Annotated in this window: 99 protein-coding genes and 4 pseudogenes (2 of these 103 only partly in view); 46 read left to right on the forward strand and 57 right to left on the reverse strand. The window is 66.7% G+C overall.

The window, feature by feature from the left end; translation table 11 throughout:
• Nucleotides 1–827 carry the 5' portion of a LysR family transcriptional regulator gene (locus ACZY0R_RS16170; protein WP_035860700.1) on the reverse strand. It extends 34 nt beyond the left edge of the window, so the window shows 827 of its 861 coding nt (coding positions 1–827); the start codon lies at nucleotides 825–827; its stop codon lies beyond the left edge, outside the window.
• 177 nt (nucleotides 828–1004) lie between these two features.
• Here ACZY0R_RS16170 and mdtD point away from each other — a divergent pair, with 177 nt between their 5' ends.
• On the forward strand, nucleotides 1005–2396 hold the full coding sequence (gene mdtD, locus ACZY0R_RS16175; RefSeq protein ID WP_488859327.1) for a multidrug transporter subunit MdtD: 1392 nt from the start codon (nucleotides 1005–1007) through the stop codon (nucleotides 2394–2396).
• Between the two features lie 46 nt (nucleotides 2397–2442).
• On the opposite strand, the gene ACZY0R_RS16180 is transcribed toward mdtD, so the two are convergent.
• The 4 genes from ACZY0R_RS16180 to ACZY0R_RS16195 form a co-directional block, all read right to left on the reverse strand.
• Nucleotides 2443–2841 carry a hypothetical protein gene (locus ACZY0R_RS16180; RefSeq protein WP_488859328.1) on the reverse strand — a complete coding sequence of 133 codons (399 nt, stop codon included), beginning with the start codon at nucleotides 2839–2841 and terminating at the stop codon, nucleotides 2443–2445.
• Between the two features lie 103 nt (nucleotides 2842–2944).
• The gene (locus tag ACZY0R_RS16185) at nucleotides 2945–3631 is read right to left on the reverse strand and encodes an alpha/beta hydrolase (protein ID WP_488859329.1); all 687 of its coding nucleotides are present in this window, start codon (nucleotides 3629–3631) and stop codon (nucleotides 2945–2947) included.
• Between the two features lie 283 nt (nucleotides 3632–3914).
• Nucleotides 3915–4202, reverse strand: coding sequence for a hypothetical protein (locus tag ACZY0R_RS16190; RefSeq protein WP_488859741.1), 288 nt, complete (start codon nucleotides 4200–4202; stop codon nucleotides 3915–3917).
• Nucleotides 4203–4417: 215 nt separating this feature from the next.
• Nucleotides 4418–6184: an FAD-dependent oxidoreductase gene (locus ACZY0R_RS16195; protein ID WP_488859330.1), complete on the reverse strand. Its 1767-nt coding sequence runs from the start codon at nucleotides 6182–6184 to the stop codon at nucleotides 4418–4420.
• Nucleotides 6185–6784: 600 nt separating this feature from the next.
• On the opposite strand from ACZY0R_RS16195, the gene ACZY0R_RS16200 reads away from it, so the two are divergent.
• Together ACZY0R_RS16200 and ACZY0R_RS16205 are read left to right on the forward strand one after the other, a co-directional pair.
• Nucleotides 6785–7309 carry a hypothetical protein gene (locus ACZY0R_RS16200; protein ID WP_488859331.1) on the forward strand — a complete coding sequence of 175 codons (525 nt, stop codon included), beginning with the start codon at nucleotides 6785–6787 and terminating at the stop codon, nucleotides 7307–7309.
• Between the two features lie 410 nt (nucleotides 7310–7719).
• Nucleotides 7720–8460, forward strand: coding sequence for a hypothetical protein (locus ACZY0R_RS16205; RefSeq protein WP_488859332.1), 741 nt, complete (start codon nucleotides 7720–7722; stop codon nucleotides 8458–8460).
• Here the strand turns inward: ACZY0R_RS16205 and ACZY0R_RS16210 are convergent.
• Entirely contained in the window at nucleotides 8457–8717 is a 261-nt protein-coding gene (locus tag ACZY0R_RS16210; RefSeq protein ID WP_488859333.1) for a 7(1) septoil knot domain-containing protein, read from the reverse strand. The two genes, ACZY0R_RS16205 and ACZY0R_RS16210, sit on opposite strands and share 4 nt — an antisense overlap.
• A gap of 223 nt (nucleotides 8718–8940) precedes the next feature.
• On the opposite strand from ACZY0R_RS16210, the gene ACZY0R_RS16215 reads away from it, so the two are divergent.
• On the forward strand, nucleotides 8941–10680 hold the full coding sequence (locus ACZY0R_RS16215) for an IS1634 family transposase (RefSeq protein ID WP_488857910.1): 1740 nt from the start codon (nucleotides 8941–8943) through the stop codon (nucleotides 10678–10680).
• 86 nt (nucleotides 10681–10766) lie between these two features.
• Here ACZY0R_RS16215 and ACZY0R_RS16220 read toward each other — a convergent pair.
• Nucleotides 10767–10895 (reverse strand): annotated as a pseudogene (locus ACZY0R_RS16220) (LysR family transcriptional regulator); the annotation flags it as partial.
• A 1-nt stretch (nucleotide 10896) separates the two neighbouring features.
• On the opposite strand from ACZY0R_RS16220, the pseudogene ACZY0R_RS16225 reads away from it, so the two are divergent.
• From ACZY0R_RS16225 to ACZY0R_RS16235, 3 genes and pseudogenes are all read left to right on the forward strand, one after another.
• Nucleotides 10897–11154 (forward strand): annotated as a pseudogene (locus ACZY0R_RS16225) (MBL fold metallo-hydrolase); the annotation flags it as partial.
• A 29-nt stretch (nucleotides 11155–11183) separates the two neighbouring features.
• A complete protein-coding gene (locus tag ACZY0R_RS16230; protein ID WP_488859334.1) occupies nucleotides 11184–11921 on the forward strand; it encodes a DsbA family protein in 738 nt (245 codons plus the stop codon).
• Nucleotides 11922–12068: 147 nt separating this feature from the next.
• Entirely contained in the window at nucleotides 12069–14237 is a 2169-nt protein-coding gene (locus ACZY0R_RS16235) for a sensor domain-containing protein (RefSeq protein WP_488859335.1), read from the forward strand.
• A 58-nt stretch (nucleotides 14238–14295) separates the two neighbouring features.
• Here ACZY0R_RS16235 and ACZY0R_RS16240 read toward each other — a convergent pair whose 3' ends face one another.
• The 9 genes from ACZY0R_RS16240 to ACZY0R_RS16280 all read right to left on the reverse strand — a co-directional run bounded on the left by ACZY0R_RS16240 (nucleotide 14296) and on the right by ACZY0R_RS16280 (nucleotide 24994).
• On the reverse strand, nucleotides 14296–15057 hold the full coding sequence (locus ACZY0R_RS16240) for an alpha/beta fold hydrolase (RefSeq protein ID WP_488859336.1): 762 nt from the start codon (nucleotides 15055–15057) through the stop codon (nucleotides 14296–14298).
• Nucleotides 15054–16088: a M14 family zinc carboxypeptidase gene (locus tag ACZY0R_RS16245; protein ID WP_488859337.1), complete on the reverse strand. Its 1035-nt coding sequence runs from the start codon at nucleotides 16086–16088 to the stop codon at nucleotides 15054–15056. Before ACZY0R_RS16245 ends, ACZY0R_RS16240 begins: the two co-directional genes overlap by 4 nt.
• Nucleotides 16089–16345: 257 nt before the next feature.
• Nucleotides 16346–17044: an HAD family hydrolase gene (locus ACZY0R_RS16250; protein ID WP_488859338.1), complete on the reverse strand. Its 699-nt coding sequence runs from the start codon at nucleotides 17042–17044 to the stop codon at nucleotides 16346–16348.
• A 107-nt stretch (nucleotides 17045–17151) separates the two neighbouring features.
• Nucleotides 17152–18021, reverse strand: coding sequence for a LysR substrate-binding domain-containing protein (locus ACZY0R_RS16255; RefSeq protein WP_276291182.1), 870 nt, complete (start codon nucleotides 18019–18021; stop codon nucleotides 17152–17154).
• 169 nt (nucleotides 18022–18190) lie between these two features.
• Nucleotides 18191–20344 (reverse strand): phosphocholine-specific phospholipase C, encoded by a 2154-nt coding sequence (locus tag ACZY0R_RS16260; protein ID WP_488859339.1) that lies wholly within the window; start codon nucleotides 20342–20344, stop codon nucleotides 18191–18193.
• Nucleotides 20345–20424: 80 nt separating this feature from the next.
• Nucleotides 20425–20610 carry a hypothetical protein gene (locus ACZY0R_RS16265; protein WP_441635799.1) on the reverse strand — a complete coding sequence of 62 codons (186 nt, stop codon included), beginning with the start codon at nucleotides 20608–20610 and terminating at the stop codon, nucleotides 20425–20427.
• Nucleotides 20611–20636: 26 nt separating this feature from the next.
• Nucleotides 20637–22661, reverse strand: a complete 2025-nt coding sequence (locus ACZY0R_RS16270; protein ID WP_488859340.1) for an alkaline phosphatase family protein — start codon at nucleotides 22659–22661, stop codon at nucleotides 20637–20639.
• Between the two features lie 377 nt (nucleotides 22662–23038).
• Complete coding sequence (locus ACZY0R_RS16275; RefSeq protein WP_488859341.1) at nucleotides 23039–24358, reverse strand: MFS transporter; 1320 nt, start codon at nucleotides 24356–24358, stop codon at nucleotides 23039–23041.
• Nucleotides 24359–24397: 39 nt separating this feature from the next.
• Nucleotides 24398–24994, reverse strand: coding sequence for a TetR/AcrR family transcriptional regulator (locus tag ACZY0R_RS16280; protein WP_488859342.1), 597 nt, complete (start codon nucleotides 24992–24994; stop codon nucleotides 24398–24400).
• 147 nt (nucleotides 24995–25141) lie between these two features.
• On the opposite strand from ACZY0R_RS16280, the gene ACZY0R_RS16285 reads away from it, so the two are divergent.
• A complete protein-coding gene (locus tag ACZY0R_RS16285) occupies nucleotides 25142–25906 on the forward strand; it encodes an SDR family NAD(P)-dependent oxidoreductase (protein WP_488859343.1) in 765 nt (254 codons plus the stop codon).
• Nucleotides 25907–25942: 36 nt separating this feature from the next.
• Here ACZY0R_RS16285 and ACZY0R_RS16290 read toward each other — a convergent pair whose 3' ends face one another.
• The 8 genes from ACZY0R_RS16290 to ACZY0R_RS16325 form a co-directional block, all read right to left on the reverse strand.
• Nucleotides 25943–26101, reverse strand: a complete 159-nt coding sequence (locus ACZY0R_RS16290) for a DUF2474 family protein (protein ID WP_488859344.1) — start codon at nucleotides 26099–26101, stop codon at nucleotides 25943–25945.
• On the reverse strand, nucleotides 26101–27108 hold the full coding sequence (gene cydB, locus ACZY0R_RS16295; protein ID WP_488859345.1) for a cytochrome d ubiquinol oxidase subunit II: 1008 nt from the start codon (nucleotides 27106–27108) through the stop codon (nucleotides 26101–26103). The genes ACZY0R_RS16290 and cydB overlap by 1 nt, the downstream gene beginning before the upstream one ends.
• A 5-nt stretch (nucleotides 27109–27113) precedes the next feature.
• Nucleotides 27114–28568, reverse strand: coding sequence for a cytochrome ubiquinol oxidase subunit I (locus ACZY0R_RS16300; protein ID WP_488859346.1), 1455 nt, complete (start codon nucleotides 28566–28568; stop codon nucleotides 27114–27116).
• Nucleotides 28569–28968: 400 nt separating this feature from the next.
• The gene (locus tag ACZY0R_RS16305; RefSeq protein WP_488859347.1) at nucleotides 28969–30174 is read right to left on the reverse strand and encodes a hypothetical protein; all 1206 of its coding nucleotides are present in this window, start codon (nucleotides 30172–30174) and stop codon (nucleotides 28969–28971) included.
• Nucleotides 30175–30501: 327 nt separating this feature from the next.
• On the reverse strand, nucleotides 30502–31842 hold the full coding sequence (locus tag ACZY0R_RS16310; RefSeq protein WP_488859348.1) for an MFS transporter: 1341 nt from the start codon (nucleotides 31840–31842) through the stop codon (nucleotides 30502–30504).
• 111 nt (nucleotides 31843–31953) lie between these two features.
• Entirely contained in the window at nucleotides 31954–33009 is a 1056-nt protein-coding gene (locus ACZY0R_RS16315; RefSeq protein ID WP_488859166.1) for a beta-keto acid cleavage family enzyme, read from the reverse strand.
• 60 nt (nucleotides 33010–33069) lie between these two features.
• Nucleotides 33070–33918 carry a TauD/TfdA dioxygenase family protein gene (locus tag ACZY0R_RS16320; RefSeq protein WP_488859349.1) on the reverse strand — a complete coding sequence of 283 codons (849 nt, stop codon included), beginning with the start codon at nucleotides 33916–33918 and terminating at the stop codon, nucleotides 33070–33072.
• A gap of 9 nt (nucleotides 33919–33927) precedes the next feature.
• Entirely contained in the window at nucleotides 33928–34908 is a 981-nt protein-coding gene (locus tag ACZY0R_RS16325; RefSeq protein ID WP_488859350.1) for a quinone oxidoreductase family protein, read from the reverse strand.
• 435 nt (nucleotides 34909–35343) lie between these two features.
• On the opposite strand from ACZY0R_RS16325, the gene ACZY0R_RS16330 reads away from it, so the two are divergent.
• A complete protein-coding gene (locus ACZY0R_RS16330; protein ID WP_488859351.1) occupies nucleotides 35344–38034 on the forward strand; it encodes a winged helix-turn-helix domain-containing protein in 2691 nt (896 codons plus the stop codon).
• 39 nt (nucleotides 38035–38073) lie between these two features.
• Here ACZY0R_RS16330 and ACZY0R_RS16335 read toward each other — a convergent pair whose 3' ends face one another.
• From ACZY0R_RS16335 to dsdA, 4 genes are all read right to left on the reverse strand, one after another.
• Complete coding sequence (locus tag ACZY0R_RS16335; protein ID WP_488859352.1) at nucleotides 38074–39600, reverse strand: amidase; 1527 nt, start codon at nucleotides 39598–39600, stop codon at nucleotides 38074–38076.
• Nucleotides 39601–39657: 57 nt separating this feature from the next.
• Nucleotides 39658–40833, reverse strand: a complete 1176-nt coding sequence (locus ACZY0R_RS16340; RefSeq protein ID WP_488859353.1) for a DSD1 family PLP-dependent enzyme — start codon at nucleotides 40831–40833, stop codon at nucleotides 39658–39660.
• Nucleotides 40834–40953: 120 nt separating this feature from the next.
• Nucleotides 40954–41934 (reverse strand): Bug family tripartite tricarboxylate transporter substrate binding protein, encoded by a 981-nt coding sequence (locus tag ACZY0R_RS16345; protein WP_488859354.1) that lies wholly within the window; start codon nucleotides 41932–41934, stop codon nucleotides 40954–40956.
• A gap of 81 nt (nucleotides 41935–42015) precedes the next feature.
• Nucleotides 42016–43365 carry a D-serine ammonia-lyase gene (dsdA, locus tag ACZY0R_RS16350; protein WP_488859355.1) on the reverse strand — a complete coding sequence of 450 codons (1350 nt, stop codon included), beginning with the start codon at nucleotides 43363–43365 and terminating at the stop codon, nucleotides 42016–42018.
• A 140-nt stretch (nucleotides 43366–43505) separates the two neighbouring features.
• Between dsdA and ACZY0R_RS16355 the strand changes: the two genes are divergently transcribed.
• Entirely contained in the window at nucleotides 43506–44489 is a 984-nt protein-coding gene (locus tag ACZY0R_RS16355; RefSeq protein ID WP_488859356.1) for a LysR family transcriptional regulator, read from the forward strand.
• A 75-nt stretch (nucleotides 44490–44564) separates the two neighbouring features.
• Nucleotides 44565–45320: a sulfite exporter TauE/SafE family protein gene (locus tag ACZY0R_RS16360; protein WP_488859357.1), complete on the forward strand. Its 756-nt coding sequence runs from the start codon at nucleotides 44565–44567 to the stop codon at nucleotides 45318–45320.
• Between the two features lie 45 nt (nucleotides 45321–45365).
• On the opposite strand, the gene ACZY0R_RS16365 is transcribed toward ACZY0R_RS16360, so the two are convergent.
• The gene (locus ACZY0R_RS16365) at nucleotides 45366–46265 is read right to left on the reverse strand and encodes a YihY/virulence factor BrkB family protein (protein WP_488859358.1); all 900 of its coding nucleotides are present in this window, start codon (nucleotides 46263–46265) and stop codon (nucleotides 45366–45368) included.
• A gap of 380 nt (nucleotides 46266–46645) precedes the next feature.
• On the opposite strand from ACZY0R_RS16365, the gene ACZY0R_RS16370 reads away from it, so the two are divergent.
• Nucleotides 46646–47896, forward strand: a complete 1251-nt coding sequence (locus ACZY0R_RS16370) for an AI-2E family transporter (RefSeq protein WP_488859359.1) — start codon at nucleotides 46646–46648, stop codon at nucleotides 47894–47896.
• Nucleotides 47897–47957: 61 nt separating this feature from the next.
• Here the strand turns inward: ACZY0R_RS16370 and ACZY0R_RS16375 are convergent, their stop codons facing one another.
• The 3 genes from ACZY0R_RS16375 to ACZY0R_RS16385 all read right to left on the reverse strand — a co-directional run bounded on the left by ACZY0R_RS16375 (nucleotide 47958) and on the right by ACZY0R_RS16385 (nucleotide 49916).
• A complete protein-coding gene (locus tag ACZY0R_RS16375; protein ID WP_488859360.1) occupies nucleotides 47958–48314 on the reverse strand; it encodes a hypothetical protein in 357 nt (118 codons plus the stop codon).
• A gap of 218 nt (nucleotides 48315–48532) precedes the next feature.
• Nucleotides 48533–49126 (reverse strand): 2-hydroxychromene-2-carboxylate isomerase, encoded by a 594-nt coding sequence (locus ACZY0R_RS16380; RefSeq protein WP_488859361.1) that lies wholly within the window; start codon nucleotides 49124–49126, stop codon nucleotides 48533–48535.
• Nucleotides 49127–49187: 61 nt separating this feature from the next.
• On the reverse strand, nucleotides 49188–49916 hold the full coding sequence (locus tag ACZY0R_RS16385; protein WP_488859362.1) for an SDR family oxidoreductase: 729 nt from the start codon (nucleotides 49914–49916) through the stop codon (nucleotides 49188–49190).
• Between the two features lie 213 nt (nucleotides 49917–50129).
• On the opposite strand from ACZY0R_RS16385, the gene ACZY0R_RS16390 reads away from it, so the two are divergent.
• On the forward strand, nucleotides 50130–50717 hold the full coding sequence (locus ACZY0R_RS16390) for a TetR/AcrR family transcriptional regulator (RefSeq protein ID WP_488859363.1): 588 nt from the start codon (nucleotides 50130–50132) through the stop codon (nucleotides 50715–50717).
• Nucleotides 50718–50883: 166 nt separating this feature from the next.
• On the opposite strand, the gene ACZY0R_RS16395 is transcribed toward ACZY0R_RS16390, so the two are convergent.
• Genes ACZY0R_RS16395 through ACZY0R_RS16405 form a run of 3 tightly spaced genes read right to left on the reverse strand, consistent with a single transcriptional unit; the run spans nucleotide 50884 to nucleotide 51789 of the window.
• Entirely contained in the window at nucleotides 50884–51201 is a 318-nt protein-coding gene (locus ACZY0R_RS16395; RefSeq protein WP_488859743.1) for a DUF1214 domain-containing protein, read from the reverse strand.
• A gap of 9 nt (nucleotides 51202–51210) precedes the next feature.
• Nucleotides 51211–51342 (reverse strand): hypothetical protein, encoded by a 132-nt coding sequence (locus tag ACZY0R_RS16400; RefSeq protein ID WP_488859364.1) that lies wholly within the window; start codon nucleotides 51340–51342, stop codon nucleotides 51211–51213.
• Between the two features lie 54 nt (nucleotides 51343–51396).
• A complete protein-coding gene (locus tag ACZY0R_RS16405; RefSeq protein ID WP_488859365.1) occupies nucleotides 51397–51789 on the reverse strand; it encodes a hypothetical protein in 393 nt (130 codons plus the stop codon).
• A 549-nt stretch (nucleotides 51790–52338) separates the two neighbouring features.
• Between ACZY0R_RS16405 and ACZY0R_RS16410 the strand changes: the two genes are divergently transcribed.
• Nucleotides 52339–52929, forward strand: a complete 591-nt coding sequence (locus tag ACZY0R_RS16410; RefSeq protein ID WP_488859366.1) for a hypothetical protein — start codon at nucleotides 52339–52341, stop codon at nucleotides 52927–52929.
• A 63-nt stretch (nucleotides 52930–52992) separates the two neighbouring features.
• Here ACZY0R_RS16410 and ACZY0R_RS16415 read toward each other — a convergent pair whose 3' ends face one another.
• The gene (locus ACZY0R_RS16415) at nucleotides 52993–55347 is read right to left on the reverse strand and encodes a carbohydrate-binding family V/XII (RefSeq protein ID WP_488859745.1); all 2355 of its coding nucleotides are present in this window, start codon (nucleotides 55345–55347) and stop codon (nucleotides 52993–52995) included.
• A gap of 124 nt (nucleotides 55348–55471) precedes the next feature.
• On the reverse strand, nucleotides 55472–56656 hold the full coding sequence (locus tag ACZY0R_RS16420; RefSeq protein WP_488859367.1) for a BamA/TamA family outer membrane protein: 1185 nt from the start codon (nucleotides 56654–56656) through the stop codon (nucleotides 55472–55474).
• Nucleotides 56657–56870: 214 nt separating this feature from the next.
• On the opposite strand from ACZY0R_RS16420, the gene ACZY0R_RS16425 reads away from it, so the two are divergent.
• From ACZY0R_RS16425 to ACZY0R_RS16485, 13 genes are all read left to right on the forward strand, one after another.
• A complete protein-coding gene (locus ACZY0R_RS16425) occupies nucleotides 56871–57671 on the forward strand; it encodes a hypothetical protein (protein ID WP_488859368.1) in 801 nt (266 codons plus the stop codon).
• 156 nt (nucleotides 57672–57827) lie between these two features.
• On the forward strand, nucleotides 57828–59075 hold the full coding sequence (locus ACZY0R_RS16430; protein WP_488859369.1) for a formylglycine-generating enzyme family protein: 1248 nt from the start codon (nucleotides 57828–57830) through the stop codon (nucleotides 59073–59075).
• A 265-nt stretch (nucleotides 59076–59340) separates the two neighbouring features.
• Nucleotides 59341–61848 carry a spermidine synthase gene (locus ACZY0R_RS16435; protein WP_488859370.1) on the forward strand — a complete coding sequence of 836 codons (2508 nt, stop codon included), beginning with the start codon at nucleotides 59341–59343 and terminating at the stop codon, nucleotides 61846–61848.
• 77 nt (nucleotides 61849–61925) lie between these two features.
• A complete protein-coding gene (locus ACZY0R_RS16440; protein ID WP_488859371.1) occupies nucleotides 61926–63578 on the forward strand; it encodes an arylsulfatase in 1653 nt (550 codons plus the stop codon).
• Between the two features lie 105 nt (nucleotides 63579–63683).
• Nucleotides 63684–64667 (forward strand): AAA family ATPase, encoded by a 984-nt coding sequence (locus tag ACZY0R_RS16445; protein WP_488859372.1) that lies wholly within the window; start codon nucleotides 63684–63686, stop codon nucleotides 64665–64667.
• Nucleotides 64668–64678: 11 nt separating this feature from the next.
• A complete protein-coding gene (locus ACZY0R_RS16450) occupies nucleotides 64679–65680 on the forward strand; it encodes a DUF58 domain-containing protein (RefSeq protein ID WP_488859373.1) in 1002 nt (333 codons plus the stop codon).
• Between the two features lie 19 nt (nucleotides 65681–65699).
• A complete protein-coding gene (locus ACZY0R_RS16455) occupies nucleotides 65700–66254 on the forward strand; it encodes a DUF4381 domain-containing protein (RefSeq protein WP_488859374.1) in 555 nt (184 codons plus the stop codon).
• Nucleotides 66241–67275, forward strand: a complete 1035-nt coding sequence (locus ACZY0R_RS16460; protein ID WP_488859375.1) for a vWA domain-containing protein — start codon at nucleotides 66241–66243, stop codon at nucleotides 67273–67275. The genes ACZY0R_RS16455 and ACZY0R_RS16460 overlap by 14 nt, the downstream gene beginning before the upstream one ends.
• Nucleotides 67276–68910, forward strand: a complete 1635-nt coding sequence (locus ACZY0R_RS16465; protein WP_488859376.1) for a vWA domain-containing protein — start codon at nucleotides 67276–67278, stop codon at nucleotides 68908–68910.
• Nucleotides 68907–70295: a hypothetical protein gene (locus ACZY0R_RS16470; RefSeq protein WP_488859377.1), complete on the forward strand. Its 1389-nt coding sequence runs from the start codon at nucleotides 68907–68909 to the stop codon at nucleotides 70293–70295. Before ACZY0R_RS16465 ends, ACZY0R_RS16470 begins: the two co-directional genes overlap by 4 nt.
• Before the next feature lie 56 nt (nucleotides 70296–70351).
• Nucleotides 70352–71218, forward strand: a complete 867-nt coding sequence (locus ACZY0R_RS16475; RefSeq protein ID WP_488859378.1) for a MipA/OmpV family protein — start codon at nucleotides 70352–70354, stop codon at nucleotides 71216–71218.
• Nucleotides 71219–71294: 76 nt separating this feature from the next.
• Nucleotides 71295–72707, forward strand: a complete 1413-nt coding sequence (locus ACZY0R_RS16480; RefSeq protein WP_488859379.1) for a DUF2252 domain-containing protein — start codon at nucleotides 71295–71297, stop codon at nucleotides 72705–72707.
• Nucleotides 72708–73403: 696 nt separating this feature from the next.
• Complete coding sequence (locus ACZY0R_RS16485; protein WP_488859380.1) at nucleotides 73404–74360, forward strand: SphA family protein; 957 nt, start codon at nucleotides 73404–73406, stop codon at nucleotides 74358–74360.
• 105 nt (nucleotides 74361–74465) lie between these two features.
• Here the strand turns inward: ACZY0R_RS16485 and ACZY0R_RS16490 are convergent, their stop codons facing one another.
• On the reverse strand, nucleotides 74466–75374 hold the full coding sequence (locus ACZY0R_RS16490; RefSeq protein WP_488859381.1) for a LysR family transcriptional regulator: 909 nt from the start codon (nucleotides 75372–75374) through the stop codon (nucleotides 74466–74468).
• 123 nt (nucleotides 75375–75497) lie between these two features.
• Here ACZY0R_RS16490 and ACZY0R_RS16495 point away from each other — a divergent pair, with 123 nt between their 5' ends.
• From ACZY0R_RS16495 to alaC, 7 genes are all read left to right on the forward strand, one after another.
• On the forward strand, nucleotides 75498–76385 hold the full coding sequence (locus ACZY0R_RS16495; protein WP_488859382.1) for a pirin family protein: 888 nt from the start codon (nucleotides 75498–75500) through the stop codon (nucleotides 76383–76385).
• 159 nt (nucleotides 76386–76544) lie between these two features.
• Complete coding sequence (ycaC, locus tag ACZY0R_RS16500) at nucleotides 76545–77171, forward strand: isochorismate family cysteine hydrolase YcaC (RefSeq protein WP_477102125.1); 627 nt, start codon at nucleotides 76545–76547, stop codon at nucleotides 77169–77171.
• A gap of 174 nt (nucleotides 77172–77345) precedes the next feature.
• Nucleotides 77346–78071 (forward strand): PadR family transcriptional regulator, encoded by a 726-nt coding sequence (locus ACZY0R_RS16505; RefSeq protein ID WP_488859383.1) that lies wholly within the window; start codon nucleotides 77346–77348, stop codon nucleotides 78069–78071.
• A 63-nt stretch (nucleotides 78072–78134) separates the two neighbouring features.
• Complete coding sequence (locus ACZY0R_RS16510) at nucleotides 78135–78956, forward strand: siderophore-interacting protein (protein WP_488859384.1); 822 nt, start codon at nucleotides 78135–78137, stop codon at nucleotides 78954–78956.
• A gap of 156 nt (nucleotides 78957–79112) precedes the next feature.
• Nucleotides 79113–79568 carry a winged helix-turn-helix transcriptional regulator gene (locus ACZY0R_RS16515; RefSeq protein ID WP_045239698.1) on the forward strand — a complete coding sequence of 152 codons (456 nt, stop codon included), beginning with the start codon at nucleotides 79113–79115 and terminating at the stop codon, nucleotides 79566–79568.
• Between the two features lie 71 nt (nucleotides 79569–79639).
• Nucleotides 79640–80167, forward strand: coding sequence for a 2-thiouracil desulfurase family protein (locus tag ACZY0R_RS16520; RefSeq protein WP_488859385.1), 528 nt, complete (start codon nucleotides 79640–79642; stop codon nucleotides 80165–80167).
• Between the two features lie 99 nt (nucleotides 80168–80266).
• Entirely contained in the window at nucleotides 80267–81523 is a 1257-nt protein-coding gene (alaC, locus tag ACZY0R_RS16525; protein ID WP_488859386.1) for an alanine transaminase, read from the forward strand.
• 67 nt (nucleotides 81524–81590) lie between these two features.
• Here the strand turns inward: alaC and ACZY0R_RS16530 are convergent, their stop codons facing one another.
• The 5 genes from ACZY0R_RS16530 to ACZY0R_RS16550 all read right to left on the reverse strand — a co-directional run bounded on the left by ACZY0R_RS16530 (nucleotide 81591) and on the right by ACZY0R_RS16550 (nucleotide 87424).
• Nucleotides 81591–82730, reverse strand: a complete 1140-nt coding sequence (locus ACZY0R_RS16530; RefSeq protein WP_488859387.1) for an enoyl-CoA hydratase/isomerase family protein — start codon at nucleotides 82728–82730, stop codon at nucleotides 81591–81593.
• Between the two features lie 10 nt (nucleotides 82731–82740).
• A complete protein-coding gene (locus ACZY0R_RS16535; protein WP_488859388.1) occupies nucleotides 82741–83511 on the reverse strand; it encodes an enoyl-CoA hydratase in 771 nt (256 codons plus the stop codon).
• Nucleotides 83508–84407, reverse strand: coding sequence for a 3-hydroxyisobutyrate dehydrogenase (mmsB, locus tag ACZY0R_RS16540; RefSeq protein ID WP_488859389.1), 900 nt, complete (start codon nucleotides 84405–84407; stop codon nucleotides 83508–83510). The genes ACZY0R_RS16535 and mmsB overlap by 4 nt, the downstream gene beginning before the upstream one ends.
• A 290-nt stretch (nucleotides 84408–84697) precedes the next feature.
• Nucleotides 84698–86227 (reverse strand): CoA-acylating methylmalonate-semialdehyde dehydrogenase, encoded by a 1530-nt coding sequence (locus ACZY0R_RS16545; RefSeq protein ID WP_488859390.1) that lies wholly within the window; start codon nucleotides 86225–86227, stop codon nucleotides 84698–84700.
• Nucleotides 86228–86290: 63 nt separating this feature from the next.
• Complete coding sequence (locus ACZY0R_RS16550) at nucleotides 86291–87424, reverse strand: acyl-CoA dehydrogenase family protein (RefSeq protein WP_488859391.1); 1134 nt, start codon at nucleotides 87422–87424, stop codon at nucleotides 86291–86293.
• 216 nt (nucleotides 87425–87640) lie between these two features.
• On the opposite strand from ACZY0R_RS16550, the gene ACZY0R_RS16555 reads away from it, so the two are divergent.
• Complete coding sequence (locus ACZY0R_RS16555) at nucleotides 87641–88687, forward strand: AraC family transcriptional regulator (protein WP_488859392.1); 1047 nt, start codon at nucleotides 87641–87643, stop codon at nucleotides 88685–88687.
• Between the two features lie 5 nt (nucleotides 88688–88692).
• Here ACZY0R_RS16555 and ACZY0R_RS16560 read toward each other — a convergent pair whose 3' ends face one another.
• Nucleotides 88693–89919, reverse strand: a complete 1227-nt coding sequence (locus ACZY0R_RS16560; protein WP_488859393.1) for a sensor domain-containing diguanylate cyclase — start codon at nucleotides 89917–89919, stop codon at nucleotides 88693–88695.
• A 267-nt stretch (nucleotides 89920–90186) separates the two neighbouring features.
• On the opposite strand from ACZY0R_RS16560, the gene ACZY0R_RS16565 reads away from it, so the two are divergent.
• From ACZY0R_RS16565 to ACZY0R_RS16605, 9 genes and pseudogenes are all read left to right on the forward strand, one after another.
• Nucleotides 90187–91128: a LysR family transcriptional regulator gene (locus ACZY0R_RS16565; RefSeq protein ID WP_488859394.1), complete on the forward strand. Its 942-nt coding sequence runs from the start codon at nucleotides 90187–90189 to the stop codon at nucleotides 91126–91128.
• A gap of 136 nt (nucleotides 91129–91264) precedes the next feature.
• Nucleotides 91265–92131: a substrate-binding domain-containing protein gene (locus ACZY0R_RS16570; RefSeq protein WP_488859395.1), complete on the forward strand. Its 867-nt coding sequence runs from the start codon at nucleotides 91265–91267 to the stop codon at nucleotides 92129–92131.
• Nucleotides 92132–92301: 170 nt separating this feature from the next.
• Nucleotides 92302–92877, forward strand: a complete 576-nt coding sequence (locus tag ACZY0R_RS16575; protein WP_045239708.1) for a TetR/AcrR family transcriptional regulator — start codon at nucleotides 92302–92304, stop codon at nucleotides 92875–92877.
• Between the two features lie 125 nt (nucleotides 92878–93002).
• Nucleotides 93003–94916, forward strand: a complete 1914-nt coding sequence (gene shc / locus ACZY0R_RS16580; RefSeq protein WP_488859747.1) for a squalene--hopene cyclase — start codon at nucleotides 93003–93005, stop codon at nucleotides 94914–94916.
• A gap of 170 nt (nucleotides 94917–95086) precedes the next feature.
• Nucleotides 95087–95220, forward strand: a pseudogene (locus tag ACZY0R_RS16585) (transposase); the annotation flags it as partial.
• 161 nt (nucleotides 95221–95381) lie between these two features.
• The gene (locus ACZY0R_RS16590) at nucleotides 95382–95609 is read left to right on the forward strand and encodes an NUDIX domain-containing protein (protein WP_488859396.1); all 228 of its coding nucleotides are present in this window, start codon (nucleotides 95382–95384) and stop codon (nucleotides 95607–95609) included.
• 54 nt (nucleotides 95610–95663) lie between these two features.
• Nucleotides 95664–95852: an NUDIX hydrolase gene (locus tag ACZY0R_RS16595; RefSeq protein ID WP_488859397.1), complete on the forward strand. Its 189-nt coding sequence runs from the start codon at nucleotides 95664–95666 to the stop codon at nucleotides 95850–95852.
• Nucleotides 95853–96281: 429 nt separating this feature from the next.
• Entirely contained in the window at nucleotides 96282–97610 is a 1329-nt protein-coding gene (locus tag ACZY0R_RS16600; RefSeq protein WP_488859398.1) for an IS4 family transposase, read from the forward strand.
• A gap of 29 nt (nucleotides 97611–97639) precedes the next feature.
• A pseudogene (locus tag ACZY0R_RS16605) lies at nucleotides 97640–97984 on the forward strand (NUDIX hydrolase); the annotation flags it as partial.
• A 183-nt stretch (nucleotides 97985–98167) separates the two neighbouring features.
• Here ACZY0R_RS16605 and ACZY0R_RS16610 read toward each other — a convergent pair.
• From ACZY0R_RS16610 to ACZY0R_RS16640, 7 genes are all read right to left on the reverse strand, one after another.
• Nucleotides 98168–98629, reverse strand: coding sequence for a hypothetical protein (locus ACZY0R_RS16610; protein WP_488859399.1), 462 nt, complete (start codon nucleotides 98627–98629; stop codon nucleotides 98168–98170).
• Nucleotides 98630–98873: 244 nt separating this feature from the next.
• Nucleotides 98874–100358, reverse strand: coding sequence for an FAD/NAD(P)-binding protein (locus ACZY0R_RS16615; protein WP_488859400.1), 1485 nt, complete (start codon nucleotides 100356–100358; stop codon nucleotides 98874–98876).
• A 7-nt stretch (nucleotides 100359–100365) separates the two neighbouring features.
• The gene (locus tag ACZY0R_RS16620; protein WP_488859401.1) at nucleotides 100366–101667 is read right to left on the reverse strand and encodes an acyl-CoA dehydrogenase family protein; all 1302 of its coding nucleotides are present in this window, start codon (nucleotides 101665–101667) and stop codon (nucleotides 100366–100368) included.
• A 28-nt stretch (nucleotides 101668–101695) separates the two neighbouring features.
• Nucleotides 101696–102649: a substrate-binding periplasmic protein gene (locus ACZY0R_RS16625; protein ID WP_488859402.1), complete on the reverse strand. Its 954-nt coding sequence runs from the start codon at nucleotides 102647–102649 to the stop codon at nucleotides 101696–101698.
• A gap of 21 nt (nucleotides 102650–102670) precedes the next feature.
• A complete protein-coding gene (locus ACZY0R_RS16630) occupies nucleotides 102671–103504 on the reverse strand; it encodes an ABC transporter ATP-binding protein (protein WP_488859403.1) in 834 nt (277 codons plus the stop codon).
• Nucleotides 103498–104559 (reverse strand): ABC transporter permease, encoded by a 1062-nt coding sequence (locus ACZY0R_RS16635; protein ID WP_488859404.1) that lies wholly within the window; start codon nucleotides 104557–104559, stop codon nucleotides 103498–103500. Before ACZY0R_RS16635 ends, ACZY0R_RS16630 begins: the two co-directional genes overlap by 7 nt.
• The gene (locus tag ACZY0R_RS16640) at nucleotides 104540–105607 is read right to left on the reverse strand and encodes an ABC transporter substrate-binding protein (protein WP_488859405.1); all 1068 of its coding nucleotides are present in this window, start codon (nucleotides 105605–105607) and stop codon (nucleotides 104540–104542) included. Before ACZY0R_RS16640 ends, ACZY0R_RS16635 begins: the two co-directional genes overlap by 20 nt.
• 192 nt (nucleotides 105608–105799) lie before the next feature.
• Here ACZY0R_RS16640 and ACZY0R_RS16645 point away from each other — a divergent pair, with 192 nt between their 5' ends.
• Complete coding sequence (locus ACZY0R_RS16645; RefSeq protein ID WP_428177989.1) at nucleotides 105800–106798, forward strand: GlxA family transcriptional regulator; 999 nt, start codon at nucleotides 105800–105802, stop codon at nucleotides 106796–106798.
• 22 nt (nucleotides 106799–106820) lie between these two features.
• Here ACZY0R_RS16645 and ACZY0R_RS16650 read toward each other — a convergent pair whose 3' ends face one another.
• The 6 genes from ACZY0R_RS16650 to ACZY0R_RS16675 form a co-directional block, all read right to left on the reverse strand.
• Nucleotides 106821–107192, reverse strand: coding sequence for a hypothetical protein (locus ACZY0R_RS16650; protein ID WP_488859406.1), 372 nt, complete (start codon nucleotides 107190–107192; stop codon nucleotides 106821–106823).
• Between the two features lie 170 nt (nucleotides 107193–107362).
• Nucleotides 107363–107731 (reverse strand): VOC family protein, encoded by a 369-nt coding sequence (locus ACZY0R_RS16655; RefSeq protein WP_488859407.1) that lies wholly within the window; start codon nucleotides 107729–107731, stop codon nucleotides 107363–107365.
• A gap of 47 nt (nucleotides 107732–107778) precedes the next feature.
• A complete protein-coding gene (gene fghA / locus ACZY0R_RS16660) occupies nucleotides 107779–108630 on the reverse strand; it encodes an S-formylglutathione hydrolase (RefSeq protein ID WP_488859408.1) in 852 nt (283 codons plus the stop codon).
• A gap of 8 nt (nucleotides 108631–108638) precedes the next feature.
• Nucleotides 108639–109745: an S-(hydroxymethyl)glutathione dehydrogenase/class III alcohol dehydrogenase gene (locus ACZY0R_RS16665; protein ID WP_488859409.1), complete on the reverse strand. Its 1107-nt coding sequence runs from the start codon at nucleotides 109743–109745 to the stop codon at nucleotides 108639–108641.
• 332 nt (nucleotides 109746–110077) lie between these two features.
• On the reverse strand, nucleotides 110078–110593 hold the full coding sequence (locus ACZY0R_RS16670) for a hypothetical protein (RefSeq protein WP_488859410.1): 516 nt from the start codon (nucleotides 110591–110593) through the stop codon (nucleotides 110078–110080).
• A 26-nt stretch (nucleotides 110594–110619) separates the two neighbouring features.
• Nucleotides 110620–111309 carry a flagellar brake protein gene (locus tag ACZY0R_RS16675; protein ID WP_488859411.1) on the reverse strand — a complete coding sequence of 230 codons (690 nt, stop codon included), beginning with the start codon at nucleotides 111307–111309 and terminating at the stop codon, nucleotides 110620–110622.
• A 384-nt stretch (nucleotides 111310–111693) separates the two neighbouring features.
• Between ACZY0R_RS16675 and ACZY0R_RS16680 the strand changes: the two genes are divergently transcribed.
• Nucleotides 111694–112274 carry the 5' portion of a flagellar brake protein gene (locus ACZY0R_RS16680; RefSeq protein ID WP_488859412.1) on the forward strand. It continues 166 nt past the right edge of the window, so 581 of the gene's 747 nt are visible here — the first part of the coding sequence; its start codon is at nucleotides 111694–111696; the stop codon falls past the right edge of the window.

The raw sequence follows: 112274 nt of genomic DNA on the forward strand, positions 1-112274 counted from the left end.
TTTTGCAGCAGTTGCAGTAGCGTTTCGGCGGGCCGGCTCAGGCGGCCCGCGCGCAGCGAGATGAACTCCACCTCCGGCAGCGCCGGCAGGCTTTCACTATTGACCAGCGGCGACAGGCCGCGCCCGGAAAGGTATTGCGCCCTCACGGTAATGCCTAGCCCGCCACGCGCCGCGGCAATGCAGCCCGAGTGACTGCTGCTGGTGCAGACGATCTGCCAGCGCATCCCGGCCTTGGCCAGCGTATCGAGCACGATGGCGCGCGTGACGCTGGGCTCGGGTACCAGGATCAGCGGCAAAGGCTGCCTGAGGTCCGCCACGGTGCCGGGCCGCGCGAGCCACTCCAGCTTGCCGCGGAACAGCGGGGTACCGCGCCTGTCGCCTTCGCGGCGCTTGCCGATCATCAGGTCCAGCGCGCCGGCATCCATCAGCTCGTAAAGCTTGCCGGTCATGCCGATGGTGATTTCCAGTTCCACGTCCGGATGCGAGTTGCGAAACGCGGCCAGCACATTGGGCAGCGGCCCCAGCGCCAGGTCGTCCGAGGTGCCCAGCCGCACGCGTCCCTGCAGGCGGGGCGCATTGAACTGGGATTCAGCGCGCGCGATGGCTTCCAGGATCAGCCGCGCATGCGCCAGCAGTGCCTCGCCGTCGGCGGTCATGGTCAGGGTGTGGGTATCGCGCACGAACAGCCGCCGTCCCACGTGCTGTTCCAGGCGCCGGATATGGTCGCTGACGCTGGACTGGGACAGGCCGAGCTGGCGCCCCGCATCGGTGAAGCTGTGGGCGGCGGCAACGGTGGCGAAGGTCCGGATCCAGACGGGGTTGAGCATGCGGCATTGTCATCGGAATATCCGATTACAGTCAATATATCCAGAGGGGTTCCCGATTGACAGCGCAATCATTAACATCGATAGCATTCGTGGCCCTGGGTTCTTCCGGATCTGCTCCCCGCGATCCCACCCGATGGCCGCGCCGGTTCTCCACCGGTCCTTGCCGAGATGTACCAGATGAACAGCCAATCCTCCCAAAAGGCCATGCTGTGGATCGTCGCAGCGGGCTTCTTCATGCAAACGCTCGACACCACCATTGTCAACACCGCGTTGCCCGCGATGGCGCGCAGCCTCAACGAAACTCCCCTGGACATGAAGCCGGTGGTCGTGGCCTACACCCTGACCATGGCCATGCTGACGCCGGCCTCGGGCTGGCTGGCGGACCGCTTCGGCACCCGCCGGGTCTACTTCGCGGCGATCCTGACCTTTGTGCTCGGCTCGCTGTTTTGCGCCGGCGCGCAGAGCCTGGACCAGCTTGTGATTGCCCGCGTGGTCCAGGGCATCGGCGGCTCGATGCTGCTGCCGATCGGCCGGCTGGCGGTGCTGCGCAGCGTCTCCGGCGAGCAGTACATCGCGGCCCTTGCCTTCGTGTCGGTGGCGGGGCAGGTCGGACCCATCTTCGGGCCGGTGCTGGGCGGCTGGCTCGTGCAGTCGGTGGCGTGGCACTGGATCTTCCTGATCAATGTGCCGGTCGGCGCGGTCGGGATGCTGGCCGTCTTGCGCTACTTGCCGGATAACACCATCGGACGCGCGCCCCCGTTCGACTTCATCGGTTGCGGTTTGCTGTCGCTTTGCATGGTGGCGTTTTCGCTAGCGCTCGACACGCCGCACGAAGCCAGTCACGCGGCATGGAGCGGCAGCCTGTTCGCGCTGAGCCTGCTGTCCGCCCTGCTATATATTCCACATGCCCGGCGGCGGCGCGATCCGCTGTTCCGGCTGGCGTTGTTCCGCGAACCCAACTTCAGCATCGGACTGGCCGGCAACCTGGTTTGCCGCATCGGCTCCGGCGCGGTGCCGTTCCTGATGCCATTGCTGCTGCAGTTGCAGATGGGTTACTCGCCGCTGCATTCCGGGCTGATGCTGCTGCCAGCCGCGCTGGCCGGAGTGGTCGCCAAGCGCTGGATCGTGCCGTTGGTCAAGCGCTTTGGCTATGACACCTTCCTGCTGGTCAACACCTTGCTGGTGGGCGGCTCGATCGCATCGTTCGCGGCGATTTCGCCGGGCTGGCCGACCGGTCTGGCCATCGCGCAGCTCGCGTTGTTCGGCGCCACCAACTCCATGCAGTTTGCGGCCATGAACAGCGTGACGCTGAAGGGCCTGAGCGTGGAAGACGCGGGCAGCGGCAACAGCCTGTTCTCGATGGTGCAGATGCTGGCGATCGGCCTCGGGGTCACCATCGGCGGCGGGCTGGTGAGCCTGTTCACCGCGCAGCTTGGGGTGGCAGGCACGGCTTACCGGATGGCGTTCCTTACCGTGGGCATCATTACGCTGCTGTCGGCGCTGGTGTTCCGCCGGCTCGACGGGGAACAGTTCGACAAGGGACGCGCACCAAGCGTGGCCAGCCGCTGAATCGTGCCGGCCAGGCCGCGCCTGCGAAGGCGCGGTGCGTGGCCGGTCACTCCGTCACGCCATTCTCTCGCAGCAGCCGCTCGCACTCGTCGAGCAGGTCGTGCGCAAAAGCGGACTGGTATTTGGGGTCGAGCGCTTCCATCATTTCATGTGCGGTGTACAGGCCGGCCTCGCGCGACAGGGTGCCGGCCAGTTGCCGTGCGAACTGATCGCTCAGTTGCGACAGAAGGCGCCGCTCCGCCAGCGCCAGTTGCAGCCTGGAGCGCGACAGCCAGAGGCCTGCCAGGGTGGAGCCCTGGGCATCGGTCATCCACTGGCGGTGTTCGTAGTACGCTGACAAACGCTCGGCGGCAAGGGCGAACAGCAGCGCCTTGCGCGTATCGAAATCCAGCTTGAGCGGCGCGGCAGGGGCGGCCGCGGAAGCGTCGGGATGTGAGGTTTTCATAGGGCTTGCAAATAATGCGGAGGGCGCGAGCCTACCATGACCGGATGCGTCCCATGCCGGAATGGCCGTGCCGGGCCATTCCGTCTTCTCGTCCTTCCCGTGATCAGGACGGTTTGTCCGCGGCGAAGCGCGCGGTCAGCCACGCGCCAATTGCCTGGATTTCTTCCATGCAGACTGAGTGCGACATGCGATAGGTGTGCCATTCCACCGTGCATCCCTGCTGTTGCAGCGTATCGCGCGCCAGCATGCCTAGCTTGACGGGTACCACGTCGTCCTCGGCGCCATGCCCGGCGAAGATCGGCGTGGCGCGGTTGGCCTCGCTCAATTCGGCGGCAAGCAGCGCAGGCGAGGGGATATAGGTGGAAAGGGCGATGATGCCGCCCAGGCGCTCGGGATGCGTGAGGCCGGTGGTATAGGCCACGGCGCCGCCCTGCGAGAAGCCGGCCAGCACGATGCGATGGCTGGGCACGCCGCGCTGGTTCTCGCGCGCGATCAGCGCGCGAATGGCCTCGCGGGTGATGCGGATACCAGCCTCGTCCACTTGGCGGCGCGCGTCGTCCAGGGACTCGATGTCATACCACGCCGGCATGACGTAGCCCCCGTTACAGGTGACCGGGATGGCCGGCGCGTTGGGAAACACGAAACGCACGGCGGGCGCGGGCGCCAGGTCCAATTCGGGTACCACGGGGACGAAGTCGCTGCCGTCGGCGCCGAGGCCGTGCATCCATATAACCGACCATGTCGGCGATGGCGCGGTTTCGATTTCAATGGCTGGCAGCAGTTCGCTCATATCAGTTTCCTGTTGGGTCCCGGGCCGGGCACGGACGTCGCGAGGCACCGCGCGCGGCGTTGGGTCTGTGTGGATGACGCGGGAAAGCCGCGCAAGGCGGCCAGTATCGCACAGCGCTCGCGCAGCACACGGCGATGCCCGACGGGCCATGACGAGCGCCACGTGTAGCGGTTGCGTGTGACAGCGTCGCGGCAGACGCGGCACGGCAGCAGCCGCGTCCCCGCGCAGGCGAGGGACGCGCCATCACCGTGCCGGCGCGGGCTGCGCCGGCAACGGTGAAACGTCAGGCTGCTGAAGGTACGGCAGGCACCGTGATGAGTCCGGGCGCGGAGCGATGGGCCTGTGCGTGCTCGGCGGCGGCAGATATGCGCCGCTTGTCCACCACGCTTTCGACGCCGGAGGCGCTTACGTCTTCCAGGAAGGCGACGAGGTCGCGATAGTAGTCGACCTGCATCTGTGCTTCCAGCAGGCGGCGTTCGGCCTGGAATAGGGTAAGCCGCATTTGCTGCAATTCCCTTGCTGCTATTTTCTCCGGTGTGGGCGGACTAAATCTGTCTGCAAGCGAACGCATGGCAACCTCCCCGATCAGCGGCTTCGAATTGAAGCACCTGCCATTGCAACCAATATAGTAAATAAAAGCGCGTTTCACGCTCTGTCGCGCGCCGTCCACACAGTCGATTGCCGGCGCACGGAGGCAGGAGTAAATTCATTGTCCGGCGATTCCCTGGAGGGCCGGCATTCAGGAAAACCCGATATTTCCCCGGCCTATGCAGCGCCCGGCGTGCCCTACATGGCGAGCATTCCCGGCTCCGGCTGCCTTAGTTTCGCCAGGTAGCCGTGGATTTGCGCGACCACAGCGGCGCCTTCGCCAACGGCCGCCGCAACACGCTTGGTGGAGCCCGAGCGCACGTCGCCAATCGCATAAACACCGGGTACGCTGGTCTCCAGCGCGGAGGCGGGCGCCTCGCCTTCATGTGGTGTGTCCGAGCCGGTCAGCACGAATCCCTTTGCATCGACGCGGACATTGCACGTACGCAGCCATGCCGTATTGGGATCGGCGCCGATAAACAGGAACAGATGCCGGATCGGTATTTCTGTAATGCGGTCGCTATCGCGCGTGCGGTAGCCGACGGTAGCCAGTCGCTCTTCTCCGGCCAGTGTCACGACCTCCGCGCCGGTATGCAGTTCGATATTGGGCTGGGCCGCGATGCGCTCGATCAGGTAGCGCGACATGCTGGCCTCCAGGCTCGCCCCACGGATAAGCATGTGCACGTGCTTTGCGTGCGCCGCCAGGAAGACCGCCGCCTGTCCGGCTGAGTTGCCGCCCCCGACCAGCATGACCTCGTCGCCGCCGCATAGCCGGGCTTCCACCGGAGACGCCCAATAGTAGACGCCGCGCCCCTCATAACGATCCAGCGCTGCGATGGCGGGATGGCGATAGGCCGCGCCGCTGGCTATGACAACGGTGCGGGTCGGGATCTTGCGGCCGTCGCACAACTCAATGCGTTGCGGGTGTTCGCCGCAATGCAGTGCAGCCACCTCCAGCGGGATCGCGACGTGAGCACCAAATTTCTGTGCTTGGACAAAGGCGCGGCCGGCCAGTGCTTGTCCTGAGATGCCGGTGGGAAAGCCGAGATAGTTTTCGATGCGCGAACTGGCGCCTGCCTGGCCACCGGGCGAGCACTCGTCGAACACCGCGACGGAGAGCCCTTCGGACGCGGCATAGACGGCCGTTGCCAGCCCGGCAGGGCCGGCACCCACCACGATCACATCGTAGACATGGTTCGGATCGAACTCGGGCAACAGGCCCAGGCAAGTGGCAAGCTGGCCTGGGTCGGGCGCGCGCAGCACCGCGCCGCCGGGGCAGATGACCAGCGGAAAATCGCCTGGGGCGGCCGCGCTGAACTCGAGCAACGCGCCGGCGTCGGGATCGGTGTCCGCGTCGACCACGGTGTGGGGATAACCGTTGCGCCGCAGGAAGGCCTGCAGCAGCAGCAGGCGCGGCTCGCTGCCGCGGCCCAGCAGGGTCGGGCCTTTGCCGCGTTCGATCAGGCCGACGCGGCGCAGGATCAGCGCGCGCATGATCCGCTCGCCCAGCTCGGCTTCCGCGACCAGCAGCGCGCGCAGCCGGTCGGGTGGGATCGCAATGGCCTCGACGTCCTCCAGCGCCATGCCGTCGACCAGGGAGGGCTTGCCGGATAGCTGTCCGACCTCGGCGAGGAAGTGCCCCGGTCCGTGTTCGCCCACCACCGTCGAACGATCCAGGGCGTCGCGCTGGGACACCCGCACATGGCCCCGCAGCAGCACCACCATGCCGTGGGCGGGGTCACCCGTGCGGAACAGGAATTCGTTGGGGAGCCATTGCTTCACCGTGCCGAAATGCTGGAGCCGGGCGATCTCGCCGGCAGTCAGCAGGGGAAACATCTGATGCCGGCGCGACTCCATCGGGGAGAATGCTGCCGTGGTGGCCTCTGGCTCGACTGACAGGTCCGCCGGCGCTATGGCTTGCGGATCGGCGTGTTCGGAACTCCCGATGGCATTGTCTGCGCTCATGAGTACGGACTCCCGGTGGCACCGCGCGGGAGGCGGTGCAATGGATTCGAGTGCGGCAGGAGCGTGCGCGGGAACGCCCGCGCACGGCCATGGAGAGTTTGCTCGCGATGCCGCAACGCGGCAATCCCTGATGGCAATCTTTGGCGGTGCGTGTGAGACCTATGGCGCACAGCGGCGCGCGAGTGCCCTCGATCGCGATCCCGCGCCTCCAAAAGCCTAGTACACACCGATGGCAGGTGCAGGCGGCTGTCAGAAAAATGATATCAATGGATCATTCTTTCTGGCCGGCTGCCAATAGTGCTGCTTGTGCCTCTTGGATCTTTTCAGAATATTCTTAAGCGCAACCTGGTAAAAACCCTTGACTATCTACCTACAGATAGATAAGATGTGTTCCATGGGTGCCGTAGCGAGGTCAGGCAGAATAGGCCAGCCAGCCGGTTTCCAATGCAACAGATATGTAACGACGACGAAAGTCACTTTTTTTTGCCCGGATTGTCTACCTAGTGGTAGGTAAAACGAAAGGGAAGTGGCGATCCAGCTAAATCCCGGTCCCCGCGGCCAAAGCAGACCCCCGGACCCATGCTTCGATTGGAGAACATCATGAACACTAAGCTTTTTGCCAAGTCCCTGCTCACCGCCACCACCCTCGCCGCAGCTTTTGCCGCCGGCCATGCCCAGGCTGCCACCGTTTCCGCCGACAAGTACAGCTATGAATACCGCACCCGCGACGTGTACAGCGATGGCGCCCGTACCGGCAAGTTCGACTCGTTCACCGATGGCGCCCGTACCGGCAAGGCCGACCCGTTCACCGATGGTGCCCGCAGCGGCAAGTTCGACGTATTCAGCGAAGGCGGCCTGACTGCCGGCCTGGACCGCGCCGGCGTGTCGTCCGAGCCTGCCCGCAGCATCGACCCGTACACCGACGGCGCGCGCGTCGGCAAGACCGACCCCTATACGGATGGTTTCCGTACCGTCGCCGGCCTGGACCGCCGCAGCGTGTCGTCTGAACCGGGCCGCAGCTTCGACCCGTACACCGACGGTGCTCGTACCGATAAGCGCGACCCGTACACCGACGGTGCGCGCAGCGGCAAGCGCGACGTGTTTACCGACGGCGCGAATGCCTGAGCAAACCACCGGTATGCCGTGAGGTCAGCATGACCGCGGCGTAGCGCGATCCATGCATCATCGTCGTGCCGCCGTCATGGCGGCGCACGGATATCAGGAGCACATCATGAGCCGTTGGCAGAGTTTCCGGATGTTGGCAGGCTGGGCACTGGTTTGCGCCGCCAGTGGCTCCATGGCAACCGTGTTGGCGCAGACGCTCCCTGCCTGAAAGCCTTCCCGGCCCGCATCACCACTTGTAATATCGCAGCGCCGACGCGCTGCGCGACATCGGCGCGCCCATTGAGGCGCGCCGATTTTTTTGCTTCCTGGCCGATTTCCGGGGAAGACTGCTGCGGTTCATCAGCGACCCAAAGCGGCCGACGGGCTATGATCCGCTACATTACCGAGGCAGCCGCATTACATTGGTCCAAATGAGCCACAGCCCTCAACAGCATCGAGTACAAGACCTCCTCACTTCCTATTTCTGGAGTGGCGACGCCATCCGCAGTCGACGCGTGAGTGACATCGTGCTCTCAGGCACGGTCGACGTGCCTGTACCCCCTGCACGCTTGCTTGCAGATTGGGCAAGGGAGATATCGTCCCGCCTGGTCCTGGAGCCCGGGGATGTCGAGGCAATGCCTCTGGCACGAGCGCGAGCGCGCTGGCCGAACTACACGCGCTGCGTGCAGGCCGTGTCCGATTGGGCGTGCGCGCTTGGACTGCCTGGGGTGCTTGCCTCCAGTGACGTAGCCCTCATGGCCTGCCGCGGCGCAAGGTACCACCATGACGGTGCGCAATATGGCGGTGCGGCCTTTTGCAATCTTTTCCTGAGCGAGGACAGGGGGCAGGACTTGCATTTTCCCTCTTTGGGTCATCGCATCCCGCTGACCCGGGGCACGGCGGTGATATTCGATACTTGCCAGCCTCATGGCGTAATTCAACGCCGCAGCAGCGGTTTTAATGTGGCCGACTTCCCGCCCGACCAGGACTGCACCCAATTATTCCTGACCTGGGAGCTTCCCATCGAAGATGCCCATGTTGGGCAGGCACTTAAGGTTGCCTTCGACATCGCCCCTTCGACCTCGCTGCCGCTGAATGAAGAGCAAGTCTGGCTGAACGGTGCAAGGGCCAGTGTGTGCCCGGATTCTGGCCAGTGGTGCCGGGCCGACTAATTGCCGGAGTCGCACCGCGGTGGAGCGCTTTGCGGCCAAGGCAGCCTTCGCGCTACAGAAACCTCTGCTGCAGCCACTGTCGCATCGACCTTTTTCACTTTTATGTCGGCAAAGGCGTTTACCACCTGGACCTTGTAGTCGCCAAAGGCATTGACGAACTGGATCTTGCCGTGAATCCTGGACACGTCCACGGCCGTTGCCGGAAATGCATGGAGCGATGTGCAAAAAAGCAATGCGAAGAGGGCGGTTTTCCGCATGGGGTGATCCTTCGGGGGAAGGGCGGAATTTTAGTGCCTGGAAAGGCGAATTGTCCGACATACGAGGATTGGACGTCTGGGGCCTAGCCCAAACTTTGGTCCCTGAACTCGCCGGAACCCGCGCCACCGTTGGGTTTCGGCTATTTTTTGGGGTGCATATGTACCCATGTAAATACATTATATTAGCCTTGTTTTTTGCTGAATATGTCCAATAATGGTGTTCATGTATATCGAACACGTCCCCAACCGCAATTCCCCGCCGGCGATCCTGCTGCGCGAGTCCTATCGCGAAGGCAACAAGGTCAAGAAACGCACCCTGGCGAATTTGTCCGCACTGCCGCCCGAGGTGATCGAGGGCTTGAAGGTCTTGCTGCGCGGCGGGGCGGCCGTGGCCTCGGCCGATGAGGCCCTGGTGATCGAGCGCAGTCTGCCGCACGGCCATGTGGCCGCCGCGCTCGGTACGGCCCGCGCCTGTGGCGCGCAACACTGGTTCGCGGCGGCGCCGGGCCGCGTGCCATCCCTGGTCATGGCGCTGCTGGTGGCACGCCTGATTTCGCCCGCCTCCAAGCTGGCCACGCACCGCATGCTGCAGCAAGAGACCGCGGCCCATTCGCTGTCGCGCATGCTCGGCATCGGCGATGTGGAGCCCGAGGAGTTGTACGCCGCGCTGGACTGGCTGGGAGAGGCCCAGGAAGCCATCGAGAAGCGCCTGGCGAAGCAGCATCTGGCTGGTGGCACCCTGGTGCTCTATGACCTCACTTCCACCTGGCTGACCGGGCGCTGCTGCGACCTGGCGGCCTACGGCTACAGCCGCGATGGCAAGCGTCACGAGCCGCAGATCGTGTTCGGTCTGGTCTGTACGCCGCAAGGGTGTCCGGTGGCGGTCGAAGTCTTCGCCGGCAATACTGCCGATCCGAGCACGGTGGCGTCTCAGGTGGAGAAGCTCAAAGACCGTTTCGGCATCGAGAAGCTCGCCTGGGTAGGGGACCGGGGGATGCTGACGCAAGCCCGTATCGACACGCTGTTGCGCCCGGCAGGACTGGACTGGGTGAGTAGCCTGCGCGCCCCGCAGGTAGCTGAACTCGCCCGCGAACAAGGCCCCTTTCAGCCCTCGCTGTTCGATGAACGCAACCTCATCGAACTCACCAGCGAAACGTTTCCTGGCGAGCGACTGGTGGTGTGCCGCAATCCGCTGCTGGCCGACGAACGGGCCAGGAAACGCGAGGCGCTGTTGCAGGCCACCGAACAGGAGCTCAACAAGATTGCCGAGGCCACCACGCGCGCACGCAACCGGCTCAAGGGCACGGAGGCGATTGCCCTGCGCGTGGGCCGGGTCGTCGAGCGCTTCAAGATGGCCAAGCACTTCGAGCTGACCATCACCGACACCAGCTTTGCCTGGGCGCGCAAGACGCTACAGATCGAGCAAGAGGCGGCACTCGATGGCCTGTATGTGGTGCGCACGAGTTTGCCGGCGGCGCAACTGTCAGCCGAGGCGGCCGTGTCGGCCTACAAGGGCTTGGCGGCGGTCGAGCGAGCGTTTCGTTCGCTCAAGACCATGGACTTGCACGTGCGCCCCGTGTTCCATTGGAATGCCGAGCGCGTGCGTGCTCATGTCTTTCTGTGCATGCTGGCCTACTACGTCGAATGGCACATGCGCGAAAAATTGAAGCCGATGCTGTTTGACGATGAATACATCGAGCTAGCGCGCGCTTCCCGTGCCTCGCCCGTGGCCAAGGCACGGCGTTCGGAACAGGCGAAAGCCAAGGACGCCACCAAGCGCACCGAGGATGATCTGCCCGTCCACAGCTTGCGCACGTTGCTCGGTGATCTGGCCACGCTCACCTACAACATCTGCCACACGCCGCTGAATCCGGAGGCCAAGATCATCATGACCACTCGGCCAACGCCCATTCAGGACCGCGCCTTCCGCCTCCTCGGTATCAGCCCGGCAGCCCTTCTGTAGCACCTGTACCCAGCAAGCCCTCGCTACGCACTCGCATAACTGCGTGGAATCAACACCTTACGTTCGCAGTGAACTCAAAGTTGGGCCTAGCCTGGCCGGAGCGCCGCGGGCCGGCCGCCTTGCCATCCGGGATCCGTGGCGAAGTACTCCGCCAGGAAGTCCAGCATGGTGCGCAGGATCGCCGGCATTTGCCGGCGCGATGCGTACACGCCATGGGCGAAGAAGCCGGTGCGGGTCGTGCCGGGGCACTTCCTGGACGATGCGCCGCAGACGCTGGCATCGGTGCGTTTCACGCGCGACTACCCGCGCACGTTCGAGCGCGAGGCGGCAAAGGCGTCGGATGCCAAGGCATTGAGCACGGCGATGCAGCAGCACTATCCGAAGCTGGGCGGCGTGGAGTCGCTCGAGCTGAGCGCCAAGGTCATCAAGGGCGAGATGACCTGGCCGGCAAATAACGGCGGCGCACCGCATTGAACACGACAAATCACAGGAACGCATCGATCATGTCCGGCCTCAACCTGCATTACATTTATGACCCCCTGTGCGGCTGGTGCTACGGCACGGCGCCGCTGGTGCGCGCCGCGCGCGCGGTGCCGGGGCTGGCACTGGCGCTGCACGGCGGCGGCATGCTGACGGGCGCGAACCGGCGCCGCATTTCGCCGCAATGGCGCGACTACGTGATGCCGCATGACAGGCGTATCGCGGCGCTGACGGGCCAGCCGTTCGGCGAGCGCTATTTCGAGGGTTTGCTGCGCGACGAGCAAGCGGTGATGGACTCCACGCCGCCGACCACCGCGATCCTGGCGGCGCAATCGATGGGCGGCGCGGAGGCTGCCGCCGATTTGCTGGCGCGCCTGCAGCACGCGCACTACGTGGACGGGCGGCGCATCGCCGATACGCAAGTGCTCGGCGACGTGGCCGTGCAAGCCGGACTGGATCCGCAGCGTTTCGCCGATCTCTGCCTGGACATTGGCGCGGGGCAAACGCAGGCGCATATGGCAGACAGCCGTGCGTTGCTGAACCGGCTGGGCGGCCAGGGCTTTCCCACGTTCGCGCTCGAACGCGGGGACGGACGCTTTGCCGTGCTCGACGTGGGACCGTACCTTGGCGACGCGACCGCATGGCAGGACAGCCTCGCCCGGGCGGTCGCGCAGCAGGGGGCGGGTGGCACGGATGGCGCGGATGGCGCGGGCGGCCCGGCTTGCGACGCGCAAGGCTGCGATTTGCCGGGGCAAGGGTAAATTTCGGACCCGGCTTGCCGTTATACGTAGCGACGTCCCGGCACGCCGGCCGAGCCGGTTCCGTCGATGCCCACGTGCGCGCAGGCTGTCCTCCTTACGGAGGTGGGGGCTGCGCGCGGAGGCATCGACCCTCCACATGCACCCTACATGCTTCACATCCAAGGCCCTCCCGGCGAGACCGAACTTTTTCGCACACTTGTGCTCGGCGTGACCGATTACGCGATCTACGCGCTGGACCCCGCGGGGAGCGTGAGCAGCTGGAATGCCGGTGCGCAACGGGCCAAGGGATATACGCAGGATGAAATCCTGGGCGCGCATTTCTCTTGCTTCTATACGCCGGAGGACCGTGCCTCCGGGCTGCCCGAGCGAGCGTTGCAACTGGCGCGCGACACCGGCCGTTTCGTGGCCGAGGGCTGCTGGCGCATGCGCAAGGATGGCACCCGCTTCTGGGCCCACGTGCTGATCACGCCGATATTCGATCGCACCGGCAAGCAGATAGGCTATGCCAAGGTCACGCGCGACATGACCCAGCAAAAGGCCGATGCCGAGCGCATCGCCGAGGTGACGCGCAAGCTCGACCTGGCGCTGGAGAATATGTCGCAGGGGCTATGCCTGTTCGATCCGGAAGGCACGGTCATCCTGACCAACCGGAGGATGGAGGAGGTCTTCCAAGGCGCTGGCAAGGCGCTTGCGCCCGGCGCGGATTTCCTCACCCTGTGCCGCACCATGGCAGGCGCGCATGAGAGCGAAGCCGCGGCGCCGGGCGCGCTGGCGGGCCTCCCCGGCCGCTATGCGCAGCCCGAGGCGGGCCAGCCGGATGGCCGCGGCGAGCAATACGCGCAGGCGCTCTACGAGCGGCACCGCGAGATCCTGCGCCGCCACAAGCACTGGCGCAGCGTGGAGGCGCTGCCCGACGGACGCGCCATTGCGCTGTCGCACAGCGCAATGGCCGACGGCTCCTGGGTCACCACCTGCGAGGATGTCACCGAGCAGCGCCGCATCGAAGCCAAGATCCATCATATGGCGCGCCACGACAGCCTGACCGGACTGCCCAACCGCAGCTATTTCAACGACTACCTGGATGAGGAATTGCTGCGTGCGCAGAAGCAGGGCTGCCAGGTGGCCACGCTGGGTATCGACCTGGATCGCTTCAAGGAGATCAACGACCTGCATGGCCGTGCGGCCGGCGACACAGTGCTAAAGGCGGTGTCCGGGCGCATTGCCGGCCAGCTGGAGGCGGGTGAATTCATCGCGCGCATCGGCGGCGATGAGTTTATTGCGGTCAAGCGCTTTGAGCGGCAGGCCGAGCTGAGCGACTTTACCGCCCGCCTGGTGACTTGCCTGAGCGAGCCCGTGCGGCTAGACGGCTTCGACCTGACCACTGGCGCCAGCATCGGCATCGCGATCTTCCCCGGCGACGGGGCCCATCGCGACCAGCTGGTCAGCAACACCGACCTGGCGATGTATCGCGCCAAGGGCAGCCTGTCGGAGTCGATCTGTTTTTACGAGAGCCGGATGGACGAGGCGGAACGCGAGCGCCGCGCGCTTGCCGGCGAGCTGTGGACCGCCATCGCCGCGCACCAGTTCGTGCTGGACTATCAGGTGCAGACCGCCATTGCCAGCGGCGAGGTGATCGGCTGCGAGGTGCTGCTGCGCTGGCACCATCCGGAGCGGGGACTGATTCCGCCGGACGATTTCATTCCGCTGGCCGAAGAGTGCGGCGCCATCCTGCCGATCGGCGAGTGGGTGCTGCGTACCGCGTGCCGGGAGGCCGCGCAGTGGACCTATCCAAGGAAGATCTCCGTCAACCTGTCTCCGGTGCAAATTACCCACGGCAACCTGGTCACCATGGTGGCGCACGTGCTGGAGGAAACCGGGCTGGCCGCCGGCAGGCTCGAACTCGAGATCACCGAGTCGACCATCATCGGCGACAAGGATCGGGCGCTGGACATCCTGCGCCGCATCAAGGCGCTGGGCGTTACCATCGCCATCGACGATTTCGGCACGGGCTACTCCTCGCTGGATACCTTGCGCTCCTTCCCCTTCGACAAGATCAAGCTGGACCGCACCTTTATCGCGGAGATTTCCGGCAGCCAGCAAGCCAAGGCCATCATCCGCGCCATTCTTGCCCTGGGCCAGAGCCTGGCGATCCCGGTGCTGGCCGAAGGCGTGGAGACCGACGAGCAGCTCAGCCTGCTGCTGGCCGAAGGCTGCGACGAGGCGCAGGGATTCCTGCTCGGGCGCCCGCAGCCTCTCGAATACTTCCGTCGTGTCCATGCCGTGATCGGGCACGGCGCAATCGCGGCTGCATCGTAGCCCCAGGCGCTGCACGGCGCGCGCGGGCAGCGCCGGGGCGTCTTTTCCCCATGCCCCGCTAACGCACGCCTCCGCTCGCCAGCCACCAGGCCATGGTGGCGGCCAGCCACGCCGGATCGTCGTGCGGCATGTCGTGGCCCGCCCAGGGATGGCGGCGGTGCGGCACGCGCCAGGCCGCGGCGAGATGCGCCGAGCAAGCGGGATCGACCAGGCGGTCCGCCGCCGATGACAGCACCAGTGTCGGGCAGGCCGGCGGCCTGGACGCGGCCTCATAGCGCGCCGCGGCCCACAGCTGGCGCAGCGCGTTGGCGCGGCTTACCGGCGCGCTGGTGCGAATCGCACACCACGCGGCTACGTCGGCGGCGCGTGCCGCGCTGGTGTTGCAGGTCAGCCGGTGCACGGTGCGCTCGCAGTAAGCGGCGTGGTGCCAGCGCAGCGCCATGCCGAGCAGTGCGGGCCAGTTGCGCGGCGGCAGGCGTTCCGTCAGCGCGCAGAACGGCCGCATGCTGGTGTTGATCAGCACCAGTGCCCCGATCTCCCCTGGATGGCGCCGCGCCCATTCCGCCGCCACCATGGCGCCCAGTGACATCGCCAGCAGCCGGTAGGGCGGGGCTAGCGCCCGCTCGCGGGCACGTTCACGCATGAATTCCACCATGGCAGCCACGCTGGCCGGCGCGCGCCCGGCTGCCTCCACGCCGTTGCCCGGCAGATCCAGCATGGCGATGGGCCTGATGCCGGCGGTGGTTTGCAGCACACCCGGCAAGGCGCCCCAATGGCGTGTCTCGCGCGTCAGGCCGCGCAGCAGGATCCAGTCGCTCATCGGGGCTTGCCGTCTTGCCACTGCGCCGTCGCCAGCTCGAGCAGTGCCTCCCGGCGTTGCCCTTGCGGCAGCCAGCGCTCCGGCGCGTAGGCTACGCGCCCCAGGAAATCGAGCAGGTTGGCATGGCGGCGCAGCACGCGCGCGGTGCGATGCGCCTTGACCGGGTTGAAGATGCCCTGGCGCGAGAACAACTGGCGGGGATTTTTCTTGATCCACAGCCAGGAACCCAACTCCAGTGTCATCGGCAGGAAGATATTGCCGGGTGGGGTGTGGTCGTAGGCCCAGTCCCACAGGTCGCCGTGCAGCAGGTACTGGCGGCTCTGCGGCTCGAAGGCATAGCCGTGGTGCGGATGCGCCTGCTCGAACATGGTCTTCAGGGCGAACATCTCCGGCAGGTGCGCCATCGGCGCGGCGGTGCGCGCGTAGGGGAACCAGATGCTGTCGCCCCAGCCGTAGCCCGAGTGGCAATCCAGCGCAAAGCTCAGGGGGCGGCCTTGCAATTGCTGCGCCGCCACTTGCAACACGGCCGTGCTCTCGGTCTCCATGGGTGCGCCGCGCCTGCCGCGGTACCACGGCAGCCATGCCCCCAAGCGCTGCCCGCCGGCGAGCAGCGGCACGCGGCCGGCCGCGTCCTGCGGTGCGTTGCGCATCAGGTCCACGCCGTTGGGATTGGCGCGCGTGGAGGCCCACATGCCACCCGGATTGACGATGGGCATGAACAACAGCCGCACCGATTGCAGTTGGCGCTCCAGCAAGGCGTCCCACTCCAGGCGCCACAGCAGCATGCGCATATAGTCGAGCAGCAGATGCGTGCCGATGCGCTCAAGCCCGTGGATGCCGGCAAAGAAACCGATGGCGGGGGCGTTCGGATCGTTCGAGCCGATGCTGGCGGTGTAGAGCGGGAAGCGCTGGCCGCGCGCCTGTACCTCGCCCACCCGGCAGGCGTGCAGGCGGCCGGCGCCAGCTTCCAGGATGGCCTCCAGTTGCTGCATTTCAGCCAGGCCATCGTCGGCGGTAGGTGACTGCGCCATGCGCGGTGGCGTCAGTGGGTCCGGCGCGCCGCGCCGGGGCCGCAAGCGGCGGGTTTGACGCGGGACGGGCAATCGGACATGGGCGAGAGCGGTTCCTTGGTATCTGTGCCGGCCAGGCAAACCAGGCGCGGCCGGCGGGGGCGATGCGATCATCATGATCGCTAACGCCAATATAGGCGCTGGCGCCGGTCCGGATATAAAAGCGTGCCCGCCATCATCCCCCTGTAATGTGAAAGCCCCGTGACGCGCGCCGCCTGTCAGGCGGATGCGAGGACCGGCACCGGCGGTGCAAACAGCGTCAGTACCGGCCAGTCACGCACGCCCGCCAGGGCGAGCAGCGCGGCATCCGGGTTGGTGGCCACCGGGTGGCTGACGGCTTCGAGCAGCGGGATATCGTTGCGCGAGTCGCTGTAGAACACCGTGCGCCCGAACTGGTCCCAGGCCATGCCGAGGGAGCCAAGCCACTGCGTAACACGCTCGATCTTGCCAGCGCCGAAACTCGGCACGCCCTCGACGGCGCCGGTGAATTCGTCCTGCGCCCCGCGCTCGGCCTCCACCGCGATCAGGTGGGGCACGTCCAGCGCCTGGGCAATCGGCTCGGTGACGAAACGGCAGGTGGCGGTGACGATGCAGCACAGGTCGCCGGCGCCGCGATGGGACGCCAGCAGGGCGCGCGCTTCGGGCCGGATGGCCGGCGCGATCACGTCGCGCATGAAGCCGCTGCGCCAGGCTTCCAGGCGCGCGCGCGGATGGCGCGCCAGCAGGCCCAGGGCGAAGCTCGCATGGCGGTGGAAATCGAGACGTCCGGCGCTGTACTCGGCCAGCCACAGCGCATTGTTGGCATCGACGTCGCGCGCATCGGCGGCACCCACTTCCACCAGGTAGCGTGCCCATTCATATTCGCTATCCAGCGGTAGCAACGTGTGGTCGAGGTCAAACAAGGCAAGGCAGGACATGCGCCGTCTCCGGTCGGAAAAGCCGCAAGCATGCGTACCGGCAATGACCTGGGGATGAAGCGCGGCGCAAGAATTCCAATACCGCTATTGGCGGATTTCGTGCGTGCCTACGCGGCCGCGCGCGGCGCCAGGCATTCCAGGAAGGCGCCGATCAGGCGCGTGTGCGTGCGCCCTTGCAGGCAGTAGAGATATTCGTGCAGCACGGGCGGGTCGCTGGCGAACGGCACCACGCACAGCGCCGGGTCGCGCGGGACCTCGCCGAGCGGCACCACGCTGGCGCCGAGGCCCTGGCGGATCGCTTCGCAGATGGCTTCGCGGCTGCCGATCACGGTGCTCGCGGGCAACGGCACGCCGGCGTTGTCCAGCGCGGTCTCGGTGGCCTTGCGCGTCATCGAGCCATGCTCGCGCACCAGCAGGTGGCAGGCCCCGAGTTGCGCCAGGCTGACGCTGCGCGCGCGCGCCAGCGGATGGCCCTGGTTGACCACCAGCACCATTGGATCGGAGGCAAGGGTGATGCGGGCAAGGCGATCGTCGTCGACGGCGTGCGACGAGACCGCGACGTCGATGCGGTACTCGAACAGCGCATCCAGCATCTGCTGCGAGTTGCCGATCTCGATGCTGATCTCGATGGCGGGGTGGCGCTCGCGGAATGCGGCCACGCTTCTCAGGATGTAATAGGGCCCGGTGGCGCCAATGCGGAGATGGCCCAGATGCAGGTTGCCGGCATTGCGCAGCAGGAAATCCGCGCTGCCTTCATGCTGCATCAGTTGCTCCACCACCGGCATCAGGGCCACGCCGACGTCGCTCAGGTCGACCCGGCCGGCACGGCGGTAGAACAGCTCAACGCCATAGTTCTCTTCAAGCTGGCGGATACGGCCGGTGACCGTGGGCTGGCTCACGCGCAACTGCTTGGCGGCGGTGGTGATGCTGCCCTGCCGCGCCACTTCATAAAACGTCGTCAGCAGGTCGCCGAGCATGGGGGATTTCCGTGGGAATAAGGCAAGCGCGCCAGTCTAGCGGCGATTTATGACAATTCATGTGACAACGCGCCATCGCGCCGCCGTGGGCACGGCGGCGCGATGGCGCAAGGGATGGACGGCACGGGCGGCGGCAGTGGCAGGTGCCCCTGCCGCCGCCCGGCTTCGCTCAGGGCACTGCCCGTGCGGGCTTGCCCAGCGCGGGGTCGGACACCCCGTCGGCGCCGGTTTCCAGGCGGCCGGCAAAGCGCCGCCTGAAGCTGCCCTGGGTGGTGGTGACGACGAAGTCGTACCAGTTGCCCTGCAGGCCCACCGGCCAGTGCTGGTCAAGCTGCTTGCCCGGCGGGATCTCGAAGGTCCAGGGGCCGTCTTCGCGGTAGGCGGCGGGCGTGACGGTGAAGGTGCAGGCCGCGGCGCCGGTGTTGATCATGGTCAGGTAGACCGCGGCGTTGGCAATGTCGTAGCACACGCGGATTTCCGGCGCGGTGCCGCCAGCGGCCGTCACGGTGCTGACGTCGCCCTGGAAGCTGCGGTGGAAGCCGTTCGGGCCCAGTACCCACAGGTCGTATTTGCCATTGTCGGTGGTGAAGACATCCCAGCTGCCATTGAGCTGCTTGCCGGGCTCGACCGCATAACGGCGCGGCACGCGGTCCAGGTGCAGGCGGTCGTAGACGTGGAAGACGGCGGCGGCCGTGCCGGTATTGCTGAACAGTAGCCACATGGCGCGCGCGCTGGGGTCCTCGCGGCCGCTCACATGCAACTCATAGGGCAGGGCGCGGGAGAGCCGGGTGCCGACTTCCTGACTGGCCGGGTTGGCGCTCTGGAAGTCCACGCTGGGCAGCGCGACCTGGGGCTTGGCTTCCTGTGCCGTGCGCACGCTGTCGGCCGAGGTCTTGGTGAGGCTGGACAGGGCAGGCGGCACCGCGCTGTTGGGGTTGACGAAGTTGAAGGCCGACAGCAGGTCGCCGCAGATGGCGCGGCGATAGGGGCTGATGTTGGGCTCGGCGATGCCGAAGCGTGCCTCCAGGAAACGCAGCACCGAGGTGTGGTCGAACACCTGCGAGTTGACCCAGCCGCCACGGCTCCACGGCGAGACCACATACATCGGCACGCGCGGGCCGGGGCCGTAGGGATGCTTGTCTGTATGGTATTCGCCGTCGGTGGCGATGGTGGAGTTGCCGGCCAGCACGCCATTGGCATCGTAGGCGGGCGCGCACGGCGGCGGCACGTGATCGAAGAAGCCGTCGTTCTCGTCGAAGTTGATCAGCAGGACGGTCTTGCTCCAGACGTCCGGGTTGGCCGTCAGCGCATTGAGCACTTCCTGCGTGTACCAGGCGCCCTGCACCGGGCTGGAAGGCCCCGGGTGCTCGGAGTAGGTCGCCGGCGCGACGATCCACGATACCTGCGGCAGGCTGCCCGCGGCGATGTCGTCCTTCAGTGCCTGCAGGAAGCCGCCGTCCGGCATGGTGTTGCCGATGCCCTTGATAAGCGGGTTGATCACATCGTCGGCGATGGTATAGGCCGGGTAGGGACTGCCGTTGGAGGCATTGCCGCGCGCCTCGTTGGCCTTGCGGTACTGCACGAAGCCAGCCAGCGGGTTGTCCGTGAAGTTGTCCGGCATGTTCTGGTAGACCTTCCAGCTCACGCCGGCCGTCTGCAGGCGTTCCGGATAGGTGGTCCAGCGATAGCCGCCGGTGGAGGCGCCCATGGAGTCGCCGCTGTTGTCGATCACCGGGCCACCATTGGCGCCGGTGGGGTCGTTGGTACCGGTCCAGTGGAACAGGCGGTTGGTGTTGGTGCCGCCGTGGAAGCCGCAGTGATAGGCGTCGCACAGCGTGAACGCTTCGGCCAGGGAGAACTGGAAGTCCAGTTCGCTCTTGGTGTAGTAGCCCATCGACTGGGTGTTCTTGAAGGTGGGCCACTTGTTCATGCGGCCCAGGTCCCAGGCGTTCTGGGCGTCGGGGTAGCTGTGCGGCGTGCCGCTGACGCGCTGTGCGTTGCCGGTCGCGCTGTCGAGGTGGTACGGCTGGACGATGCGGTTGGTGTAGCTCTGCTGCCAGACACTGAGGCCGCCGGCCAGCGGGATCGGGAAGCGGTCGCCAAAGCCGCGCACGCCCTTCAGGGTGCCGAAGTAATTGTCGAAGGAGCGGTTCTCCTGCATCAGGATCACCACGTGCTCGACGTCGCGGATGCTGCGGGTGGCGTTGTTGGCGGGAATCGCCAGCGCGCGGCGGATCGACAGCGGGAAGGCGGCCATTGCCGCGGCAGCGGCGGTGCCGCCGCTGGCCATCTTGAGGAATTTGCGTCTGCTGTGAAGGCTCATCTTTGTTTTCTGGCTGGTCTGTTCGGGTTGTGCCGGACGTCCGGTCGGCGCCGGGGTGCCATTTGGCGCTAATCGACGCCCTACGGCGCGCAGCGCAACTGCGGCGTGGCCGCGGGAGGCTGTCCGGGCTGGGCCGGCTGGGCGGGCTGAGCCGGATCGGCGGGCTTGTTGTCGGCGGAGTCGCCGCCGCAGGCTGCCAGCGCGGCGCACAGCGCCAGTGCCGCCAGCCAGCCTGGCCGTGCGAGGAAGGAAATAGAAGGCTTCATGGTCACGTTTGCTCTCGTGGGAGGAATCAGGGATTGAGCGTGGACAGCGGCTGGCGCGAACCGGTGATCGTTTGCAACTCGGCAAGGCTGAGCTGGCGCGTCCACATGGCCAGGTCGTTGAACTCCATCACGCCCTTGAGCGCGCCGCTGTTGTTTGGCACATAGGCATGCGTGGCATCGTCGTTGATGCCCCAGACCTTGGTGGCGAGACCGTTGAGCTTGGTCACGTCGGTGTTGGCGATGGCCTTGTTTTCGGTCTTCTGCAGCCCCAGCACCGGATCGATGATGTAGGCGCTGAAGGTCTTGGCCGTGGCGTTGATCGACAAAGCCACGTAGGCCCACTGGTTGGCGCTGAACTTCATGCCCTGGATGTCGTCGCGCTTGCCGCCGCTGCCGATGTTGAAGCGGATCTCGCAACTGCCGAACAGGCCGAGGGCGATGCCGGCGTTGCTACCCGAGACATAGTTCTTGTTCGACAGGATGGGCTCGCCGGTGCCGTTGCCCTGGGTGCAGTCGGACTTGAACCAGAAGCCGATGGTGAACTGCGGGGCGAGCGCGATATCGGCGCCGCTCTGCGTGAGCTGGTAGGCATCGATTCTCGAATCGACCTTGAGCGACTTGCCGCCAAAGTTATCGCTGCCCAGCGAGCCGCCGTCGGTGCCAGGGACCCAGGGGCCGATGGTGGTAGTGCCCTTGCTGTCGGTTGCCGGCAGCGTCTCGAAGCTGTAGTAAGCGGACAGGTTGTTGCGCAGCGTGTCAGCCAGCACGATCGGCTTGACGTAGTTGATCTGCGCCAGCATCGCGGTGGGCACGCCGTTGCGCACCAGCGTGTAGTTGAAGCGATAGATGGCGCTGGCGGGCGCGTTGAGCGTCTTGTCTTCGTAGCTGGTGGTGCCGGCCGGCAGCGTGGCGATCTGCACACCGTCGCGCAGCAGCGCCATGTCGCCGCCGGCGGTGGTGGGGTTCTGCCAGGACAGCAGCAGCGATGCGTTGTAGGCGCCCACCACGGAACTCAAGCCGCGCACGCCCACGTTGCCGGTCAGGGCCGAGCCATCGAGCTTGTACGAGGCGGCAGGCACCGCCACGCCGGTATGCGCGAGCACGGTCGGCAACAGGTCGGCTTCGGTCGGCAGTGCCGAGAGCGCGGTTGCATTGGCGGGCGCCGGGGGGAGGTTGCTGGCCAGCGCCGCATTGAACGGCTTGTTGAGCGCGATGAATGCGGTGCGGTTCTGCACCGTCGGCAGCGTGGTGGTGGCGCCCGTTGCGTCCAGGCCGTGGCTGGTGGTCACGGCCACCAGCCAGTCTTCGTTCGCATTGGCCTGGCGGCGCGCCTGCACGGCCGTCAGCAGCTTGCCGAGCGCCTGGTCGAAGCCCGACAGCGCGGTGGCGTAACCGCCGCCCTGGAAGCCTTGCGCGGCGGCCGCGGCATCGGGCGCCGCGTACTGGGCGAAGACCACGTCGTAGCCCGACTGCACCAGCTTGACGGTCTCCTGCGTCACGCAGTTGTCATCGGCATTGCAGTCGCGCAGGGAATCGAGGTTGCCCGCGGCGACGTCGGCCTTGAGCAGCGCCGGCAGCAGGGGCGCGCTGGTTGCGCCGCCAAGGCGCAGCCGGGCTGTGCCTGCGGTGGCGCTGGCGCCGCGCAAATACTGGAACACGCTGGGCGCCTTCAGGCCGGCCGCCGCGGCCACGTCGTCGGTGACCCCATGGCGGTCCGCCCAGCTGCCGCTGAGCACGGTGGCCCAGCTCGGGCCGTTGAGCGGAACCTGCTCGGTGGTGGTGCCGAGCCTGCCACCGGTGGCGGCGGGCGTGATCGCCAGCGTGGCCAGGTTGGGCAGGCTGCGCTGGGCCATTGCGCTCTGCAGCTGGCTGTAGGTGGCGCCATCCACACCGACCAGCAGCACCTTCTTGCTGGCGGCGCCGCCCGGCCCCGTGTTGTTCTGCTCGGGGGCCGCCGTCGCCGGCGTGTCGTTACCGCCGCCTCCGCATGCCGCTACCGTACCCGCCAGGGCCAGGCCACACGCCATGCGCGCCCGCTGTTTCCATGCCATATCCGATCCCTCTTTTCTGTTGTCTGAAGCGGTACGCCGAATTGCCGGCGCTGCCGATCGCGCTCCCCGCGACGCGTTCGCAGAGTAAGAAAAGGGGTTGTCACCCGGGTGACAGGGAGGCAAAGAATGCTGATGCGCCTATTCGGATTCTTGAGGCGACAGGCGCGGCGACGCATGCGCGAGCCCTGGCGTGGGCGGCGGGAGCCGGGATTTGAGGGATGAGCTGGCCGTGGAGGCGGCCTTCGAAGACTGCGGAGAAGTGCGGAGATGGGAGGGGAAAAGCCGGGATGCTGCGCGTAGCGGAGCATCAATCGCGCTGCGCTGTCCCCGTCATGGCGATGGAGGCAGCGCAGCGGCGGCGGCTGGCGCCGCGAAACTCAGGCCTTGGCTGTTTGATTGGACGCGCCGCTGGCTTGCGTGGCCGTGCGCCGGACCATCAGCGCCAGCAGGGCGGCCACCACGCAGGCCGCGCCCGCCGCGTACAGGGCCGGGGTATAGGTCAGCAGCAGGGTGCGCGTGAGGCCCGCGCCAAACGCGGCCGTGGCGGCGCCGACCTGGTGGGCCGCAAAGATCCAGCCGAACACCATCGGCGCGCGCTCCTTGCCGAAGACGGAGCCGGCCAGCTTCACCGTGGGCGGCACCGTGGCGATCCAGTCCAGGCCGTAGAACATGGCGAAGATCGACAAGCCGTACAGCGTGAACGTGGAGTGCGGCAGCCAGAACAGCGACAGCCCGCGCAGCCCGTAGTACCAGAACAGCAGCTTGCGGCAATCGTAGCGGTCCGACAGCCAGCCCGACAGGATGGTGCCGACGAAGTCGAATGCGCCCATCATCGCCAGTGCGCCGGCGGCGGGCACCGCGGCCATGCCGAAGTCCGCGCACAGCGAGATGAAGTGTGTCTGGATCAGCCCGTTGGTGCTCAGGCCGCAGATGAAGAAGGTGCCGGCCAGGATCCAGAAGGTCTGGTTGCGGGCAGCATCGCGCAGCACAACGAAGGGGCCGCGCAGGGTCAGCGGCGCGGGCGGCGCGCTGGCCTGCGCCGGCGCGGCGGGCGCATGCACGGGCACTTCGCCGTAGGCGCTGAGGCCCACATCGCCGGGTCGGTTGCGCATGAAGCAGAACACCAGTACCGCCAGCAAGGCGCATGCCCCCAGCACCGGCAGCACGGCGATGCGCCAGCCCATATGCTCGATCAGCCAGGCTGCCACGGGCAGGAAGGCCAGCTGGCCGGTGGCCGAACTGGCCGTCAGGATGCCGATCACCAGCCCGCGCCGCGCGCTGAACCAGCGGCTGGCGACCACGGCGGCGAGCACCAGCGCGGTCAGGCCGGAGCCGACGCCGAGCATCAGGCCCCAGGCGATAAACAACTGCCAGAGTTCGGTCGCCACGGTGGCCAGCGCCATGCCGCCGGCGATCAGCGCCAGCGCTGCCCAGACCACATTGCGCACGCCGAAGCGTTCCATCAGGATGGCCGAGAACGGCGCCATCAGGCCGAACAGCGCAAAGCGGAAGGCCAGGATCGACGAGATCTGGTCGGTGTCCCAGCCCATCTCGCGCGTCAGCGGCTTGAGGAAAGCGCCGGGCAGGCCGAGCGCGGCCGAGGTGGTCAGCATCACGCAGAAGGTAATCGCGGCGATCAGCCACGCGTAGTGGATGCCGCGCCGGTCGAGCCGGCTGGAAAGCGCTTGAGCGAACATGGGATATCCGGGGGCGTTGGGGATTCTGTGAGGTGTTCGTTATTGCGCGAGCGGGCCCAGCAGCATCTCCCGCGCGGCGGCGAGGATGTCTTCGGACAGGACATCGCCTTCGGTGGCCCGCGCCAGGGTCATCGCGCCCACCAGCGTGGCAAGCTGCGCCAGCGCCAGCTTGCGCCGCTCGGCCGGGTCTTCGTGGTCGACCGTCTTCATCCAGTCTTCGACCATTTGCCTGAAGCCATCGATATAGACCTGGCGCACCGGCTTGTCCGCCGGTTCGCGGGCAATGTCGCTGGCCAGGGCCACCGCCGCGCAGCCATCGCCGGGGCTGGTGCAATGCGCCTTGGTGAGATAGGGCTCGACCAGGCTGGCGCGCATCGCCCGCTTGTCACCTTCGGCGCGCTCGATGCGCCGTGTCCAGCGCTGCGCGGATTCCTCGAAGGCGCGCTTGCTCGCCTGCGCGGCCAGCGCGTCCTTTGACGAGAAGTGTCCGTAGAAGCCGCCGTGCGTCAGGCCGGCGCCGGCCATCAGTTCCGCCACGCTCACGCCGTTCAGTCCGCGTTCGCGAAACAACCTGGAGGAAGCCTGCTCGATGGCTTCCCGGTGCTTCTCTGCCTGCTCTCGTGATGCGCGCGCCATGTTTGATTTTCCTGCCAAAACTTTGCTTGACCGGATTTTAGATGATGACCATAATTTATTCAATAGATGTTGGACATCATTTAAATCGGCGCCGCCGACAGCATCACCGATGCGGGCGGCGCTGCCTTTCCCACAGGAGAATCTGTCATGCAGAACTTGTTCGATCTCACCGGCCGCGTTGCCGTCATCACCGGCTCCACCAAGGGCATGGGCCTGGAAATGGCGCGTGCGTTGGGTGCTTCCGGCGCCGCACTGGTGGTGTCCGGCCGCGATCAGGCGGCTTCCGAAGCGGTGGCCGCCGCGCTGGAAGGCGAGGGGTTCAAGGCCAAAGGCATCGCTTGCGATATCGGCAACCTGGAAAGCATCCAGGCGTTTGCCAGCCAGGTGCTGGACGCCTACGGCCGTGTGGACGCGCTGGTGCTGAACGCAGCGGGCAGCGGCGTGGCCGGGTCACTGCTGAGCCAGGGTCCGGAAGTGTTTGAGCAAGCCATGGCCGGCAATGTGCGGGGTAACCTGGTGCTGGTCAATGCGCTGGCCCCGCAGATGATCGGACGCGGCGACGGCGCCATCATCTTTATGTCGAGCATTGCGGCCAAGCGCGGCTCGGCCATGCTTGGCCTGTACAGCATCACCAAGGCAGCCACCGACGGGGCCGTGCGCAGCCTGGCGTTGGAACTGGGGCCGAAGGGCATCAATGTGAATGCGATCAACCCCGGCCCGGTGCGCACCGAGTTCTCGCGCGAGGCGCTGTGGGGCAATCCGGAGCAGGAAGCGAGGCTCGCCGCTGGCATTCCAATGCGCCGTATCGGCGAGGCGAAGGATGTGGCGGGCCTGGCCGTGTTGCTGGCGTCGCCCGCCGGCCGCTTTATCCACGGGCAGAGCATCGGTGTGGACGGTGGCCTCTCCGCGTGACGGCGTGAAGCCGTGACGGCGGGCCGGCGTGCCACCTCAGCTATGCATGCCGGCCAGCCCCATCAGCAGGCGCAACAGCAAGGCCGCCACACCCAGCGCCGCCACGCTGGCTACCCAGATCAGCAACAGCCAGCCGACCCGCTTGAGCCATGGCTTGGGCGGCTGCGCGCGCCCGCCGTGGTTCGTCGCCGCCATCAGTGATAGCCCTCCCCATGCCGTACCTTGCCCCGGAACACGTAGTACGACCACACCGTATACATCAGGATGAAGGGAATGATGAACAGCGCGCCCACCAGCGCAAAGCCCTGGCTTTGCGGCGGCGCCGAAGCGGCATAGATCGAGATGTCGGGCGGCACGATGTTGGGCCACACGCTGATCGCCAGCCCGCTATAGCCCAGGAAGACCAGCGCCAGCGTGTACATGAACGGCGCCAGGTGGGCATGCTGCTGCAACGAACGGATCAGCCGGTACATGGCGAACGCCACCAGCAGCGGCACCGGCGCGAACCAGATCAGGTTGGGGAAACTGAACCAGCGCTCCGCAATGCGCGGCTGCGAGATCGGCGTCCAGATGCTGATCACCACGATCACCGCCAGCAGCACCCAGGCCAGCTTGCCGGTGAGTTCCAGCATGCGCTCGTGCAGCTTGCCTTCGGTCTTCACGATCAGCCAGGTGCTGCCCAGCACGGTATAGGCCACCACCACGCCGAGCCCGCAGAACAGCGGGAAGGGCTGCAGCCAGTCCAGCGGCCCGCCGGCAAAGCTGCGCCCGCTGACCTTGATGCCATCGATATACGCGCCCAGCGAAACGCCCTGGAAGAAGGCCGCCACCAGCGAGCCGCAGATAAACGCCTTGTCCCAGACGTGGCGCTCGCGGTCGTTGGCCTTGAAGCGGAACTCGAACGCCACGCCGCGGAAGATCAGCCCCAGCAGCATGAAGATCAGAGGCAGGTAGAGCGCGCTGAGCACCAGCGAGTAAGCCAGCGGGAAGGCGGCCAGCAGCCCCGCGCCGCCCAGCACCAGCCAGGTCTCGTTGCCGTCCCACACCGGCGCCACCGTGTTCATCATCACGTCGCGGTCATGGCGGTCCGGCACGAAGGGATACAGCATGCCGATGCCAAGGTCGAAGCCGTCCATGACCACATACATCATCACGCCAAAGAAGATGATGAGGATCCAGATAAGAGAAAGGTCGATGCCCATGATGATCAGCTCCTACGATCGGCCAGACGGTTAGCGGAGGCGACGGCGTCCGGCACATCGCCCGGATCGTCCACGGCGGACAGCGGGCGCGCCGGGGTGCCTTCCACGCCGTGGCCGCCATCGGGTTCCGGGTCGCCTTCATGCATGACCGGGCCCTTGCGCACCAGCCGCATCATGTAGGCGATGCCCACGCCGAACACGAAGAAATAAGCCACCACGAACAGCGCGAGCGAGAACGCCAGTTCCGGCACGCCGTGCGGCGAGACCGCGTCGGCGGTGCGCATCACCCCGTAGACCACCCAGGGCTGGCGTCCGATTTCGGTGGTGAACCAGCCCGCCAGCAGCGCGATCAGGCCGGCCGGGCCCATCCATAGCGCCATGCGCAGGAAGGCGCGGGAGTGGAAGAGCTTTTCGCCACGCCGCAGCAGCAGGCTCCAGAGCCCGAGAAGGATCATCAGCATGCCAAGCCCCACCATGATGCGGAAGCACCAGAAGATGATGGTGGCGTTGGGCCGGTCCTGCGGCGCGAACTCTTTCAGTCCCTTGATCTGGCCATCCCAGGTATGGGTGAGGATCAGGCTGCCAAGGCGCGGGACTTCCACCGCGAAACGGGTTTCCTCGCGCTTCATGTCGGGCCAGCCGAACAGGATCAGCGGCAGCGCCTCGTCGCCGCGGTTTTCCCAGTGGCCTTCGAGCGCGGCGATCTTGGCCGGCTGGTGCTTGAGCGTGTTGATGCCGTGCATGTCGCCGATCACGGCCTGGATCGGCGCCACGATCAGCAGCATCCACATCGCCATCGAAAGCATCTTGCGGATGGCCGGGTTGTCGCGCCGGCGCAGCAGGTGCCACGCGGCGGAGGCGCCCACGAACAGCGCGGTCGCGAGGAATGCCGCCACGCTCATGTGCACCAGCCGGTACGGGAACGACGGATTGAAGATCACCGCCAGCCAGTCCACCGGGACCACGCGGCCGTCGATGATCTCGTAGCCCTGCGGGGTTTGCATCCAGCTGTTGGAGGCCAGGATCCACGTGGCCGAGATCAGCGTGCCGAGCGCCACCATCAGCGTGGAGAAGAAATGCAGGCCGGGGCCGACCCGGTTCCAGCCGAACAGCATCACGCCGAGGAAGCCCGCTTCCAGGAAGAACGCGGTCAGCACCTCATAGGCGAGCAGGGGGCCGGTCACGCTGCCGGCGAAGTCCGAGAAGAAGCTCCAGTTGGTGCCGAACTGGTAGGCCATGACCAGGCCGGACACCACGCCCATGCCGAAGTTGACGGCAAATATCTTGGACCAGAAATGATAGAGGTCGCGGTAGACCGTATTCTGGGTGCGCAGCCAGCAGCCTTCCAGTACCGCCAGGTAACTCGCCATGCCGATGGTGATGGCGGGAAAGATGATATGGAAGGAAATGGTGAAGCCGAACTGGATCCGTGCCAGGTCGAGCGCGCTCAAACCGAACATATCGTGACCTCCATGAAGCTGTGCCGACGGGCCTGGCTTGCCAGTCTGGGAGCGGCCTTGCCACAGCGCGCAGCAGCAGCACAAGTCACTAGAGTAGACCACCGGGCGAGCGCATTGGAAGGCGCATTTTTCGTGCGAAGTGGATGGATCGGCTGGCGGCGGGGTGCCGCGGCCTTGGCGGGCCCTGACCGGGCGGGCAGGTTTGAAGCGGGGATGTCCATGAGCATTGCCGGGAGATTGGGCACGGTGCCCGATCCTGCGCGTTGCGCATTTTGTGCGTTTCGCGCCGGGCGCATGCCATGGAGAGCATGTTACCGGCAGTGCGAGGAACATAACAGAAGCAACCGGTGACAAAAAGACCGGATCAGAATGGCGGCAAGACGGCCGGAAAGGCAGTCGGTTATTGCGCGGGAATGGTGATCAGCGGCAGCGCCTCCTTGCTGCCGGTATCCACCAGCGTGAAGAACAGCATGATCGCCGCGAGAGCACGTTTGGTCTTCAGATCGCCATTTTCAATCCAGAACCAGTAATCGCGATAGCGCACGGCGGCATACGTCTGCGCCGGCTTGTCCTTGCCACTGTGAATCCGGACAGCGTCCTGTTGCGTCTCCGATGCTGTCTGCGCGAGCCCGGGCAGCGCGCTGTGTTCTTTCAGGTGTGCCTCCGGGACATCCAGATAGCTGGAAAAGGCAAGCATGATCTGCAGCATTGAGCGGCTGTTAACGGACAATTCATCGTCCGCGCCACGGGCCGGGGAATACCTTAGCGTGAACTTCTGGATCGTGGGAGGCAGCTTGAGCAGCCGGCGGATCTCGGCCACCTTCGCCACGATGTCGGCAGGCATGTCTTCGCGCCGGAAGAACAAGACGCCGGTCGATCCCTTGACTTTGTCCTCTTCCACGCGCATTGAGAATGCGCCAGCGGCCTGCACGTCGCGCATTAACTCGATTGCGCGCTGAAACTCCGGGTCCGCCTCCCGCACGATCCCCGCGGCCGTCGTGCGATTGCGCACGCCGTTGAGCGACTCGACCGTCATGCTTAACACAAAGTCCGCCGCATAACCGCTCTGTAGCATGAGGAAGATGTTCCTGGGATCGATCGGCTCCATCAGCCCGCGCACGAATCGTTGCCCGGTCGCGGGCGTATAGGTGATAGTGGGCCGGTCTGTATAGACGCCTTGTACCCCCGACGCCAGAAAATTGCCCTGCACCGCATTGGCCGCCGAAACGGTGCCGTTCACCGACACGCCGGCTTGCAGCGAATAGCCGCTGACAACCGATGCCACGTCCACGAAAATTGGCAGGTCCACGTAGCGGAGCTTGACGATGTTCAGCAGCGTTTGCTGTTTCCAGGAATCGGCGATCGCGGCGCTGTAGTCGAAGCGGTCCGCAACAATGGTGGTGGGGCCGAGCGATGTGCAGGCAGGGAGCAGCACGCTCGCGCCGAACCATATCCACAGCTTCCGGCATACCAGGCTAGCGAAGTCGCTGGCGTTGCCGGGGAGCCTTCTGTGGTGTGCAGGTTTCATGGCAGTGCCTGTTTGCTGCTCGTTCGACGATCGGATGCCGCCCGGCTTCGAGGCGGAATCCCGGAACACCTGAAGCATTCGCACTGGGCGGCGCTTCCACCTGCCTCACTGTCTGCCTGAGACCGCGACCCATTCCCAACGCGTCGTGCAACCTCTTCGTCACTATAGGAGTGCGATCGGAACGCCAGTTGATCTGGCTCAAGTTTGCGTAGCGTGGAGTTCTACCTGTGCGCCGGCGCTCCTGCATGCGGAAGAAGCGTTGAGCCGGGCGTTTGCAAGGACCTTGATGAAGCGACTATCGTGCTGTTCAGAACTTGTGGCGCACACCCGGCGCGGGGCGCCCGGCATGCTGCTTTAGTGATCCGGCGCTGGGCCACCCGCCATTGCCAGCGGCGGGGTGCGTTCTCAGGCGCCGGCGCGCTCTGCCTCATTGCGCGCCTCGGCAAGCCGCAGGTCGCGCAGGTAGCGCGGCCTGGCGATGAAGAACACGGCCGCTGCGACCAGGGAGATCAGCGGAACCATCTGCAGGGCCCCGAGCAATCCGATCCTGTCGGCCAGCAGGCCCGTCAGGTAAGGCGCCGGCGCGGCGCCAAGGATGTTGTTGGCCAGCGTCAGCATCGCCAGCGCGGTGGCATGGGTCGAGGGGCGGGAGAGATTGACCACCATGGCGCCGGCGGGGCCCCAGGTACCCATTGCCACCAGCATGCCGAAACCGATCAGCAGCAACTGCGCGGTACCCGGCGGCAGCCGGAAGCCCGCCAGCAACAGCACGCACGACACGAGACAGAAGAGGATCGCGAGCGTCAGCTTGCGGGCCGGCGCGTTGCGGCTTACCCGGTCCGTCAGCATCCCGCACAAGGTCATGCCGACGCCGCCGACGATCAGCAGCGCCGCGGCGAGCAGCGCAGCCTTGTCGGGCGGCATGCCGTAGTACCGGTTCAGGTAGCTCGGCATCCAGGCCATGATCGCGTAGGCGATGAAAAGCTGCAGGCCGCTGCCGACATAGGCGCAGACCAGGGACGGTGCCCAGAAGAGCCCGCGCAGCAGCGCCGGCAAGGGGATGCGGGCTCGGGCTGGCGCCGCGCCGCCGTGGGTGGCGCGTGCCCCCGCCGTGCGCCGCGCCAGCCTGGCTTCGGTCACGGTGACGCAATAGATCAGCACCACGATCAGTCCGAATACCGCCATGGCCATGAAGGCCGCGCGCCAGCCGAAGCGGGCCGCCACGACACCGCCCAGCCCCATGCCCAGCACCGCGCCGAACATGCCGCCGGAGGTGAAGGCACCGGTCAGGGTGGCACGCAGGGAAGGCGGGAAGATGCTCAGGATCACGGCCAGCCCGACGCTGCCATAGGCCGCCTCGCCAATGCCGACGAAGAAGCGGGCCGCCAGCATATGCCCGTAGCTGGCGGAGAGCGCGCACGCCAGCGTGCCGCAGCTCCAGAGCAGCGCCATCAGGGCCAGGCTCTTGACGCGGCCCCAGCGATCGGCGACGAGCGAGAACGGCACCGTGAACAGACCGACCATCAGCGCGACGATGCCGCTGAGCGAGCCGAGCTTGGCGTCGGACAGGCCCCACTCAAGCCGCAGTTGGGGAAAGACGGCGTTCAGCACCTGCCGCGACATATAGTCGGAAAGCAGGAGCGCAAAAATGAGGGCGAATACCAGCCACGCGTAGGCATGCGAGCGTGCCGGCTTGGCGGTGAGATCCGTGTCCGCGCGAGCGGTCCCGGAGAGGGACTGTCCCATGAAAGTCTCCTGCGGTCTGGTGCCGCTGTTGCGCCGCGAATTCGGCGCGGATAATGCGATCTATGGCGAGCGGACGGGCATCGTGGCCCGTCCGCTTGCCCGGGGCTGGCGTCAGGCTGCGCGCAAGGGCAGGTTTGCCTGCCGCGGCTTGCGGTTGGGCGCCATGCCATGCATTGCCAGGGTTTCCTCGGCATCCTTGTACTGCACGCCGATCTTGTAGATCTTGCGCGCTTCCTTGCCGCTGGCCACTTCACGGCCGAGTTCGCGGGCGACGCGCACGCACTGCTCGATCTGCTGCACCGAGGTCATGCGGTTGCCGTGCTGGTCGATGATGGTGTCCTCGATGCCGCAGCGGGGGTGCAGGCCCATCGACATGGCCATCATGTTGAAGGGCAGGACGTTCTTCAACAACGATTCGGCGGTCAGCGTGCAGCCATCCGGCGCGCGATGGATGAAGTTGAAGAAATTGAACGGATTCGGACCATCGAAGCCGCCGCCGATGCCGATCCAGGTCAGGTTCAGCGGTCCCGTGTACACGCCCTTGCGCACCAGGCGATCGAGCGTTTCCAGCGCATGGATGCCGGTCAGCTGGAAATGCGGCTGGATGCCGGAGGCCTGCAGGCGCTTCAGGTGCTCCTCGACCCAGGCGGGGCCGGCGGGCACGGTCATTTCGCTGTAGGCAGCCTGGAAAGCCGGGTTGGCCAGCGAGGTGCCTTCCAGGTATTCCGGGTAGAGCAGCTCCATGATGTTCATCTGCGTCGTATTGATGGCTACCGTCACCTGGTCCGGCTTGGGGTCCAGGTCGGCCAGCATGTGCCGGGTATCGTCCGACAGCCACTTGGCGGCCTGGCCGTCGTCTTCCGGGGCAAACGAGATCGAGCCGCCGACCTGGATGATCATGTCGGGCACCGCGGCGCGCACGCCGGCGATCAGTTCGTTGAACTTGGACAAGCGCTTGGAGCCCTTGCCATCGAGTTCGCGCACGTGGAGGTGCAGCACCGTGGCACCGGCGTTGTAGCAGTCAACCGCCTTTTGCACCTGTTCATCCATCGTCACCGGAATGTCTTCGGGGAAATCCGCCGGCATCCACTCGGGGCCGTAAGGCGCCACGGTGATGACCACTTTGTCCTGGTTCTCGGGGTGCAGGGAATCGTCGAGGAATTGCATGTTTAGTCCTTGTCTGGTTGGGGCACAGTCAATTGCGCCAAGTCTGTCTGTTCTTGCCGCTTAAAACGGTATGTCGCCAATGATCCCGGCGCGCTCCATCTTGCGATGGCAGGGGGGGTAGTCCATGACGGCGTAATGCTGGGTCGAGCGGTTGTCCCAGATCGCCACGCTGTTTGGCTGCCAGCGCCAGCGCACCTGGTACTCGGGGATACTGGCCTGGCTGACCAGGTAGTTGAGCAGCAGGCCGGCGCCCGGATTGGCGTCCTGGCCGAAGCGCACGCGCTGCGGCGTGTGGTAGTTGGTGAAGTGCGTCGTGAAGGCGTTGACAAACAGCACCTTCTCGCCGGTCTCGGGGTGCGTGCGCACAACCGGATGCTCGGCATCGGGATACTGTGCCTTCAATGCCAGGCGTTTCTCGAGGGGCATGGCGGCACCGAAGCTGGCTTCGATGCTGTGGCGGGCACGCAGGTCCGCGATCTGGCTCTTGATGTGTTCGGGGAGGTTCTCATAGGCCAGGACCATGTTTGCCCACATGGTGTCGCCGCCGACCGGCGGGCCCTCCACGCAGCGCAGCACGCAGCCGAAGGGCGGCGCCACGCGCCAGGTGGCATCGGTGTGCCAGGCGTTTTCGTAGCGGTCGTTCGGCTGGTCCGGGTTTTTGTAGATCCGCACCAGGCCCGGATGTTCGGGGTCGCTGCCGGCTACCGGGTGGTCTTCCAGTTCGCCGAATAGGCGGGCAAAGGTAACGTGTTCGGCGCGCGTCATGGCCTGGCCGCGCAGGAACAGCACGCGATGCCGGAGCAGCGCGGCACGGATTTCCGCAAACAGGCCGGCATCGTGAATGGCGTCGGCCAGCTTGATGCCAACCAGTTCGGCGCCGATGGCACAGGTGAGTGGTTCGATACGCATGGTGCCCTCTTAGATCGTGAAGACCGAGGAGCCGGTGGTCTTGCGCGACTCCAGGTCCCGGTGGGCTTGCGCCGCGTCCTGCAGGGCGTAGCGCTGGTTGATTTCAATCCGGATGCGCCCGGCCGCGACATGGCCGAACAGTTCGCCGGCCAGTTCGTTCTTTTCGGCGGGGTCGGCGATATAGTCGGCCAGGGCGGGGCGGGTCAGGTAAAGCGAGCCCTTCATCGCCAGCAGTTGCGGGTTGAAGGGCGGGATCGGGCCGGAAGCCGTGCCCACGCAGACCATCAGGCCGCGGCGCTTGAGCGAATCCAGCGAAGCGTCGAAGGTGTCCTTGCCGACGCTGTCGAATACCACGTTCACGCCGACGCCGTCGGTCAGTTCACGCACGCGCCCGGCCACGTCCTCGCGGCTGTAGTCAATGATGTGGTCGCAGCCGTGGGCGCGGGCAACGGCCGCCTTGGCCTCGTTCGACACGGTGCCGATCACGGTGAGGCCGAGCAGCTTTGCCCACTGGGAGACGATCAGTCCGACCCCGCCGGCGGCAGCGTGCAGCAGGATGGTGTCGGCGGGCTTGAAGGCGTAGATGCGGCGCATCAGGTACGCGGAGGTCAGGCCGCGCATGGTCATGGCGGCGGCGGTCTCGCAATCGATGCCGGCGGGCAGCTTGATGAGCGCTGCGGCCGCGATCAGGCGCTCGGTGCTGTACGCGCCCAGCGTATTGAGAAAGCCGGTATAGGTGACGCGATCGCCGACCGCGACCTGGGTCACGCCGGCGCCGACGGCCTCGACCACGCCGGCGGCCTCGACGCCCATGCCGGCCGGCAGGGGCATCGGGTACAGGCCCGAGCGAAAGTACGTGTCGGCGAAATTCAGGCCCACCGCTTCATGGCGCAAGCGGACCTGCCCGGGACCGGGTTCGCCCACGGCGACCTCTTCCCAGCGCAGCACTTCGGGGCCGCCGGTTTCATGGATTCGAATGGCATGTGGCATGTTGGTTCCTGTCTCTGATTGTTCTGGCGTTGATTCGGTTTACTTTGCTTCGCTGGCCCATGCCAGCCCGGCCGGCAGCCGTGCGAGACTTGCGTCCCGGCGCGTCCGCGCCATCGCGACTTCACGCTTGATTGCCGGCATTGCATTTCCCGCTTGCGCGTCCTTGTGTTGAGGGAATAGTAGGCGCGCGGCCTGGGGGGACTCCCCCCAGTGGCGGGGGGGTGGGACACAGGGAAATCCCTGATACGGGCTGGCAATGCACCGGGCATGTCTATAATCGGCGACATTGGCTTGCCGATCCCCTCAATCCATCCGGCCAGCCTGGAAACATGCGGCACTGCCGCAGGCAGGCAGTGCGTCGGGATGTACATGCAACGGCACGCGCGGCCGCGCAGCATGCAAACATGGGAAGACTGCCGCGTCTACTTTCATTCGATGACAAATCCAACCAGCGGCGCTGGCGTGACCGCATCGGAACTGCTGCTCAAGACCAGTCCGCCGCGCGCACCGCGCCATCTTCTTGCGCGCTCCCGGCTGGGCTCGGACGGCGAGCGCTTTCGCGACCGGCCCGTGACCATCGTGCAAGCGCCTGCCGGCTTCGGCAAGACGTCTCTGCTGATTCAGTGGCACCGCGAGTACATCATGTGTGGCAGCGCGGTTGCCTGGGTGTCGCTGGACGAGCACGACGATCCGGGGCGCTTGTTGCTGGGGCTGACGAGCGCGATTCGCTCAGGCTGCGGGCGGCCGGCGTTCGGCAAGAGCCTGCCGGAAGGGGAAGGATCGTCCCGCGGGTCGCTGGAAGGCTTCACCGCGTGGCTGGCGGAGATTGCCCACGTTGCGCTCGATATCGTCCTGATACTCGATGAAGCCGAGCGATTGCCGGATTCCAGCCGCGATGCGTTGATCTATGTGCTCAACAACCTGCCGCCCAACCTGCGCATCGTGGTGGCGGCGCGCGGCGGGTTCGACACGGTCGTCGAGCGCCTTGGCCCTTATGGCCAGTGCGTGAAGGTCGATGCCGGGATGCTGCGTTTCCGCCTGGACGAGACGATCGCACTGATTGGCAGCCACTTCGACGCCAGTGTCGAAGCCGACGCGTGCGCGAGGTTGCATGACGCGACCGAGGGCTGGCCGCTCGGCTTGCAGCTCGCGCTTTCGGCAATGTCCCTCGCCCCCGATCCCGTTGCCGCCATCGATGCCCTGGCAAACAGCACCGGCGGCATGCGCGAGCACTTCGTGACCGAGTTGCTCGCCCGGCTTACCGACGCGGATACCGGCTTTCTCATGCGCATCTCGATTGCGGATCTGCTGCATGCCGGCCTTTGCCGCGCGGTGACGGCGATGGAGGACGCACCTGATCGCCTGGAGCGCCTCATGCGGGAAACGCCGCTGTTCGTCGTCGCCGACCAGAAGGGCGAGTGGTTCCGCATGCACGCCATGGCACGCGATGCGCTGCGCGCGCGGCTGACGGAACTCCCGGCGCAGGAGCTCGCCGGATTGCACGATCGCGCCATGCACTGGCTTGCCGATCATGGCATGACCGAAGCTGCCGCGCGCCACGCCTTTGCCAGCGGCCAGCGTGAGACTGCCTATGGCCTGGCGCAACGCTGCCTGCACGAGGCGGCGACCCGCGGCCACTTGTCAGCCGTGCTCGAATGGCTCGAGTGGCTGCCCGAGTCCGAGCTGGACAAGCATCCACGCCTGCGTCTTGCCGCGGCATGGGCGCTGGCGCTGAGCGAGCGTCACCAGCAGGCCGAGGCGCAAGTGCGGAAAATCCTCCACCACGCGACACCGGACGACGCCATGCGCTACGAGATCGATCTGATCCTGAGCGCCGCCGCCTATTACGCGGACGAGCCAGATTGCATGGCCGCCCTGTTCGATCGCTGGGGGGAGGTACCGCCCGTGAGCGATGCGTGGCTGGTGCAGGCGCATGCCAATCGCCTGGCTGCCCGCGCGTTGATGGCGGGGGAATATGCCAAGGCCCGCCGTTACCAGCAGCAGGCGCCGCGTGGCGACGCCAGCCTGGCGTATCGCTATGTGATCCGGTGGCGCGATTACATCGTCGGGCTAGGGTATCTGTCCGAGGGGCAGGTGATGCTGGCGGATCGCACGCTGCGGCCGGCGCTGGCCCGCGCCGACGAAGAACTGGGCCGGCGCCACCCGTTTTCCTGCATGATCGCCGCGTTGCTGGCCGCTGCCGCCTATGAGCAGGACGAGCTGGACGAAGCGGCGGCATTGCTGGCCAACCGGCTCGACATACTCGAGCGCGGCGGCACGCCCGACACCGTGCTGCTTGCCTACCGAACGGCGGCCCGCATCGCGGCCGCCACGGGCCTGGAGCACCGCGCCCTTGACCTGCTGGAGACCATGCACGCCGTCGGTACTGCCCGCAATCTGCCGCGGCTGTGCGTGGCGAGCCTGACCGAGCAGTTGCGGCTGCATTGCGGGCGTTTCCGCTCCGAGACATGCCAGGCCCTGTTGCGCCGCATCGACGAGATCGCTGCGCAGAGTGCCGCCCCTGAGTTTCCGCTCAGGCAGCGCAGGCTGGTGTTGCTCCAGGACATGGCGCATGCCTACGCCAGCTTTGCGGAGCAGGACTGGCGCGCGGCGCAGCAGTGGCTGGCGCGGGCCGAGGCGGGAGCGGATGCGATGAAGCAAGGGGGCGTGCGCATCGAAATGATGGCGCTGCGTGCCCTGGCACTGGACCGCTGCGGCGAGAAGGGACTTGCGTTGTTACGCGAAGCCATGAATCTGCTGCAGGCGTACGGGATCAAGCGCGGCCTGCGCGACGTCCACCCCGCGCTGGCGGACTGGGCGCGCGATGCGGGCTCCGAAAGCGCAGCCATGCGGCGCCTGGAACCTGCGCCCACGGCGCGCCCGTCCGCCGGGACAGGCGCAGGCGGGCCACGCGCGGCCCCCAGCATGGTGCTGACGCCGAAGGAGCGCAGTGTGCTGGAGTTGCTGGCCCGGCATCTCGCCAACAAGGAAATCGCGCTTGCCATGGGTATCGGCCAGGAGACCGTCAAATGGCACTTGAAGAACCTCTCCGCCAAGCTGGATGCGGGCACGCGCAAGCAGATCGTGCGCAGGGCCCAACTCCTTGGCCTGCTGCACGACAATTAATCCCAACGGCCGGGTCTGCCAGCTACCGGCCCCCGGGTGCTACACGGCCGACACCGAAGACGCCCGCCCGGCCGGGCCGTCCAGCACCGGCGGCGCGGTCACGATGGATTTCAGGCCGGGCACCGCTTCGCGCAACTGGTCCAGCCGCGGCAGCGGCCGGCGCAGCGCCTCCGAGCCGGCAAAGGCCTGCTCCATCGCATGCGCCACGCCCAGCGTGTGGTGATCGGCACGGAAGCGCCCCACCACCTGCAGGCCGAAGGGCATGCCGGCATGGTCGACGCCGCACGGCAGGCTGATTGCGGGGTGGGTGGTCAGCGTGACCACATAGGTCGGCGCCAGCCAGCGGTAATAGTTCTCCTGCTTCTCGCCGTTGATGGTCTCGGCATAGAGGCTGGTCCACGGGAAGGGCGAGACCGGCGTGGTCGGCGACAGGATCACGTCGTAGTCTTCAAACGCGGCCTGGAAGCGGCCCAGGATGCGGGTCTGCTCCGCTTGCGCCCAGGCGCTGTCGCCTAGCGACATGGCTGCGCCCATTTCATAGTTGGCGCGCGTGTTCGGGCCCAGGCTTTGCGGGTCGCGCTGGTAGGCCTCGTGCATGCCGGCCACGAAGCTTTCGGCGCGCAGCACGTCGAAGCAGCGGTGCGCCTCGCCCAGGTCAAAACGGACTTCGTCGCAACTGCGGAACAGGTGCCGCATTGCCGCGATCTTGTCGCGGAACACCTGGCGGATCTGGTTATCCACCGCGCAGACGCCGAAGTCCTCGGTCCAGCCCACCCGCAACGAGCCCAGGTCGATATTGGCAGGTATGAGGTAGGAAATCGGGTCGAGCGCGTAGGTGAGCGGGTCGCTGGCCGAGACGCCGGCAGAGGCCGCCAGTTGCAGGCAGGCATCGGCCACGGTGCGGCCCATCGGGCCAACCACGGAGATCGGCGTCCAGCCCAGCAGCTTGCGCGAGCTGGGCACCACGCCCGGCGACGGGCGGAAGCCCACCACGCCGCATTTTGCTGCGGGAATGCGCAGCGAACCGCCGGTATCCGAGCCCGTGCAGACCGGCAGCATGTCGCATGCCAGCGCCGCGGCCGAGCCGCCCGAGGAGCCGCCCGCATTGAGGTTGGGGTTGAACGGGTTGCCGGTGGCGCCCCAAACGGCGTTGCGCGAATTGGCGCCCGCGCCCATCTCCGGAATATTGGTCTTGCCGGTGACGATGGCGCCGGCCGCGCGCAAGCGTGCCACCAGCACGTTGTCGGCGCCGGGCACGTTGTCGCGGTACAGCGGCGAGCCATAGGTGGTGAGCAGCCCGGCGGTGGCCTCCAGGTCCTTCACGCCCAGCGGCAGGCCGTGCAGCAGGCCCAGCGGGGCGCCGTCGAGCACTGCGCGCTCGGCATCCCGGGCTTCCTCGCGCGCGCGCTCATAGCAGGTTGCGGTGATGGCGTTGACGAAGGGGTTGACCGCCTCGATGCGGGCGATGCACGCCTCCAGCAGCTCAACCGGTGAGATCTCCTTGCTGCCGATCATGCGGCGCAGCGCCACGGCGGATTGGGCGAGCAGGTTGTCGTTCTGGATCATGATGGCATTCTCTTGCGTGGGTTGTTGCAGGCAGGGCGTTCCGATGCGTTGGCCACGCTACCGGCTCAGGCCGCGTGCCGCCACCGGCCAGACAAGCGACACGAGGCCTTTGCGCACGCCGACGAGTTCGTCGTACAGGTTGAGGGTGGGGTCGCAGTGGCCGGGTACCAGCAGTACCTGGGTGCCGAGGCCGGGCAGATCGGCGCCGTTGCCGCCGGGAAGCGGTTCGAGGATACCGTGCTCGTCGTTGGCCGCCACATAAGCCACGGTCCGGCTGGGGCCATCGCCAGCCCACACCAGAGGCAAGCCGGAGTCCACCGCCATTGACTTAAGGCCGGCGTCCAGCACCACGCGGGGCGCGGGGCGCGTCGCCGCCGCCACGCTCATCACCGCGGTGGCAATAAACAGGCTGTGCTCGAAGCGCAGCGTGCCGCTGTAATCATTGCGGCCATAGTCGGCGTCCATGAAGATATAAGAGCCGGGCTGGATCTCCGTATAGACGCCACTGGCCAGGTCGAACTCCACGCTTCCGCTGCCGCCGCCGGTCACGGTCGCGCAAGCCACGCCGGCCTCGGCCAGCTCGGCGACGATGGCGGCGGTACGCGCCGCTGCATCTGCCGCCGCCTGCCGGCGCGCCGCGTAATCGCGCACATGCTGGATGCCGCCGTGATACGCCTGCAAGCCGCGGAATTCGAGCTGCGCGTGCGCACGGATCGCTTCGACCAAGCGCAACGCGGCTGGCGCGTCTGCCACGCCGCAGCGGCCCTGGCCCACGTCGATCTCCACGAACACGCCGATGTGGCTGCCGGCTTGCGCGGCGGCGGTGGCCAGCGTCGCGACCTGCCGTGCATCGTCGACACAAACGCTGATGCGGGCGTCCCGCGCCATGCGCGCCAGCAGCGCGGCCTTGGCTTGCCCCGCGATCTCATTGCTGATGTGGATGTCCCTGACGCCGGCCTGCACGAACGGCAGCGCCTCGCTGACCTTCTGGCAGCAGATGCCGGCCGCGCCGCGCGCGATCTGCAGCAGCGCGATATCGGGGCATTTGTGCGCCTTGGCATGCGGGCGCAGTTGCACGCCCGCCCTGTCGGCGGCCTGCTGCATTTGCGCCAGGTTGCGCTCGAAGGCGTCGAGGTCAAGCACCAGGGCGGGCGTGTCGATGGTGGCCGCGGGCTGCCCGGCGGCGGGCGGTGCAAGGTGCAAGATTGTTGCTTCGGAATCGGGGAGCGTCATTGGCTGGCTTGTCTCGAGTCGTTCTGGATGGCATGACGCCGCCTCTGGGGCGGCTGTGCTTGCGATGATGTGGGCAGGGGCGGGCACTGTCAAACCGCGCCCGCTTCCCGGCGCCTGCGTTCAGTCAGCCTGGATGTTGGCACGCTGCGCGATGGCGCGCATGCGCGGCAGCTCCCTGGTGATCAGCGCCGTCACGTCGGCCGCGGTGCCGTAGGACGGCTCGAAGCCATTGTCGAGCAGCTTCTTGCGCGTGTCCGGATCGGCCATGGTCTCGGCCAGCGCCTTTTCCAGCCTGGTCTTGACCTCGGGCGGCAAGCCGCGCGGCGCTACCACGGCCAGCCAGGTATCCATATCGGTAGCCGGATAGCCGCTTTCCGCCACCGTGGGCACGTCGGGCAGCAAGGACGAGCGCTTGGCGGTGGTCACGGCGATGGCCTTGACCTTGCCGGCGCGGATCTGCGGCACGGCGGCCGAGACCGTGTCCACCGAGAACGGGATCTGGCCGCCGATCAGGTCGGTCATGGCGGGCGAGCTGCCGCGGTATGGCACATGCAGCATCTTGATGCCGAGATCGTTGAGCAGCATTTCGCCGGCGAACTGCGCGGTGGTGCCGGTGCCGAAGGAGCCGTAGGAGTATTTACCGGGCGCAGCCTTGACCGCTGCCGCGAGCTGCTTGAGGTTGTTGACCGGCACATCGCGGTTGGCCAGCAGGATCAGGCCGGTGCGCCCGGTCAGCCCGATCGGTTCGAAGCTTTTGAGCGGATCGTAAGGCAGCTTGGGATGGATGGCCGGATTGACCGTGAAGGTGGTGCCCGAGCTGACCAGCAGCGTGTAGCCATCCGGCGCGGCCTTGGCCACCAGGCCGGCGCCGACGATGGTGCCCGCGCCGGGCCGGTTGTCGATTACCACCGTCTGGCCCAGGCGGTCGCCGAGCTTCTTGGCCAGCAGGCGGCCGATCACGTCGGTGGCGCCGCCAGGCGGGAAGGGGATCACCATCTGGATCGGGTGCGTGGGATAGGCCTGGGCCAGCGCGCTGCCGGCGGGCACCGCCAGGCAACAGGCGGCCAGGCCTGCAAGCTTGAAGGATTGAACGGTTTTCATGCTGACTCTCCTGCGTGGCAGAGGCCGGCGGCTGGGGGCCGGCTGGCGTGCAATGGTTAATCGTTGATCGACGATCATTGATCAGGCTGCGAGCGCGGCCGCCTTGTCCAGGAACCCCTGGTATTCCGCCGGCGGTACGAACAGGCCGCCTGTGGTCCACACCAGGTGCGTGGCTTGCGGCATCGCGGTCTCCAACTGGTGCCGGGCCAGGTAGGCGCGCCCGGCGGCGCTTTCGCACAGCATGCGCGGGCCGCTGAAGCCGGCCGCGGCCGAGGGTTCGATGCGCAGCCCTTGCGTGCGCCAGGCAAGCTCAAGGTGCGCGAACAAGGTGTCGTCCGCCACGGTGAAGACGCCCGACAGCAGCGGGCGCATCACCGCCGCCGCCAGCTCGGAGGCGCGCGGCACGGCCAGGCCATCGGCCTCGGTGCGGTTGCTCAGGCCGAAGTCATAGACGGAAGGATTGCCCCCGTCCGCCATCATCTGCACCAGGAAGCAGGGCGACTGCGTGGGCTCGGCAAAGAAGCAGTGCACATGCGGGCCAAGCAGTTGCCGCATGCCGAAGGTGATGCCGGCCGGCGCGCCGCCTACGCCACAGGGCAGATAGACGAACAGCGGATGGTCGGCATCGGCGCGGATCCCGTGCGCCTCCAGTTGGCCGCGCAGGTGCAGCGCCGCCGCGCTATAGCCGAGCAGCAGCGACAGCGAGCGCTCGTCGTCCACAAAGTAGGTGAACGGATCCTGCTGCGCCTGGCGGCGCCCGGCGGCGACGGCTTCCTCATAGTCACCGGCGTGCTCCACCACTTCCACGCCACGGTTGCGCAGTCGCGCCTTCTTCCACGCCTTGGCGTCCGACGACATATGCACAGCCGCGCGAAACCCCAGGGCCGAGGCCATCACGCCAATGCTCAGGCCGAGGTTGCCGGTGGAGCCGACCGCCACCTGGTAGCGCGCGAACAAGGCCCGCGCGGCGGGCCCCGCCAGCGCCAGGTAATCCTCAGGCGCGCTGCGGCCGGAGCCGATCAGGCCATGCCGCAGGGCCAGGTTTTCGGCAAATTCCAGGACTTCGTGAATGCCGCCACGGGCCTTGATGGAGCCAGCCACCGGCAAGCTGTGATCGGCTTTCACCCAAAGGCGCCCGTGGCCCGGCGGCAGCCCCAGGCTTTCCTGCATCGCCGGCACGGCCAGCAGGGGCGATTCGATCGCGCCGGCCGTCTCCGCCAGTTCCGGAAACAGCGCGGGCAGTAGCGGAGCGAAGCGCGCAAAGCGTGCCTGTGCCGCCTCGACATCAGCTAGACTAATGCTCCGCTCGCCAGCGGACTGGGCCGGGGGCGGCGCGTCGGTGCGGGCCGGATTGCACCACATCAAGGGCTCGCCCGCGCTCAGGCTGGCGTGGAGCGCATGTGTCGGGTTTGTGGGAAGAGGCTGGTTCATCGGTATGGATCGGCTGCTACGCGTTCGGGATGACTTCATTGTTGGCCCGGCCTCGCTGTGCCGCAATCCATTTATACTTAGCGAAGCATTAGTTTTCCTAATGGCTATTCACGGACAAAGATGCGCAGCAGCGGCCACTTATGAACACCTTGCTATCGTCTTCGCTGCTGAGCTGGCTGCGCTGTTTCGAGGCGTCTGCGCGGCACTGCAACTTCACCCACGCGGCCACGGAGCTGTGCGTCACGCAGGGCGCGGTCAGCCAGCAGGTCAAGCAGCTTGAGCAATGGCTGGACCGGCCCCTGTTCCTGCGCACACCGCGGGCGCTGGTGCTGACACCGGAGGGCGAGCGGCTGCGTTTTGTGCTGCGGGAATCCTTCCAGTCCATCGAAGGCACGCTCACCCAGTTGCGCAAGCCACGCGAGGCCGGCCCGATCGCGCTGAGTTGCGCGCCATCGTTCGCCATGCGCTGGCTGACCCCGCGCCTGGGCGATTTCTTTCGCGATCACCCCGAGGTGGGCTTGCGTGTCTACGGCGAGTTCCACGCGCTCGACCGCACCCGGATGGTGCGCGACGGGATCGACGCCGCGGTGCGCTTCGATCTGGGCGGCTATGGCGACCTCAAGGCCCGGCTGTTCCTGGACGAATGGCTGCTGCCGGTGGCCAGCCCCGGCTTCCTGGCGGCGCATCCGGACCTGCGCGGCCCGCAGGACCTGAAGGGCGCCTGGCTGCTGCACGACGCGAGTCCCTGGGACGGCGCGCAAGCCTTCGAGGAATGGCGCCACTGGCTGCGGGTGGCGGGGGTGGAGCTGGAGGCGGCCGGGCTGGAGGCCGGCCAGCGCTTCAACCTGTCCCAGCTCGCCGTGGGCGCGGCGCTGGCCGGCCAGGGCGTCGCGATGGGCCGTTCGGCACTGGTGCTCGAAGATATCGAGGCTGGCCGCCTGGTCGACCTGTTCGGCATCCATGCGCGCTCGCAGGCGTCCTATTTCTTTGTGTCGGCGCATGGGCAGACGCCGCATATCGCCATGGTGGAGGACTGGCTGGCGGCCGAGGGCGCGCGTTTCGATGCCGCCCGCGCCAAGGTGCTCGATATACGTGCACGCGGCGTGAAAGCCACCGGGAGATGACAAGCCAGCTATTCCACGGCATAGTCTCCGGCTTTCGCGCGGTCTTCGCGCGGCTTGTGGGCATTTGCGTACCCGATGGATTTTCCTGTCCTGATCCTGGCGCTGGGCGCCATTGTGGCCGGCTTCGTGCAGGGCTTGTCCGGCTTTGCCTTCGGCATGGTGGCGATGTCCTTCTGGGTCTGGACGGTGGAGCCGCGCCTGGCGGCGACCATGGCCGTGTTCGGCTCCCTGACCGGGCAGGTGGTGGCGGCCGTGACCGTGCGGCGCAGCTTCTCGCCGCGGCAACTGCTGCCCTTCGTGGCCGGCGGCGTCCTGGGTATTCCCATCGGCGTGGCCATCCTGCCGGCGCTCAATCCCGCGGTATTCAAGACCTGCCTGGGCGGCTTGCTGGCGATCTGGTGCCCGCTGATGCTGATGTCCGGGCAACTGCCGAGAATCCGCTTCGGCGGCCGCGTGGCGGACGGCGTGATCGGCGCGGCCGGCGGCATCATGGGTGGCATCGGCGGATTCACCGGCGTCATCCCGACCCTGTGGTGCACCTTGCGCGGACTTGCCAAGCACGAGCAGCGCGCGATCATCCAAAACTTCAACCTGGCCACGCTGGCCGTGACCATGGCCACCTATGTCGGCACCGGCATCGTCACGCACGACATGCTGCCCATGTTCCTGGTGGTGGGGCCGGCCATGCTGGTGCCCAGCATCCTGGGCGCGCGCCTGTACATCGGTATCAGTGAAATCGCTTTCCGCAGGATCGTGCTGAGCCTGCTGACGGCCTCCGGGGTGGCCTTGCTGGCCGCTTCGCTGCCTGAGTTGCTGCAGCCGTTGCACTAATGCCCCAATGCCTTGGCGCGGCTTTGCGCCAGGGCGCGCCGCGGCTCAGGTATGAAAGCTCTCAGCTTCGGTTTGCGCCGTCGCCTCCGCGCCGCTGCGCTCGAACTCCGCGATCACCTGTGCCCCGAGCAGCAGCAGGGTGGCGGCAATCTCCAGGCTGAGCAGGACCACGATGGCGGTGGTCAGCGAGCCGTACACCACGCTGACCTGCGACAGCGTGGCGAAGTACCACACCAGCACGCGACGCGAGACTTCCCATAGCAGCGCGGCGGTGACCGCGCCGATCAGGGCATGCCGCAGCGACAAGCGCCCCACCGGCATCACCAGGTAGATGGACATCAGCAGCAGGATTTCGCCCGCCAGCCCGAACAGGTAGAGCAGGGCGCGAGAGAGCCGGTCCAGCGACCAGTCGTGGCCCAGCAATTCCACATGGTGCTCGCCGATGGCCTGCAGGCTGCCCGACACCACGGTCACCAGCAGCAAGCCCGCGCTCAGCACGACGATGTAGCAATACGGCAGCACCGCCGACACCAGGAAGTGGCGGCGGCGGATCGCCACCCGGTGCACGAAGATCACCGACATGGCGTTCTCCAGCACCGTGAACGCCAGCGAGCTGAAAAAGATCATGCTCACCAGCAGCACCCAGCCGATTACCCCGCGGTTCGCCAGGAAATTGCCCAGCTCGCCGACCAGCGCGCGCGATTGTCCTGGCAGCAGCCATTCCAGATAACGGGACAACGTCGCAAGCAGCGAGTCCGGCTCGATCACATGCGACAGCGCGATCACCATCAGGATCAGCATCGGCACGATCGACAGCAGCGCGTAGTACGCCACGGCCCCGGCCAGCAGCAACCCCTGGTTGGCGCGGAAATGCCTGAGCGTGCGCAGCACGAAGCGGCCGGGATGTTTCAGCACCAGGCGGGCGCGTGCGTCGAGTATCGGCATGGCATTAGGTCCGTCATCGGCAGGGCGGCGGTACGAAGCGCCGGCGACCGAGCCTGGCGGTTGCCAGGCCGTTTTCGCGCTGCTTGCGTCGCTCCTCTCAATGTGGCGCATCGCGTGCGGCGCGGCAAGGCGTGCTTGTCCTACACCGGCTAGCGGCTTTCGCCGACAGAATCCCGTCCCGGCAAGACTATGCTTGAGTGATGCGAGGCGGGCGCCTTCGCCGCCGTGTGCCTTGCGCATTGCATTCGCACCCCATGCCCCGCACCCCGTACCCCGGCATGTGGCCAGGAAAAGTCCACTGCTTCCGTCAACCGCGCGGGTATTGCGCCCCCCCCCAAGCCACCTCTCATGCTGTCGTTCACGCAACCAATCTGCAACCCATGGCCGATCTGAACGCCGGGCCCGCCTCGGTGAGCCAATCGTCTGTTCCTCCTGACCCGGATGCCGGCCCTGGCACCGGAGCCCGTACGGGCAGCCACGCACCCACGCCTGAATCCGCAACCGGGCAGGCGGCGGCTGCCTCCCTGGCAAGCGTGGCGCCGGAGGCCGCTCCCGGCCCTGTACCTGCGGGGCGCGGCGCACGGGCGCTGACCGTCCTCGCGGTGCTGGCCTCGCTCTATACGCTGCACCTGGCCCGCGAGTTCGTGATTCCCGTGGTGCTGGCGGTGGTCATTGCCTACATGCTGGATCCGCTGGTGACCGTGCTGTGCGGCCGCCGCATACCGCGCGTGCTTGGTGCCTCGCTAGTTCTGCTCGCGGTGCTGGCCGGCGTGGTCTGTTGCGCCTACTTGCTGCAGGACCAGGTATCGGGGCTGGTGGACCGCTTGCCGGAAGTGGCTACCAAGCTGTCTCGCTCGGTGGGCGCCTTGCTCAGCGGCGACGACTCGATGCTGCAGAAGATCCGGCGGGCGGCCACGGTGCTGGGCGGCACCGGGCAAGGGCCGCCAGTGCGTGGCTCGCGGGTCATCGTGGAGCGCCCGGGGGATTCGCTCAACAATATCCTGCTTGCAGGCTCGGTTGGCGTCTTCGCGCTCGTCGGCCAGGCATCGGTGGTGTTGTTCCTGAGTTTCTTCATGCTGGTGTCCGGCGACATGTTCAAGCGCAAGTTCGTCAAGATGGCTGGGACCACGCTGTCGCAGAAGAAGATCAGCGTGCACATGCTCGACGAGATCAACCGGCAGATCCAGCGCTACATGGTGATGCTGGTGGTGACCAATGCCATGGTTGGCGCGCTGACCTGGTTCCTGCTGAAATGGCTGCACGTGGACAACGCCGGCACCTGGGCGCTGGCCGCCGCCGCCTTGCATCTGGTGCCTTATTTCGGCGCGGTCCTGATCGCGGTGTGCATCGGGCTTGCCGCCTTCATGCAGTCCGGCGACTTCGGCACGGCGGCGATGGCGGCCGGCGGCTCGATGCTGGTCGCCACCCTGATCGGCGCGCTGGTCACCACCTGGATGACCGGACGCATGGCCAAGATGAACGCCGTCGCGGTGTTCATCGTGCTGCTGCTGTTCACCTGGCTATGGGGCACCTGGGGTGTACTGCTGGCCATTCCCATCGCCGTGATCGCCAAGGTTGTGGCGGATCATGTGGAGGGGCTGGAAGTGTTGGCGGAGTTCCTGGGCGAGTGAGGGCCGTTGCGGGGACGGCCCGCTGGTACTCGCTGATTGCGCGCGCCGCTGATGCTTACTGCTACGCCACGAAACGTGCCACCAGCTTCGCAACGGCGGCCGGCACGGCATCCGGCAGGCACGCTTGCAGGTGCAGTGTGCCTGCCGTATGCCAGGCCAGTTCCGCCTCGCGTTCGTCGAAGCGCAGCGTGCCTTCGGCAAACACGCGTTCCTGGCGCATCCCCTGGTTCATCGAGACAAACTGCAGCGGCACCACTTGCGCCGGGTTGTTGCCGGCGTCCACCCACAGCCACTGGTACTTGCGCGAGCGCGGGGCATCGGCGGGCAGGCCAAGGCGCTTGATTTCCAGCACCGTGCCGGCGTGGCCGGTAAAAGCAAAGAGGATCTCGTAGGCAGGTGTGGCCGGGGTTAGTGTCATGGCTGGCTGGAAAGCGGGCGTGCCAGCATCGCGGCAGCATCCCTGGGATGCGCGATTCTACCCGTGCCTCCCATATGCGCAAACGGCGCATATCGATAGCCGAACACCTTCATTCCGTGCCCTGGGGGCAGGGCGCTGACATCGCTGCAAGCGAGCCGGCGCTGCAAGTGCCGGTCGCCTCTTGATAACAGCGGCCAGCCTGGGCGCCGGCGATGCGGCTACGCGGCCAGCGCTTCCTCGACGAACAGCAAGCGATCGTTGCCCCAGAACAGTTCGTCGCCGACGATGAAACTGGGCACGCCGAACAACCCGCGCGCCACGGCCGCTTCGGTGGCCTGTTTCAGGGCATCCTTGACCGCGGGGTCGTCGATCATGGCCAGCACCTCGCGCGCATCGAACCCGGCCGCCGTGAGCACGGCGCCAATCTCGGCCGGATCGTTCAGGTTGCGCTGCGCCTCCCACATGGCGGCAAAAATCGCTGCCACATAGCGGTGGAACGCGACCTCGTCCCGCATCTGGAAGCCTGTCGCGGCGCGCATCAGCGCAAGCGTGTTGATCGGGAAGTGCGGATTTTGCCTGAGGTTTGCACCGTAGCGCCGCGACCAGCGCTGCGTGTCGGTCTTCGACCAGAGGCCCTTGGCCGGAATCTCCGCGGGGCTATGGTTGCCGGTGGCCTTGAAGACGCCGCCCAGCAGGATCGGCCGCCATACGATCTCGGCGCCGGTGCGCTGCGCCACGCGAGGCAGTTCCTTGTAAGCCAGATAGGAATAGGGGCTGCCGAAGTCGAAATAAAACTCTACTTGCCTGCTCATGCCGTTGTCTCCGCTTGTCGTGTCTTGTCGTTGATCGCTTCACTGCCGCGCTGGCCGCGCCTTACCACGGCTCGATCCACGGACGGATGTCGAGTTCATGTGTCCACGCGTCGCGCGGTTGCTGGTGCAGCATCCAGTAGGTATCCGCAATATGCTCGGGATTGACGATGCCGTCGTCCTGCTTGGTGGCGTAGCGGTCGGGGAAGTTCGAGCGGATGAAGTCGGTGTCGATGGCGGCATCCACGACCAGGTGCGCCACATGGATGTTCTTCGGACCCAGCTCGCGCGCCATGCTCTGGGCCAGCGCGCGCAGCGCGTGCTTGGCGCCCGCGAAGGCGCTCATGCCATCGCGCCCTCGCAGGCTGGCGGTGGCGCCGGTGAAGAAGATCGAACCGCGCCCGCGCGGCAGCATCACGCGGGCCGCCTCGCGCCCCATCAGGAAGCCGCCGAAGCAGGCCATCTCCCAGACCTTGAAGTAGACGCGCGACGTGGTTTCCAGCACGGAGAACCGCACATTGGCGCCGATGTTGAATATCGCCACCTCCAGCGGCGCGATCTCGCGCTCGATGCGCTCGATCAGCGCCACGGTCTCGTCTTCCTTGCGGGCGTCGCAGGCAAAACCATGAGCCTCGCCACCCTCGGCGCGGATCTGCTCGACCAGTGGGGCGAGCTTGTCGGCGCTGCGGCGCGTCACGCACGCGATATAGCCTTCGCGCGCAAACCGGCGCGCAATGGCGCCGCCGGTGGCGTCGCCAGCACCCACCACGAGGATGGCTTTCTTGTCGGACATATTTGTCTCCGGTCTTGGATTGTCAGCCCGCGCAAGGACGCGGACGGGCTGTTTGCGTTCTGGCCGACGCCACCCGCTTCCAACGGGCGCGGATCCGGCGTAAGCTAAACGTTCGTTTAGTAAACGAACGTTATGGTATGAATGCGGGTTGCGTCAAGTCCCGTCCCTATCCGTATTCCTGTTTCTATCCCTGTCCCGAGCCCAGGAAGAGCAATGCGTTATTCCGCAAGTCATAAAGCCGCCACTCGCCAGCGGGTCCTGGAGGCCAGCGGCGCGCTGGTCAAGCGCGAGGGGTTTGCCGCCACCGGCGTTGACCAGCTGATGGGCGCGGCCGGCCTGACCGGCGGCGCCTTCTACAGCCATTTCGATTCCAAGCAGGCGCTGCTGCGCGAGGTGATCGCGCGGGAACTGCAGCGTAGCCGCGAGCTGTTGCTGCTCGACGGGGAAGGGGGCGATGGCGCGTGGCTGGCGGGGATGCTGGACCGCTATCTCACCTTGGGGCATGTGCGGCATCCGGAGACAGGGTGTCCGTTGCCGAGCCTTGCGGCGGAGATTGCGCGGGCCGATGCTCAGACGCGCGCTGCCTGCGAGGACGGCCTGGTTGCCATGCAGCGGGATATCGCCCGGCGGCTCGGAAGCGGCGAGGCGGCCTGGGGCGTGATGTCGCAGTGCGTGGGCGCATTGATGCTGGCACGCACGGTGGCCAGCCAGGATGTGGCGCGGGAGATCCTGGCTGGTGCGCGGGATATGCTGGAGCGGCGGCTGGGCGAGCAGGCCGTGGATGCGAGGGGATCGAAGTAACGGCTTCCCCGTTCCTTGCTTCACCCTCTCAACTGCTGGCGACTTCCATTTTCCCTCCAGCAGTTCCGAGGCTCCCGCCGCGCGAGCCACATAGTCGTTCCTGAGGATACAGGGGATGCAAACCAGTGAAACGGCGGGGTGTGCGGCGCCGCGCCGCCGCACGCTGTCAGTCGGTAGCGGGCGTCAATGGCGGCAATTTCCAGCTGCCATTCATCGCCGCTTCGCTCGGCCCGTACAGCCCGCCCACGGCGCTATACATGCCTTCGGGTGCGGGCAGCCAGTTGGACTCCTTTTCCTTGCCGGGGGAGACATGGCCCACATAGAGCGTGAGTCCGCCGTCGGCATCGTATTTCAGGCCCTTGGTGCGGTCGCCGATCGAGTAGCGCTGGAGGGGATTGGCATACAGGAATCGATCCGGCAACGTGTAAAGCGTGATCGACCAGAAAAACCTGGCGGGAGGTAACTGGCCCGGCCCGAAACGGATCTTCGACGCCTAGATATAGGCATCCCTGGCAATGGCGCGGGTTTCGTCCTGCGTGGCAGCGGACTGCGCCACGGCTGGCCCGGCGCCGGCAATGAAGCCGGCCAACGCGAACCCGATCGCAAATGCCGGCAATCTGGCCATTTGCAACTCTCCCTTTGATTAGTTGTTTGTCTTTTTTCTGGTGCCGGCCCGGACTCAGTCTTCCGCGACCGGGCGCGAGCGCCAGCGGCCGTCGCTTTGCTTGCAGAACCAGCCGGTCCAGTTGTCTTCCTGATCCCCGCGCTTGAGCTGTGCCTTCAGCTGCCGGCAGGGCTGGCCCTTGTCGGTCTTGCTGCGCAGCGGCGTCAGCTGGCCTTCGATCGGCTTGCGCTTGCCTTCCGGGGGGGCGGTCCAGGAGACCATGGTCCCGTCGGCGCCGTTGATCAGCACGTTGCGCACGTTCTGGGCGAACGCGGCCGATTCCTTCTGGCTCATGGTGCCGATGACCGTGCCGTGGATAAAGGTGTCGAGGTAGGCGAACGCTGGTGCGGCCGGGGCGAGCAGGGCAGCGCTGAGTAGCGTGGTATGGAGCAGCAGGCGCGGTGTCATGGCAAGGGTCCTTGGTGGACATGGGAAACGACTGGAGGAACCGGCACGGAGGCGGGGGCTCAGTCCCACCATTCTATGTGCTGAAAGCGGCGCATCTCGACGCCTATCGAAGAGGGCGCCAGCCAGTATCCCTGCCGCAAACTTAGTCCACTCTGGCAGCAAAAGGCAATACAGTGCGTTTGTGCAGCGAGTCAAGGCAAATGAGCAAGCAGCCACGCTGAGCGGCTGCCCGGACGCAGGGCGTTATCGTTTGCACGGCTTTTCCGAGGCCGGGGTTCCGACCATATGGGAGACGCAAGGCCAGATGAAGTGAAAGTTTTGTGCTGCGATCTAAATAATTTGGCAAACCGCACCGCAGCGGTCCATTGCAAAGTTTTCCCGATGCGATATGAAATCTTTCACCCGGCGCTCCACACCGGGCCGAGGCGCGCTATGTTCAAGCCGGGTGTACCGCAGCATGCTCGCCATGCTGCGTAGTCAGGGCTTTCGCTTGTCCTGCATCTGAGCTTTTCTGATCTTCCATTTCGCTGACTACTTGCCAGGATTCCCATGCTAAACCGTCATTTGCTCTCCCATTCCCTGCACGCAGTCGGCCTTGCCGCGGCCGTGCTCTTCACCCCGCTGAGCCAGGCTGCGTCCACCCTCGCCGCCGGCATTGCCGAGGAACTGGTGGTTTCCGGCCGTATCGTCGCCATCGATCCGGATTCGAAGGCGGTGCTGGTGCAGGGCCCGCGCGGCAACGTCGTCGAACTGATTGGTGGCGATGAAGTGAAGAACTTCAAGCAGATCAACAAGGGCGACATGGTGACGCTGACCCGGGATGCCGCCGTGGTCACCACGCTGGATCCGGTAGACACCAAGGACACGGCAATCACGGAATCGGTGGAGCGCACCGCGCGTGCGGGGGACGGCGCCAAGCCCGGCTTCGCGCGTGAGATCACGACCACGGTCACGGCGCAGATTACCAAGGTCGATGCCAAGAACCGCACCGTGACCTTCCGCACCCCGCGCGAGACGCTGCGCACGGTTAAGGTGCGGGACCCGAATATCGACCTCAGCAAGATCAAGGCGGGCCGGCTCGCCAAGATCGTCTATCGCGAGGTGGTTGCGATCGTGGTCACCGGCCCGGCCAAGTCCTGACCCTGGCAAGATTGCGAAGCATCCCGCGGTGCTGTATGGCCGCGGGATGCCTGCGTTCACGCGCTAGCGGTGAAAGCCGTGGAAGCCGCCCATGCGCCGGCCGCCGCCGAAGTTGCCGCTGAAGTTGCCACCCCCGCCGCCGCCCCACTGGTGCGCTGTCTGCCCGAAGCGCTGCTGTCCCACGTTGCGCGCCTGTCGCTGCTGGTCCAGCTGGTCGGCGACATCCGGGTTGGGCTGCACCGGCTGCCAGCCGCCCGACGTGTGCTTCTGCCAGCCGCCATCCTGGGTGTGCTGGTAGACGTTGCCGTCGTGGCCGGCGTACACATCGCCGTTGTTCCAGGCCACGGCATTGCCCTTGTCCCGGTTGACCATCACGCCCTTGCTGGCCGCTTCGTGCTGGCCGGTCTGCGTGTTGCCCGCCACGCCGAACTCGGCCGCGCCTGCACGCCCGGTCTGCGCGTTATAGCTCGCTACCTGGCGCCCGGCAGCGTAGTTGCCGGTGTACTCGTTGCCGGCGACGCCGCCACGCCCGGCGCCGCTGCGCCCGGTCGACGGGTTGGAGAAGGCGCCTTGCCGTCCGGCCACGGCGTTGCCGCTGTAGGGGTTGAAGGCGGCGCCGGCGCTGCCCTGGTAGCGCGCGCCGGTTGCCGGGTTGTACCCCGCGCCGGCGGCGCCGCGCCATTGCGTGCCGGTCCAGGCGTTGTAGCCCGAGGCATGCGTCACCGTGCCTTGTCCCCAGCGCCCGTAGAAATTCGCCGTGTTGACGTTGACGTAGTTCCAGTAGCCGCCGCCCCAGTATGGGCCCCAGTAGGGCGCGGCGGCGCCCCATACCGCGCCCACGGCGAAACCGAAGGCGAAGCCCTCCGCGGTGCCAAGCGCAAAGCCCGCGCCATAGCCATAGGTGGGGGGATAGCCGTAGTAAACCGAGCCCACGTAGGCCGGGTAGACATAGCCCGTGCCGTAGACCACGGTGCCGTCCGGGTTCACCACCACGCCCATATAGCCGGGCGTATAGCCGACCACCACCGTGTCCGGGGTGACGGAGTAGATGCGCACATAGGTGACGTAGTGCAGCGGCGAACTGGCCGGGATGGTGTAGATCGTGCCCGGCACCTCGGTGGCGACGCGCCAGGGTCCGGTGGGTGCGGCGGCGACGAACCACACGCCGTTGGACACCGCGTAGTAGTGCTCGCCGTCAACCTGGAGTACCGGCGTGGCGGCGTTCACCGCGTAGCTCATCGAGGTGCCGGTAATGGGCATGAAACGCGGCGAGCCGTCGAAGGCGACCGTGAGCGTGGCCTTGGCGCGCGACACCGATGCGGTCTGCGGGATGGTCGCGGCGATCTGCGCCTCGCGGGCCTGCGGCGTGCCCGGCACCGACACCAGCACGTTGGCCTTGGGATCCTGCGGCGGAATCTTCGCGAAGTCCGCCGGCAGTTCGCTGCCGGGCACGAATTGCCACGGACCATCGAATCCCGGCGCACGGAACCAGCGGCCGGAGATCAGCACGTAATACCGGTTGGAGCTGGGGTCGACGAATACCGCGCGATCGGTATTGGTTACCGTCAGCAGGCCGACGCCGGCCACCGGCGACAGCTTTGGCGTGCCGTCGATGACGATCAGCTCGGTGGGCGAGGTGGATACCAGTACCGCCGGCGCGTTGGCGGGGCGCTTGCCGTCGGCGGGCAGCATCGGGTCGGCCTTGACGCCGGTCTGTGCGCGGCTGCCGGCGGTCACCAGGGCTTGCGGCGGGCTGGCCAGCACTGCCCACGGCCCGTTCAGCCCGTCAGCGGTGTACCAATAGCCCGCGGCCTGCAGGTAGAGCTTTCCGCCGCTATCGCGCAGCAGCAGGGCGCGGCCGTTGAGCGCGTGCTGGTAGCGCGTGCCGCTCACCTCGCGCCAGGCCGGCTCGCCGTCCACCAGCACCAGCAAGGTCGGGACCGATGCGAACACGATGTGCGGCGCATCGTTCTTCACCGCCACGCCGGGCGCCTTGGCCTGTTGCTGCGAGACGGCGTAGCTGGCCTGCAGTTCGTCGAGCGGCACCGTCATGCCGGCCTTGGGCAGGCGCCCCACCAGCGCCGCGCGCACCTGGTCGGCGCCATCGGGATTGGTCGGCACCTCGACGCTGGTAATCTGGATGTCGCGCATCTGCACCAGGCCGGAGGCCTTGTCGATATCGGCGCGCGCCGCAAAATGCGCCACGCCGTAGGTAGGCGCGCCGTCCTTGGCGCCCACCGCAACGGCGGCGCGGCCGGACAGGCGATCGCCATCCCATCGCTCCACCTGCGGCTGGTAGATCTCGATGTGCTGGGAAGCGGCATCGAAATCGCGCGGCCAGGTCAGCGGCGCCGCGGCCTTCGGCGGGTTGGCGGCCTGTGCCTGGGGCAAGCCCAGCGCCAGGCATCCGGCAAGCATCAACAGGCCCAACGGCGCGGTGAGATGGCGGCCGGGCCCGGATGTCTGCGTGGGCGTTGGTATCGGCTTTTGCATAAGACAGCTCCAGTGCTGTGGAAAGGTGGCGGGACGGCACGGCGGCGGCTTAATGCCAGGCGCTGCCCACCTGGACATAAAAGGCGTTCTGGTTTTTGCTATGGGCCACGTCGATGCCGATCGACACCCCCAGCTTGCGCGCGATCAGGTAGCGAAAGCCCCCGCCGATGCTATACACGGTGGCCGCGTCGGAGAAGCTGTGCCATCTGCCATAGGCCTTGCCCGCGCCGGTAAAGCCCAGCAACGACCAGCGCGGCGTCGCCTCCCAGCGCAACTCCATTTCGGTGACGACGGCGTTGCGGTCCTGGTAGCGGCCCTTGGATACGCCGCGCAGATCGACGAAGGGCTGCGCGTAGAAGGGAATATCGCCGGTGGAGAAGCGCCCGTCGGCGCGCAGCCCGAGGATCCATGTGCGCGCCAGCGGCAGCCAGGTGAAGCCGCGCGCGTTGTACATATTGAAGTTCTGCGTGCTGCCGAAGCCGCCGCGCGCGAACTGCGCTTCCAGCTCGGCATAGCTGCCGCGGCTGGGATAGAAGATGTTGTCGCGCGAATCGTAGTCGACCACCAGCCCGCCCTTGCCGATGCGTTGGTCGCGGTCAATGCCACCCAGTTCGGTGGCCACCGGGCCCTTGAAGGTGGCCGTGGAGTCGAACAGGACGTAGCGCGGCCCCACGTACCAGTGGGAGTCTCCGATGCGCGCCATGAATTGCTGCACCAGGAACAGCCCCTCCAGTTGGTAGGCGCGCGCCTGGTTGAGCAAGCCGAAGTAATCGAGTTGCGCATCGACCTTGGCCAGCGCGCCGAGGTAGCGGTAGCGGTCGCCGTCCCAGGTATGAAAGTGTGCCGCGCCCACGCCCCAGGTGCCGTTGCCGGTATAGGCGCCGCCCACCGCGGTGATATTGGGCGGGGCCGGACCCTGCCCGCTGGCGTGCGCCTTCTCGGCAGCGTCCTTCATCGATTCGGAGAAAAACAGCAGACCCAGGCCGGCGCCGTAGCCGATGGCCGGCTCGGTGATGAGGGCTGGCACCGGCAGCGCGCCCTTGTGGTTGAGCAGGAGGTCGCTTGCGTCGAGCATGCCGTCTTCATGGTCGAACAAGCTCAGCGCTTTCGGGTCCTTCTCTTGGTTCTGGCTGTTCTGCGGTGAGGGTTGGGCGTGCGCGGTTGTTGCCGCGAGCGCGAGCAGTCCGCATGCAAGCAAGGCTTGTGTGGCAGGAAAGCGATTCGGAATCTGCATGAAAAGCGTTGGGGGCGACAGCGGGCTCGGTGACGTCCCGCCACCTTAAGCCATCGCCCTGCGGCGTGGACGCCATGCGAAAACTTTCAGATCACGTGGGAAAAGTTCTGTATATCGCACATAGGGAGCCTATGTCAGCATCGCCCTGAGTGATCGATGCGCCAGTTGGGTCCTTCGGCTGGCAGCAAGCAGGAATTCCCAGGGAAATGCAACGATGAAGACGATTTTGCTGCGCCGCGGACAGGCCGCCATGCTCGCGCTGACACTGGGCGCCGCGCCGGGGCTGCATGCGCAATCCACCGCCGAGGACGCCAACAAGAGCAACAACCCGCTCAACCCGGCGCCTTCGCTCAACCTGCAGAACTATTACTCGCCTCGGGTGTACGACACCAACGTGCACACCAACGATTTCCTGCTGCGCGGCACGCTGCCCATCCTGCCTGGCAATCTGGTGGGCGTGCCGCAGATCCTGCGCGCCACGGTGCCGGTCAGCACGCGCCCTCAGGCCGATGGCAGCTACACCACGGGCCTTGGCGACATCAATATCTTCGATATTTTCCTGCTCAGGTCCCAGGGCACGCAGATCGGCGTGGGGCCGTTGCTGACCATGCCCACCGCAACCTCGCCGGAGCTCGGCACCGGCAAATGGCAGGCCGGCCTGGCCGCCGTGGTGGTGGATCCCACCCCGGCCCGGCTGCTGGGTGCCCTGGTGCAATGGCAGCACTCCTTTGCCGGGCAGAGCGCGCGCCCGACCGTGCAGACGCTGACGTTCCAGCCCTTCGGCATTTTCAATTTCCCGGGTGGCTGGTATGCGCGGTCCACCGGGATATGGACTTTCAACCTGCAGAACGACGCCTATTACATCCCGGTGGGCCTTGGCTTCGGCAAGGCGTGGAAGGAGGGCAAGACCATCATGAATGTGTTTGTCGAGCCCCAGTATTCGGTGGCACACCACGGTCCGGGGCAGCCGCAATGGACGGTGTTCGCCGGCTTGAACATGACGTTCGGCAAGTAGGGAGCGCAAGGCGCCGCGGCCGGACCGCCACGTTGGCTCCCACAACAATTCCCTAACATCGGTGCCAAAAACTTTCATCTCTCCCTCCGGCTTGCTCTGGCATGCTAAAAGCACGCCCCAGGCTGGGGCGTGGCCAGCCTATTGCGGACCGCAACCATGAATCGTCGTCGAGAGAAGGACAGTCAATCCCGCCGGGCCGCTCCGGCCGCGGCGACGGTGGCGGGGCCGGCGCCCGCGCGCTGGCGCCGCGCGCTGTGGATCGGCGCGGCGGTGCTGGCTTGCGCGGCGGTGGGCGGCGGCGCGGCCTGGTGGCAGGCGCGCGGCACCGCGCAGGTACCGGCCAAAGCGGTATTCGGCGATGGCACGCGCGGCCCCAGGGACATGGCCTGGGTGCCGGGCGGGGAATTCCTGATGGGCAGCGACCATAAGCTGGCGCAGGCCAACGAGCGGCCGGCCCACAAGGTGCGCGTACATGGTTTCTGGATGGATATCCACCACGTCACCAACGCGCAATTTGCCGCCTTCGTGCGCGCTACCGGCTATGTCACCACGGCCGAGCGCAAACCGGACTGGGAGACGCTGCGCGTGCAGTTGCCGCCCGGCACGCCGCGTCCCCCCGATTCGGCGATGGTGGCGGGCGGCATGGTGTTCGTCGGCACCAACCGGCCGGTGCCGCTGCAGGATTACTCGCGCTGGTGGCGCTATGTGCCCGGCGCGGACTGGCGGCATCCGGGCGGCCCCGACAGCAATATCACCGGCAAGGACGATCATCCGGTGGTACAGGTTTCCCATGAAGACGCGCAGGCCTACGCGAAATGGGCCGGCAAGCGCCTGCCTACCGAGGCCGAATGGGAGTTCGCCGCGCGCGGCGGGCTGGAACAGGCGACCTATGGCTGGGGCGACCAGTTCGCCCCGGAAGGCCGACAGATGGCCAACGTCTGGCAGGGACAACAAGCGCAGCCGTTCCCGGTGGTGAGCGCGAAGGCCGGCGGCGCGCTCGGCACCAGCCCGGTGGGCACGTTCCCGGCCAACGGCTACGGCTTGTCCGACATGACCGGCAACGCCTGGCAGTGGGTGGCAGACTGGTACCGCGCCGACCAGTTTCGGCGCGAAGCCGTGAGCGCCAGGCCGATCGAGAACCCTGGCGGCCCGGCCGATTCGTGGGATCCCTCGGAGCCCGGCGTCCCCGTGGCCGCACCGCGCCGCGTCACGCGCGGCGGGTCCTTCCTCTGCAATGAAGACTATTGCCTGAGCTATCGCCCCAGCGCCAGGCGCGGCACAGATCCGTACAACAGCATGTCGCACCTCGGCTTCCGGCTGGTGGTGGACGACACGCAGTGGAAGCAGGCCAGGGACGGCAAGGCCGCTACGCAGGCTGCCGCAGGTGGCCCGCGGCCAGGCTGAGCGGGGCGGCGAACCATTTCCGACGAGCGGCGCGGCAGGGGCCTGTGTGCGGGTGGCAGTTTTTCTCCTGCTGCCTGGTGAATCGCGGTCCGTTGACAGGGAAGGCATGACACGCATGAGCCGGATCGGGGCCGGTCGCTTCTAGCGGGGTGGCAGCGCCTGCGCCGCACGGCGCGGGATGGGATGCACGCGGAGGTTGGGACAGATGAGCAGGAACCGGGCACATTCAGCCGCGATGGCGGCACCGCCACCGGGACGGCCCGCAATGCCGTCACGGCCCCTGGCGCTGGAAGCGGCAGAGACGCATGGGGCTTTGCTGGCGGCGCTGCTGTTCGCCTCCGGTGCATCCGCGCTGGTCTACCAGGTGCTGTGGATCAAACAGGTGGCGCTGATCGTTGGCGTTGACGTCTATGCCGTCACCACGGGCGTCAGCGCGTTCTTCCTTGGCCTGGCCTGCGGCGGCTGGGCGCTGGGCCGGCGCGCGGACCGCGCGGCACGGCCCTTGTTGTTCTACGCCGCGCTGGAACTCGGCATTGCGATGCTGGGCCTTGGCGCCACGCTCGGGCTGGCGCAGGCGGCACCGTGGTTCGTGGCGATCGAGAGCCGCGCCGGCCTGCTGGCCTGGTGCCTGCCCTTCGCGCTGATCGGCGTGCCTGCCTTGTTGATGGGCGGCACCTTGCCCGCGCTGATGGCGGCCTGCGCCCCGCCGGCGGGCAAGGTGGCGCGTACCGGCGGCGGGCTCTACGCCGCCAATACCCTGGGCGCCATGGCCGGCGCCTTGCTGACTACCTTCATGCTGGTGCCTTCGTTTGGCGTGCGTGGCGCCGCCATGGCCGCTGCGCTGGTCAACCTGGCGCTGGCGGCAACGGCGTTTGGCTTTGGCCGCGCCAGCGCGCCTCGGGCAATCGATGCCGCCGCGGCAGCACCGGTGGCCGCGCCGCAAGCGCGGGCACGGCTGGCGGTGGGGCTCTATGCCGTGGCCGGCGGCATCGCGCTCGGCTATGAAGTCGTCTGGTCGCAGACCATCGTGCAGTTCATGAGCACGCGCAGCTTTGCCTTCACCATCGTGCTGGCCACCTACCTGGGCGGCCTGGTGGCAGGCAGCGCCATCTACGCCCGTTTTGCCGACCGCGTGCGCGATCCGTGGGGCGTGTTTGGCGTGCTGGTGGGGCTTGCGGGCCTGGTCGCGCTGCTGCAGGTGGCGGGGCTCGGGAACTGGCTGGTCCAGTTGCAGGTGAGCCTGGCAGGCGTGGTCATGGCGGTCACGGGCAGCGAGCTGGCCGCAATGTGCGCGCGCTTTGCTCTGGCGGGGCTGTGCGTGGTGTTTGCGCCCACGATACTGCTCGGTGCGGCGTTTCCCGCGGCCTTGCGCCTGTGTGCCGAACCCGGCCATATCGGCCGCGACGTCGGCGTTGTGCTGGCGCTCAATACGGTGGGCGGCATCGCCGGTACCTTCCTGACCGGCTTCGTGCTGGTACCGGCGCTAGGCCTTGTCCATACCCTTGGGATACTCGCCGCTGCGGCGGCTATGGTGGGCACAGTGGCCGTGCTGCGCGGCCCCGGCGTGCGGCCCGCCCTGTGCGCAGCCGCCCTGGGCATCGGCGTCTGCGTGGCAGTGGCCGCCGTGCTGACGCCGCCCGATCGCCTCGCGCGGCTGCTGGCCGAGGCCAAGGACGGTACCCTGGTTTCCTACGAGGAAAGCCCCGGCGGCACGGTCGCCGTGATCGAGCAGGGCAGGCCGGGCGCCAGCTTCCGGCGCCTGTACATCTCAGGTGTCTCCAACTCGGGCGACGCCATCGGGTCGCTGCGTTACATGCGGCTGCAGGCCTTGCTGCCGCTGCTGATCCACACGCAGGAGCCGCGCTCGGCGCTGGTGGTTGCGCTTGGCACCGGCATTACCGCGGGCGCGCTCACGCAATACCCGGGGCTGGAACGCCGCGTCACGGCTGAGCTGCTGCCCGCGGTGGTGCGTGCCGTGCCGGAATTCAAGGGTAACTACGATGTCAGCCGCCATCCCCGATCCGACATCCGCGTGCGCGACGGCCGCCACGAACTCCTGCGCAGCACCGAGCGCTACGACCTGATCACCCTGGAACCGCCGCCGCCATCCGCGGCCGGTGTGGTGAATCTCTACTCGCGCGATTTCTACGAGCTGGCGCGCAGCCGCTTGCAGCCGGGCGGGCTGTTCGCCCAGTGGCTGCCGCTGGCCACGCAGAACGACGAAGACTCCCGCGCGCTGGTGCGCAGCTTTCTTGACGCGTTCCCGCACGCCTCGCTTTGGACTACCGAGGTGCACGAGATGCTGCTGGTGGGCTCGGACGCGCCGCTGGACCTGGACGCCGCGCGCATCCAGGCGCGCTTCAACCAGCCATCCGTGGCCGACGCCCTGCGCGAGGTCGGCATCAATTCGCCCGCCGCGCTGCTCGCCACTTGGGTGACGGGGCGGGAAGGGCTGGAGCGCTACGCCGCCGGCGCGCCGGCCGTGACGGACGACCGGCCGTTGATCGAATACGCGGGCTGGGTGCGGCGCGACGAGATATCGCGCGTGCTGCCCGCCTTGCTGGATCTGCACGTAGCACCGCCGTTGCGCGGCGCAGACCCTGCCTTTCAGGCGGATATCGATCAGGAGCGTCGCCGGCTGATGCACTTCTATGCGGCCACGCTCGCCGCTTACGCCGGCGACCGGCAGCGCTGGCGGGAAGAGATCGGGCTGGCCGTGCAGGGCGGTGAGGCCAACCAGTACTTCCGCCGCATGCTGGGCATGCGGGACTGAGCAACGAGAGATCCGCGAACACGGATTTGGGAAACCGGGGCCGCCGGCAGCGGTCGGGTAACAGAGGAGGAGCAGACATGCGAATTAATCGCTCACTGAAGCGAGCGGCTATCGCGCTGGCGGTGGCGGTGCCGATCGCGGCCGCCGGTTGGCTGGTATCCGCACCAACCATCACAATGGCAGCGGACGCGCCTGCCAAGGCGCCAGCGAGCGCGCCGAACAACACGTCCGCCAAGAAGCCGAATATCCTGGTGATCTTCGGCGACGACATCGGGCAGACCAATATCAGCGCCTATAGCATGGGTGTGGTCGGTTACAAGACGCCAAACATCGACCGTATCGCGCGCGAGGGCATGATGTTTACCGACTACTACGCCGAGAACAGTTGCACGGCCGGCCGCTCCTCCTTCATCACCGGACAGACGCCGTTGCGCACCGGCCTGAGCAAGGTCGGCGCGCCGGGTGCGCCGGTGGGCCTGCAGAAGGGTGATATCACGATTGCCCAGGCATTGAAGGCGCAGGGTTATGCCACCGGGCAGTTCGGCAAGAACCACCTGGGCGACAAGAACGAGTACCTGCCGACAGCGCATGGTTTCGATGAGTTCTTTGGCAACCTCTACCACCTGAATGCCGAGGAGGAGCCCCAGCGCCCCTATTGGCCGAAGGACAAGAACGACCCGTTTGTGAAGAACTTCTCGCCGCGCGGCGTGATCCACTCGTTCGCCGATGGCAAGGTCCAGGACACCGGCCCGCTGACCACGAAGCGGATGGAGACGATCGACGACGAGACGACTGCCGCCGCGCAGGAGTTCATCAAGAAGCAGACCAAGGACAACAAGCCATTCTTCGTCTGGATGAATACCACCCGCATGCACTTGTTCACGCACGTCCGCGACTCCATGAAGGGGCGCAGCGGCATGCCGGGCAACGAGTATGCCGACGGCATGCTGGAGCATGACGAGGATGTGGGCAAGCTGCTGAAGACGCTGGATGACCTGGGCATTGCCAAGGACACCATCGTAGTCTACACCACCGACAACGGCCCGAACCAGTTCTCCTGGCCCGACGCGGCAACCACGCCGTTCCGCAGCGAGAAGAACACGAACTGGGAAGGTGCGTTCCGGGTGCCGGCCATGGTGCGCTGGCCCGGCCGCATCAAGGCAGGCGAAGTGTCCAACCAGATGTTCTCCGGCCTGGACTGGTTCCCCACGCTGCTTGCGGCCGTGGGCGATACCACCGTCAAGGATCGCCTGCTCAAAGGCTGGTCGCCAAAGTCCGGGCAGAGTTTCAAGGTGCACCTGGACGGCTACAACCAGCTCGACTACCTGACCGGCAAGAGTCCGAAGGGCGCGCGTGATGACTTCTACTACTTCAACGACGACGGCGAACTGGTGGCGATGCGCTACGGCGACTGGAAGATAGTCTTCTGTGAGCAGCGAGCGCCGGGGGGCATGCAGGTATGGGCTAACCCGTTTACCTGCCTGCGGTTTCCAAAGGTCTTCAACCTCCGCATGGATCCGTACGAGCGGGCAGATGTCGTCTCGGACCAATACTACGACTGGATTACCAAGAATGCGTACCTGACGGCGATAGGCGTCACCAAGGCAGCGGCATTCCTTGAGACCTTCGTGACTTATCCACCTAGCCAGAATCCTGCCAGCTTCAGCGTGGACCAGATCCGCAAGTCGGTGGACGAGCGCATCGAAAAGCAGAGGTCGCAGAAAAAGTAGCGGTCGTAGCCGCCGTGTCACTACGTGGCCCGCCGGTCATCCCGGTGGGCCATTCTCACGCCAGACCCCGCCCTCGGGCCGGGGCGAACAAGAGACGCACACACAATGAGTCCAAGAGAGGCAATCGCGGCGCTGCAGCAGCATGTGGAGCAGTCCATCAAAGGCCAGGGCGAAGTGATCCGGCAGATCGTCATCGGCCTGCTGGCCAACGGCCACCTGCTGCTGGAAAGCGTGCCCGGGCTGGCCAAGACGCGCATGGTCAAGAGCGTGGCCGCGAGCCTGGATGCGCAGATGCGCCGCATCCAGTTCACCCCGGACCTGCTGCCCGCCGACATCACCGGCTCGGACATCCTTTACCAGGAGGCTGGCAGGAACAGCTTCCGCTTCCAGCCGGGCCCCGTGTTCGGCAACCTGATCCTGGCCGACGAAATCAACCGCGCGCCGGCCAAGGTGCAATCCGCGCTGCTCGAAGCCATGGAGGAGCGCCAGGTCTCGGTGGGCGGCACCACCCATCCCATGCCTGAACTGTTCATGGTGCTGGCCACGCAGAACCCGATCGAGCAAGAAGGCACTTACCCGCTGCCCGAGGCGCAGATGGACCGCTTCCTGATGAAGGTGCTGATCACCTATCCCGCCGCCGACGACGAGCGCGATGTGCTGCGCCTCGTGCGCGGCGAGGAGACGGGCAGCGCGGCGCCCGCTACGCCCCGCTCGGAGCAGGCCAGGGTGCCGCAGTCGGCGATCTTTGCCGCGCGCGAAGAGATCCACGGTGTCCACGTGGCTGACGCGATCGACCGCTACATCATTGACCTGGTCAATGCCAGCCGCACGCCGGCCCGCTTTGACGCCGAACTGGCGAAATGGATCGCGCTGGGCGCCAGCCCGCGCGGCGGCATAGCGCTGGACCGCGCGGCCCGCGCCAACGCCTGGCTGGAAGGACGCGATCACGTCTCCCCGGACGATGTGCGCGCCATGGCGCTGCCGACCTTGCGGCACCGGCTGATCCTGTCCTATGACGCCAGCGCGGACGGGCTGGACGCCGACGCGGTGGTGAAGAAACTGGTCGAGGTCGTGGCCGTGCCCGCATAAAGGATCCCGCGATGCCGGTGGGAAGCAGCGTAACCAATCACGCCATCAGGCCGATGCGCGAGAGCGAACTCGGCACCGTGTGGGTCGACGTCGCGCACCTGGCCCGGCTGGAACTGGCCGTGCGGGACCTGGGCTTCACCATGCGCCAGCCGCACGCCAGCGTGCTGTCGGGCAAGCACGGCTCGCGCATTCGCGGGCGCGGCCTGAACTTCGAGGAACTGCGCGGCTACCAGCAGGGCGACGATATCCGCCACCTGGACTGGAAGGCCTCGCTGCGCATGGGCAAGCCGCTGGTGCGCGTCTATACCGAGGAGCGCGACCTGCCGGTACTGCTGGTGGTGGATCAGCGCATGCCGATGTTCTTCGGTTCCAGACGGGCGATGAAATCGGTGCTGGCCGCGGAGTTTGCCGGGTTGTGCACCTGGATGGCGCTGCAGGCGGGCGACCGCGTGGGCGCGATCGTGTTTAACGACTCCGATACAACGCTGATCCGGCCGCTGCGCAGCCGTGCCCGCGTGCAGGCCGTGCTGGGCGCCATCGCCCGGATGAACCAGGCGCTGCACGCCGACAGCGCGGCGCGGCCCGTCTACGGCCAGCTCGACCGCACGCTGGAGCGCGCCTTGCAACTGGCCGGGCACGACCACCTCATCTGCGTGATCAGCGATTTCGCGGGCGCCGGCCAGCGTACCCAGGACCTGCTGCGCCAGCTTTCCAGCCACAACAGCGTGATCGCGGCGATGGTGTTCGATCCCTTGTTCCAGGAGGTGCCGCACCACACCGGCCGCATGGTCGTGACTGAAGGGCATCTGCAGGTCGAGCTGGATATGGGCGACAAGACCACGCGAGAGCCGATCGAATCCTTCTTCACCGGGCGCCTGCACGAGGTCACCGAACTGCTCAAGCGCAGCGGCGTGCCGATGATGCCGATCGACACGGAGGGCGAGGCCCTGGCCCAGTTGCGGCATTTCCTGGGACGCCTGGCGCCGCGCGGCAAAGCGCCAGGCCGGCATTGAGGCGCGCGGCGGATATTCCATGGCAGACCTGACCCGTTCCTACGCCACCGATGCCGCGCAGCCAGTTGCAGGCGCACCGGAGACCACCGGCACATTGGCAAACCTGCAGGAAATCGCCTTGCCGCCGCCTGTGTCCTATCTGCCCCAGACCTGGGGCTGGGCCGTGCTGGCCGCCTTGCTGCTGGCGCTGGGCGGGCTGCTGGCCTGGCGCGCCTGGCGGCGCCGTCAGGCAAACCGCTACCGGCGCGACGCGCTCGCGGAGCTGGCGCGCATTGAAGCCGGCCTGGCCGCGGCGGCCGGCGACGACAGCCGCCGCGACGCGCTTGCCGCCTTGCCCGCGCTGGTCAAGCGCGTGGTGCTGGCGTTCGCGCCGCGCACGCAGGTGGCCAGCCTGTCCGCGCAGGCATGGCTGGACTATCTCGATGGCACCTGGCGCGGCGGTGGTTTCAGCAACGGCCCTGGCCGGCTGCTGCCGGCGCTGGCCTACGGGCAGCGCCCGCCGCCGGCCGCCGAAGTGACGGCGCTGATTGCGCTGCTGCGCGACTGGATCGGACAGCACCATGCTCACCTTTGACCACCCGTGGGCCGCGCTGGTCCTGCTGTTGCCCATCCTGGTCTGGCTGCTGCTGCCGGCTTACCGGGAAACCATGCCTGCCGTGCGCGTGCCGTTCTTCGAGGAAATAGCTGAACGCTCCGGCCTGCGGCCCTCCGAGGGCGCGGTGGTGATGCGCCGCAACTGGGCGCAGCGGCTGCTGGCGCCGCTGTGCTGGGCACTGGTGGTGGCCGCGCTGGCCAGGCCGGTCCGGGTGGACCCGCCGATCGAGCGCACCGAGCCGGCGCGCGACCTGATGCTGGCGATCGACCTGTCGCAATCGATGGAGGCCAGGGATTTCGCGCAAGCCGACGGCCACCGCGTGGACCGGCTTACCGCCGTCAAGCAGGTGGTCAGCACGTTTGTCGATCGCCGCAAGGAAGACCGCATCGGCCTGATCGTGTTTGGCGCGGCGGCGTTCCCGCAGGCGCCGCTCACCATGGACCACGACAGCGTCAAGGCCTTGCTCGCCGAGGTCCAGATCGGCATGGCGGGCCCGCAGACGGCGATTGGCGACGCCATTGGCGTGGGCGTGCGTATGACCGAGAAATCGCCCGCACAGGAGAAGGTATTGATCCTGTTGACGGACGGGAACGACACTGCCAGCAAGGTGCCGCCGGAGCAAGCCGCGCGGGTCGCCAGGGACAAGGGGCTGATCATCCATACGATCGGCATCGGCGACATCAACGCCACGGGCGAGAACAAGGTGGATCTGGGTGCGTTGCAGAAGATCTCCAGCATGACGGGAGGCCGCTCTTTCCGTGGCGAGGACCTGGCCGGGCTGGAGTCCATCTACGCGACGCTGGACAGGATCACGCCAGTCAAGGTAAAGCGCCAGTCGCACCAGCCCAAGCGCGATCTCTTCTACTATCCGCTCGCCGCGGCGGGCATGCTGCTGTTGCTGTATCACGCGGTCATGCTATTGCTGACCGCCATCCGCCGACCGCGCCGCCAGCCGTTGGTGGACCGTGGCCAGGGCGTCGCGCCGGAACCGGGGCACTGAATGGATTTCAGTGAATTCCATTTCCTGCGCCCCCTGTGGCTGCTCCTGATGCCGGCGGCGTTGCTGATTGTCTTCGCCTGGCATCGGTTCTCCGACCCACGCCGGCGCTGGCAGGGCGTGATCGCCCCGCACCTGCTGGAGCGGCTGATCGTCGATGGCGGGCGCGGCTGGCGCCTGCGGCCGGTACACGGCGCGTGCGCCGCACTGATTCTGATCGGACTTGCCGCGGCGGGGCCGGCCTGGGAGCGCGAGCCGCCACCGTTTACCGAGGACAAGGCGCCGATGGTGATTGCCATCGACCTGTCGCGCAGCATGGACGCGGTGGACCTGGCGCCGACCCGGCTGGAGCGCAGCAAGCAGAAGGTGCGCGACCTGATGCAGCTGCGCGCGGGCTCGCGCACCGGGCTGGTGGTGTACGCGGGCACGGCGCACATGGTAGTGCCGCCGACCGATGACCCGCAGTTCATGGCGTTGTATTTAGACGCGCTGGATACCGGCATGATGCCCCGTGAGGGCAAGAACGCCGCCGCCGCGCTGGTGCTCGCCGACACCCTGCTGGCGCGCGAGTCGGCCGCGGGCACCGCGCTGTTCATCACCGATGGCTTCGACTGGGCGGAAATCCCCGGTTTTGCCGCGCACGCCCGCAATAGCCAGGCGCAGGTGCTGGTGCTGGCCGCCGGCACTAGCCAGGGCGGCCCGATCCGTACCGCCGATGGCCGCGTGGCCACCGACCAGCAGGGCCGGCCGGTGCAGGGCACGCTGGACCTGGCGGCGCTGAAGGCGCTCTCATCCGATGCCGACATCCCGCTGGCCAGCCTGACACTGGACGACGACGATGTGAACTGGGTGCAGCGCCGCGCGGTGCGCAATATGCAGGCCGCGCAGGAGAAGAACGCCGAGGTGCACTGGAAGGAGGCGGGCTACGTCCTGACCATCCCCATCGCGTTGCTGGCTGCCTTCTGGTTCCGGCGCGGCTGGGTGGTGCGCTGGCTGCCGGCGTTGCTGGTGGCCCTGCTTGTGCAGGCACCGCGCCCGGCGGTGGCGGCGCCGGTGGTCCTCACAACGGCATCGACCAAGGCGTTTTTCCTGGATGCCTTCCTCACCCCCGACCAGCAAGGCCGCTGGCATTTCGAGCGCGGCGATTACACCGCCGCCGCGGCGCATTTCCAGGACCCGATATGGCGTGGCTGGGCCAGCTACCGCGCGCGCGACTTCGCGGGCGCGCTGATCGCGTTTGCCAGCCTGGCTACCCCGGATGCTTTCTTCATGATGGGTAACTGCTATGCGCAACTGAAGGACTATCCGCGTGCGCTGTCGGCCTACGACAACGCGCTCAAGGGGCGCCCCGGATTCGCGCAGGCCACCGCCAACCGGGCCCTCATCGCGGCGCTGATCGAGCAGGAGAAAAAGAAGAAAAAAGATGACGGCGAGGAAGCGCCGGACATACCGCCGGACAAGATCCAGTTCGACGACAAGGACGATGGCGGCAAGAAGGAAAAGGCCGATATGAGCCACCTGCAACAACAAAACGCCGAGCTATGGATGCGCAACCTGCAGATCTCGCCGGCGGATTTCCTGCGCCAGAAGTTCCGGATCGAGGCGCAGCAGCCTGCGCAGGGCAAGGCCGCGCCATGAAACGCCTCCTGTTCTACAGCATCATTGTCGCCTTGCTCGGCCTGCTGATTGCGCTGCCGGTCCTGGCTGAAGGGCCGCGGTCGATGGCGCGCGCGCACCTGGAGCCAGGCGGCGCGGTGGCGCAGGGCCAGCCTGTCAAGCTGGTGGTGGACGCGCTGACTACCAACTGGTTCACCGAGGCGCCGGTCTTTCCCGCGCTGGAGATTCCCGGCGCTATCGTCAGCCCGCCGGGCGACGACGCCACCAACCTGAGCGAAGACATCCAGGGCGTGAAGTGGTTCGGCGTATCGCGCTCGTACATCGTCACGCCGCAGACCGGCGGCGATCTTGCCATTGCGCCGCTGGAACTCACGCTGCAGGTAGGGCAGGTGAGCGGGGTGGTAAAGGTGCGCACACCCGCGCTGACGCTGAAAGTCAAGACGGTGCCGCGCCCGGCCAGCGCAGAGAACGCTATTGGGACATCGCGGCTGGAATTGACGCAGTCGATCGACCATGACCTGCGCACGCTCAAGCAGGGCGACGCCTTTACGCGGACCATCGAGATCAGCGCCGACGGCGTGCAGGCCATGCTGCTGCCGCCCACCACATTTGGGCCGGTGTCCGGGCTCGCGGTCTATCCCAAGGCGCCCCGCGTGCAGGACATCAGCCAGGAGCGACAGGGTTTTCTGGGCGGGCGCAGGGTCGATGCCGCCACCTATCTGGTGCAGAAGTCCGGCCGCTACGAGTTGCCGGGGGTAAGCGTGCAGTGGTGGGATATCCGTGCTGGCAAGTTGCGCACGGCCACGGTACCCCCATTGCGGTTTACCGCTTCCGCCAACCCCGGCTACCAGCCGCCGGTTGGCATTCCGGGCGAGCCCCTGGCGGCGCTGCCGGGACGCCATGCGCGCCTGGATCCGCAACGGCTTGCCTATTGCGCCGCAGTGCTGGCGGTGCTGGGGCTGGCGGCCTGGCTGCTGTTGCCCTGGCTGATCCGCGCGGTTGGGCGCCTGAAGGCCTGGCGGCGCCAGCGTCGGCTGGCTTATGCAAGCTCCGAGGCCGCCGCCTTTGCGCGGCTGCGGCGCGCGCAGCAGGGCGAGGACGCCAGCGCACTGGTGGGCAGCCTGTACGCCTGGCTCGACCGGGTGGCCCGGCGCGCGCCCGCTGTGCTTGGGCGCCCCGCGGCGCTTGGCGATGCCGAACGCGCCGCCGGCAGCGCGGCTTTTGCCACGGCGGGGGAGCAACTGCTGTCCAGCCGCTATGGTGCAGCGGCCGCACAAGACGATGTGCCGCCAGCCGCGCTGGGCAAGGCACTGGATGAAGCCAGGGCGGGGCTGGTGCGCGGCTCCACACGTTCTGGTCATCAGGCGGCGAGATCTTTGCCACCGCTCAATCCGGCCAGCGGCTAGCAAACAGGCCGCCATGACCGGTCTAACCTTAGTTTCCATCCGGAGCGGATTCCACAATGCTTCCACCTACGCTGCAGGCTTGTTTCGCATCATCCCGCCCGCCCGGGCGGCGCACCGCCGGCGCGTTGCCCTTGTCGATCGCCATATTGCTGGCAGCCGCCATGTCCGGCAAGGCCGCCGCCGGGCCGGTTGACCTGCCGAATTCCCTGCCGAACATGGTCGGCGCCGGCATCGGCTCCACGACGGAATACGCCGGCGGCAACGACCGCATGATCGGCGTGGTGCCGGGGGTGCGCTATGTCACGCCGGGCGGCCACCTGTTCGAATGGTACGGACCCTATGCGCAATACAACTTTGGTGGCGTCACCGGTTTCCAGTGGGGGCCCGCAGGGGCGCTCCGGTTGGGGCGCAAGGATGTCGACGATCCGGTGGTCTCCCAGATTCACGAAATCAAGACCACGGTGGAGGCGGGCGGCTTCATCGGCTACGAGTACCTGGACCAGGGCAGCATTCCCTACCGGCTGCGCGGCAGCGTGGCGGTGGTGACAAATGCGGGCGTGGTCTACACGGGTGCGCGCCTCAGCGTCAACGGGAGTGCCTGGGTGCCATTGCATCCGCGGGTATATGCCGGGACCGGGCTGGGCGCAAGCTGGGTGAGCCAGGGCTTCAACCAGACCTACTACGGGGTGACGCCGGACGATGCCGCGCGCAGCGGCCTGCCCGTCTATGCGCCCGGCGGCGGATTGCAGCAGGTGACCGGCTGGCTGGCGCTGGTTTTCCAGATCGACAAGAACTGGTACGCCGGCGCCATGGTCTACGGACAGCGGCTTACCGGCAGCGCCGGAGACAGTCCTATCGTGACGCAGCGCGGCACGCGCAACCAGATCACTTATGGCGCTGGCATCGCCTATGCCTGGAGATAGACAAGCATAGAAATAATCCGTACCGGCAACAACACGCGGAAACCCAAAAGACAGAGCCGTAATCCAAGGAGAGCTTGTGGACACCCCTGAAGACATCGAATCCCGCCGCGAGCGCGGCAAAGTCACGCGCAAACACGTTCCCCGCAGCGCGCATGTCGCGGTCGGCAGCGTTGAACGAGATCCCGTCGAACTGCTGGAGATCAACAGTGCCGGCCGTGTCGACCGGCTGGTGCCGCTGCGCTATGGGCGCATGATCGAATCGCCTTTTACCTTTTACCGTGGCAGCGCCATCATCCAGGCGCATGACCTGGCCGGTACGCCGGATTCAGGCATCCCCATCCAGATCTGCGGCGACTGCCACCTTGCCAACTTCGGCGGGTTTGCCAGTCCTGAACGCTCGCTGCTGTTCGACCTCAACGACTTCGACGAGACCAGCCTAGGGCCCTGGGAATGGGACCTGAAGCGGCTTACCGCCAGCTTCGTGGTGGCGGGCCGGCATCTGCGCCACAAACGCGGCGTGATCGATGACCTGGTCTACCGCATCGTACGCAGCTATCAGGAGCGCATGGCCAACTATGCCGGGATGGGCATTCTCGACACCTGGTATGACGCCATCACCTTCGAGCGGCTGATGGCCGAGACGCCTTCACCGCAAATCCGCAAATCCCTGGAGCGCGGCATGGCGCGCGCGACCAAGCGCGCCAGCGCAGCACTGTTGCCGAAGTTGTCGGAGCGGGTTGGCGAGCGCTGGAGGATCCGCGACGCACCGCCGGGGATCTTCCACATACAAGGCGAGAACACGCTGTTCTCCCCCGAGGACGACTGGATGAAGATCACCGACACCGACAAGGCTTTCGACAGGGCGTTCAAGGAATACCTGGGTACCATGGCCCCCGACCGGCGCCAGTTGCTCAGCCATTTCACACGCCACGATGCCGCCTTCAAGGTGGTGGGGGTGGGCAGCGTCGGCACGCGCTGCCTGATCATCCTGATGATCGACAACCACGGCAAGCCGCTCTTCCTGCAAAGCAAGCAGGCCACCCAGTCGGTGGTGGCGCGCTATTTCAAGTCGCCGCCGGTGACGCATGAAGGCCGGCGCGTGGTGGAAGGCCAGCGGCTGATGCAGGCCGCCAGCGATGTGTTCCTGGGCTGGAACGACGGGCCGTCCGGCCGGCATTTCTATATGCGGCAACTGCGCGATATGAAACTGTCGCCCGAGATCGAGTTGATGGATATCGAACTGTTCAGCGAGTTCGCGGCGCTGTGTGGCTGGGTGCTGGCGCGGGCCCATGCCAAGGCCAGCGGGATGGCGCTGGAGATCAGTGGCTACCTCGGCGGCAGCGATGCGATGGCCGATGCATTGTTGGCGTATTCAAACGCGTATGCGGATCAGGTCGAGCGCGACTACGACGTGTTTGTCGGCGCCTGCCGCTCTGGCCGCCTGGAGGCGCGTACGGATGCCGACATGGCGGCGGATTTCCGCATCTAGGGCTGGCCCGGCGCGTTCCAGCGCAACCGGCCCCACCAGCGCGATGAACGCGCGATACGCGCAGCCGATGTCAGGGCTTGCGAGGGCGCGGGCAGCATGCTTGCCCGCCCGCTGGCATCGCACCCATAATTCCGGATATTGATTTCCGGGAAAGCCAGTTCCGAAAACATTTTCAATACACACTCCGATAGATTTCAGATGGGGAAGATGTTGATATTGGAAACGATGGGACTAAAGGACGAAAGTTCGTCACTGAGGCCCAGCGCGCCAGCATGGCCGCCGAGACTGGAAACCAGATTTTCCGAAGTACCGGACTCAAGTAGACGGGGCGCTGGCATGCGGCCCGTAGCGCTGCCCGGCCAAGAGCGCTGGCGCGGGATCTCTATCGAGCACCGGTTGCCGATGTCGAGTCCGGGCAAGGCAGAGAGCGTGACGGACCTCACCCGGTCAGGTGATTGCGCCACGCGCCCGATTGCCTATGATCTGCGGTTGGGGCGGACTTCGCGAGCCGCCTTTTCACACTTAGCCCTCGACCTCCCCGGCCGAGGGCTTTTTTCTCTGGCGGGAAAAACACCAATTCTGGCGAAACCGTTTTTAGGGCAAAATCTGTAACCTTTGCCGGAGCGGCGCGATGCGCGCAACCAGCGGCCGGCCAACACGAGATTGCCGATCACCCGACCACAAGGGAAAACCTAAATGCACCCCAGGAAGACGAAGCCTCTCGCCATTGCGTTGCCACTGCTGCTCGCTGCGGTGTCGGCGCATGCCACGGAGGGCGCGTTGGGCCGGCCCATTTCCGGCACCAGCGTGGTGCCGAATGCCGGCATCGTATCGCCGGAGCCGATCCTGGCTGTCAACCTGGCCGAGATGTACCTGAATGGCTCTGTCGACGGCGGACGCCAGGTGCCGATCGGGGGGCAGGCCTCGCTCGGCATCAGTGGCGAGGTAGCCTTTACGCTGGCCACCATCATGAAGGTCTGGGACACCAAGACCGGTGCGTGGAATTTCGCCTCCAGCTTCACGCTGCCGTATCTGTGGAACAGGGTGGGTGCCAACGTGACGTTGGGGCGTTTCAACGGTAGCAGCCAGGACACCGCGTCCGGCCTGTTCGATATCTACTTCACGCCGGTTATCGCCGGCTATCACTTCTCCCAGACCGAGCACGTGGCGCTGAGCCTGAACATCTGGGCGCCCACGGGCAGCTACGATTCCCAGGCGCTGGCTAACACGGGCCTGAACAACTGGACCTTTGTGCCGCAGGTGGCGTACACCAAGATCCTGCCCGAGCAGGGATGGCAGTTCGATGCAGTCGCCGGCCTGCAGTTCTACACGCGCAACAACGCCACCAACTACCAGAACGCGCCGCTCTTCACGCTTGACATCATGGCGCGCAAGCAGTTCACCAAAGCCTTCAGCGCGGGGCTGATCGTCGGCACCACGCAGCAGCTCGGCAGCGACAGCGGACCCACCGCGGATAGCCTCAATGGCTTCCGCGGGCACGACTGGGCGATCGGGCCGGTCATCAACTATGACACCAAGATCGGCGCCAAGAGCACGCTTTCGCTCGGCCTGCGCTGGGTGCCGACGGTGGCGAGCCAGAATCGCATGGAAAGCACCAGGACTTTCATGGGCACGGCGACGCTCGTGTTCTAGCGGGCTGTGCGCAGAGCCGTTCCGAGGTCGGAAGCGGCTGGCGGAATGCGCCGACAAGATGGTGCCGGGGCCGCCGCCAGTGACACGCCGGCTTGCCCGCCGGCGCTATTCCTCCACGATCTGCTCGAAGCGCAGGGCCAGGAAGTCGATCAGGGCGCGCACCGCGGGCAGCAGCCCCCGGCGCGAGGGATACACGGCATGGATGACGCCGCCCCTTGGCCGCCACTGCGGCACCAGCATGACAAGCCGGCCTTGCTTCAGCTCGTCCTCCACCACCATGCTCGGCAATGCCACCGCGCCGACCCCCGCCAGCGCGGCGAGGCGCAGGGCCAGCATATCGTCGGTGACCAGGCGTGGGCTGTGCCGGATTTCCATGCCGGCGCCATCGGGGCCCTCCAGTTGCCAGCTATGCGCGGGTTGCGGCGGGCCCCAGTCGAGCGTCGGCAGCGCGGCCACGTCGGCCGGCACGGCGGGCAGGCCGCGCTCGGCCAGCAACGCGGGGCTCGCGACCAGGCACCAGGCGCGCCTGCCCAGCGTGCGCATCACCAGATCGCTGTCGCGCAAGGGCGGCACGCGGACCCGGATCGCCACGTCGATGCGCTCGGCGATCACGTCCACGCTGCGGTTGGTGGCCTCCAGGTGCACGATCACTTTTGGGTAAGCCGCCATGAACTCCGCCACCATGGCGCCGATCCGCGCGTGCAGCAGCGCCACCGGGCAAGTCAGGCGGACGATGCCCTGGGGCTCGGAACGCGTCAGGTCGATGGCCTGCTGCGCGGCATCCGCCTCGACCAGCATGGCCTTGAAGTGGCCGTAATAGCTTTGCCCGATCTCGGTGACGGAGAAATGCCGGGTCGAGCGCTGGATCAGGCGCGTGCCCAGGCGCTCTTCAAGTACGCCGATACGGCGGCTCAACTTTGACTTGGGAATGCCGAGGGCACGGCTTGCCGGCGCGAAGCCCTGGTGATCCACCACCTGGGCGAAGTAGAAGAGGTCGTTGAGGTCGGGGTGCATCGGGGGGCATCGTCCTATCAATAGGACACTGAGGATAGCGCACGCCGACTACCGACGGGCCTGGGGACGGCCTAAGCTCTTCTTCAACAGAGGCGCAGTCAGCCCCCATCGCTCAGGAACCTCATGAAGCAGATCATCGGCACCTATAGCAGCCCGCACGCCCATTGGGTGGGCGACGGCTTTCCAGTCCGCACGCTGTTCTCCCAGCAGAGTCTTGGCAGCCACCTGAGCCCGTTCCTGATGCTGGACCATGCCGGCCCGGCCGAATTCACGCCCGCCACCCGCAAGCGCGGCGTGGGCGAGCATCCGCACCGCGGCTTCGAGACCGTGACCATCGTCTACCAGGGCGAGCTGGAACACCGCGACTCCACCGGGCAGGGCGGGCGCATCGGCCCGGGCGACGTGCAATGGATGACGGCGGCATCCGGCATCCTGCATGAAGAGTTCCACTCGGAAGCTTTCACCCGCGCCGGCGGCACCCTGGAAATGGTGCAACTGTGGGTGAACCTGCGCGCCCGCGACAAGATGGCGGCGCCGGGCTACCAGACCATCCTGTCGGCGGACATTCCTTCGCTGCCCTTGCCGGGCGGCGCTGGCCGGATGCGCGTGATTGCAGGTGAACATCAGGGCGCGCGCGGACCCGCCCACACCTTCACGCCGATGGATGTCTGGGACCTGCAGTTGCGCGAGGGCGCGGATGTCGACTTGCAGGCGCCCGAGGGCCGCACCGTGGCGCTGGTCGTGCTGCGCGGCAATGTGCGGGTCAACGGCAGCCAGGCCGCGCAGGCGGGGCAGATGGTGCTCCTTGGCCGCGCGGGCACCGCCTTTGCGCTGGAGGCCACCAGCGCCGCCGTGGTGCTGGTGCTGCACGGCGACCCCATCGACGAACCGGTGGCCAGTTATGGGCCGTTCGTGATGAACACGCAGGAAGAAATCGCGCAGGCGCTGCAGGACCTGCGCAGCGGCCGCTTCGGGCATATCGAGGCGGCGCAGGAGAGGCGCTTGCAGTGAGCGCGCATCAGGATCGGGCGGCCCTCAGGGGCCGCGGCAGCCAGACAGCGTGCATCCGATCGCGAAACGCTGGATTCCCGGCGCAGCTGAACGTCAATCGATGAGCTTTCATCGTGATTGACCGTTGTTAATCGTTAATCCTCAAAAAAGGAGATTCGCATGACTACCCCGTACAAGCGCCTGGACAAGAGCCAGGCCGCCGTCCTCCTGGTCGATCACCAGGCTGGCCTGCTATCCCTGGTCCGCGATATCGAGCCCGATAAATTCAAGAACAACGTGCTTGCGCTGGCGGACCTGGCCAAGTATTTCAACCTGCCCACCATCCTGACCACCAGCTTTGAAGATGGCCCGAACGGGCCGCTGGTGCAGGAACTTAAGCAGACCTTCCCCGATGCGCCCTACATTGCGCGGCCGGGCCAGATCAATGCCTGGGACAACGAGGATTTCACCAAGGCGGTCAAGGCCACCGGCCGCAAGCAATTGATCATCGCGGGCGTGGTGACCGAGGTCTGCGTGGCGTTCCCCGCGCTGTCAGCGCTGGCCGAAGGCTATGACGTCTTTGTAGTTACCGACGCCTCCGGCACCTTCAACGAAATCACCCGCAATGCCGCCTGGAGCCGCATGGCGGAAGCCGGCGCGCAGATGCTGAGCTGGTTCGGCATCGCCTGCGAGCTGCATCGCGACTGGCGCAACGATATCGAGGGACTGGGCACGCTGTTCTCCAATCACATTCCCGACTATCGCAACCTGATCGCCAGCTACACCACGGCAAAGGGCGCCAAGTAGGCTCGGAGAGCCGGCGCTTCAGGCGCTGGCCCTCTGCGTTTCACTGGCCTGCGCACGCAATGGCGCAGGCCCGGCGGGCCGGTTTCCCCTGGCCGCGCCCGTCAGGATCGCCTTGACAGCCTTACTTAAGATATATATCTTACGATATGTCTTTCGATAGTAGAGGTTGCGATCATGCGTCACCATCCGCTTCTGGGCAGGCTTAGCCATCACATGCTGGCTCACCTGTCGTCTCATTTCTCCGCCCATCCCTCATCCCACGGGGCGCGTCATGCCATACATGCCGTTGGCCGCCATCGCCATGGCGGCGGTCCGGGCGGCTTCTTTGGCGGCGGCGACGGCTTCGATGGGGACGGCGATAGCTGGCGGCGCGGCCGCAAGTTCAGTTCGGACGATCTCCAGCTGATGCTGCTGTCCCTGCTGGAGGAAAAGCCCAGCCATGGCTACGAACTGATCAAGGCGCTGGAAACGCGCACCAACGGTTTCTACAAGCCCAGCCCCGGCATGGTCTATCCCGCGCTGACGTTCCTGGAAGAAGTCGGCTACGCCACCGTGGATACCGAGGGCAACAAGAAGCGCTACCAGCTGGCGGAGCCGGGCCGGGCGCATCTCGAAACCAACCGCGAGCGGCTGGCGCTGATGCTCAACAAGCTCAAGCACGTGGCGCGCAAGATGGAGTGGGTGCGGCGCGCGCTGTCGGGCGAAGGGGCCGAGGGCGGCGAGGAGCGTGAAGCCGAAGGCGGGTGGCTGCCCGAGTTCGTCGAGGCGCGCATGGCCCTCAAGCGCGCACTGCTGATGCGCACCGAGGCCACGCCGGCCGAGCAGCGCCGCATCGCCGCCATCCTGGCGCGGGCCACGGCGGAGATCAATGCCGGGCAGGACGGGCAGAGCGCTACCTGAGTGCTGACCCGGTTCCCGACACTCCATATCCCGAATTCCAACTCCCAGTCATCAAGGAGATCCATGAATACTCGCGACCTCACCGTGCAACGCGTTCGCCATGAACTCAAGATGCGCCTACTGCAAGTGGTGCGTACCCAGGCCGTCTCCCCGCAACTGCTGCGCGTCACGCTGGCCGGCGACGACTTGAAAGGCTTTGTCTCCGCTTCCTTCGACGATCACGTCAAGGTGTTCTTCCCGGCGGCCGGACAGGAAAAGCCCATACTGCCGGTAGCCGGCCCCAACGGCCCGGTCTTTCCCGAAGGCGTGCCGAAACCCGCGGCGCGCGATTACACGCCGCGCCGCTATGACCCGGTCGCGGGCGAACTCGACATCGAGTTCGTGCTGCATGGCGATGGCCCTGCCTCCACCTGGGCCGCGCAGGCTGCGCCCGGCCAGTATCTCGGCGTGGGCGGCCCGCGCGGCTCGTTCGTGATTCCCGAGAGCTTCGACTGGCACCTGCTGGTGGGCGACGAGACGGCGCTCCCCGCGATCGCCCGGCGCCTGCAGGAACTGCCGGCCGGCGTGCGCGCGCTGGTGGTGCTGGCGGTGGACAACGCCGCCGCCGAAATCCCGCTGCCCAGCCGCGCCGACGTCGAACTCCGCTGGCAGCACCGCGACAGCGCGCCAGCGGGTGCAACCGCTGGCAGCCTGTTCGAGCAAGCGCTGCGCGAGCTTCCGCTGCCGCGCGGCGAGGGCTATGCCTGGGCCGCCGGCGAAGGCGCGGCGATCCGCGCCGTACGCCAGTACCTGGTGGGCGAGCGCGGCATCGAGAAGGGCCGCATCCGCGCCGCCAGCTACTGGAAGGCCGGCGCCGCCGCCGTGCATGAGAACATCGACGACTGACGATTGACGGCTGCCGCGCCCGTTCGCGCGGAGGTTGAAGACCGGTTCGTCTGGTTTTACAATGCAACCGCCTCGCCGTGGGTGCCGGAACCGGCGCCAGCGCAGCGCGCCGCAGCCCGCGGCGCCGTGCCGGCGGCGGGCAGACGGAGTTGCGATATGGTCCGGCGAACCAGCCTGGAAGGTGCGGAGTGCCCCGTCGCCCGCTCGCTCGATGTGATCGGCGACTGGTGGTCGCTGTTGATCGTGCGGGATGCCTTCGACGGCCTGCGGCGCTTCGGCGAGTTCCAGCGCAGCCTGGGCCTGGCCAAGAACATCCTGTCCGACCGGCTGCGCACGCTGCTGGCGCACGGCATCCTGGAGCAGGTGCCGGCATCGGACGGCAGTGCCTATCAGGAATATGTGCTGACGCAGAAAGGCCGGGCACTGTTTCCCGTGGTGGTGGGTTTGCGGCAATGGGGCGAGGCGTTCTTCTTCGCGCCGGGCGAGCCGCATTCGGTGCTCGTGGATGGCCAGGCCGGCAAGCCTGTGCGGCAGCTCGAGGTGCGCGCCGAGGATGGGCGCCTGCTCGGGCCCGATGACGCGGTGGTGAGGAAGGTGGGCGAGGCGGCATGACGCTGCGCAATCCATCGCAGACGTAGCCGATCCTTCGGCCTTCATTCAAACGTAGTCCACACCGCATCGCCATGCCAACGGATTCTTCCTCCTGCCCCGCGCTCCTTGTCAGTTCCTGCCTGCTCGGCCAGCCGGTGCGCTACGACGGCCAGGCCAAGGCCCAGCCCGAGCCCGTGCTGGCCATGCTGGCGCGGCATTTCGATCTGATTCCGGTCTGCCCCGAATCGCTGGGCGGCTTGCCCACGCCGCGCCCGCCCGCCGAGATCGTCGGCGGCAGCGGCGCGCACGTGCTGGCCGGTGCCGGCATCGTGCGCGATGCCACCGGCGCCGATGTCACGCAGCCCTTCACGGCAGGCGCTCGCGACGCACTGGCGATCGCGCGGCAGCGCCAATGCAAGCATGCCTTGCTCAAGGCGCTGAGCCCGTCCTGCGGCAACCGTGAACACTACGACGGTTCGTTCAGCGGCGCCGTGCGTCCGGGGCAGGGCGTGGCCGCGGCATTGCTGGCCGAGGCGGGTGTGCGCGTGTGGAATGAGAGCGAGATCGAGGCGCTGATCCGCATCGCGGGCGCGTCGCCGGCCGCGTTGCAAAACCCGTAGACGCCGTGCGTATTCGCCGCTAAGATCTTCCGGTCGGCCGCACCAACGGCCGGCAGCGTCGCTCGGACGGTTCCGGGCGCTTACGTTCAAGGAAAATCCATGTCCACCTCCGCAGGCAAGCGCCGCTTCGCGCGTATCGATCGTCTTCCCCCCTACGTCTTCAATATCACCGCCGAGCTGAAAATGGCGGCGCGCCGCCGTGGCGAAGACATCATCGACATGAGCATGGGCAACCCCGACGGCGCCACGCCGCCGCATATCGTTGCCAAGCTTACCGAAGCCGCGCAGCGCCCCGACACCCACGGTTACTCCGCCTCCAAAGGCATCCCGCGCCTGCGCCGCGCCATTTCGCACTGGTACCGCGAGCGCTACGACGTCGAGATCGATCCGGATACCGAGGCCATCGTCACCATCGGTTCCAAGGAAGGGCTGGCCCACCTGATGCTCGCCACGCTCGATCGCGGCGACACCGTACTGGTGCCCGATCCGAGCTATCCCATCCACATCTACGGCGCGGTGATTGCCGGCGCCGATATCCGCTCGGTGCCGCTGGTGCCGGGGGTGGACTTCTTCGCTGAACTGGAGCGCGCCATCCGTGGCAGCTATCCCAAGCCGAAGATGATCGTGCTGGGCTTCCCGTCGAACCCGACCGCGCAATGCGTGGAACTGGACTTCTTCGAGCGCGTGATCGCGCTGGCGCGCAAGCACGATATCTTCGTGGTGCACGACCTGGCTTATGCCGACATTGTGTTCGACGGGTGGAAGGCGCCATCGATCATGCAGGTTCCGGGTGCCAAGGATATTGCGGTGGAGTTCTTCACGCTGTCCAAGAGCTACAACATGGCGGGCTGGCGCATCGGCTTCATGGTCGGCAATCCCGACCTGGTGGCGGCGCTCACGCGCATGAAGAGCTATCACGACTACGGCACTTTCACGCCGTTGCAGGTGGCCGCCATCGCCGCGCTGGAAGGCGACCAGCAATGCGTGAAGGAGATCGCCGCGCATTACCAGACGCGCCGCGACGTGCTGGCGCGCGGGCTGATCGAGTCCGGCTGGCCGGTGGAGATTCCCAAGGCCTCGATGTATATCTGGGCGCGCATTCCCGAGCCGTATCGCGCGCTGGGTTCGCTGGAATTCTCCAAGCAGTTGCTGGCCAAGGCCAAGGTCTGCGTCTCGCCCGGTATCGGCTTTGGCGACTACGGCGACGAGTACGTGCGCTTCGCGCTGATCGAGAACGAGGCGCGGATCCGGCAGGCGGTGCGGGGCATCAAGGCGATGTTCCGCGCGGACGGACTGGTGAAGGTGCCGGTGGACGAGCACCAGCCGCACGGCCACGCGCCGAAACCGAAGGACTGATCAGCCGCTGGCCAGGCTCTGGTCCGATGACGCGCCGGCGCCATGCCGGCGTGCAACGTGCGCGGCGTCAGCCGAGCGATGCCAGCGGATGCGATTCACGCGGCCACGGGCTATCGAAGAACGATTGCACCGTGGCTTCGCTGACTTCGTCCGCCGTCTTCACGCGCCAGCGCGGCGCATTGTCCTTGTCGACGATCAGCGCGCGTACCCCCTCGATGAAGTCGCCCTGCGTAAAGGCATGGGATACCACGCCCAGCTCCATGCGGAAGCAGTCCGCAAGATCAAGGTCCCGGCCACGCAGCAGCATTTCCCGTGTCACGGCCATCATCAGCGGCGAGCGTCCGCGCAGGATCTCCAGCGTGCGCGCGGCCCAGCCGGTATAAGCCGGATCGGACTCGGCCGCCAGGCTGTCGAGCAACCCGGCCATGCTCGCGTCGGGACGGAAGTGCCGCAGCACGGCCGGCAAGGCCGCCTGCAATGGCGCGTCGGCAGCGCCGGCAACGGGCACTGCCTGCAGCACGGCACGCAGGTCCGCCAGCGCATCGCCCGTCCAGCGAATACCGGCCAGGGTCTGCTCGATGCCTTCCAGGCTCGCGGCGGGCACGGCGATATCGGCCAGTTTGCACAGCAGTGTATCGGCAGCGCCGAGCGTCACGCCGGTCAGCCCGACATAGAGCGCCAGTGCCGGCGGCAGCCTGGACAGGAAATGGCTGGCACCCACGTCCGGCACCAGGCCAATGCCGGTCTCCGGCATCGCCACCCGCGAGCGCTCGGTGACCACCCGCAGATGCGCGGCCTGCGCCAGCCCCATGCCGCCGCCCATGACGATGCCGTCCATCAGCGCCACCACCGGCTTGGGATAGCCATGCAGGCGGTAGTCGAGCCGGTATTCGTCGACGAAGAACTGCTGGCGTAGCGATGTGCCGGCGTGGAAGCTGTCGTACAGCGCGCGGATATCACCGCCGGCGCAAAAGGCCTTGCTGCCCGCGCCGCGCAACAGCACGGCGGCGATGTCGCCGCGCGTGGCCCACGCCGCAAGCTGCGTATCGAGCGCGCCGATCATCGGGTACGACAGGGCGTTCAGCTGACGCGGGCGGTTCAGCGTGATCACGCCGACGCCGTTGATCTCCTGGAACAGCACCTCGGGCTCGGCGGTCATGGCGGCGGCAGGGCGCTCCTGCGCGGCGTCGTTCGGGTTCAGGCGCATGGCGTGGCTCCTAGGCATTGCGCCATTGCGGCGCGCGTTTTTGCAGGAAGGCGTTGACGCCCTCGCGCTGGTCCTCGCCGTCGAACAGGTCGACAAAGCGCTCGCGCTCCAGCGCCAGCGCGGGGCCGCGCGGTACACCCTGGCGGGCCAGGTGCACCAGTTGCTTGCTGTAGGCCGCCGCGCGCGGGCTGACATTGCTTGCGCGCTCGGCCAGGCGCATAGCGGTGTCGAGAGCCTGGCCGGCCGGCACCACCTCTTCCACCAGGCCGATGCGCAGCGCGGTGGCGGAATCGATCCGTTCATTGGCCAGAATCATGCGCTTGGCCCAGCCTTCGCCCACCAGCCAGGGCAGGGTCTGCGTGCCGCAGCCGCAGGGCAGCAGGCCGACGCCGGCTTCGGGCAACGCCATCTGGGCCTGTTCCTCCGCAATGCGGACATCGCAGGCAAGCGCGCATTCGAGCCCGCCGCCCATCGCGTAGCCGTTGATGGCCGCGATCACCAGGGGGCGCGCATTCTGCAGTGCTTCGAAGGCGGCGCCGAAGCGCTGCGCCATTACCCGTGCATGGGCGCGGTCGCCGTCGGCGAAGCCGTTGAGGTCGGCGCCGGCGCTGAAAAAGCGGTTGCCGTCGCCGGTGACGACGATGGCCCGCACACGCTCATCGGCGTTCAGCGTGCCCACCAGTTGCTGCAGCTGCTGCAGGCCTTCGGCATTGAAGGCATTGGCGGGCGGGCGCTTGAGGGTCAGGCGGGCGATATGCCCGTCGATCACGTGTTCGATCATGCCGACGGCTCCTCTTGCGTCATGTACTGGCGGATCACGCCCGAGAAATCGAGCTGCCCGTCGCCGGCCTGGCTCACGGCCTGGTAGATCTGCTGGGCCAGGGCGCCCAGGAAGAGCGGCTGCCGCACGCTGCGGGCGGCGTCCGCGGCCAGGCCCAGGTCCTTGAGCATCAGGTCCGCGCCAAAGCCGCCGCTGTAGCCGCGGGAGGCCGGCGCGGCCGGGATCACGCCGGGGTAGGGGTTGCAGGTGTCGGCGGCCCAGCAGCGTCCGGTGGAGGTGTTGACGATGCCGGCCAGCACGCCGGCGTCGATGCCGAGCTTGACGCCGAGGGCCATGGCCTCGGATACGCCGATCATGGAGATGCCGAGGATGAGGTTGTTGCAGATCTTGGCGACCTGGCCGGTGCCGGTGCCGCCGCAGTGGACGATGTTGCGGCCCATGCTGGAGAGTACTGGCTGCAGTTGCCCGAACAGGGCCTGTTCGGCGCCTACCATGAAGGTCAGCGTGCCCGCCTGCGCGCCGCCGGTGCCGCCGGAGACCGGGGCGTCGGCCATCGGGTTGCCTTGCTTGCCGGCCTCGGCGGCCAGTGCGCGGATGGTGGCGGGGTCGATGGTGCTGGAATCGACCAGGGGGACGCCGGGGCGGACGCCGGCGAGGACGCCTTCGGGATCGAGGTAGGTGGCGCGTACGTGGGCGGCGGCCGGCAGCATGGTGATGACGAAGTCGGCTTCGGCGGCTGCCTTGCGGGCGGATTGGGCGATGGCGGCGCCGTCGGCTTTTAGTGCTGAAAGGGCGGTTGGGTTCAGGTCGAATACGGTGAGGGTGTGGCCTGCCTTGAGCAGGTTGCGGGCCATGGGGGCGCCCATGTTGCCTAGGCCGATGAAGGCGATGTGCATGTTGGCTCCTTACTCTTTGTATCGGTTGTGTTTTTTGCGGTTTTGGCGGGCTTTTGGAGTCAAAGGCTTGAAAACCTTAAAACCTAAAGTCAAAAGCAGTTTCACCCCCCTGCGGGGGGCGACCTACTTTCTTGTCTTGCCAAGAAAGTAGGCAAAGAAGGCGCGCCATACGGCCTGGTACACCTTCACGGCTCGCTTCGCATCGCTTGGGGGCTCGCTTCGCATCGTGTTGGCGGAGGGCAATGTCTTCAAATTTTTGAAGGCTTGCCCGCTGCCCGCCGCCCTTCGCTTTACCGCAAGCTGATGGTCGTATTCACTCCATCGTTCACCGTCGCGTCATCGAACCAGCGTGCGGTCACGGTCTTGGTCTGCGTATAGAACTGCACCACCTGTTTGCCGTAGGGACCCAGGTCGCCTAGCTTGGAGCCGCGCGAGCCGGTGAAGCTGAAGTAGGGCACAGGTACCGGGATGGGGATGTTGATGCCGACCTGGCCGACGTCGATCTCGCTCTGGAACTTGCGTGCCGCCGCGCCGCTTTGGGTGAATACGCCGGTGCCGTTGCCGAAGGGGTTGCGGTTGACCAGCGCGATGGCTTCGTCAAGCGTGTCGACTGCGATCACTACCAGCACCGGGCCGAAAATTTCCTGCGTGTAGATCGACATTTCCGTGGTGACGTCGGCGAATACGGTCGGGCCGATGAAGTTGCCGTCGGGGTAGCCGGGTACCTGCACGTTGCGGCCGTCCAGCAGCAGGGTGGCGCCTTCGCGCTCGCCGGCTTCGATCAGGCCGGTTACACGTTGTCTGGCCGCTACCGATACCACCGGGCAGACATCGACACCGGGCTCGCTGCCGGCGCCGACCTTGAGCGTTTTGGCCTTGGCGACCAGATCGGGCAGCCAGTCGCGTGCGGAGCCTACCAGCACCGCCACCGAGGTTGCCATGCAGCGCTGTCCGGCGGCGCCGAACGCCGCGCCGGCCAGGGCGTTGAGGGTGTGCTCGCGGTGCGCGTCGGGCAGTACCACGGCGTGGTTCTTGGCGCCCATCATCGATTGCACGCGCTTGCCGTGCGCGCCGGCCAGGTGGTAGACGTGGGTGCCTACGGCGGTGGAGCCGACGAAGGAAACGGCCTTGATGTCCGGGTGCGTGCACAGGGCATCGACCACCTCGCGCGCGCCGTGTACGACGTTGAGCACGCCGGGAGGTACGCCGGCCTCGACGGCCAGCTTGACCAGTTCCATGGTGGACAGCGGATCCTGCTCCGACGGCTTGAGCACGAAGGTGTTGCCGCACACGATCGCCATCGGGAACATCCACAGCGGGATCATGGCCGGGAAGTTGAACGGCGTGATGCCGGCGCAGACGCCGATCGGCTGTTGCAGGGTGTAGGTATCCACGGTGGCGGCCACATTCTCGGCAAAGCCGCCTTGCTGCAGCGTGCCGATCGAGCAGGCGTGCTCCACCACTTCCAGGCCGCGGAAGATATCGCCTTCGGCATCGGCCAGGGTCTTGCCCTGCTCGGCGGTCAGGATGGCGGCGATGCGCTTGCTGTGTTCGCGGATCAGGGCCTGGTACTTGAGCATGATGCGCAGCCGCGCGCCCAGCGGCGTGTGGCGCCAGGTGGCAAAGGCGCGATGCGCCGCGCCGACGGCCGCATTGACTTCGGCCGCCGTGGCCAGGGGGACCTGCGCCAGCACTTCCTGCGTGGCGGGATTGACCACCGGGCGGAATTCGGTGGCGGCGGACTCCACCCACTCGCCGTTGATCAACAGCTTGACGGTGGGCACGGCGGCGGTGTTTGCGGAAGCGGGCTGGGCACTCATTGGGTGGTCTCCGTCGGTTCTGGGTTTTGGTTGGTCAATGCTGGAAAGGAGCAGGCACGCTGCTCAAAGGGTGCGCGCGATCAGCATGCGCTGGATCTCGCTGGTGCCTTCGTAGATCTGGGTAATGCGGGCGTCGCGGTAGTGCCGCTCGACCGGGTAGTCTTCCAGGTAGCCGTAGCCGCCGTGGATCTGCAACGCCTTGGAGCACACGCGTTCGGCCAGCTCAGAGGCGTAGAGCTTGGCCTGCGAGGCTTCCGACAGGCAGGGCTGGCCTGCGGTACGCATATGCGCGGCGCGGTGCACCAGCAGGCGCGCGGCATTCAGCTCTGTAGCCATGTCGGCCAGCATGTTGGCAATCGGCGGGTGCTCGCGCAGCGGGCGGCCGAACTGCACGCGCTCGGCGGCATAGCGGCAGGCGGCTTCGAAGGCGGAGCGGGCGATGCCGAGTGCTTGCGCGGCGATGCCGATGCGCCCGCCTTCCAGGTTGGACAAGGCAATGCGCAGGCCCTCGCCAGGCTCGCCGAGCAGCGCGTCGTGCGGCACGCGGCAGTCTTCCAGCGTGATGGCGCAGGTGTCGGAGGCGCGGATGCCGAGCTTGCGTTCCGGCGTGTGCACGATGAAACCGGGTGTGTTGGTAGGCACGACAAAGGCGGACAGGCCGCGCTTGCCTTGCTCCGGCTCGGTGGCCGCAAACACGATGGCCACGCCGGCGCGCTGCCCGTTGGTGACGAACTGCTTGGAGCCGGACAGCACCCAGCCGTCGTCGGTGGCGCGGGCACGGGTGCGCAGGTTATGCGCTTCCGAGCCGGCCTGCGGCTCGGTCAGGCAGAACGCGCCGATCATCTCGCCGCTGGCCAGGCGGGGCAGGTAGCGCGCCTTCTGCGCCTCGGTGCCGTAGTGCAGGATGGGGCCGCAGCCCACCGAGTTGTGCACGCTCATCAGCGTGGCGCAGGCGGCGCAGCCCGCGGCGATCTCCTCGATGGCCAGCGCATAGGCGATGTAGTCGGTATACGTGCCGCCCCATTCCTCGGGCACGATCATGCCGAGCAGGCCGAGCGCGCCCATTTCCGCCACGACCTCCGGCGGCAACTGGCCGGCACGGTCCCAGGCGGCGGCGTCCGGTGCCAGCCGTTCGCTGGCGAAGGCGCGCGCGGTGTCGCGGATCATGGCTTGCTGTTCGCTGAATTCTTGGTGCATGGCGGCTCGGGTTGCGCCGGGACCGGCGTGGGGTTGGCACGCGATCGCGGCGGCTGGCGGTTGGTCGGGTGGCCCGCCGTGGGCGGGGGCATGGCAGCAAGTGTAGGAAGACAGCGGGGGTGCTCCTATGCCAGAATCCGCCAACCTTGCTGAACTCGTTTGCCACTGCCGGCAAGCCCGGGCAGGCAAACCGTACCGTACCGATCGTTGCATTCCATGGAAAAACACAGCGTCGCCATTTGCTTCGTGCATCACGCCATTGCGGGCCTGCGAGCGCGCGGCATCGCGCCGGAGCCGGTGCTGCAGGCCGCAGGCATCGCGCCGGCGCTGCTGGCGGTGCCGCAGGCGCGGGTGTCCGCCGCAAGCTACAGCGCCCTGTGGCTGGAAGTGGCCGCCGCGCTCGACGATGAATTCTTTGGCCAGGATTCGCGCCGCATGAAATGCGGCAGCTTTGCCATGCTTTGCCACGCCGTCGCGGGCAGCAAGACGCTGGCGCAGGGGCTGGAGCGGGTGGTGCGCTATTTCGGGCTGCTGCTCGACGATATCGGCGTGCGCCTGGAGCGCGAAGGCGCTGGCGCCGAAGGTGGCCAGGGGGCCGGCAAGCGCGGGCGGGCGGCGCTGGTGCTCACGGCACCGTCGGCGCGGCCGCCGGGCGTGTTTGCCCAGGAGACCATGCTGATCATGCTGCACGGGTTGATGAGCTGGCTGCTGCGCCGGCGCGTGCCGGTCCTGCTGGCGGCGTTCAGCTATCCGGAGCCGGCCTACAGTGCGGAATACCGGCTGATGTACTCGCGCCACCTGGCGTTCGGCCAGCCGGCCACGGCGCTGGTGTTCGACGCGGCCTGGCTGGACCAGCCGGTCCACCAGGACGAGCGCAGCCTCAAGGCCTTCCTGCGCGACGCGCCCCACAACGTGGTGGTCAAGTACAGCGACCGGGGCAGCATCATGGCCCGCGTGCGGCGCCAGTTGCGTGCCCAGCCGCCGGAACAGTGGCCCACGTTCGACCGGCTGGCGCACGATGTCCATATGTCGTCATCGTCGTTGCGTCGCCGGCTGATGGAGGAGGGCGGCACCTACCAGCAACTGAAGGACGAACTGCGGCGCGACCTGGCCATCGAGGCGCTCAGCCATTCCAGCCGCCCGCTGGCGGAGATTGCCGCCGAACTGGGCTTTGCCGAGCCCGGGGCTTTCCACCGCGCGTTCCGCCGCTGGACCGGGCTGCGGCCGGGCGCGTATCGGGCCACGACGCCCGCGATGCCCTAACGGCGCTAACGCTCGCCGGAAGGGCCCATGGCGGAGGGTTGCGCCGCATGTGCCGGAGCGGCGTGCGGCATGACGTCAGGGGCAGCAGTATGCGGCAGCACGCGGTTGCGCCCCGAGAGCTTGGCCATATAGAGCGCGGTATCGGCGCGCGCGGTGAGTTGCTGCAGGCTCTCGCCGGGCTGCCATGCGGCATAGCCGCCGCTCACGGTATAGCGCATCGTGCCGGACGGGCCACCGACGGGGCTGGCCTCGGCCAGCGAGCGGATGCGCTCCGCGACGTGGCGGGCATCCTCCAGCGAACTGGCGGGCAACAGCACGACGAATTCCTCTCCGCCCATGCGGCCGATGCGGTCGGGCGCGCGCAGGCTGGCGGCGGCAAGCCGCGCGAACTCGACCAGCACGGCGTCGCCGGCGGCATGGCCGAACGTGTCGTTGACCGACTTGAAGTGGTCGATGTCGACGATCAGCAGCACCGGCGGGTGCCCGCCCCGGGCGGCGCGAGCCAGTTCGTGAAAGGCTTCCTCCTCGAATGCCTTGCGCGACATGGCGCCCGTCAGGTAGTCGCTGTTGGCAATGGCTTCGAGCCGGTGCACCATCGCATCGTGGATCATCAGCACCGCGCCCATGGTGAGACCCGGCGTGGCCATCGCACCCAGCACGAGAAAGGCGGCATTCAGTCCGGGCGAGGTCATGGTGGACGGGTCGTCCATGATCGAGAGCGCCGACAAGATGCCGCGCAGGGCATGCGCGGCGGCAAGGAAGAAGGCGAAACCGGCCGTGGTCAGGCGGTGGCTGGCGGGGCGGCTGTGCGGGCGGTAACGCACCAGCACGTACCCCGCGCAAGCGCACAGCACGGCATGGAATACCGAAACGACGACAACGCGCGCGTTGAAGTCATTGTAGATATAGCGCCACGTCACGATGCCGGCCACCACGGCGAGGGTCGCCGCCGCCATGGCCCGCCAGGGCGGCTCGCGCCCGCAGAAGCGCGCGATGCCGGCGTGGAACAGCGCCAGCGCCCACGCCAGCGCGCCGTTGGCTACCACGATCGACAGGATATCGGGGACCCGGCCACGCAGCGTAAATAGTACGAGCGCCACCATGGCCGTCAGGTTGGACTGCCACCAATGCCTCACGCCGGGCTGGCCGCAGCGGCGCAGCGACCAGACGATCGCCAGCATCATGACGCTGAGCAGCGTCGTGACGGCTAGCAGGGCGAACGGGTCCGACATCTGCTGATTTCCTCCGGTTGTGTCGCGTGATTGGGTGCGGGTGCCCGGGCGGGCGCGAAGCTCCGGAGAATACCCTAGCGGCGTCGCCGCTACCCACCCACGCAAGAGGGGGTAGACCATTGACTTGCGGCGGCGCTCTCAGGCCAGGGGGCTAGAATGGGGAGCAGGGCGCTTTGATCGGTACTGCGCATCAATGCCCTGACGCTGGCCGTATTGCCGTCATCCTGTCCTTCCCCTCTTGTTTTCATTGCCGCAGCCAGGAACACCATGCAACAGATCAGATTCGACCTCGGCGACCTGCAAGCCATGGTGGCGGTGGTCGAGCAAGGCGGCTTTCGCGCGGCGGCCGAAGCCCTCAACCTGTCGCAGCCGGCGCTGTCGCGCCGCATCGAGAAACTGGAGGAAGCGCTTAACGTCAAGTTGTTCGAGCGCACTACGCGCCGCGTCACCCTGACCGTGGTTGGGCGGGAGTTTGTCGGCAAGGCGCGTGCGGTGCTGACGGAAGTGGAGACTTCGCTGCTTGGCATCGGCGATGCCGCCACGGCTCGCGCCGGCGAAGTGACCATTGCCTGCGTGCCCTCGGCCGCGCACTATTTCCTGCCGGCGGTGATCGGGCGTTTTCATGCGCAGTATCCGAATGTCCGCGTCAAGATGGTGGACGAGGGGGCTAACGTCGTGCTGCATAGCGTGGCCAGCGGCGAGGCGGATTTCGGCCTGAACTTTATCGGCACGCAGGAAGCCGATCTGCTGTTCGAGCCGTTGCTGCGCGATCCGTTCGTGCTGGCCTGTCGCCGCGACCATCCGCTGGCGCGGCGGCGCTCGGTGAAATGGGCCGAACTGGCCGGGCACACGCTGGTGGCCCTGGCCAAGTCCAGCGGCAACCGCCTGATGCTGGATCTCGCCCTGGCGGAGGCGCTGCGGCGGCCGGCCGCCTTCTACGAGGTACGCCACGTCAGCAGCGTGCTGGCGCTGGTGGAGGCCGGCCTTGGCGTGGCGGCGGTGCCGCGGCTGGCGCTGCCCGATGGCGACCGCTCGGGGCTGGCCGCCGTGCCCCTGCGCGAGCCCGCGGTCTCCCGCATGCTGGGGATCCTGCGGCGCCGGGGGCGCATGCTGTCGCCGCATGCGCAGGCGTTGTACGAGATGGTCGCGCAGGCGGTGCCAGGGCGGGGCCGGGCGCGGTCATTGATGCGTGAAAGCGATCAAAGCTAAAAAAGATTGCATTATCGCGGCGCGCGGCGCGTGCATAGAATGGGCTGCCTGCCCTCGGAGACCGATGCGGGCAGGTCTTTTGTCTTTTGTCTGTTCCCATTTCCCATTTCAATGCCCATCGAGAGCGCATATGCCCATGTCGTCCGCCGCAGTGCCTGGTCCCGTCGTCACGTCCCTCCGCAGTCATCCTTCGAACTCCCATGATTCCCGCAAGCGGCCGTTGCTGGCGCTGGTGCTGGCCGGCGTGGCCAGCCTTGCGCTGGGCGCCGGCAATGCCCTGGCCGAGGAAGTCAAGGTCATGAACTCGGGCGGCTTCACCGCAGCCTACAAGGCACTCGGACCCGGCTTCGAGAAGGCCACGGGCAATACCTTGTCAACCGCGTGGGGCCCGTCGATGGGCAAGTCCCCCGAGGCGATTCCCAACCGGCTCGCGCGCGGCGAGCATGCCGATGTGGTGATCATGGTTGGCTACGCGCTGGATGAACTGATCCGGCAAGGCAAGGTGGTGCCGGATAGCCGGGTAGCCCTGGCCGATTCGCGCATCGGCCTGTCGGTGCGCGCCGGCGCGCCAAAGCCGGATATCAGCACGGTGGATGCGTTCCGCAAGACGTTGCTGGAGGCGCGCTCCATTGCCTATTCCGATAGTGCCAGCGGCGTGTATGTCGAGAAGGAGATGTTCAAGAAGCTGGGGATCGAGGAACAGGTCAAGGGGCGCGCGCATATGATCGAGAAGACCCCGGTGGGTAGCGTGGTGGCGCGCGGCGATTATGAGGTCGGCTTGCAGCAGGTCAGCGAGTTGCTGCCGGTGGCGGGTGCTACGTTTGTCGGGAAGATTCCGGAGGCGGTGCAGCAGGTGACCAGCTTTGCGGCGGGTGTGCCGGTGGGCGCGGAGCATCCGGAGGCCGGGCGGGCGTTGATTCGGTATCTGGCTTCGCCTGCGGCAAGAGGGGAGATCGAGAGGAGCGGGATGGATGCGGTTGTGGGGGATAAGCGGGGGCAGTGAGAGGGGCGAGGCGCTGGTTGCGCGCTCGCGCTGGCGCTAGCCCTGGCAAGCCGGGGCCGCGGCGATGCGGTTCCTGCAGGTCTGCCGCAGCGGGTTGCTGGCGCGCCGCGCGCCACCCCGTAGCGCATCCTGTCGCAAAACAATCCGTCTGGCTGGTATGATCCGTCTCCATGACACAAGCACACCGCCGAAAGAAGCAGCCCGACGTGCTGCGCCCGCAGCTATTGCATTCCGCGGCCCAGCTCGCCCTCGAATCCGGCCTGCGCGCCGTGACGCTGGATGCGGTGGCGGCGCGTGCCGGTGTCAGCAAGGGCGGATTGCAGCATCATTTCCGCAACAAGCAGGCGCTGCTGGACGCGCTCTTCGACGACGCGGTTGAGACCTTCAACGCCGATGTGGCCGCTGCGATCGCCAGCGACACGCAGGCCGAGGGCCGCGCGGCGCGGGCCTATATGCGAGCGACGCTGCAGGAAGAGAGGAAAGAGGACGCCGCCAGCTATCTGCACCTGCTGTTGGCGCTGATGCTGACCGATGCCGATACGCGCGATCGCTGGGCGCCACGCATCGCCGAAATCGCACGCCCCGATCCGCTGCCCGCGGCAGAGGCGGCGAGGCTGATGATTTGCCGCCTGGCCGCTGACGGGCTGTGGCTCGCCGACCTGCTGGGCAGCCAGTCGATGGAACCCGGGCTGAGGGCGGAAGTCCTGCGCCAGCTGGACCAGATGACGCGGCGCCAGCCGCAATGAACGCACGATTGAATTCCCAATTGAATACCCAACCGAATACCCAGCCAAAGGCTCAACCTGGCACCTGGCATGACGCCGGCGCACCCACGCAGGAAACGCCCGCCACGCCGGGCGCCGGCGCGGACCTGCACCGGGCCATCGACGCGGCCCGCGAGGCCCTGCTAAGCCACCAGCATCGCGACGGCCACTGGTGCTTCGAGCTAGAGTCGGACGCCACCATCACCGCGGAGTACATCCTGATGATGCACTTCGTGGACGAAATCGACGCCGAATTGCAGGCGGCGATGGCGGTCTACCTGCGAAGCATCCAGAGGCAAGACCGTCATGGTGGCTGGGACCAGTACCACGGCGGCGCGCTGGACGTGTCATGCAGCGTCAAGGCCTACTACGCGCTGAAGGCTGCCGGCGACGATCCCGATGCCCCGCACATGGTCCAGGCCCGCCGCGCCATACTGGCGCAGGGCGGGGCCGCCAAGGCCAATGTTTTCACCCGCATCCTCCTGGCCACGTTCGAGCAGGTGCCCTGGCGCGCCACGCCCTTCGTGCCGGTCGAGCTGATCCTGTTCCCTCGCTGGGCGCCTGTGCATCTGGACAAGATGGCCTACTGGGCGCGCTCCACGCTGGTACCGCTGACGGTGCTGTGCTCGTTGCGGGCCAAGGCCGCCAATCCGCACCGTGTCGGGGTCAGCGAACTGTTCGTCACGCCGCCCGAGCGCGAGCGGCATTACTTCTCCCGCGAGGGCCTGATGCGCAAGGCCTTCCTGGTGGTCGACAAGCTGGCACGCGCGATCGAGCCGCTGATTCCCGCCGCAGTGCGCCGGCGGGCCATTGCCCGGGCGCAAGCCTGGTGCGTGGAGCGCATGAACGGCGAGGATGGCCTGGGCGGCATCTTTCCGCCGATGGTGTACTGGTACGAGATGATGGCGCTGCTCGGCGTGCCGAAGACGGATCCGGCACGTGCTACCTGCCTGGCCGCCATCCGCAAGCTCGTGGTGCGCCGCGCCGACGGCTCGGCCTATTGCCAGCCCTGCCTGTCGCCGGTGTGGGATACCGCCTGGAGCATCATGTCCTTGCAGCACGCCGGCACCGACGCGCGCACGCAGAAGGCGGTGCAGCGCGCCTACGACTGGCTGGAAGCGCGGCAGGTGCGAGACCTGCGCGGCGATTGGGGCAAGCACGTGCCCGCGTCGGTGCAGCCCGGCGGCTGGGCGTTCCAGTACGCCAATGCCTATTACCCCGACATCGACGACAGCGCCGTGGTGGCCGCCATGCTTGCCGTGCGCGCGCGCAGGATCGGCCAGCCCGAACGCTACCAGGACGCGGTCGAGAGCGCCGTGAAATGGATGGTGGGCCTGCAATCGCGCAATGGCGGTTTTGGCGCCTTCGATGCCAACTGCGATCGCGAGTACCTGAACCGCATTCCCTTCGCCGACCATGGCGCCCTGCTGGATCCGCCCACCGAGGACGTTTCCGGCCGCGTGCTGCTATGCATCGGCCTGAGCGGAAACCGCGAAACGCACGCGGCCGCCGTCGAGCGCTGCGTGGCCTATCTGCGCCGCACGCAGCGCGCCGACGGCGCCTGGTGGGGACGCTGGGGCAGCAACTATATCTATGGCACGTGGAGCGTGCTGGCGGGCCTGGCGCTGGCGGGCGAGGATGTGCGCCAGCCCTATATCCGCAAGGCAGTCGACTGGCTACTGCGCTGCCAGCATGCCGACGGCGGATGGGGCGAGACCAACGACAGCTACTTCGACCGCTCGCTGGCGGGCACCAATGGGGGCGAGAGCACGCCCAACTGCACCGCCTGGGCGCTGCTGGCGCTGTTCGCCGTGGGCGAGGTGGATACGCCCGCGGTGCGCAGTGGCATCGCTTACCTGCTGGACTGCCAGACTGGCGAGGGCCTCTGGCAGCATCCGTCGCACAATGCGCCGGGGTTCCCGCGCATCTACTACCTGAAGTACCACGGCTACACCGCCTACTTCCCGCTGTGGGCGCTGACGCGCTACCGTCAGCTGGCAAGGCTCCCGGCGGCTAAGTAGAGCCCGGGGCGGCCCATACACTCTGGCACACCCGCATGGCCCGCTTCGCATCGCGGGCTGGCGTGCCCCCCCTTGGGGGTGCTCCACACTGCTGCAACCGGCGAGGTTTGAACGGACCCGCGGTTTGCTCTGCTCTCCCGCTTGCGGGAGAGCAGCCAGGGGCGTAGCCGGACACAGCGATTCTGATGCTGCTCGGACTCAAGCCAGTCTTCCATCTGCCTCTGCGGGCACTTCAGGGCTTCGCGCGTAGCCTGCGCGCGCACGCATTTTCCGACCAGTATCCAACTACACGACGTTGAGCCGCTACCACGGCCGCTCAATTGTAATTATTGCAAATGTAATTTTGTTTAAAAATTGCAAAAAGGATACATGGAGGCGAGAAAAGACGTTTAGAGTCCTGCGGCAGCGTTTATCGTGCGATCTGTTCGTTACTCAAAAACACATTTTTATCGGATGGCGTTGTTCGTGAGTCAGGTTAATAAACAAAGTATTCGTATTTCAGCAAAAGCCATTGTTATCCACAAAGGTGAAATTCTATTGATCAGATATAAATCGGATTCAGATGAGCGGTATACCCTGCCGGGCGGAGGGCAGTTGTTTGGCGAAACGTTGCCTCAAACATTGGTCAGGGAGTGCCTGGAAGAAACAAATTATCATGTTGAGCCAGGCAGGCTTGTTTTTGTTAGGGAATAAATTGGCGAAAACCACGAATTTGCGGAACTCGATGGTGGTGTTCATCAAATTGAAATGATGTTTCTTGCCTCCCTTGTTGAAAAAAGCTCCGATATTCACGCTCCAGAAACAAGTGCGGACAGGGATCAAATTGGTGCTCAGTGGGTAAGCCTGGTTGACGTGGAAAATTCTCCGTTATTCCCTGCCGCTTTACGGCCTTTGATTTCAGCGGGAAAAATTACATCCGATGAAAAATATATTTAGGAGATGTAAATTAAACATCAGAAGGTGAAAATTCGCATTGCTGGCCCCTCTGGATCGCTGCCCACAGAGTTCCTGTGCGCGCGACGAGGGATATCGACTTGTGTTAAATAATATGGGCGACCGGAAAGAATTATACGGCCAGTTTCTTGGGGCGATGGGAGGGGATTAATCAAAAAATCTCCTATGATATTCACTGGAAAATGGAGCGGCCGCCAGAAAAATTTCCCGTCGAACAAGTCTACGGAATTCTATTTTTTGGCGATGGATCAGTCCTGATCCTGGATGATGCAGGGCGATTTAACCCATCTCCTTATACAGAAGTAAGACCGTCTTCGCAGCGAGGTAGGAAGCCCGAGGCTGCGGAAATTTCGAGGTAGGGGGTTGTTAACTTCGCCAGACTCGCGTTTACTCTCGGATTTTCGCGCAGTTATGAGCAACGAGTCGGGGGCATGGGTGGACGAGGAATTTGAGAGTCTGGATCTTGGTGATCCGCGGCGGGATCGGCGCGCCAAGGAGTTGCTCAAGCGGTTTGCGGCCATGCCTACGGCGAGCATCCCTGGCGCATGCGATGACTGGTCGCAAACCATTGGGGCGTATCGGTTTCTCGGCAATGAGCAGATCGACTGGCGGGACGTGATGCAGCCCCATTGGGAGCGCACTGCAGGGAGGGCCGCGCAGTTTCCGGTGGTGCTGTGCATCGCTGATTCGACCGAGCTGAACTTCAATGGCCAGGAAATGGAGGGACTGGGGCCGCTGAGCTACGAAGCCCAGCGGGGTATGTTTTTGCATCCGACCTACGCGGTGACGCCTGACCGTGAACCGCTTGGGGTGATCGATGCCTGGATGTGGGCTCGCGAGCCAAAGGACGCCGACGGAAACCGCGGCGGGATCAAGGAAAGCGTACGCTGGATTGAAGGGTATGAACGGGTTGCGGAGCAAGCCGTGCTATTGCCCCAGACACGGCTGGTGTATGTGACGGACCGCGAGGGTGATATCGCTGAGTTGATGGCGCGCGCCCAGGAACTTGGCCGGCCGGCCGACTGGCTGATCCGCAGCCAACACAACCGCAACCTTGCCGAGGGCGGCAAGTTGTGGGATAGCGTCGGAGCCAGCCCGGTACTTGGGGAAATCACCTTTATCTTGCCGGGGCGTGCAGGCCAGAAGGCGCGCGAGGTCAAACAGGAGCTGCGCGCAAAACGTGTGAAGCTGCCGGGTCTGGTCAGAGCGGAGATCACCTGTGTAGAGGCAAGGGAGATCGGAGCGCCCGCAGACGTCCAGCCAGTGGTTTGGCGGCTGTTGACGAACCGAGAAGCGCAGGACGCCGATGCTGTCATCGAACTCGTCGACTGGTACCGAGCCCGATGGGAGGTGGAGATGTTTTTCCATGTCCTGAAGACTGGCTGCAAGGTCGAAGCGCTACAGCTATCGCACATGGATCGTGTGGAGCGGGCCTTGGCGTTGTATATGGTGGTGGCGTGGCGCATTGCCCGCTTGATGCGGTTGGGCAGAACCTGCCCGGATCTGGATGCGTCCGTGTTCTTCGACGCCGACGAAATTCGGGGAGCATACGTGCTTGCCAAGAAAGCTCGCCCGAAGACACCGGTCACGCTCAATCAGATGATTCGGCTGGTTGCTTCCCTGGGTGGGTTCCTTGGGCGCAAGAGCGATGGCGAGCCCGGCGCTAAGACGATTTGGATCGGCATGCAGAGAACCATGGACGCCGCCCTCACTATTCAAGCACTGCGGGAAGAGTCATGACTTCTGTATAAGGAAATGGATTTAACCTTCCTGGAGGTCACCTGGAGAATCACGAGACATGGCTCCAGACATTGAGGCGCGAGTGTATGGAAGAGGCTCAGGCTGAAATATCCAATCCGATGTATCTCGGTCATGTCGCAGTCAAAGAGCATGCCGATGGCCATACCAGAGACTTCGTGCAACTGCGGTTCGTGGCAGATGTTCGGAAACTACTGCCATCCAGTCCCGACCCTGTTACCGGCAAGATCTACGCGCGCAAGAAAGTTAGCCCTTCCAATGCGGCAAGGCTACTCAACTGGGGCGAGCATGGTATTCAGCAGCTACAAGATGCGGAAGCTCTATGGCAGTTGACCAGGCAGAGGCGGGCGACGTGACGCCCTGATTGCAACTAGCGCCGGTGTTCATCGTGTTCGGGGCATCGTTGCTCCGCAGCCGATGGCAACTAAAGCGGATGCCCGTCGTGGAAAACGAAAATAGCGCCGGCTCGTTTCCGGGCCGGCAAGAATTCCCTGCTGCCTCTATTTCCCAGGGCCCCCGGCCCGAGCCGAAGTGCCCGGTCAGTCACGCATCGCCGGCATGGCGTTGCCCGTCAGCAGTACCGCCGCTTGTTCACCATACGTGACCACGTATCCGCCGTTGGACGCTTGCCATGCCTGGGCGCCTTGCCTGTCGGCGAACCAGAGATGCTGGTAGTCGCCGAACTGGCCGAGGTCGAGGCGGTAGCGGTCCAGTACCCTGGCGGGGCGGCCGTCGATGTCGCGTTTGCACGCGGACCAGCTGGCGTAGCCCAGTTCGGCCGCCAGCAGTTGCAGGCAGTGCTTGAGTTGCAGTGTGTGGCGCAGCCGGTAGAGTTCCGCGACGCTTTGCGCGCGTACCTGCGCGCGGTGGATGCGCCGGATTACTGGTAGCGCCTGCATGGCTTCTCCGGCGTGGAGCTGGCGCAGCAGCCTGCGTGCATGGCGGCGCAGGAAATCGCTGTTGGGAAGGCGGGATGGAGCGTTGAGCGTTGTGAGCCACATGTCATGTCCTTGCAATGCCGTTTCCCGCGGCGGCAAAAAAGGTCAATGGTGTGGTTCTTGCAACGAACTGGCGGTGCCGGGCTGGATCGCTCGGCGCCGTACGGTACGGGCAGGCAGGTGCGCTGGCTTTTGCGGGAGCGGGCGCCCTGCCGGCGCCCGGACGGGATTATATGCCAGCACCGGATGCCTTTGGCAAGCGTTGGCTGAATCAAGCTGCGCTTGCCCTTGGCCGGATGCGAGCCGGCTAGGCCGCCTGCGCCTCGGTCTCGGCCGTCAGTCCGAGTTCCTCCACCAGCCGTGCCGCCAGCGCTTCCGCCTGGTTGCGCACGTCGATGATGGTGCCTGACTCCCACAGCGCCCCGCGCAGCGGTGCGCCCAGCGCGCTGAGGCCGGGCACGAGGCGGCCGCCGCGATCGAATACGCGGCCGCGCGCGTCGCCGTCGAGCCCAGACCCGGCTGCCGCCGGCCGGACCAGGCCGCGCGCCAGCAGGCTGCGCACCAGGGGCCGGGTGTTGCCTGCGTGCCAGCCGTACTCCGCGCCGGTGCAGTTGATGGCCGCGTCCACCGTGGAGGGCGCGGGCAGCGGGCGCGACAGGTGCAGGGCCACGCGCTGGCCCCTTCCCCCGCTGCCGTGACCGCCACGCTGCCAGCCGCTCGCGGTGTTCCCGTCATCGGCCGGCGCCAGTGCGGTGACGCGGGCGGCGTGTACGTGCAGGCGTCCCTGTGCGCGCACCGCCTCGAATACCGCATGCGTGGGCGGCGCGGCGCGGTGCAGCAGGTTGTCCCAGAAGGGCCGCACATGGCGCAGGAAGCGCTGGCGCTCCGGCACGCTGGCGGCCGCCCACAGCGGGCCGATGTAGGTACGCAGCGCGGGCGGCACGCTTTGCCAGTCGAGGCCTTGCGCCGTCAGTTCAGCGCTTTGCCGACGCACGCGCCGGACCACGTCGCGCGCGGTGGGCGCGGCCAGCGCTTCAGGTCCCGCGGCGGCCAGGAAGTCGTCGCAGGGGCCGGCGTTGTGGCGCAACCAGGGTACCAGCGCACGCCGGGAGAAGGCGTGGTAGGTGCCGGTGAAGCCGAGGCGTTCCAGCGTGGCGACCACGTCGAGCATGGTCAGGCTGGTGCCGATCAGGGCGATCTCGCGTGCGTTCGCGAGCCGGGCCAGTGCTTCGGGCTGCCAGGGGTCCGGCACGTAGCGGCCATCGGCTTCGAGCGCGTCGTCTTGCGCTAGCGCCGGCCTCGCGGGCTGCACGCCGGTGGCCAGCACGATGTGGTCCGCATCCCAGACACGGCCGTCGGCGCTGCGCACGCGGTGCGGCACGCCGATGGTCACGTCGGTGATTTCCGCTCGCACATGTTCCAGCGTGGCGTGCCCGGCGGCGCCTGCCAGCGCGCGCGCCAGGGTGTCTTGCAGGTAATCGCCGTACACGCCGCGCGGGGCGAAGGTGTTGTCGGCCTCGGCGGGGGTGGCGCGCCCATGGCGCACCAGCCATTGCGAGAAGTCTTCCAGCGCATCGGGGTGAAGGCTGAAGTTCAGCGCGGGCCCGTTGAGGTAGTGGGCCGGGTCTTGCGTGCTGTAGGCCAGGCCGCGCCCCGGCTCGGCACGCGGCTCGAACAGGTGGATGGCGAGCGGTGCGCTGCTGTCGCGCAGCAACCGGATGGCGGTCAGGGTGCCGGCCATGCCGCCTCCCACGATGGCGATGCGGCGTGGCTGGGAATCGGGTCGGGTCATGATGGTCTCAGGCGTTGGTGCCGGGCGGGTTGGCGTGTGCCGCTGGCGGTGCCGCGGCGCGCAGCGCCTGTTCACCGGCATTCACCAGGATGGCGTCGTTCTGCGGGGTATGGATGCGGCTGCACAGCACGTTGCGGTAATGGCGCTCAAGCGGATTGCCACGCGACAGGGCAGGGTTGCCGGCGAGCCTGACGGCAAGCTCGACGGCGGCGATGGCGTTGTCGGTGATGTTGAGCTTGAGCAGGTTGCTGTCCGTGGCGCTGGCCGACGCGCCGGCATCGGCATCGGCGCTGAAGCGGTCCAGCTGGATGCGGCTGGCCAGCAGCCAGCTGTCGATGCGGCCCACCGCTTCCTGGAAGCGCGGCAGCGTGGCCAGCGGCGCGCCCAGGCTGCCGGGCGCGCGCAGGTTGATCCACGCGACAAACCAGTCGCGGGCGCTGTGCGCCACGGCGTTGTACAGCGTGCCGAGCAAGGTGGATGTCCACACGGCCCAGGCCGGGTCATGGCGCTCCGCCCAGGCTTCGGGCAGGCGCAGGTCGACCGCGTAGGCGGCGGGCAGCGGGGTATTGTCGAAGACCACGTCGTGGCTGCCGGTGGCGCGCATGCCGAGATGGTCCCAGGTCGGCACTACGGTGATGCCGGGCGCGTCTCGCGGCACCAGGAACACACCGGTGCGCGGGCTGGGCTCGTCGGTGCGGCCCCATACGGCCAGCCAGCTCAGCGCCGGGATGCCGGTGGAATAGATCTTGTGGCCCGACAGCAGCCAGCCGTCGCCCTGCCGGCGCGCCACCGTGGCCGGCAGGCCGCCGCGCGCGGGGGAGCCCAGCGCGGGCTCCACGCGCAGGGAATTGATCAGCGCGCCTTGTTCCACCGCGCTGCGTTGCACCTGTTCGCGGATGTCAGCCGGCCATTGCGTGTCCTGCGCCAGGTTGCGATGGCCGAGGATCTGCATCACCAGCACCAGTGCCGTGGACGGATCGCCCGCAGCCACGTGATGGACCACGCGGCGGGCTTCCGCCAGCCCGGCGCCGGCACCGCCGAGCGCGCGCGGCACGGTGAGGTCGAGCAGCCCGAGCTGGTGGAGTTCGGCGATGTTCTCGAAGGCGAAGGTGGCGTCGCGGTCATGCGTGGCGGCGCGTGCGGCAAAGCGCGCGGACAATGCGCGCAAGGCTTCGTCCGTGCGCAGGGGACGCGCCGCGCCGGCCGTACCGGTGGCATCGGGGGGTGGCGCGGCGGGCGTGAAGCCGCTTTCGCGATGCCACTCCGAAATCCGCTGCCGGCTGGTCGTGCCGGTGGGTTTCAAATGCATGCTTGCTCCTGTCTTGTCTGGTGGATGTTCAATGGCAGATCAGCCCGCTCTCGACCAGCATCATGTTGAAGGCGGCGTCGCCGGCGGCTGCATCTCGCAGCCGTGCAAGCCGCCCGTCGCGTTGCCAGCGCGCCAGCCAGTGCTCCAGGTAGCGCGCCGATTGCGCGTCAGGCTGGCGCAGCGTCAGCGTCGCGCCCTCGCCATCGAGCAGCAGCGGCGCCGCCGCGAAGAAGCGCCATTCCGGCAAGCGCATCACGCGCGCGATCAGCGCGGCATCTTCCGCCACCGCCGCGCACTCGCCACGGCGGAACGCCAGCAGCGACTGCAGCGGCGAGGGATAGCGGCGAAGCCCGACGCCAGCCCGGCTCAGGAGCGCCTGGAAAGGGCTGCCTTCGCTCACGCAGGCGGTTTTGCCGTCGAGCGCATCGAGCCGGCTTACCGGCGCGAACCGCAGGGTCAGCAAAGTGCCGCGAGGCGTGCCTGGTGCCCGTACCGAGGCTGCGCGCGGATACGCGCCGTCCGCCGCCGCGCCAAAAGCGAGATCGATAGCGGGGTGCTCGTTGCTGCCGGCGCTGGTTACCAGCAGATGCCGCAGCCTGACCGGGACGCCCAGTGCGCGGCCCAGTGCCGCGGCCAGCCCTGCTTCACCCGGATCGGGTTCTGCCACCAGCGGCCGGCCCGGCGGCGTCGGGCGCGGATACGCATGCACGCCCACCACCAGTTCGCCACGCGCCTGGGCTTGGCGCAGCAGGGGACCGGGCTCGGCGTGCGATTGCCACGACGTGCCCGCGAAGAGCCATAGCGGCAGGGCGATCACGCAAGCCGCCAGGGCGATCCCGCCCGCAATGCGCCTTGCCGCCGCCGGGATGCCAGAGCGCAAGCGCGGCGGGGCACGCATACGCGTGCCGTCCGCCATCCCGCCTGGTAGCGGGTCCAGCCCCAGCCGCCATGTGCCGTGCAGATGCCTGAGTTCATCGGGCATGGCCGCCTCGCCTGCGTTGGCTTACCATCCCTGGCCCAGCCCCAGCAGGCCGAGGATCTCGCGGCGCAGCCGGATCAGTTCGGGGTCGTCGCGATGGCGCGGATAGTCGCGGTCGATCCTGAGTTCCGCCGTGATGCGGGCGGGGCGTTCGCTGAACACGATCACGCGCGTGGCCAGCAGCAGCGCTTCCTCCACGTCGTGCGTAACCAGCAGCGCGGTAAAGCGCGAGCGCTGCCACAGCGCTACCAGCTCGCCCTGCATGCTCAGGCGCGTCAGCGAATCGAGCTTGCCCAGCGGCTCGTCGAGGATCAGCAGGCGCGGCTCGTTGACCAGCGCGCGCGCCAGCGCGGCGCGTTGCGCCATGCCGCCGGAAAGCTGGCGCGGATAGGCGCGGGCGAAGTCGGTCAGCCCCACGCGTGCCAGCGCATCGTCCACGCGGGCGCGCTGGCTGCCGAGCAAGCCGCGCGCTTCCAGGCCGAGCGCGGCGTTGTCCCATACGGTGCGCCACGGGTAGAGCGTGGGGTCCTGGAACACCACCACCCGGCTCGGGTCGGGCCCGCCGATCGGCACGCCATCCACCGCCAGCGTGCCGCGCCGTGGCGGCTCCAGCCCGGCCACCAGCCGCAGCAGGGTGGACTTGCCGCAGCCGCTGGGGCCGAGCAGGGCAACGAACTCGCCCGGCTCCGCAGTCAGGCTGACGCGGCTGAGCACCGGCAGCACCTGGTCGCGCAGCGTGAAATGATGGCTGACCTGGTCGATGGTCAGGCGCACGCCGTTGCCGGCGGCGCCGGGCTTGTCGATGGCAGCTTGCGCAGGCTGGCCCCGGGCGGGTTCGTCGAGCACGGCGCTTACCATTTGACCACTCCTTTTTGCCAGGCCAGCAGGCGGTCCCGCGAGCGGAACAGCAAGGTGATGAGCCCTGAGAACAGGATCGCCATCACCAGCAGCGCGCCGTACATGCTGGCGTAGGCGGCCCAGCCCTGGGCCCATTGCAGGTACCAGCCCAGGCCGGACTTGACGCCCAGCATCTCGGCCACCACCAGCACCGAGAACGATGCGCCCAGGCCCATGAACAGGCCGACGAACACGCTCGGCAGCGCCGCGGGCACGGCGACTTTCAGCACCAGGAAGCGCTCTTTGGCACCGAGGGTGCGGGCCACGTCGTAATACGCCGGGTCCACCGCCGCCACGCCGGACCACGTCAGCACCGTGACCGGGAACCAGGTCGCCAGCGCTACCAGGAAGGTGGCCGCGCTGGCGCTGCTGGGAAAGGCGAAGAACACGATCGGCAGCCATGCCGTGGCCGGCAGCGGCCCCAGCAGGCGCAGCACCGGGTGGACCCAGTAGCCTGCGCGGCTCGACCAGCCGATGGCCACGCCGGTCAGGAAGCCCGCCAGCGCGCCCAGCAGGTAGCCGGTGGCCAGCAGGCGCAGCGAGTGCGCCACCGCGTCGGCCAGCCGCGCATAGTCCTCGAGAAACACTTCAAGCAGGGCTTGCGGCGGCGCGAAGAAGGGGCGCGGCAACAAGCCGAGCTTGGCGGTCACCAGTTCCCAGATCAGCGTCAGCACCGCGAGTACCAGCAGCCACGGTCCGGCACGGCGCAGCGCGGCGCCGATGCCGCCCAGCCGGTGCTGCACGAACGCCAGCACCAGCAGCACGGCGGCGATACCCGCGAACAGCGAGGCGGTTTCATGCGTCAGTGGCCAGTCTTCCGGCTCGGGCCAGAGTTTCACCACGGCGGCGACGGCCAGCCAGGCCGCCGCGGCCAGTGCGCCACCCAGCCAGACACGCGGGATCGCGGGCGCCGGCAAAGCCAGGAAGTCATCGGGCGCGTCGAAGGCATCGTGTCCGGCAAGCGCCTGCGCGCTGTCCAGCGCGCCGCGCTGCCCGTCAGCCGAGAACGTTGGCATAGATGCGCTCCGCGAATTTGCTGGAATCGGTGCCGGGCCGGATCACCGACACCAGCTTGAGTTCGTCGGTGTACTGCGCCAGCTCCTTCTTCAGGTCCGCGCCCACCGGATGGTGGCCGTGCGTATGGCTCTTGAGCATGGCCACCACATCGGCCTGTGGAACCTTGGCGAACTCGGCAAAATGCCGCGCCGCGCCTTCGGGATTGGCCACCGTCCAGTCCTGCGCTTGCAGCACGGCGTGGGTGAGCGCCGAGGCGGTCTGCCTGTCCTCGCGGATCAGGCTGCCGCGAATGCCGAGCACGCAGCAGGCGCGGTTGGCGTATTCGTCCGACAGGTTGGTGGCGACCTCGACCAGGCCGCGCTCCTTGCGCAGCAGGTAGGTGCGCGGGTCGCCGTCGGCGGCGGCCTGGGCTTCGCCTTTTTCCAGCGCGATGCCGAGCAGGTCGGCCGGGTACTGGCGCCACTGCACATCGCGCACGGGGTCGATGCCGCGCTTGGCCAGCAGGATGGAAAAGAAGTTCTTGGCCGGGCTGGCCATGTCGCTGACGGCCACGGTCTTGCCCTTGAGGCTCTTCAGGTCGGTCACGCCAGAGTTGCTCAAGGTCAGCAGCCGCATGCAGCCGCCGTGTGTGGCCGCCGTCAGCTTGACGTCGAAGCCTTGCTCGAGCGGCTTGAGCCAGCGCAGCGCCATGCCCACGCCGGCGTCCGCCTTTTTGGTGGCAATGGCTTCGAGCAACTGGTCGGTCGAGCCGCCAAAGTTGATCAGCTCCACGTCCAGCCCGTGGTTGCGGAAGATGTTCTCCTTCAGCGCCGCGGCAACCGGCGCCAGGCACACGGAACTGGCGTTCCAGGCCAGCTTGACCGGCTTGAGCTGGCCGGTGGCGGCGCTGGCCCTGGACGTCCAGATAAAGGGCGCGACGCCGCCGGCGATGGCGAGCGCGCCGGCGGCCTGCAGCCAGCCACGGCGGTTCAGCGTGCCCGTGCTGCGCGGATTGCCCTCGGGCGAGGAACGGTTGACTGCGGACGGCTGCTCCGGCTCTTGGTGCATGACACTCCTCGGTAGGCTGCTGGATGTGGACGATATGCACCATGCTAAGAACTGGTTCACTGCAACAGAACGAATTTGTTGGCACAAGCTTGCACGCCCACCGACTAATGCGGCGGCCGCATATGCTTGTGCCGGCGCGAGGGCGTGGCCGGCAGTGGGGTAAGATCGCCGCTTTCCATTCCGGTCAGATCGATGCAAGCGCAGGCAGTCGCCGCCCCACGGCGGGTGGATATCGTGGTGTACCCCGGATTCAAGGCCATGGAGGCGGTCGGCCCGATGACGGTGTTCGACTACGCCAATGTGCGCCTGGCCCAGCGCGGGCAGCCGCCGGCCTACGCCACCCGGATCGTCGCGCTGGAAACGGGTCCGGTGCGCTCGGACACGCTGATGACGCTGGAGGCCACGGCCCGGCTCGATACCGTGCTGCTGCCGGACATCGCCCTGATCGTGGGTGCGCGCGATATCGAGCGCGCCATGGACGAGGCGCAGGGCATCGTGCCCTGGGCGCGCGCGGTGGCGCCGCGCATCGGGCGGCTGATCGCGCTGTGTTCGGGCACGTTCTTCCTGGCCGCGGCGGGCCTGCTCGACGGGCGCCGGGCCACCACGCATTGGGGCGTGGCCGCGCTGCTGCGCCAGCGTTTTCCGGCGGTGGAGGTGGATGCGGACGCCATCTTTGTGCGCCAGGGCAACCTGTGGACCTCGGCCGGGGTGACTGCGGGCATCGACCTGGCGCTGGCCGTGGTCGAGGAAGACCTCGGCCGCGAACTGGCGCTAGACCTGGCGCGTGAACTGGTGGTTTACCTCAAGCGTCCCGGCGGGCAATCGCAGTACAGCCTGCATCTGGCCAGCCAGGCCACCAGCCACGCCGGCATTCGCGGGGTGCAGGACTGGATACTCTCGGATTTGACGCACGACTTCACGATGGCGGAGATGGCGGGCCGGGTGGCGATGAGCGAGCGCAATTTCCGGCGCGTGTTCGCGCGGGAGACGGGTAGCAGCCCGATGGCGTTTATCGAGTCGGCGCGCATCGAAGGCGCGCGGCGGCTGCTTGAACAAGGCGAACTGCCGCTCAAGTCCATTGCCGCGCGCACCGGATTTGGTTCGGACGAGGGGCTGCGGCGCGCGTTCCTGCGCCAGATGGGCATTACGCCGCGGGACTACCGCGAGCGTTTCGGGGTGGCGCAGCAATAGGCAGCAGGCAACAGGCGGGGCTTTACTGGCTGCCCGAAGGCGTAGCGCCCGTGGCGCCCGGCGCGTTGGCGTGCAGCCCCGAATCCTGGCTTGCCGGCGTATCGGCGGCGCTGCCGCCCGGGCCGTTCTGTGCGCTATCCTGCGAGCGCTGGCGGCCCCGGCCTCGGCCGCCGCCACGTCCGCTGGCGCCGATCGCCGCGGCATGGCTCTGCTTGAGTTCCTGATTGATGCTGTCCACCGTGCGCGGCGCAGGCGTCATGCGCGCAAAATTGCTCTGGATAGCGCTCATGGCTTCGTCGCCAGCCGCGGGTGAACCCTGCGCGAAGGCGGCGGGCGACAACCATAGCGCGACCACCACGGGAACCAGGCGGAAAGCACGGGCGCTGCGGGTCATGATGATGTCCTTCGGATGGCCGCAAGCCGCGTTCGGATGACGCGGCCACGGCGATTCAGGACACTACCAGCGCGGCCTGCCGCAACGCAAGGCGGTGCGCGACGGATTCTGTTTCATCGGGCGCCGGCGTGTTTCAACGTATTACCAGGCGGCGCCGCCTGCACCGGCGCTTACTCCAGGTTCTGCCCGATACGCCACAACACCCCGGACGGATCGATCAGCACGAAGTCGCGCATCTGCCAGGGCTGGTCCTGCGGCGGCACGATCCTGACACCGTAGCGCCCGCCGATATCCTGTGCATTGACCTTGTCCCACCAGGCCTGCACATCTTCCACCAGCAGATGCATCATCAGGTTTTCAGCCAGCTCTTTCACATAGAAGTTCTGCAGCATGAAGCAGCACTTCCCGTGATGCAGGTAGGCCAGGTTGTCGTCGCTCCATGGCATGACGAAACCCAGGTCCTGGTAAAACTGCCTGGATAGCGCGAAATCCCGGGCGGGCACAAAGGCCTTGAGTTCGACGGCGGTCAGCTTGCTCATGATGCCTTGTTCAGGCGCACGGGCGGTTCCCCGCCCGCCGCACATGGTCAGAGTTGCGCTACGTGATGCCGGATATGGTTCTCGATGAAGGTCGAGATGAAGTAATAGCCGTGGTCGTAGCCCTCGTGCCGGCGCAGCAGCAACGGCTGCCCGACGGCGGCGCAGGCGGCCTCGAATACCTCGGGATAGAGCTGTTCGGCAAGGAATTTGTCGGCCAGGCCCTGGTCGACCAGGATGCCGCGCGGGAAGGGCGCGCTGGCCTGGCGCCGCATCAGCGCCGAGGCGTCGTACTGCTCCCAGCTTGCGCGGTCCTCGCCCAGATAGCGGCTAAAGGCCTTCTCGCCCCACGGACAGCGCACGGGCGCGGCGATGGGCGCGAAGGCCGACACCGAGCGGAAGCGGCCGGGATGGCGCTGCGCCAGCACCAGCGCACCATGCCCGCCCATAGAATGGCCGAAGATGCCGACACGCTGCGGATCGGCGGGCAGCGCGGTGGTGACGAGGTCGAACAACTCCTGCGCCACATAGCTTTCCATGCGCCAGTGCTGGCTCCAGGGCGCCTGCGTGGCGTCCAGGTAGAAACCCGCTCCCGCGCCGAAATCCCATGCCTGCGCCTCGCCGGTGACGCCGGTGTCGCGCGGACTGGTATCGGGCGCCACCAGGATCAGGCCATGCTCGGCGGCAACGCGCTGGGCGCCGGCCTTGATCATGAAGGTTTCCTCGGTGCAGGTCAGGCCGGCCAGGTAGAACAGCGCGGGCAGGCGCTGTTCAGGCTGGATCAATGCCTGCGCCGGCAGGAACACAGAGAATCGCATCGGCAGGCCGATGGTCGTCGAGGCATGCCGATAGAAGCGCTGCACGCCGCCGAAGCAGCCGTGCTCGGAGAGTAGTTCGAGCATGGCGGGCCTCAGTACAGGACTACGGAACGGATCGACTCGCCGCGCTTCATCAGGTCGAAGCCCTCGTTGATGCGCTCCAGCGGCAGGGTGTGGGTGATCAGGTCGTCGATATTGAGCTTGCCGTCCATGTACCAGTCGACGATCTTCGGCACGTCGGTGCGGCCGCGCGCGCCGCCGAAGGCCGAGCCCTTCCATTCGCGGCCGGTGACTAGCTGGAACGGGCGGGTGGAGATCTCCGCGCCCGCCTCGGCCACGCCGATGATGATCGACTTGCCCCAGCCCTTGTGGCAGCACTCCAGCGCCTGGCGCATGACCTTGGTGTTGCCGATGCATTCGAAGGAATAGTCGGCGCCGCCATCGGTCAGCTGCACGATATGGTCCACCACGTTCTCCACGTCGTTCGGGTTGATGAAGTGGGTCATGCCGAACTTGCGGGCCATGGCCTCGCGGCCGGGGTTGAGGTCCACGCCGATGATCTTGTCGGCGCCCACCATCCTGGCCGCCTGGATCACGTTCAGGCCGATGCCGCCCAGGCCGAACACCACCACGTTGGCGCCGGCTTCCACCTTGGCGGTGAACAGCACCGCGCCCACGCCGGTGGTCACGCCGCAGCCGATGTAGCAAACCTTGTCGAAGGGGGCATCCGGGCGGATCTTGGCCAGGGCGATCTCCGGCACCACGATGTGGTTGGCGAAGGTGGAGGTGCCCATGTAGTGGAAGATCGGCTTGCCGTCGATGGAGAAGCGCGAGGTGCCGTCGGGCATCAGGCCCTTGCCCTGCGTGGCGCGGATGGCCTGGCACAGGTTGGTCTTGCGCGACAGGCAGAACTTGCACTGGCGGCATTCCGGCGTGTAGAGGGGGATCACATGGTCGCCGGGCCTGAGCGAGGTCACGCCGGGGCCCACGTCGGTGACGATGCCCGCGCCTTCGTGGCCGAGGATGGCCGGGAAGATGCCTTCAGGATCGGCGCCGGACAGCGTGTAGTAGTCGGTATGGCAAATGCCGGTGGCCTTGATCTCTACCAGCACTTCACCGGCGCGCGGGCCGTCCAGGTCGACTTCTTCCACGGTCAGCGGGGCACCGGCCTTCCAGGCGATGGCGGCTTTGGTCTTCATGATGTTGTCCTTGGTAGTGGCGGCAACTGGCGTGCCGGCCCGATGTCTGGGGACGTTATTTGGTGCCGTGCGGGACGAGCCAGGCACGGCACCGTTCGTCAGCGACGACTATACGCCTCGCGGTTGGCCGCGGACGCCAGAGGCGGCGGATTTGGCCTCGGGCGCCCCTTGTTTGGCCGAAATCGTGGGTTGCGCGGGGCGGGGCGGCTGCCGTCCGGATGCCGGTTCGGCCAGGGTTTTGGCATCGGCCCGGAGATCTTCCGACTGGCCGACGTGGCCAGCGCAGGGTCGACCTGGGCGCGCTGCCGCCCCCTGCCTGGATCAGGGTAGGGTCAGGGCATATCGAATTGATCGGATGGCTTGCTTTGATCCAGCTCCGGCAAACCTGCGGAATACATGACCGCCCAGTTGTCCGGACCTAGCCCTGCGTCACGGCAGGGTAAGCTGCCGACGCGCTTTCCGTCCTTCTCGACGACAAGCCCTTCTTTTTCCCAGCCCTTGCCGCTGCCGGCGTAGACCACATAGTCGTAGCCCCCGTTGGAGAACCTGAAGTAATCGGTGCCGCCACCTGAGTAAGCGGTGACGCCCCACCGGAAGTGCTTGCGCGGATCATCCGTGAGTTTCGGGTAAGCAAGCTCGACGGCCCCCTTTTTTCCAAAGCGGTACTGCACGTACCCTTTCGTTTTGGAAAGATCTGGCGAAGCGCAAAGCGATACAACCTTGTTGCCTTTGACCGTACATGAGAACGCAACTTTCTCGCCCGCCGCGCACAGCGATTCATGTGCCAATGCGGTAAGCGAAAACATCGAAAGCAGCAGGGCGCCAATGACGCGATGCGGGTGGGACATGGATGACTCCAGTTGAATGACTCCGGTCAATCGAGCAGGGCGCCATGCTCGAACGCGACGAATTCGCAGCCGTAATGGTGTACCGCAGCGTCGGCGGTATGCACCGACTGGTAACGTACCACGCGAACCCCCACCTCCAGGCTTGCCAGCGTGCCAAAGCGCAGCCTGCCTTTGGGCAGCAACGTCCCGACGGCCAGGGCATCCGTAACTGGTGTGCGCGAGCGCAGCCCCACGCCGGATGCCGAAAGATCGGCAATGTCCAGGATGAGTCCGGTGCCGTCAGGCAACTCGGCCTCGAATGTGTACTGGTAGTCCAGCGTCTCCGCCCTGTAGTCCCGCCGCCGTTGCACCTGGGACAGTTTTTCCGGGAATGGCACCGAGAACGCAGCGGCGCCGGCGAACAGGGAGCGGGCCGGGGCGCCCAGGCAAAGCGTGAGCGACACATCATCCAGGACGGTCGAAAGTTCGCTTTGCGCGCAGGCTAGTACTGCCTCATTGTCAGGCTCGCCAGCGCATCCCTGGAGCGTAAACGTGCGGGCTGGCGCGTCCACGGACAATACTTTTGTGCGCAGCGTGCGCCCATCCGGCAAGCGCAAGTCGAGGCTGCGCTCCTGCATGGCCAGGATGTCCAGTATCGCGCGGATCTCATCCTCAACGGTGTACTGGAACCCATCCGATGACGGCGGGTTGGTCGAAGCGGGGTCAAGTCTATTCATGGATTGGAATGGCTGTTGAACGATCTGACGCGAGGCGTCGGCCCGGCGCGGAGTCAGGCCCAGGCTGGCAAGCGAAGGCGGCCAGGAATGTGACCGCGAAACGACTCCTAACGGCGGGAGCGATCAAATCTTTAGCCCGCCGGGGAAGGGGGGAGGAATGGCGCTGCGATGGAAAAGATGGGGAAGAGAGCGCTGGATTTCTCAAGAACCTGTTTGGCAATGCCGTTAGAGCGGTCGGCATGCAACGGAAAATGCGATGCAACGAATATGCCCTCGAAGTTGGCAGCTCGCGCGAACCTTCCGATCAAATACCTTGAATGAGTTAGTCCCGATGAATCGTAGCGCTAGCGCCGCAGTGTTCCCGGACCTGTCTGCAACACCGTCATGGCCTCGAACGCCTTAGGCGCGCCCTTGCCGCTCCCGTGGGCGGCAGGCAGCGATATCGAACGGCTCAGCGATCCGGGCCGGATACTTCAGATCCTGCAGGATCTGGTGCGCGTGCGTACCCGGCTCCATCTTCAACCTGCGCAGGAGTGGCGGGTTGCTTCGTGCTTTCTGTCCGTCGACCCGTCCAGAGGCACCTGCGTGCTTGCCTGGTGCCGCAACGGCCTGGAACTGGAAGCGATCCTGAACGCCAGCGAACTGGCCGCCTCGGCATCGCTGGGCGATATCACGTTCCATTTCCGGTTCGCCACGCCGGCAGTCACCCGCTTCAATGCCGGACCGGCGTTTCTCGCTTCCTTCCCGGCCGGGATCTATATGGTTCCGCGCCGCAGGCATTTCCGTGTCCGCCCGCAGCAGGACAGGGACTTTCGCTGCCAGATCCTGTTAAGCGACGGCCAGCTCGTGGAAATGGAAGTCGCGGACCTGTCAGTATCCGGCGTGGGCTTGCGCTCCATGCGCGTCGGACCGGGTCAGTTGCCGGTCGGGACCAGCATTCCGCAATGCCGCCTGGATCTTGGCGA

This window comes from Cupriavidus sp. F041, from assembly GCF_057814235.1.

What these genes read in the sequence shown, in the direction of transcription:
- ACZY0R_RS16455 (WP_488859374.1), top strand. Translation starts at nt 65,700, where the DNA reads ATGGCAGACCTGACCCGTTCCTACGCCACCGATGCCGCGCAGCCAGTT.
- ACZY0R_RS16235 (WP_488859335.1), top strand. Translation starts at nt 12,069, where the DNA reads ATGCTTCACATCCAAGGCCCTCCCGGCGAGACCGAACTTTTTCGCACA.
- ACZY0R_RS16290 (WP_488859344.1), bottom strand. Translation starts at nt 26,101, where the DNA reads ATGGCGGCGACGAACCACGGCGGGCGCGCGCAGCCGCCCAAGCCATGG.
- ACZY0R_RS16210 (WP_488859333.1), bottom strand. Translation starts at nt 8,717, where the DNA reads ATGCGGAAAACCGCCCTCTTCGCATTGCTTTTTTGCACATCGCTCCAT.
- ACZY0R_RS16370 (WP_488859359.1), top strand. Translation starts at nt 46,646, where the DNA reads ATGGCCGATCTGAACGCCGGGCCCGCCTCGGTGAGCCAATCGTCTGTT.
- mmsB (WP_488859389.1), bottom strand. Translation starts at nt 84,407, where the DNA reads ATGCACATCGCCTTCATCGGCCTAGGCAACATGGGCGCCCCCATGGCC.
- ACZY0R_RS16250 (WP_488859338.1), bottom strand. Translation starts at nt 17,044, where the DNA reads ATGTCCTGCCTTGCCTTGTTTGACCTCGACCACACGTTGCTACCGCTG.
- ACZY0R_RS16650 (WP_488859406.1), bottom strand. Translation starts at nt 107,192, where the DNA reads ATGACCCGCAGCGCCCGTGCTTTCCGCCTGGTTCCCGTGGTGGTCGCG.
- dsdA (WP_488859355.1), bottom strand. Translation starts at nt 43,365, where the DNA reads ATGAACCAGCCTCTTCCCACAAACCCGACACATGCGCTCCACGCCAGC.
- ACZY0R_RS16400 (WP_488859364.1), bottom strand. Translation starts at nt 51,342, where the DNA reads ATGGCCAGATTGCCGGCATTTGCGATCGGGTTCGCGTTGGCCGGCTTC.
- ACZY0R_RS16190 (WP_488859741.1), bottom strand. Translation starts at nt 4,202, where the DNA reads ATGCGTTCGCTTGCAGACAGATTTAGTCCGCCCACACCGGAGAAAATA.
- cydB (WP_488859345.1), bottom strand. Translation starts at nt 27,108, where the DNA reads ATGGGCATCGACCTTTCTCTTATCTGGATCCTCATCATCTTCTTTGGC.
- ACZY0R_RS16365 (WP_488859358.1), bottom strand. Translation starts at nt 46,265, where the DNA reads ATGCCGATACTCGACGCACGCGCCCGCCTGGTGCTGAAACATCCCGGC.
- ACZY0R_RS16185 (WP_488859329.1), bottom strand. Translation starts at nt 3,631, where the DNA reads ATGAGCGAACTGCTGCCAGCCATTGAAATCGAAACCGCGCCATCGCCG.
- ACZY0R_RS16635 (WP_488859404.1), bottom strand. Translation starts at nt 104,559, where the DNA reads ATGCCAACGTTCTCGGCTGACGGGCAGCGCGGCGCGCTGGACAGCGCG.
- ACZY0R_RS16485 (WP_488859380.1), top strand. Translation starts at nt 73,404, where the DNA reads ATGCACCCCAGGAAGACGAAGCCTCTCGCCATTGCGTTGCCACTGCTG.
- alaC (WP_488859386.1), top strand. Translation starts at nt 80,267, where the DNA reads ATGTCCACCTCCGCAGGCAAGCGCCGCTTCGCGCGTATCGATCGTCTT.
- ACZY0R_RS16260 (WP_488859339.1), bottom strand. Translation starts at nt 20,344, where the DNA reads ATGAGCCTTCACAGCAGACGCAAATTCCTCAAGATGGCCAGCGGCGGC.
- ACZY0R_RS16200 (WP_488859331.1), top strand. Translation starts at nt 6,785, where the DNA reads ATGAACACTAAGCTTTTTGCCAAGTCCCTGCTCACCGCCACCACCCTC.
- ACZY0R_RS16520 (WP_488859385.1), top strand. Translation starts at nt 79,640, where the DNA reads ATGCCAACGGATTCTTCCTCCTGCCCCGCGCTCCTTGTCAGTTCCTGC.
- ACZY0R_RS16405 (WP_488859365.1), bottom strand. Translation starts at nt 51,789, where the DNA reads ATGACACCGCGCCTGCTGCTCCATACCACGCTACTCAGCGCTGCCCTG.
- ACZY0R_RS16560 (WP_488859393.1), bottom strand. Translation starts at nt 89,919, where the DNA reads ATGTCGGACCCGTTCGCCCTGCTAGCCGTCACGACGCTGCTCAGCGTC.
- ACZY0R_RS16375 (WP_488859360.1), bottom strand. Translation starts at nt 48,314, where the DNA reads ATGACACTAACCCCGGCCACACCTGCCTACGAGATCCTCTTTGCTTTT.
- ACZY0R_RS16545 (WP_488859390.1), bottom strand. Translation starts at nt 86,227, where the DNA reads ATGAGTGCCCAGCCCGCTTCCGCAAACACCGCCGCCGTGCCCACCGTC.
- ACZY0R_RS16340 (WP_488859353.1), bottom strand. Translation starts at nt 40,833, where the DNA reads ATGACGCTCCCCGATTCCGAAGCAACAATCTTGCACCTTGCACCGCCC.
- ACZY0R_RS16245 (WP_488859337.1), bottom strand. Translation starts at nt 16,088, where the DNA reads ATGGCGCAGTCACCTACCGCCGACGATGGCCTGGCTGAAATGCAGCAA.
- ACZY0R_RS16310 (WP_488859348.1), bottom strand. Translation starts at nt 31,842, where the DNA reads ATGGGACAGTCCCTCTCCGGGACCGCTCGCGCGGACACGGATCTCACC.
- ACZY0R_RS16425 (WP_488859368.1), top strand. Translation starts at nt 56,871, where the DNA reads ATGAAGACGATTTTGCTGCGCCGCGGACAGGCCGCCATGCTCGCGCTG.
- ACZY0R_RS16505 (WP_488859383.1), top strand. Translation starts at nt 77,346, where the DNA reads ATGCGTCACCATCCGCTTCTGGGCAGGCTTAGCCATCACATGCTGGCT.
- ACZY0R_RS16360 (WP_488859357.1), top strand. Translation starts at nt 44,565, where the DNA reads ATGGATTTTCCTGTCCTGATCCTGGCGCTGGGCGCCATTGTGGCCGGC.
- ACZY0R_RS16380 (WP_488859361.1), bottom strand. Translation starts at nt 49,126, where the DNA reads ATGAGCAGGCAAGTAGAGTTTTATTTCGACTTCGGCAGCCCCTATTCC.
- ACZY0R_RS16595 (WP_488859397.1), top strand. Translation starts at nt 95,664, where the DNA reads ATGATGTTTCTTGCCTCCCTTGTTGAAAAAAGCTCCGATATTCACGCT.
- ACZY0R_RS16445 (WP_488859372.1), top strand. Translation starts at nt 63,684, where the DNA reads ATGAGTCCAAGAGAGGCAATCGCGGCGCTGCAGCAGCATGTGGAGCAG.
- ACZY0R_RS16345 (WP_488859354.1), bottom strand. Translation starts at nt 41,934, where the DNA reads ATGAAAACCGTTCAATCCTTCAAGCTTGCAGGCCTGGCCGCCTGTTGC.
- ACZY0R_RS16275 (WP_488859341.1), bottom strand. Translation starts at nt 24,358, where the DNA reads ATGTTCGCTCAAGCGCTTTCCAGCCGGCTCGACCGGCGCGGCATCCAC.
- ACZY0R_RS16575 (WP_045239708.1), top strand. Translation starts at nt 92,302, where the DNA reads ATGACACAAGCACACCGCCGAAAGAAGCAGCCCGACGTGCTGCGCCCG.
- ACZY0R_RS16430 (WP_488859369.1), top strand. Translation starts at nt 57,828, where the DNA reads ATGAATCGTCGTCGAGAGAAGGACAGTCAATCCCGCCGGGCCGCTCCG.
- ACZY0R_RS16355 (WP_488859356.1), top strand. Translation starts at nt 43,506, where the DNA reads ATGAACACCTTGCTATCGTCTTCGCTGCTGAGCTGGCTGCGCTGTTTC.
- ACZY0R_RS16335 (WP_488859352.1), bottom strand. Translation starts at nt 39,600, where the DNA reads ATGATCCAGAACGACAACCTGCTCGCCCAATCCGCCGTGGCGCTGCGC.
- ACZY0R_RS16475 (WP_488859378.1), top strand. Translation starts at nt 70,352, where the DNA reads ATGCTTCCACCTACGCTGCAGGCTTGTTTCGCATCATCCCGCCCGCCC.
- ACZY0R_RS16550 (WP_488859391.1), bottom strand. Translation starts at nt 87,424, where the DNA reads ATGCACCAAGAATTCAGCGAACAGCAAGCCATGATCCGCGACACCGCG.
- ACZY0R_RS16470 (WP_488859377.1), top strand. Translation starts at nt 68,907, where the DNA reads ATGAAACGCCTCCTGTTCTACAGCATCATTGTCGCCTTGCTCGGCCTG.
- ACZY0R_RS16315 (WP_488859166.1), bottom strand. Translation starts at nt 33,009, where the DNA reads ATGCAATTCCTCGACGATTCCCTGCACCCCGAGAACCAGGACAAAGTG.
- ACZY0R_RS16435 (WP_488859370.1), top strand. Translation starts at nt 59,341, where the DNA reads ATGCCGTCACGGCCCCTGGCGCTGGAAGCGGCAGAGACGCATGGGGCT.
- fghA (WP_488859408.1), bottom strand. Translation starts at nt 108,630, where the DNA reads ATGCTCGAACTACTCTCCGAGCACGGCTGCTTCGGCGGCGTGCAGCGC.
- ACZY0R_RS16385 (WP_488859362.1), bottom strand. Translation starts at nt 49,916, where the DNA reads ATGTCCGACAAGAAAGCCATCCTCGTGGTGGGTGCTGGCGACGCCACC.
- ACZY0R_RS16415 (WP_488859745.1), bottom strand. Translation starts at nt 55,347, where the DNA reads ATGCTTGCCGGATGCCTGGCGCTGGGCTTGCCCCAGGCACAGGCCGCC.
- ACZY0R_RS16530 (WP_488859387.1), bottom strand. Translation starts at nt 82,730, where the DNA reads ATGCGCCTGAACCCGAACGACGCCGCGCAGGAGCGCCCTGCCGCCGCC.
- ACZY0R_RS16330 (WP_488859351.1), top strand. Translation starts at nt 35,344, where the DNA reads ATGACAAATCCAACCAGCGGCGCTGGCGTGACCGCATCGGAACTGCTG.
- ACZY0R_RS16440 (WP_488859371.1), top strand. Translation starts at nt 61,926, where the DNA reads ATGCGAATTAATCGCTCACTGAAGCGAGCGGCTATCGCGCTGGCGGTG.
- ACZY0R_RS16645 (WP_428177989.1), top strand. Translation starts at nt 105,800, where the DNA reads ATGCAAGCGCAGGCAGTCGCCGCCCCACGGCGGGTGGATATCGTGGTG.
- ACZY0R_RS16515 (WP_045239698.1), top strand. Translation starts at nt 79,113, where the DNA reads ATGGTCCGGCGAACCAGCCTGGAAGGTGCGGAGTGCCCCGTCGCCCGC.
- ACZY0R_RS16640 (WP_488859405.1), bottom strand. Translation starts at nt 105,607, where the DNA reads ATGCACCAAGAGCCGGAGCAGCCGTCCGCAGTCAACCGTTCCTCGCCC.
- ACZY0R_RS16615 (WP_488859400.1), bottom strand. Translation starts at nt 100,358, where the DNA reads ATGACCCGACCCGATTCCCAGCCACGCCGCATCGCCATCGTGGGAGGC.
- ACZY0R_RS16460 (WP_488859375.1), top strand. Translation starts at nt 66,241, where the DNA reads ATGCTCACCTTTGACCACCCGTGGGCCGCGCTGGTCCTGCTGTTGCCC.
- ACZY0R_RS16410 (WP_488859366.1), top strand. Translation starts at nt 52,339, where the DNA reads ATGCTAAACCGTCATTTGCTCTCCCATTCCCTGCACGCAGTCGGCCTT.
- ACZY0R_RS16630 (WP_488859403.1), bottom strand. Translation starts at nt 103,504, where the DNA reads ATGGTAAGCGCCGTGCTCGACGAACCCGCCCGGGGCCAGCCTGCGCAA.
- ACZY0R_RS16510 (WP_488859384.1), top strand. Translation starts at nt 78,135, where the DNA reads ATGAATACTCGCGACCTCACCGTGCAACGCGTTCGCCATGAACTCAAG.
- ACZY0R_RS16325 (WP_488859350.1), bottom strand. Translation starts at nt 34,908, where the DNA reads ATGCCACATGCCATTCGAATCCATGAAACCGGCGGCCCCGAAGTGCTG.
- ACZY0R_RS16390 (WP_488859363.1), top strand. Translation starts at nt 50,130, where the DNA reads ATGCGTTATTCCGCAAGTCATAAAGCCGCCACTCGCCAGCGGGTCCTG.
- ACZY0R_RS16280 (WP_488859342.1), bottom strand. Translation starts at nt 24,994, where the DNA reads ATGGCGCGCGCATCACGAGAGCAGGCAGAGAAGCACCGGGAAGCCATC.
- ACZY0R_RS16535 (WP_488859388.1), bottom strand. Translation starts at nt 83,511, where the DNA reads ATGATCGAACACGTGATCGACGGGCATATCGCCCGCCTGACCCTCAAG.
- ACZY0R_RS16285 (WP_488859343.1), top strand. Translation starts at nt 25,142, where the DNA reads ATGCAGAACTTGTTCGATCTCACCGGCCGCGTTGCCGTCATCACCGGC.
- ACZY0R_RS16300 (WP_488859346.1), bottom strand. Translation starts at nt 28,568, where the DNA reads ATGTTCGGTTTGAGCGCGCTCGACCTGGCACGGATCCAGTTCGGCTTC.
- ACZY0R_RS16180 (WP_488859328.1), bottom strand. Translation starts at nt 2,841, where the DNA reads ATGAAAACCTCACATCCCGACGCTTCCGCGGCCGCCCCTGCCGCGCCG.
- ACZY0R_RS16565 (WP_488859394.1), top strand. Translation starts at nt 90,187, where the DNA reads ATGCAACAGATCAGATTCGACCTCGGCGACCTGCAAGCCATGGTGGCG.
- ACZY0R_RS16675 (WP_488859411.1), bottom strand. Translation starts at nt 111,309, where the DNA reads ATGAATAGACTTGACCCCGCTTCGACCAACCCGCCGTCATCGGATGGG.
- ACZY0R_RS16420 (WP_488859367.1), bottom strand. Translation starts at nt 56,656, where the DNA reads ATGCAGATTCCGAATCGCTTTCCTGCCACACAAGCCTTGCTTGCATGC.
- ycaC (WP_477102125.1), top strand. Translation starts at nt 76,545, where the DNA reads ATGACTACCCCGTACAAGCGCCTGGACAAGAGCCAGGCCGCCGTCCTC.
- ACZY0R_RS16270 (WP_488859340.1), bottom strand. Translation starts at nt 22,661, where the DNA reads ATGGCATGGAAACAGCGGGCGCGCATGGCGTGTGGCCTGGCCCTGGCG.
- ACZY0R_RS16610 (WP_488859399.1), bottom strand. Translation starts at nt 98,629, where the DNA reads ATGTGGCTCACAACGCTCAACGCTCCATCCCGCCTTCCCAACAGCGAT.
- ACZY0R_RS16555 (WP_488859392.1), top strand. Translation starts at nt 87,641, where the DNA reads ATGGAAAAACACAGCGTCGCCATTTGCTTCGTGCATCACGCCATTGCG.
- ACZY0R_RS16215 (WP_488857910.1), top strand. Translation starts at nt 8,941, where the DNA reads ATGTATATCGAACACGTCCCCAACCGCAATTCCCCGCCGGCGATCCTG.
- ACZY0R_RS16240 (WP_488859336.1), bottom strand. Translation starts at nt 15,057, where the DNA reads ATGAGCGACTGGATCCTGCTGCGCGGCCTGACGCGCGAGACACGCCAT.
- ACZY0R_RS16655 (WP_488859407.1), bottom strand. Translation starts at nt 107,731, where the DNA reads ATGAGCAAGCTGACCGCCGTCGAACTCAAGGCCTTTGTGCCCGCCCGG.
- ACZY0R_RS16230 (WP_488859334.1), top strand. Translation starts at nt 11,184, where the DNA reads ATGTCCGGCCTCAACCTGCATTACATTTATGACCCCCTGTGCGGCTGG.
- ACZY0R_RS16465 (WP_488859376.1), top strand. Translation starts at nt 67,276, where the DNA reads ATGGATTTCAGTGAATTCCATTTCCTGCGCCCCCTGTGGCTGCTCCTG.
- ACZY0R_RS16670 (WP_488859410.1), bottom strand. Translation starts at nt 110,593, where the DNA reads ATGTCCCACCCGCATCGCGTCATTGGCGCCCTGCTGCTTTCGATGTTT.
- ACZY0R_RS16600 (WP_488859398.1), top strand. Translation starts at nt 96,282, where the DNA reads ATGAGCAACGAGTCGGGGGCATGGGTGGACGAGGAATTTGAGAGTCTG.
- ACZY0R_RS16450 (WP_488859373.1), top strand. Translation starts at nt 64,679, where the DNA reads ATGCCGGTGGGAAGCAGCGTAACCAATCACGCCATCAGGCCGATGCGC.
- ACZY0R_RS16570 (WP_488859395.1), top strand. Translation starts at nt 91,265, where the DNA reads ATGTCGTCCGCCGCAGTGCCTGGTCCCGTCGTCACGTCCCTCCGCAGT.
- ACZY0R_RS16665 (WP_488859409.1), bottom strand. Translation starts at nt 109,745, where the DNA reads ATGAAGACCAAAGCCGCCATCGCCTGGAAGGCCGGTGCCCCGCTGACC.
- ACZY0R_RS16320 (WP_488859349.1), bottom strand. Translation starts at nt 33,918, where the DNA reads ATGCGTATCGAACCACTCACCTGTGCCATCGGCGCCGAACTGGTTGGC.
- ACZY0R_RS16495 (WP_488859382.1), top strand. Translation starts at nt 75,498, where the DNA reads ATGAAGCAGATCATCGGCACCTATAGCAGCCCGCACGCCCATTGGGTG.
- ACZY0R_RS16195 (WP_488859330.1), bottom strand. Translation starts at nt 6,184, where the DNA reads ATGAGCGCAGACAATGCCATCGGGAGTTCCGAACACGCCGATCCGCAA.
- ACZY0R_RS16620 (WP_488859401.1), bottom strand. Translation starts at nt 101,667, where the DNA reads ATGCATTTGAAACCCACCGGCACGACCAGCCGGCAGCGGATTTCGGAG.
- ACZY0R_RS16265 (WP_441635799.1), bottom strand. Translation starts at nt 20,610, where the DNA reads ATGAAGCCTTCTATTTCCTTCCTCGCACGGCCAGGCTGGCTGGCGGCA.
- mdtD (WP_488859327.1), top strand. Translation starts at nt 1,005, where the DNA reads ATGAACAGCCAATCCTCCCAAAAGGCCATGCTGTGGATCGTCGCAGCG.
- ACZY0R_RS16255 (WP_276291182.1), bottom strand. Translation starts at nt 18,021, where the DNA reads ATGCTCGGCGACCTGCTGACGACGTTTTATGAAGTGGCGCGGCAGGGC.
- ACZY0R_RS16305 (WP_488859347.1), bottom strand. Translation starts at nt 30,174, where the DNA reads ATGCTTCAGGTGTTCCGGGATTCCGCCTCGAAGCCGGGCGGCATCCGA.
- ACZY0R_RS16625 (WP_488859402.1), bottom strand. Translation starts at nt 102,649, where the DNA reads ATGCCCGATGAACTCAGGCATCTGCACGGCACATGGCGGCTGGGGCTG.
- ACZY0R_RS16205 (WP_488859332.1), top strand. Translation starts at nt 7,720, where the DNA reads ATGAGCCACAGCCCTCAACAGCATCGAGTACAAGACCTCCTCACTTCC.
- ACZY0R_RS16490 (WP_488859381.1), bottom strand. Translation starts at nt 75,374, where the DNA reads ATGCACCCCGACCTCAACGACCTCTTCTACTTCGCCCAGGTGGTGGAT.